Genomic DNA, 114,685 nt, shown 5'->3' with positions numbered 1-114,685 from the left:
TCGCGGACGGCAGGCAGAGAGCCTCCCGGCGAGGACGACCCGGCGGCGAGAGGCCGTGGTCCCCGAACGCTCGGGCCGTCGGGCAGGCTGGGGACATGACCGGACCGACCGAGACCGACGGCCGCACCATGCGCGAGCGGATGGATGACGGCGACCTCTACCTCGCCGACGACCCCGAGCTGATCGAGGCCTACATCCGCGCGCAGGAGCTGACCGAGGCCTACAACGCGACCGGCGTCCGCGAGCGCGGGCGTCGTACGGAGATCCTGGGCGATCTCCTCGGCGCGATCGGCGAGGCGACGGCGATCCGCCCGCCCCTGCACGTCGACTACGGCCGGCAGCTGCGCATCGGTGCGCGGGCGTTCGTGAACTTCGGCCTGGTCGCCCTCGACGTCGCTCCCATCACCATCGGCGACGACGTGCAGATCGGGCCGAACGTCCAGCTGCTCACGCCGCTGCATCCGCTGGAGGCCGGGCTGCGGCGCGACAAGTGGGAGAACGCCTTGCCGATCGTGATCGGCGACAACGTCTGGTTGGGTGGTGGCGTGATCGTGTGCCCGGGCGTGAGCATCGGCGCCGACACCGTCGTCGGAGCGGGGTCGGTCGTCACGCGCGACCTGCCCGCCGGCGTGCTGGCGGTCGGCAACCCGGCCCGGGTGGTGCGCGAGCTGCCGGCATGAGCCGCTCCACGAGCGTGTCCCTGCTCGCCGCCCTCCGGGACCGGCTGCGCACGGGCAGCCGACCCGGGCAGCGCACCGACGGCCACCGGATCGCGCTGGCGATCGAGGGCGGCGGCAGCCGCGCCGCGTACTCCGCCGGGATGGTGCTGGCGCTCGACGAGACCGGCCTGACCGGCGCCTTCGACGACGTCTACGGCACCTCGGGCGGCGCCCTCAACGGCGCCTGGCTGCTGAGCGGCGAGGCGCAGCGCTGGATCCGCAGCTGGGCCTGGCCCGAGGTCGCCGCCGCGAAGGTGACCGACCCGCGGCGGCTGCTGCGGGGCGGGCCGGTCGTCGATCTCGGCCGCCTGGTCCACCACGTCTACGAGCGGGTCACGCCGATGGACTTCGACGCGATCCTGGCCAACCCGATCGGCTTCCACCCGATCGCGACCGACGCCGCGACCGGGAAGGCGGCCGACCTGGCGCCGTACGTCACCGACCGGCTCGGCGCCCAGACCGCGCTGCGCGCGAGCTCCTGCATCCCGCTGCTCGCCGGCCGCCCGGTGCGGATCGGCGGGCGGACGTACGTCGACGGGGGACTCTCCGAGGGCGTGCCCTTCCGGACCGCGCTCGCGCAGGGCGCGACCCACGTGCTCGTCCTGCGCACCCGCCGCACCGACCAGCGGGCGGTGCCGCCGTCCCGGGTCGAGCGGACCCTCCTGGCGCCGTACTTCCTGCGCCACGGGCGGGCGGCGGGCGTCGCCCACGTCGGGCGGCACCGGACCTACGCCGAGGACGACGCCCGGCTGGCCGCGGGCACGGCCGCCGACGTACCGACGCTCGTGGAGGTGCGGCCCCCGCTCGGATCGCCCGACGTGACCCGGTTGAGCGGCGACCTCGGCGTCATCGACGACGCGATCGAGCGGGGGCGGCTGGCGATGAGCGCCTTCCTCGACCGGGTCCCGGACTGACGCCGTCGTGAGCGACGTCGTCTCCCAGCGCCGGCCGCGGGACCGCAAGCAGCAGATCGTCGCTGCGGCCGCCCGGCAGTTCGAGCGCGCGGGCTTCCACGACGTCGCGGTGGCCGACATCGCCGCCGAGGTGGGCGTGTCGGCGTCGGCGATCTACCGCCACTTCAGCGGCAAGTCCGGTCTCCTGGCGGCCGCCGCCGAGCAGGAGGTCGCGTTCCTCGAGCGCGCCTACGGCGCCGCGGGGGACCTGCCCTGCCTGCTCGACGACGCGGCCGGGCTGCTGCTGCGCGCGGACCGGCCCGGCAGCGTGTGGCAGGGCGGCCAGGTCTTCCTCGATCCGGCCCGTGCGGCGGAGCTGGGGCAGCGCCATCGGGCGGCGCTGGAGCCACTGCGCCGCGCCGTCCTGGCGCAGGCCCCGGACACGAGTGACGCCGACGCCGACGTCCTCACCTGGGCGGTGCACGCGGTGCTCGGCACCGGCCGGGCCTTCGAGCGCGCCCGGGTCGACCGGGACCGGGCGCGGCGGCTGATGGCCGACGCGGCGGCCGCGGTCGCCGGCCTGGGCCGCCTCGTGCCGCCCGGAGCCGCCGCGGCGCAGCCGGGGACACCGGCCGGTGGACTGCGGCCGGCGTCGCGGCGGGAGGCGGCGCTCGCGGCCGCGGTCCGCCTCTTCGCCGAGCGCGGCTTCCACGCGGTGGGCATGGACGACATCGGCGCGGCGGCCGGGATCTCCGGGCCGACGCTCTACCACCACTTCCCGCGGAAGTCCGCGCTCCTCGCCCACGTCACCACCCGGTGCCTCGACGCGATGCACTTCGACCTGGCCGGCATCCTGTCGGCCACCGGCGATCCTGCCGAGGCGCTGGACCGGGCGCTCGGCTCGCTGGTGCGGATCAACGTGGCGCAGGGGGACGCGCTGGCGGCCCTGTTCTCGGAGGTCGTGCACGTCCCCCAGGAGGAGCGGGCGCCGATCCGGCGGATGCAGCAGGACTACGTCGACGAGTGGGCCGCGCTGCTCGCCGCCTGCCGCCCCGAGCTCACCCGGTCCGACACGCACGCGCTGGTGCGCTCGACGCAGACGGTCATGAATCGAATGCGGCTGCGACTGCCCCTCGCCGAGGCCGACCAGCGGGCGGCGCTCGTGCGCATCGGCCGGGCGGTGCTGGGGACTCCGTCGGCGGATCGCAGAAGATAGATTGAGGTAGACAAGGCCCTTGTAGAGCGCTCCCATGAAGTCGATCACCGTCGCCGAGCTCCGGCAGAACCCGACGACGGCGTTGCGGGACGTCGAGTCCGGCGAGACCTATGTCGTGACCCGTCATCGGCGCGAGGTGGCGCGGCTCGTGCCTCCGCTGGCCGACGCGGAACTGCTCCCTCCGCAGGCGCGGGCCGGTTTCGCGCCTGGCCGGGCGGCCGCGTCGTCGGCTGCGGACCGCCCGATCGGTCGAGGAGCTGCTCGATGCCATGGAGTCCGACTGGTGACGAGGTACGACCTCGACACGTCCATCGCCGTCCATGCCCTGTTGGGCACCCCGGCCGCGGAGAAGTGGTTCGACACGGTCACGGCCGACCCCGGTGACCTGGTGGTCTCCTCGCGCATCCTCCGCAGCGAGCCCACCCGAGTGCTCGGCAGAGAGGGGATCGCCGTCCTGGAGCGAGATGCGGTCCTCGACCACGTCGCGACAGTCCTCCTCACGGAGGGGATCCTGACCGGGGCCGAGGCGATCGCCGACCACGTCAAGACCCTTGACGCGGTGCACCTGGCGTCTGCGATCGCCTGCGGCGCGGACACCGTCGTCGTCACGCACGACCAGAGCCTGCGGGCGGTCGCGGCAGGGCTCGGGTTCCGGGTCCACGATCCGCTACTGGACGAGCCGACGCGCCACGACTGACCGGTCCTCTCACCGAACGATCGGACCCCACTACTAACGTCGGCCCCGATGACCCTCCACCTGCACCGCGCCGCGCGGACCGACCTGCTCGCCGACGAGCTCGGCCGGCTGCTGGCGGTGCCGCTCGCCGACCCCTTCGCCAGCGAGGTCGTCGTGGTGCCGGCGAAGGGCGTCGAGCGCTGGCTCACCCAGCGGCTCTCGCACCGCCTCGGCACGGGCGCCCGCGGCGGCGACGGCGTGTGCGCGGGGGTGCGCTTCCTGCAGCCCGCGTCGCTGGTCGGCCTGCTGCTCGGCCGTGACCGCGACGACCCGTGGCACCCAGAGCGGCTGGTGTGGCCGCTGCTGGCGACCATCGACGACTCCCTCGGCGAGCCGTGGTGCGCGACCCTCGCGACCCACCTCGGGCACGCACTCGACGGCGAGGCGGGCGAGCTGCGCCGCAGCCGGCGCTGGTCGGTCGCCCGGCGGCTCGCGGAGCTGTTCGCGTCGTACGCCGTGCAGCGGCCCGCGCTGGTCCGCGACTGGCGCGCGGGGCGCGACACCGACGGCGCCGGCGAGCCGCTGGCCGCGGACCTCACCTGGGAGGCCGAGCTGTGGCGGCGGCTGCTCGACCGGATGGCCGCGGCCGGTGTCGCCGAGCCGCCCGACGTGCGGCACGACCGGGTCTGCGCGGCGCTGCGGTCCGGGGAGGTGGCGGGCCTCGACCTGCCCGACCGGCTCTCGCTGTTCGGTCACACCCGGCTTCCGGAGACCGAGATCGACCTGCTCGTGGCGCTGGCGGCGCACCGCGACGTCCATCTCTGGCTGGCCCAGCCGTCGGCGGAGCTGTGGGACGCGGTCGCCGCCGCGGGTGTCGAGGTCGGCCCGCGCGACCGGGCGCCGTCGGCCGAGCTCGCCCAGCATCCCCTCCTCGCCTCGCTCGGCCGCGACGCCCGCGAGCTGGCGACGGTGCTGGGTGCGCGGGTGCGCGCGGGAGAGGCGGCCGACGCGGGCGCGGCGCCCGACCCGGTCGCGCCCGACGACCTGCTCGGCTGGCTCCAGGACGATCTGCGGGCCAACGCCGTGCCGTCCGAGGAGATCCGGTCCGGCCGGGTGCTGCGGGCGGGTGACCGGTCGGTGGAGGTGCACGCGTGCCACGGTCCGGCCCGGCAGGTCGAGGTGCTGCGCGAGCTGCTCGTCGGTCTGCTCGAGGACGATCCGACGCTCGAGCCGCGCGACATCGTCGTGATGTGTCCCGACGTCGAGACCTACGCGCCGCTGATCTCGGCCGGCTTCGGGCTGGGCGACCTGATCGGCGACCACGCCGACCCGCGCGGGCCCGGGGGAGCGGACCTGCATCCGGCCCATCGACTCCGGGTCCGGCTCGCCGACCGCGCGACCAGCAGCACCAACCCGCTGCTGGCGGTCGCCGTCGAGCTGGTCGAGCTTGCCGGCGGCCGCGCGACCGCGTCCGAGGTCCTCGACCTGCTGGCGCGACCGGTGTGCCGTCGACGGTTCGGGTTCACCGACGACGACCTCGCGCGGCTGACCCGCTGGGTGGCCGAAGCCGGCATCCGGTGGGGGATCGACGCCACCCAGCGCGCGGCGTACGCCATGGAGGGGTTCGAGCACAACACCTGGCGCGCCGGGCTCGACCGGTTGCTGCTGGGCGTCGCGATGACCGACGACGAGCACCGCCATGTCGGGCGCGGGCTGCCCGTCGACGACATCGCCAGCGGCGAGATCGAGCTCGTCGGCCGGCTCAGCGAGGCCGTGGCCCGGCTCGGCGCGTGTCTGACCGCGCTCGACCGGGCCAGCGCCGCCGAGCAGTGGTTCTCCGCGATCGCCGACGGCGTGCGCGACCTGTGCGAGGTCGACGAGGAGGAGGCCTGGCAGCTGCCGCAGTTCGAGCGCGAGCTCGCCCGGGCCCGCGTCGGCGCCGACAGCCCCGACAGCGCCGACAGCGCCGACAGCGCCGACGGGGCTGCTGACCACCCAGGCGTGCCGCTGCGCCTCGCCGACGTCCGGGCGCTGCTGCGGGGGCGGCTGGCCGGCCGCCCCACCCGGGGCAACTTCCGCACCGGCATGCTGACCGTCAGCACCATGGTTCCGATGCGGTCGGTGCCGCACCGGGTCGTGTGCCTGGTCGGTCTCGACGACGGCGTCTTCCCCCGCGCCACGGGCGTCCACGGCGACGACGTCCTCGGCCGGCGACCCCGGGTGGGCGAGCGCGATCTGCGCGGCGAGGACCGCCAGCTCCTGCTGGACGCGATCCTCGCGGCGGGGGAGCGGCTCGTCGTCACCTACACCGGAGCGGCCGAGCACACCGGGCAGGAGCGACCGCCCGCCGTCCCCCTCGGCGAGCTGCTCGACACGCTCGACCGCACGGCCGCGGCGCCGGTGCGCCCCCAGGTCCTCGTCCGTCACCCGCTGCAGGCGTTCGACCCGCGCAACCACCTCCCCGGCGAGATCGTGGGCCCCGGTCCGTTCAGCTTCGACCGGGCGTCGCTCGCCGGCGCCCGCGCCTCGGTGCGCGAGCGGTCACCGGCACCGCCCTTCCTCGACGGCCCCCTGCCGGCGCGGCCGGCCCAGGACGTGTCGCTCGCCGACCTCGTCGACTTCGTGCTGCGCCCGGCCCGGTCCTTCCTGCGCGGGCGGCTCGACGTCGCCACGCCGTTCGAGCCCGGCGAGGTCGCCGACGCGATCCCGGTCGACCTCGACAACCTCGAGAAATGGGGCATCGGCGACCGGCTGCTGCGGGCCGTCCTCTCCTCCGACGATGCGGCCGGCACCGGCGAGGCGGTCATGCTCGCCGAGCAGCTGCGCGGCTCGCTGCCGCCGTTCGGGCTCGGCTACGGCACGCTCGCCGATGTCGTCCGCGACTGCCAGGCGCTCCTGCGCGAGAGCGCCCCGCTGCGCGCGGCGCCGGCCCGCAGCGTCGACGTCGACGTCGACCTCGGCGGTGGCCGCCGGCTCACCGGCACCGTGCCGCGGGTCCACGGCAGCCAGGTCGTCGACGTCACCTACTCCCGGCCCGGTCCCCGGCAGCGGATCGCGGGCTGGCTCCAGGTCGTCGCCCTCAGCGTCAGCCACCCCGACGAGAACTGGACCAGCCACGCCGTCGCCCGCGCCAAGGGCGGTCCCCAGCGGGCGCTCGCCGGGCCGCTCGACCATCGGGCCGCCGAGTGGCTCGCCGCCGTCGTCGCCCTGTACGACGAGGGCGCCACCCGTCCCCTTCCGCTCCCGCTCCGCACCGCCCATGCCTGGGCCGAGGCCCGGGCCAAGGAGCTGCGTGGCATGGACATCGACCCGGTCGACGCCGCGGCCGCCGCCTGGACGACCGACCCGTTCAACGCCTGGGGGATCACCGGCGAGGACGACGACCCGGTGCACCGCCGGGTCTGGGGGCACGCCGCCCCCGTCTCGGTGCTGATCGACGCCGGCCTGGCGTCGTACGCGTGGACGTTGTGGGAGCCGCTCCTCGCCGGCGCCGAGAAGGTGGGCCCGCTGTGACCACCCCACGACGGACCCCACCCGCGCCGGAGGGCATGGGCCCCTTCGACATCCGGGGGCCGCTCCCGACGGGGACCACGCTCCTCGAGGCCAGCGCCGGCACCGGCAAGACCTGGACGATCGGCGCGCTCGTGACCCGGTACGTCGCCGAGGAGGGGGTGCCGCTCGAGCAGCTGCTCGTGGTCACCTTCGGCCGGGCGGCCAGCCAGGAGCTGCGTGAGCAGGTCCGGCACCAGCTGGTCGAGGCCGAGCGGGCACTCGCCGGCGCCCCGGCCGAGCCCCGGACCGAGGTGATCGCGCAGATCCTCGACTGCCCGCCCGCCGAGCTGCGGGTCCGGCACCGCCGGGTGGCCCAGGCGCTGGCCGACTTCGATGCCGCCACCATCGCCACCATCCACCAGTTCTGCTCGCTGGTGCTCGACTCGCTCGGTGTCGCCGGCGACACCGACGCCCGGGCCCGGCTCGTCGAGAACCTCGACGACCTGCTGGTCGAGGTCGTCGACGACCTCTACCTCCGGGCCTTCGCCCGGCTGCCCGACGGCACCCGACCCGCCTTCTCGCACACCGAGGCCCTCGCCGTCGCGCGCACCGTGGTGGGCGATCCGCAGGCCGCGCTCGAGCCCGCCGACCTGCCGCGCGACGATCCGGCCGGGCGCAAGGTCGCCTTCGCCGCGGCGGTCCGAGCCGAGCTCGACCGGCGCAAGCGCCGCCTCGGCGTGCTGTCCTACGACGACCTGCTCCGCCAGCTCGCCGACGCGCTCCGGCCGGCCGACTCGCCCGCCCGGGCGCGGATGCGGGCGCGCTGGCGGATCGTGCTGGTCGACGAGTTCCAGGACACCGACCCGGTGCAGTGGACCGTCTTCGACCGTGCCTTCTCCGGCCACGCGACGATGGTGCTCATCGGCGACCCGAAGCAGGCGATCTACGCCTTCCGCGGCGGCGACGTGGCGACGTACCTCACGGCCGCCGACACCGCGACCACCCGGCAGACCCTGGCCGTCAACCGGCGCAGCGACGCGGGGCTGATCGACGGGCTCGGCCGCCTCCTCGGCGGTGCTGAGCTCGGCGACCCCCGGATCGTGGTCCACGAGGTGCGGGCCCACCACCAGTGGCCCCGGCTGGAGGGGGCGCCACGGCCGGCGCCGTTCCGGATGCGGGTCGTGCGCCGCGAGACCTTCCGCAAGCGCGGCACCACCGCCCTGCCGATCGCGAAGGTCCGGGCCCATGTCGCCCGCGATCTCGCCCACGACATCCGTGCGCTCATCGCCAGTGACGCCACCTTCGACGGCCGGCCGCTGCGGCCCAACGACGTCGCCGTCATCTGCTACCGCCACGCCGACCTCGCGGCCGCCCGGGCCGCGTTGCAGGACGTCGGTGTCGCGGCCGTGATCGCCGGTGGCGGCAGTGTCTTCGCGACCCCGGCGGCCGTCGAGTGGCTGTCGCTGCTGGAGGCGCTGGAGCAGCCGCATCGCACCGCCCGGGTGCGGGCCGCGGCCCTCACCTGCTTCCTCGGGTACGACGCCGCGGCCCTCGACGCCGGCGGCGACGAGCTGAGCGACGATCTCGGTGACCGGCTGCGGTCGTGGTCCGAGGCGCTGGGCCGGCGCGGCGTCGCCGCGGTGGTCGAGGCCGCGACGTCCGCGGGCCTGCCCGAGCGGCTCCTCGGGCAGGTCGGCGGCGAACGCACGCTCACCGACGTCCGCCACATCGGCGAGGTCCTCCACGAGGCCGCGCTGCGCGACCAGATGGGTGCGGTCGCCCTGCTGGCCTGGCTGCGTCAGCAGGTGCTCGAGGCACGCGAGGGCCGGGGCGCCGAGCGCACCCGCCGCCTCGACTCCGACGCCGCCGCCGTGCAGCTGGTGACGATCCACGCCAGCAAGGGCCTGCAGTACCCCGTGGTCTACCTGCCCTCGCTTGCCGACCGCTGGGTCGGCAAGCCCGACAAGCCGCTGTTCCACGACGCCGACGGCCGGCGCTGCCTCGACGTCGGCGGCTCCGGTCCCGCCTGGGGCGACCACGTGCGCCGCTGGGCCGACGAGGAGAACGGCGAGTGGCTGCGGTTGCTCTACGTCGCCCTCACCCGCGCGCAGAGCCAGGTCGTCGCCTGGTGGGCGCCGACCCGCAACGCCGAGGCCTCGCCGCTGCACCGGCTGCTGATGCGGCAGCCCGCCGCCGACGGCCGGGGTCTGCGAGGCGAAGTCCCCGTCGGGCCGCCCGTGCCCGACGAGGACGCCGCCACGGCACTGTTCGCGTCCTGGCGTGACCGGGGGGCGTTCCTCCCCGAGGTCGCCGACCCGCCGGCGGTGCTGCCCGTGGTGCCGGCCGACCCGCCGGCCGCGCTCGTCGCGCGCGACTTCACCCGCACCATCGACACCGGGTGGCGGCGCACGTCGTACTCCGCGCTGAGCCAGGTCGACCTCGGTACGCCGCCGCCCGGCGTCGGCAGCGAGCCGGAGGTGGACCTCAAGGACGACGAGGACGAGATCGCGGTGCTCGGGGGCGCACCCGGCGACCCCGCGCTCGCCGTACCCTCCCCGATGGCGGGACTCCCGGTGGGCGCGACCTTCGGCTCCCTCGTCCACGCCGTGCTGGAGCACACCGATCCCACGGTCTCCGACCTGCGCGCCGAGCTGCTCGGCCACATCACGGAGCAGCTGACCTGGTGGCCGGTCCCACTGGACCCCGAGGAGCTGGCCGACGCCCTCGTCGCCGTGCTCGACACCCCGCTCGGCCCGCTGATGGACGACACGACCCTGCGCCGGGTCGGCACCACCGACCGACTCGCCGAACTCGACTTCGAGCTGCCGCTCGCCGGAGGCGACCACCCGGGGGACGGCTCCCATGCCGCCGACGAGGCACGGGGGAGCGCGGCGAGCGAGCGCGACGAGGTCCTGCTCGGCGACATCGCGGGCCTGCTGCGCGCCCACCTGCCCGAGGACGACCCGGTCCGCGCGTACGCCGACGCGCTCGCCCATCCGCTGCTCGGCGGCCAGGTGCTGCGCGGCTATCTCACCGGGTCGATCGACGTCGTGCTCCGGCTGCGGTCCGGTGGCGGCGACCCGCGGTATGTCGTCATCGACTACAAGACCAACTGGCTCGGCCCCACCGACGAGCCGCTCACCGCGGGCGCCTACCGGCCGGCGGCGCTCGACGACGCGATGGAGCACTCCGACTACCCGCTCCAGGCGCTGCTGTACGCCGTCGTCCTGCATCGCTTCCTGCGCTGGCGTCAGCCCGGCTACGACCCGGCGCGGCACTTCGGCGGCGTCGCGTACCTCTATCTGCGCGGCATGTGCGGTCCCGAGACGCCGCGCGTCGGCGGCGAGCCGTGCGGCATCTTCACCTGGCGACCGCCGGTCGCGCTGGTCGTCGCGCTGTCCGACCTGCTCGACGGCCCCGCCGGCCCCGCCGGCCCCGCCGGCCCCGCCGGCCCTCCGGGAGGTGCGCGATGACCGAGTTGTTCGAGCCGACCTCCGACCACGATCCGCGCCTCGCCCGCGGCGCCCAGGGTCTGCTCGGGGCCTTCAACGCCGCGGGCGTGGTCGACGCCGCCGACGTCCGGGTGGCCGAGCGGGTCGCCGCCCTGGCCGGCGAGGACGACGAGCGGGTGCTGCTCGCGGCGGCCCTCGCCGTCCGCTCCGTGCGTGGCGGGTCGGTGGGCCTCGACCTCGCCGCGCTGCCGGACCTGCCCGACCTGCCCGACCTGCCCGACCCGACGGTCCCGAGGGTCCCGGCGTGGCCGGAGCACGCCGCCTGGGTGGCCGCGATCGAGGCGTCCGCCCTGGTCGCGGCCGAGGTCCTCCACGTCGAGCACGACCTGGTCTACCTCGACCGCTATCACCGGCTCGAGCGGCAGGTCGCCGCCGACCTCGCCGCCCGGCTCGGGTCGCGTGGCGCGGCGGCGGTCGACGAGGGTGTCCTCGCCGCGACCCTGCAGCGGGTCAGCGGTGAGCACCTCAGCGCCGAGCAGGCCGCGGCCGTCGAGCATGCCGCCCGGCACCGCACCACCGTGCTCACCGGGGGGCCGGGCACGGGCAAGACCACCACCGTCGCGCGCCTCGTGCTGGCGCTGGCCGACCAGTTCGCGGTCGCCCACGAGCGGCGGATGTCGATCGCGCTGGCCGCGCCGACCGGCAAGGCGGCGACGCGGCTGCAGGAGGCGGTGACGGCGGAGCTGGGCGCCCTGGGGGCGCTCGGCGACGCCGACCACCAGATCGCGGCGCCGCAGGCGATGACGCTCCACCGGCTGCTCGGCTGGCGCCCCGACAACGCCACCCGGTTCCGCCACGACCGCGGCAACCGGCTCAAGTACGACCTGGTCGTTGTCGACGAGGCGTCCATGGTCGACCTGACGATGATGGCCCGGCTGCTCGAGGCGGTCCGGACCGACAGCCGGCTGGTGCTCGTCGGCGACCCGCGCCAGCTGACCTCCGTCGGTGCCGGCGCGGTGCTCTCCGACCTGGTCGCCGGCTTCGCCGCCCACGCCGACTCCCCGGTCGTCGCCCTGACCGAGAACCACCGCTCCACCGAGGAGATCAAGGACCTCGCCGAGGCCCTGCGCGACGACTCGCCCGACCTCGACGAGACCGCCGACCGGGTGATCGAGGTCCTCCGGTCCGGCACCGGTGAGGTCGTCTGGGTCGAGACCGACGACCCGGTCGCCGCGTTGCAGGCCGAGTGCACCGCGGCGGCGCGGCGGGTCCGTGCGGCTGCCCTCGACGCCGGTCCCGAGGCGGCGCTCGCCGAGATCGAGAGCTTCCGGCTGCTCTGCGCCCACCGCGACGGTCCCTACGGCGTCCGGGTCTGGAACCGCCATGTCGAGCAGTGGCTCGCCGCCGAGCTCGGCGCACCGCTCGGCTCGGCCTGGTACGCCGGGCGCCCGCTCCTGGTCACCAGCAACGACTACGCCCTCGACGTCTACAACGGCGAGACCGGTGTCGTCGTCACCGACCCCGCGGGCCGGCCCCGCGCCTGGATCGCGGGCGCCGGAGCCCCTCGTCCGTTCGCGCCGGCCCGGCTCGACGCGATCGAGACCATGCACGCGATGACGATCCACAAGAGCCAGGGCAGCCAGGCCACCCGGATCGCCGTCCTGCTGCCCGAGGAGGGCTCCCGACTCCTCAGCCGCGAGTTGTTCTACACCGCCGTCACCCGCGCCCGCGCGAGCCTCCTCGTGGTCGGCTCGGAGGCCGCCGTACGCGCGGCCGTGACGACGACCGCGCAGCGCGCCACCGGCCTGCGCCACCGCCTCACCAGCTCACCCTGAGCTCGTCGAGCAGCCCTGTTGTGGGTCGTTGAGTCGTCACTTCTGACCCGTCGAGTCGTCACGTCTGACCCGTTGAGTCGTCACTTCTGGATCCGGTGGCCTCGGCGACGGACGGAAGTGACGATTCACTGGGTCAGATGTGACGACTCAACCGCCACCAGCTCACTCCAGTCACCGAGCCCAGCCCGTGGGCCCGCAATCACCCCGAAACCCGACCGGGTTAGTGTCGAGACCATGCCGTACCTGTTGCGCGTGCTGCTGCCCGACGTTCCCGGTTCGCTGGGTCGGGTAGCGACGGCCATCGGTATGGCGGGGGGTGACATCGAGGCCATCGAGATCGTCGAGAAGCGCGACGACGGCACCGCGGTCGACGACGTCCTGCTCGAGATCGACCAGGGGATGATGCCGGACTCCGTCGTGTCGGCGTGCAACACGCTCGACGACGTCGAGGTGCTCTGGATCAGTCGCTACCCCGCCGGCGGCAACCTGATGATGGACCTGGAGGCGGTCGAGGAGCTGACCGCCAACCCGGACGACGCCTTCGACAAGCTGATCGACCTGCTGCCGGCGACCTTCCGGGTCGATTGGGCCGCCCGGGTGCACCGGGCGAAGGGTGTCGTCTACGGCACCAGCGCCGCGCCCGATGAGGTGGACTTCGTCGAGATCGAGGCCCCGACCCGGCTCGAGGTCCCCGACGACGAGATCACCCTCTTCGCCGCGGCGCGTCTCGACGGCAACGAGATCGTCGTGATCGGCCGCCGTGGCGGACCGGAGTTCGCCGACTCCGAGATCCTGCGACTCGGTCACCTGTGCGGCCTCGCGGTCACCGTCGCGACGTCGTGAGGTGCGCGTCCGCCGATCGGTGAGCCGCACGCCGGGACCGCGCGTCCTCGACGCCCCGGCGCGCGTCACTCGTCAGGCGTCGGCGGGCTCCAGCAGGAACACCGGGATCTGCCGGTCGGTCTTGGTCTGGTACGACGCGTAGGTCGGCCAGGTCGCCACGGCGTGGTCCCACCACTGGCGGCGCTCCTCGCCCTCGGCGACCCGCACCGTGTAGGCCCTCGGCTCCGGGCCGTCCTGGAGGTCGACGAGCGGATGAGCCACGAAGTTGGCGTACCAGCTCGGGTTGTCCGGGGCACCGCCCTTGGACGCGATCGCGGCGTACACACCGTCCTTCTCGACCCGCATCACCGGGTTCTTGCGCAGCTTGCCGGACTTCGCGCCGACCGACGTGATCACCACGATCGGGTCCTTGCCGCCCTGCAGCGTGTTCGCCTCGCGTCCCCCGGAGGCCTCGTACGCCGCGACCTGGTCGCGGACCCACTGCTGGCTGCTCGGCTCGTACTCGCCTTGAAGTGTCATGTCTCCACAAGACCACGCGACGGGTCGCTATTCCAGACCGGTTAGCGTTCGGCCCATGAGTGCGATCGAGGGTGTGAGCGAGACGTTCGACGCGAGCCAATGGGACGCGGTGCCCGGGTTCGAGGACCTGACGGACCTGACCTACCACCGCGCGAAGGCGCACGGCACGGTCCGGATCGCCTTCGACCGCCCCGACGTGCTCAACGCCTTCCGCCCGCACACCGTCGACGAGCTGCTGCGCACCCTCGAGCACGCCCGGATGTCCGGTGACGTCGGCTGCGTGCTGCTGACCGGCAACGGCCCGAGCCCGAAGAACGGCAAGTGGTCCTTCTGCAGCGGCGGCGACCAGCGGATCCGCGGAAAGGCCGGCTACCAGTACGAGGACGTGTCCGCCGGCGCTGGTGACACCGGCGCCGAGGAGCCCAGCCCGATCGACAAGGCCAAGCTCGCCCGCCTCCACATCCTCGAGTGCCAGCGACTGATCCGGTTCATGCCCAAGGTCGTCATCTGCGTCGTCCCCGGCTGGGCCGCCGGCGGCGGTCACAGCCTCTTCGTCACCTGCGACCTCGCTCTCGCCTCCACCGAGCACGCCCGCTTCAAGCAGACCGACGCCGACGTGGGCTCCTTCGACGGCGGTTACGGGTCGGCGTACCTCGCCCGGCAGGTCGGGCAGAAGTTCGCCCGCGAGATCTTCTTCCTCGGCCAGGAGTACTCCGCCGAGGACGCCGTCCGGATGGGCGCCGCCAACCGCGCCGTCCCCCACGCCGAGCTCGAGGCCACCGCCCTGGAGTGGGGTCGGCTGATCAACGGCAAGAGCCCCACCGCCCAGCGGATGCTCAAGTACTCCTTCAACCTGCTCGACGACGGCCTCGTCGGCCAGCAGCTCTTCGCCGGCGAGACCACCCGGCTCGCGTACATGACCGACGAGGCCCAAGAGGGCCGCAACCAGTTCCTCGAGAAGCGGGAGCCGGACTGGTCGCCGTACCCCTGGTACTACTGAGCTGGAGTGTTTGCGCAGGTCAGAGGCCTGTTGTGGCCTCGTGCGTGGCAGATGCGTGGCAAGAATCGCGATCGAGGTCGTGCTGACGTTCTCGCCGGTAGGTTGAGGTCGTGCGGTGGGACGAGCTCGTGAAGGTGACCTTGGGTCGACCCGGCATGTGGGTCGGACGCCCCTGGATTGATGGCATCCTGACGCTTTGGCACGGATACGCCCTGGGCGCGGGGGACGGCAACTTCGAGCGCTTCTGCCTCTGGCTCGCGACCGACCGCTTCCCGGTGGGCGGCTACCGAAATAGCTTGGCGGCGAACGCGATTATCAGGAGAGCCGTCACGGGCGAGACCTTCGGAAGTCTCAGCGAGGATCAGGATCAGCGAGCCATCGAGTTGCTGGCCGCTCTTGTGGACGAGTTCAGGCGCAGTTCGTGATCCACGAGGTGGAAGACAGCGAGAGTCGAGATCAAGCTGTCTGGTGCTGGCTGCCAACCGCGCACCCTCGACAGCCGTGGCGCTTCCGGGATCGACGGCAGGTCCTCAGGCGTTCTGCGGCGGAGCCACGCGGAGAGGGCGTGGCGCGCACCGGCTCGCTCGTCGCCGTGCCAGCGGGGCGGGTGCCAGGGCGTGACCGCGTGTGGATGTGGCGCGCGCATGCCCGCGCGCTTCTGGGACCGCCGGGCCGCGGCGTACCGGGCCCCGACGTCCTGGCGAGCACGGCGTTGCATTTCAACGAGGTCAAGTGCGACCTCAAGGAAGTCAGGGTCGCCGCGTCGCAGCCCGGTGGCTGACTCGAGATGGGAAAACGTGCCGTCGTAGCCCAGGGGTGACTCGTATTCGATGCAGTACTTGAACGCGTGGAATCGGTGGTCCAGGGGAGTCGACGCGTTGCGCACTCGACGCGCCGCCAGTCCGAATCCCATGGCGGCGACCTACGGTGAACTGCGCTACCTCCTTTCTTGATTTTCTGTGGGCGGCGGCCTTCCGCGGGCGGGAGCGGCCATGATGTCGGGGTGGCGACCTCGTACTTCCCCGATTCGGCAACGGTGCGGGCTGTTGCCCTCGGTGCCGACCTACGAAATTCGCATCCTGCCGCGCGTGGCTGGCTGCTGGAGAAGATCGACCGACCACCGACGGATTGGGATGAACGAGCCTTCCTGACGATCCCCGGCGTCGTATGGACGGTGAGCAGCGACACCTGCGCTACCGGGAGGCTCAGCGCGCCCGACAACGTCGCCTACGACCACTGGTACCGCGAGTTTGTCTTCCGGCAGCCACGCGACGCGGCTGAGCTCGGCGCGGTCATGAGCGCGGACTCGGAGGAAGTTTTCGCCTGCTACCGCTTCGACGGGCTGGAACGGTGGACGTCCCGAAGCGTCGCCGCCTGGCACGAGGACGTTGAGGTCGTTCTCGGCTTCGCCCGCCATGCGCTCGCGGAGACCGGCGAAGACCCAGGACTTCAGCAATGTCTCGGTAGCTATGTCGCCTACCTCGAGAGCGAGGAGTTCGGGGCGTACATCGGTGCGTTGCGTGCGCACCTTGAAGCGCTGGGCCGAACGGGACGTGCGAAGCTCGGCAGAGGTTGAACGGGTTTGACCCCGGCGAGCTGTCGCCAACCCGACGTAGACTCAGCGCATGACCACCGGAATCGATGAGATCACGCAGTTGGCGTTGACGCTCCCGGTGGATCAGCGCGCGCAGGTGGCCAATGCGCTGCTCGCCAGCCTTGACGACGCGGCCGACTCGGCCGAGGTCCACGAGGCCTGGACGGCAGAGATCAAGTCTCGGGTCGATGACATCACCAGCGGTCGTGTGCAGATGCTTTCGCGTAACGAGGTCAGGGCTCAGCTCGCGGCGGACCGTGCCGCGAGGCAGCAGCGGTGACGCTGGACGTCCGCTATCACCCCGAGGCTGTTGCTGAGCTTCGCGCCGAGGTGACTTGGTACGAGGCGCGCGGCGCTGGCCTCGGCGACCGTTTCGAGACCGCCGCCGACGAGGTCGTCGACACCGTCCTCGGATGGCCGGAATCCGGAGCGATCTGGCCCGGCTGGGAAAGCAGCCCCTCGGTCAGGTCGCGGCGCGTAGCCGGCTTCCCGTTCCGTCTCGTCTACCTCGTCCAGCCTTCCGAGCTCGTCGTCGTCGCGTTCGCACACGACAAGCGGCTACCCGGCTACTGGCGGGAGCGGGTCAGCGAGTGACCCGATGCGTGGCAAAAACGTGGCAGGAGAATCGTCGGAGCCCGCGTCGACGACCAACCCCGTCAATCACGTTTCCGCAGGTCAACTGCATAGTGCCGTCGATGACCACCAACACCCGCTGAGCGTGCCGCGCTTCCCCTGGTACTACTGAGCTGGCGGGTTTGTGCAGGTCAGGCGGGGTGTAGAGCCGAGAGGTCCGCGTCTGGTCCGCAAAGAGTCCGCAGGAAATCGGCGGCCGTTCGCAGTGACCGACACGTATCGTCGAGGTCCTGGGTCTGTCGACGGGCCCGCCCTTTAGCGGGGACATCCCCCGCCACCTTCGGTCGCGTGTGGTCACTCTCGCTGTGAGTCATCTCAAGTAGACGCAACTTGTGCCGATGGGTACTTTGGTACCTAGGTTCAATCCGGCACCTCAAGTCAAGGAGCTTTCCTGCCATGGCTACCGCCACTGCGCCCATCAAGGTCGACGCTGCGACCGACGAGCTCGTCTCGCACGCGGCTCACTTCATGTCCCGCTCGAAGAAGGACATCGTTGACGCTGCCGTGCGCGAGTACATCGACGCGCACCGCGACGAGATCAACGCCGGAGTCAAGGCCGCCCTCGGAAAGCTGAACGGTACTGACGCGTCCGCCGTCGCCATGATGACCGGCCTCAGTGCTGAGGAGATCAACGAGCTCGGCGGCTTGCCTGAGTGACGTCAGCGGTCCGTCTCTCGTCGGAGCCGGGCGTTAGGTTCTGGGCATGACTGAGCGATTCCCCCGCGTGCGTCCGACGCTTCGCTGTCTGGGCGACCTGGGCGAATCGCTCCCTGACATCGGCAAACGCCTCGACGAGCTCGACGAGCCCGTGGTGGTTGGGGCTCAGAGCCTGCCCGAGCGTCGCGATGCCGGCGGAGCCGAGCGGGTCCTGGCGCTCACCGACCGCGTGTGGTTCAAGGTGAAGACCAGCGATCGCCGGGCCGTAGTGACCGAACTGCGTAGAGACGACCTACCCGATTGGGTCCCTCCGACCCGGGGGTCATGGTGGATCGGCGCGGCTGGGCGACGGCAAAGCGACAGCGCGCAGCATGATTTCTACGCGGTCCTGGAGAAGGAGTGCACCACGGGTAAGACGGTTTCGTCTGAACACCTCCTGCCCTTAGAGAAGGACTGGAAACGGCTCGCGCTCGAACAGGCCTTTGCCTGGCGCGTCGACATGAAGCGCCTCGTCGTGCGTCTAGTCGCGGAATCGGTGAAGTCAGGCCGGCCAGTGAGCGCGGAGTTTCGGAACCACCGGATCACTGCGCTGGTCCGCGCCGACAATGGGCATGAGGGCTACTTGGCGATCGTCGCGGACGGCATCGCAGACCCCGAGATGTATGCCCTGCTGCTGGACGCCGTGCCGGAAGTGTCCGCGGACGACTGGCAACTGGAACCCTCGAAGGTCGCCGGCCTGGAGCCGAAGTCGGGTCAACTGATCTGGTCGACCTTGTTTCCTCCTGAGGTAGCGAGCAGAGTGCTTGAGATGGTCGACGAGTAACTGCGTCCCGATGCCAGGGCAGACCTTCTGGTGCGGCGGCCGGATGCGCGCTTGTCTAATTCGCCCTCCTCCGGGTGAATCGCACTGGGTTTCGTTCCGCTTGATCAGTCAGGATGGGAACGATGGCCAGGTACACGAACGAGATGCGTGAGCGAGCGGTGCGGATGGTCGCGAGGTCCGCTCTGAGCACCCGCACGAGACCGCCGCGCTGCGGTACGTCGCGGGACTGCTGGGGATGAACGTCGAGACTCTGCGGCTGTGGGTCCACCGTGTCCAAGTCGATGCCGGGGTCCGGTCAGGGACGACGTCGGAGGACGCCAAGGAGATCAAGCGCCTCAAGCGGGAGGTTGCTGAGCGACGTTGTCGCGGTAGCTTCGTCGCGCGAACGAGATCTTGACGTCCGCCTCAGTGTTTTTCGCCAAGGAGCTCGACCGCCCCGCGACGAAGTGATCCGCCCCGCTATTCCGCCGAGCACAAGGATCGCTTCGGTCGAGGCCATCTGTCGGGTGTTGCGCCCGGCAGTTCGTGGGTTCCTCACCGCCCGCGGCTACGACCCGAGCGCCCTGGGCGCGCTCGTTGAAGGACGAACTGCTCGTCCGCGAGGTGGCGGCCGGGCTGCACGCCGAGAACTACGGCGTCTACGGGGTGCGGAAGATGCACACCCTGATGCGCCGTCACGGCTGGGAGGTCGGTCGCGACCAGAACGTTGCGGCGACGTTGAAGGCAGACATCCGCCCGTTGCAGGCGCTCGACATGGCCGCGTGGGATGCGAAGCGCGAGGGTGCCCTCGATCTGACCGGGCTCGTCCATCACGCCGATCACGGGTCGAACTATCTCTCGATCGTCTACACCGACCGCATCGGCGAACTCGGAGCGAAGCCGTCGACAGGCACCGTGGGCGACTCGTTCGACAAAGCCCTCGCCGAGGCCGTCAACGGGCTCTACAAGACCGAGTTGATCCGGCGCCGGGGCCCGTGGCGCGCGATCGAACAGGTCGAGCTCGCGACCCTGGAGTACGGGTGGTGGTGGAACAACCAGTGCCTGCACGGGGAACTCGACATGAAGGCCCCGCTCGAGGTCGAGGCGGAGTACTACGCTGCCCAAGAATCACCCCGGCCGGCGCTCGCTGGCCAAGGGAACGCATAGGAACCAAACCCAGTGCGATTCAACGAGCTGGCTCGGTGCCAGCCTCGGTGATCAACCGTTTGTGCCGGGCACTTCCCCTGGACGATGCCGTCGACTGAACCCCACGAGCGCTCCGCCGGCGGCCAAGAGCAGCAACGCCCATGGCAACAGGTGGGCATCCTCGAAGCCGGTGGCTGGCAGCGCTGTCGCGCTCGTCGGCTTCACTGCCCCAACCGGGCCGGCGGCCGGTCGAACCCGGACGACTGCTCGGGCGGTCGGGCCGTGCGGGTCCTCGGCGTAGTGGACCCGCACCCGGTTGACGGCACGGCCGGTGTCCTCGAGCCGCACCTTGAGGGTGAGCACTTCGGTGCCGCCTGGAGGCAGGGCGCCGACGGTCCATCGGGCTGTCCCGCGGTCGTAGGTCGCCGAGGACGCCTTGAGTACCGCGGCGCCGGCAGGCAGATCCTCGACCACGACGACGCCCGTCGCGGTGGATGGCCCCATGTTGGTGACGGCGATCGTGTACGTCGTCGTGTCTCCGGCCGCGATCCGGTCGTCGGCCGCGACCTTGGTCACCGTCACCGGTGCCACGGCGGTCACCGCGACGCGTGCCTGTACCGCGTTGTCGCCCGGGCGCACGTCCAGCACGGAGGAGGCCACCGAGGCCGCGTTGACGACGACGGCTCGGGCCGTCGGGGCGACCGTCCCGGAGATGGTGACGCGGAAGGACTCGCCCACCGCGAGGTCGCCGACCGTGCAGGTGAGCACGCCGTCAGCCAGGTCGCATCTCGGGTCGTCGGCGCTTGCCTCGGTCAGCTCAGCGGGGAGGACGTCGGTCACGATGACGTCGGTCGCCGGCGCCGGACCCGCGTTGGTCACCGTCAGCGTCCACGCCGTCGAGCGCCCGGCGACGACCGAGGGCGCCGCAACGCTCTGGGCGAGCTGCAGGTCGGCAGCGACGGTCACCGGGATGGTGATCTGGTCGGCGTTGTCGGACGTGTCGGACTCGTCGCGGGAGACCGCGGCCGCCGTGTTGACCAGGGTGCCCTGGACAGCGGCGCCGACCGCGCCGACCACGGTCAGCGTGACCGTCGTGCCGGGAGCGATGATGCCGAGCGTGCAGGTCAGGTCGGCCCCGGCCACCGCGGCTCCGCAAGCGCCCTGGGAGATGTGCACCGAGGTGATGTCCACGCCGGCGGGAAGCTGGTCCGTCAGCACCGCAGCCCGGGCGGGTCCCGGCCCCGCGTTGCTCACGTCGACGGTCCAGGTGATCGCTCCGCCTGGCGCGACCTCGGCCACATTCGCGGTCGTCGCTACGGCGAGGTCGGCGGGAGCAGTCGAGGTGGCGACCTGACTGGTGTTGTCGCTGAGGTCCGGGTCAGGTGTGGCTGAGATGACCGTGGCGGAGTTGGTCACCGTTCCCGGGTCGACGTCGGGGTCGAGGGTGCCCGTGATCGTGACGACCATCGACGTATCGGGGTCGAGCGCAGCGACGGTGCAGGTGAGGATCACGCCTGTCACCGGGTCGCAGCTGCCGATCGAGGACGTAGCGGTCGCGCTGGTCAGTGCCGGCGGGAGGGTGTCGGTGACCGTCACCGCGGTGGCCTGGGACGGCCCGTCGTTGATGATCGTCACGGTGTAGGTCAGGTCGTCGCCGGGCACGACCGGGTCCTGGTCGACCGTCTTCAGGATCGACAGGTCCGCCGAGCGGACGATGCCGGTCACGGCCGTGGCCATGTTGTTGGCCGGGTCGCTGTCCGGTGTGGTCGAGCTGACGGTCGCCGTGTTGGCAACGGTCGCGCCGGCGTACGACGGGGCGACGGTACCGCTGATCTGCAGCGTCGCGACGGCGCCCGGGGCCAAGGTGTCCAGCGTGCAGGGCACGGCGGCGCACGGGGAGTTCGCGCTGGTGACGGTGACGCCGGTGATCGAGCTCGGCAGCGGGTCGGCGATGACGACGCCACGCGCGTCGGAGGGGCCGCTGTTGCTGACGGTGACCGTCCAGCTGATCGTCTCACCGGCGAGGACCGTGCCGGACGGACCCGATGTCGTGACCGCGAGGTCGGCGGAGGTGGCCACGCTGACGGTCGCGGTGTCCGAGTTGTTCGCGGTGTCCGGGTCCGTGGTCGTCGAGGTGGCCGACACGGAGTTGCTGATCTCGTTGTCCGCGTAGTCGGCTGCCAGGGTGCCGGTGACGCGGATGGTGATGGCGTTGCCGGCACCCGGAGCGATCGCGGCGACCGTGCACGGGCCGCCCGGGGGGCAGGTCACGCCCCCCGGCCCGCTGAGAGCGATTCCGGAGACGCCGGCTGGCGCGTTGTGGACGATGACGAGGTCGCGGGCCGTCGACGGGCCGTCGTTGGTCACCACGACATCCCAGGCGACGGTGTCGCCCGCGACGAACGGGGCAGCGACGCCAGCGACGCTCACCCTGACGTCCGCCGACGTGGTGATCACCGTGTTGGCGGTCGAGCTGCGTCCGCCCTCCGGGGCGCCGCCCGGCTCGTCAGCCGGTGAGGCGATGGTCGCGGTGGTGCTGAGCGTCGCCCCGGTGAATCCGGGCGCGATCGCGGCCGTGACGGTGATCGTGGCAGTGCCGTCCTTGGGCAGCGTGGACAGCGTGCAGGGCAGCGCGTTGCAGCCCGCGCCGGACACCGCGGTGACAGTGACCCCGGCCGGGAACTGTTGGTTGATGGAGACGTCCGGTGCCGCGGACGGCCCGTGGTTGTCGACGACCAGGGACCAGGTGGCCGACGTGCCGGCGACCGCTGTGGTCGGACCCAGGTTGGTCACGGTGAGATCGGCGAGCGGGCGGACGTCGACCGCAGACGTCGCGGTGTCATTGGCCGTGTTCGGTGTGGTGTCGGTGCCGTCCTCGCCGGTCGCGACGAGCGTCGTCGACGTACCGGCGTAGTCCTGTGGCACGGTGACGGTCATCTCGATGATCCGCTGGGCACCGACGCTCAGCGCGCCGAGGGAACAGGAGCCGGCGGCGTTGCACGACACGCCAGGAGGCGTCGTACGCCCGACGAGAACCGTGCCCGCGGGGACCGGCAGGCTCAGGGAAGGCGCTCCCCTGCTCGGTCCCTCGTTCGTGGCGACGACGGTCCAGGTGACGTCCTCCCCCACCCGCACGCCGGACCTGTCCGGGGTCGCCGTGACCGCGACGTCTGCGAGGTGGCTGACCGTCATGTCGCCGTCACCCTGCGCGCTGCCCGCAATCTGGTCCGGGGCGACGCTCGGCCAGCTGATCTCGGCGGTGTTCGTGAGTGAGGTGCCGGCGTAGTTCGGGTCGACGGTCGCGGTCACGGTGAAGGTGGCCGAGGCACCGGCGGGAAGGGTCGTCAGGGTGCACGGGAATCCGGTGCAGCCCGGCGGGGCGCTGGTCACGCTCACCCCGAAGAGGGCGCTGGGGAAGGTGTCACTGACGGTCACGCTGTGCGCGGTTGCGTCACCGCCGTTGGTCACCACGATGGTGTAGTCGGCGTCCTCCCCGGCGATGACCGTGGGTGTGACGGTGACCGATACGGACAGGTCCGGCGCCGCCGCGGTCGCCGGCGCCGCGAGGGCGAGGGCGCCGAACAGGCAGCTCAATGCCAACAGGCCGGCGAGGACGGCGCGCAGGGGTGACGACAGAGGGGGACGGTGCATGGGGGGAGCTCCCGGGTGCTGGGTCGGGTCTCGGATGGATGCCGCAGACCCCCCGATGCAACGATACCCACACGACGGAAGCCGCTCGATGCGACTCCGTGCACGCACTTTAGTCGCCCCTGCCGCTGTCCGGGCCGGAAATCCAGATGAGACCGCGGAGCGCAGCTCGCCCCTACGTGCATCTCACGTGATCCGTCGCGAGGCACTGTCGGCCCTCAGCTGCCGATGCGCTTGCCTAGCGCAAGGTGCATCGAGGTGATAGGAAGACAGACACAGACCCGCCCGGACCCCGCGAGTACCTCGTACTGACGCGCCAGGGGGTCACATGTCAGAGACACCATCGGGATGGTTGGGGTCCTCGGGGCTGTCGCAGCCGACATCCGTTCGAGCGGCGCGGCAACCAGGAGGCGTGCCGTGCGGTCGCGGGGTGCACCACGGCGCAGCGGCGGCGAAGGCAGCAGGGGACGGCGGCAACCGGCGCCCGGCACGGATCACGATCATCGACGGCCATCTGCTCTTTGCTGATTCCCTTGCGTTGGCCTTGGAGAGCGAGGGCTTCATCGTCACCGTGATCGACCCTGGTGAGCCGCAAGCGTCGTTGGCCACGGTGCTGGCCGCCGCACTTCGTAGCGCTGGAAGGCTCGTGTTGCTCGAGCACCGTTTGGGGCTACTGGGCGACGGCCTCCGACTCGTCACGCTTCTCACTGCATCCGGGGCGACGGTGGTGCTCCTGACCGAGAGCACCGCCCAGGCTCGATGGGGTGCTGCGGTGCATCAGGGCGCCAAGGACGTCCTGCACAAGACATGCTCGCTGGAGGAGTTGGTCGGCACGGCTCGACGGGTTCGTGACGGTCTGCCGCTGATGAGCCGCCAACAGCGCGCCGCCTTGATCGAGGCGGCATTCGCCGACCGAGACGAGGTACAAGCCATCCGAGCGCGCCTGGACCGGTTGACCCGACGCGAGATGCAGGTTCTGGGCGCACTGATGAGCGGCGACCTGGTACCGGAGATCGCCCGCTCGAACGTGGTCGCGGTGGCAACGGTGCGGACTCAGGTCAAGTCGATCCTGTACAAGCTCGAATCGACGTCACAGCTTGCGGCAGTCGGCGCTGCTCATCGCGTGGACTGGCGCCCGCCCGTGCCCCCAACGCGAGCGCTGACGGCATGACCGCCTGGCTGTGGATCCTCGGAGCCCTCCTGTGGTCCGCGATCGTCGCCACGGCCTGGATCTCGATCGTCCGCCGCGCGCAACCGGGTGGCCGGGTGAGCCTGGGGAAGGACCTACCTTGACCACCGGACCCCTGCCACCGAGCAGCGACCGGATCCCGCCTGTCGCGAACGCAACGCACCCCGAGCCCCGGCCGCCGGCCGCCTCGAGACGACTCCGCCTCACCCGCCTGAGCGCCGCTTGGGCGGCCGTCGGCATCGCGCTGATACTGCTGTCGTTGCTGATCGTCTTCAAGTCGAGCAGGCAGGCCGATCAGACCGGGAGGTGGTCGACCAGGTGGGCACACTCGATCTGGAGGTCCGGCGACTGAGGCGACCATGCCCCGTCGAGCGGGCCCGGCGAGAACGCGTCGTCGAGCAGAATCCGCAGCGGGACTCTCGCAGCCGACCGCGAACCCGGCACGGATGAATCAGATGTCGTCGCCATCTCGCCCCATGTCCCGAGGTTGACCCTGGTCATCGTGACCAGGCCCCGGAGCCGACACCTGACGGCGGGTGCCGCCCTCGTTCTCCCAGGTCGACTCTGCCGGTTCCGCTCCCTCGTCGGCACCTCGGGTGGTCGCTGACGCGAGCAGGTCGGCTGCAGAGCGCACGTTGCGTCCGTCCGTGGCCTTCGCCATCAGGATGCGCGCCGTCGCGGTGTCCGTGCCGCTGGGGATCACGAGCAGGTCGAGGCGTTCGCGCGAGGACAGGACGACGGTCATCACATGGGTGTCGTCCTCCGGGAACGAGCCGACCTTGACGATCCCACGCCGAGCCCGGATCCGGCGGGTCGACGGTCGGTCGGGCTGGGCGTCCCAGTCGGGCCGGGAGAACAGCAGGCGCGCCGGGCGGCCGGCGGTACTCGGGAAGTTGTCGATCAGGTCGGCGCACTCGGCCTGGAGGTCGCGAGACCGGGGCCACCAGGCCCCGTGGAGACGTGGCGTCGGAGGGCCGGGGTTGAGCGAGATCCTTAGCGGAGCCCGGTCGGAGTTGGTCATGGCGTTGCCTTCTTTCGTGGTGCTGATGGTCCAGGTGCGGCTCGTGCGACCTGGTCGAGGTGCCTCAGCGCCAGCCCGTACGACGCGAGCAGGGTCGTCTCGGCATAGGGGATCCCTCGCTCCTGGCAGTGCTGGCGCACGACCGGCCGGGCGAGTCTGAGGTTGGGGCGCGGCATGCTGGGGAACAGGTGGTGCTCGATCTGGAGGTTGAGCCCGCCGAGGGCGAGGTCGACGAAGGGGCCGCCGCGGATGTTGCGCGAGCACAGCACCTGGCGCAGCAGCGGGTCCGCGGCCTGGTTCGCGGTGGGCACCGGCATTCCCTTGTGAGACGGCGCGAAGGAGCTGCCGAGGTAGACCCCGAGCACGGCCTGGTGGACGACTACGAAGGCGATTCCCTGGAGCCAGGTGAGGGTGCTGGCCATGAGCGCCAGGTAGAGAACCAGGTGGCCGATCAGCAGCAGGCCCTCGGCCCACCGGTGTGCGATGCCGGGGCGCAGCAGCGCGCGCACGCCCTCGGCCCGCAGGTTGAATCCTTCGAGCGTGAGGAGCGGGAAGAACAGGGCGGCCTGGTGCCGGGTCATCCAGGCCGATCGGCCGCGGCGTTCGCTCGCCTGGTCCGGGTCGAAGACGAACACGCCGGCGGTGACGTCCGGATCGGCGTCCAGGTCGTTGGGGTGCGCGTGGTGTGCGTCGTGCTTGTCGATCCACCATCCGTAGCTGAGCCCGTTGAGCAGGTTGCCGAGCGTCAGGCAGAGCACCGTCGTGAGTCGGCGGCCGCGGACGACCTGGCCGTGCGCGGCATCGTGAGAGAGAAAGGCGATCTGCGCCGATACGACGCCGAATGCGGGGGCGAGCAGAACGGCCCACCACGAGTCGCGAAGCACGAAGAGGAGCAGCACCAGGGCGGCGAGGGCACCCAGAGCGAGGGCGCCGAGGCAGACGTAGAAGCCGGGTCTAGGGTGGAGGAGTCCCCGTCGCCGGATCTCCCGCACCAGCTCGCCGTAGTCACTGCGGGGTATCGCAGTTCGAGGATCGGTGGTCGACATGACTACTCCCGGTTGTCGCAGATAGCGCCGCCGGGGTCCGAGGTGGCCTTTGTGTCGAGGCTACTCCTGCAGTCCTAGGGACAGAGGGGTGAGGACGGCGTGATGACGACGACGCAGATCCTCGCGACCATCGGCGCCCGGCACCGCGACGGGCAGCCGTTGACCGACCTGCTGTGCATCGACTGCGCGCAGTCGCTCAGGCTGGCCGGGGTGGGGATGACGCTCATGAACGACGCCGGTCACCAGGCGGTGATCGGTACGTCGGGCACCGTCGCCTCCCGGCTTGAGGAGATTCAGTTCGACCTCGGCGAGGGACCGAGCCTCGACGCCTCACGCACGAACCGCACGGTCGGCAGTGATGATCTCGGCGACGGGGTGCTGCTGCGCTGGCCGGCGTTCGCCTCGGCCGCGCTGGTCGCGGGCATCAGCGCGGTCACGGCGGTTCCGCTTGGCGTGGGCGGGGTCCGGCTCGGCAGCCTGAGCATGTACCGCTCCTCCCCCGGCCGCCTCGACGAGCAGCAGCGGGCCACCGCTCACGCCTACGGCGGAGCGGCCGTCGTCGTGCTCCTCCACCTGCAGGAGCGCATTCCGTCCCTCGACCTGTCCCGCGACGGTCTGCACCCCGATCTCGGCGCGCCGGTGGCCTACCGCGCCGAGATCCATCAGGCCACGGGCTTCCTCGCGGTCAGGGCCGCGGTGGGCATGACTGAGGCGCTGTTGCTCCTGCGTGCCCATGCGTTCGCCGCCGACCGCTCGCTTCTCGACGTGGCCCGCGACGTCCTCGCAGGACGGCTACGCATCCACCCGAAGGAGAACGAGGATGATTGACACAGGCACGGCCTACCGGGGCCTGGTCCGCGACGGTGGAGGAGGTGGCCATGACGAGTGAGCAGCGGCTGGCGCGGGTCTTCGTCGAGCTCGCCGACACCCTCGTCGACGAGTTCGACGCGCTGGACTTCCTCTCCACCCTGACCGAGCGCAGCGTCGAGCTGCTCAACGCCGACGCCGCGGGCGTGATCCTGGCCGACGCGCGCGGTGTCCTGCACGTCGTGGCGTCCACGAGCGACCAGGCCCAGCTCCTCGAGCTCCTCGAGCTCCAGAACGACGAGGGCCCCTGTCTCGACTGCCTCCAGGCCGGGCGCGTGGTCGTTAACGTCGGACCCGGCGACGCCCACGCCCGCTGGCCCCGGTTCAGCGCGGCTCTCGCCGAGGTCGGCTTCGCGTCCGCCCACGCGATCCCCCTGCGCCTGCGCGACTCCGTGGTCGGCGCCATGAACCTGTTCTGCACGGCCGGTTCGCACCTGAGCGAGGACGACGTCGCCATGGGCCAGGCACTCGCCGATATCGCGACGATCGGGCTCCTCCAGGAGCGCGCGGTCCGCCAGTCCGGACTGATCGCAGAGCAGCTCCAGACCGCGCTCGACAACCGGGTGCTGATCGAGCAGGCCAAGGGGGTGCTGATGGCCAGCGCCGAGATCGACGTGGACCAGGCGTTCCGGTTGATGCGCGAGTACAGCCGGCGCAACAACCACGCGGTCAAGGACGTCGCCCGCCAGGTCGTGGACCGCACGCTGAGCGTCGAGCACCTGCGCCGCCCCTGAGCTCGGCGCGGACCTGGCGCCGGCCTGACGCCACGCTGGTACGACCGTGCGGAAGATCCATGGCCGCATGCGGCTTCGGGCGAGGCGCCGGCCGCGTCGAGCACAGGATCCGGGCTGGCTCGGACTGGCGCCAGCCACGTCCGTCGAGCATCAGACAGGGATACGGGCTACCTGCCCGGCCGGAACGACGGTGCCACGGGGTGCGGCCCCCACCACGTCGCGCCGCGGTCGGTCCAACGGTCGGCAGGGTCGACGTCGGGGTGTTCGGTGACAAGGTCGAGGATGTCCGCGGCGGAGTGCTTGTTTCCGTTCGTCGACGCGGCCAACAGCGCTTCCGTGCCCTGGTCGTCGGTGAAGTCCGGGGGGACGACGAGCAGGTAGAGCACGGCTCGTTCTGCTGTCTTGAGCCTCACGATGTGGTTGTCGGCTTGGGGAAGCCAGCCCACCTTCACGTAGCCGTCGGCGACAGGTACGCATCTCGGTGCCCCGGCCCAGTCGGGGCGTGACGCCGAGACCCTCCCCACCCTGCCGAACCGCACCGGGAAGTGGTCGACCAGGTCAGCCAGCTCGACCGCCAGGTCGTGGCTGCGGGGCCACCATCCCCCATCCACACGGTTTCGTCCGGGGTTCTCGACCATCAGAAGCCGCAAGGAACCACGCGCGGGCAAGGGAAGAACGGGACAGTTCGACGTCGACATGACGTCCGCCTCTCGACTGGTCCGCGCCGGTCGGGTTCCCGGTGTTGGCAGCCATCATCATCCTACGCCTGACTTACCAACCCAGCCGCCGGGCCGAGCCGGCCAGCGCACGGGTGTCGGCCGTGGGCGTGCCGGGTCGGCACCGGACTCCCATCTGATCCCCACGGCAGAAGGATCAGGCGACCTGCGTGGCCGGCTCCCGGGCCGCGCGATCTCATCCAGGCGATCTGGAAGAGGGTGCGCCTCCAGGGCTTCATCGTCGGGGACCACGCCGAGGACGGCGGCCACCGCCACGCTGCCGGGCGTAGAGTGGACGGGGACGGGCGCTGCGGCACAGCAGGTGCGGCAGCGGGCGCGAGGAGAGGCGGCGCGATGGCTGCCCGCAACTTCCCCTATCCGAACAGGTATCCCGATGCCCTCGGTGCCCTTCGGCTGCGGTTGAGCGAGGTGCAGCATGTCGCGCTCGCCGACGGGATCTGGTTGCCGTACGGCCGGGACCTGACGCGCGAGGGCGCGCATCTGGTCGACGAGTTCCCGGCCGACCGTGGGCGGATCGACAGGCTGGTCTACGCGCCCGGTGACTGGGACCTCGTCGCGCCCGAGATCTTCACCCGGCACGGTCGGGTCAAGGTCGGCTTCCTGCCCCGCAGTCGCGGGCGCGGGGTCGTGCTGCTGCGCCTGCACACCTCGGAGGTGCTCCGGATTCGGATCGCGTGGCCCGGGCGGCCGGCCGACCCGTCGTCCGAGCCATCGGCCGATCCATCGTCCGAGCCATCGGCCGATCCGCTGGCCGAGTGGCGTCCCGCCCGGAGCGGCGGTCGCTCGAGGCCGGCAGAGCTCGGAGTCCCGCCAGGTGGTGTGAAGGTCGACCGGTCGCGCTGAGGCCTCCGTCGGGTTGCCTGGGCCGGTCGAGAGGCGGCCGTCATGACGACGCCAGGAACAGCCGTCCCTCCCGTGGCCGGACCTCTCCCGCCTCGCCTGCGTAGGGGGCGCACGATGGGCGTCGACCGGCTGGATGGCGGTTGGTGGCCGCGTAGCGGCGACCTCACCGTCGAGCTGGCCGGCCTCGTCGACTACCTCCCGGCGGAGCTCGGCCGTGTCGTTCGGGGCCCTGTACTCCCCGCCGGACGGCTACGTCCTTCCCCGGCTGACATCGACGCAGGTCAAGGCGATGTCTGCGTGACTCGTGCATGGCAAAGGTTGCACCGGCATCGGCGGCCCTGCCCACAGCGCTCGCGTGCCGACCGAGCGGTACGAGGAAATCCGCGCGGCGGCGCCGGCGCTGCCCGACGCCGATCGAGCTGACCCCGCGCACGACCTCGTCGACAGCATCGAGATTCGGTACGACGACCGGCACGAAGCGGCGTGGGGTGCGAGGCGCTGGCTCGAACGCTTTGACCAGTTGGGCACCGACGACCGCGCTTGAGCGGCCCCTGCCCTTGGAGTCTGGGCTGGCCGTGAGGCCCTGATCCGCCCTTGAGGCGGGGATCTCCCCCGCGAGGGTCAGCGCCGGATCCACTGTTCGACGCCGTGGGGACTCCAGCTCGACCTCGCCTCCTTCCCACAGGGCAAGGCGTATGAGGCCACCACCGACCGCCGCCTCTGGCACTCCGGCTGCCCCGCCGACTGAGCCGGTCATCGGAAAAGCCGATGCAATGTGCAGGAAAGCAGCGCTTTCGCTGTACCTCGTCGCCCGACGAGGATCGACCCATCCGAAGTGAGAGGGTGGTTGGTCCATGTCCGAGGTCGTGCAACTCGAGAGCGCTGTCGCGTCCCATCTGTGTCCCGTGAGCAATTCGACAACGGCGCGCGAGCGGCCGGAGTTCGACTCCTACACCGGGCGCCTCGACGCGGACGTGCGACAGGTCGTGATGGCCTACTTCGGTGCGCAGGAGGCGTCGGCCGAAGCCGGCACCGCGCTCGGTGACGTACTCCGGATGCGCGCCCTCATGCGCCGGCCGGGTGGGCCGGGGCACCTGGAGCTCTCCCGCTACGTCGACCAGGCCGGTTGCGGCACGGTCCTGATCGTTGGCTACTGGCTCTCGCCCGAGGCGTTCGACAGCTGGTACGCCGCGCATGGGGCGAGCTGGACCAGCGGCGAGGCCGCGATCGGTCACTTCGTCGAGGTCGTCCGTCCGTCGGTGCGTCGCCTGGAGACGATCTACTCGTCGAACCGTGACCTGCAGGGGATCGGCACCCTGGCGGAGCGGCCGAGCGGACCGATCATCGAGCACGGCTACTGGGGCGGCATGCGCGAGCGCATGCCCGACGCGCGGGACAGCCGCCTCGCCTCGTCCGGTGCGCCGGAGCCGGTGGTGCGCGACGGCGCGACCGAGGTCGTGCCCCACGAGGGGCTGTGCCTGATCCGCTCCGGTCAGGACTTCAGCAGCACGGACGGTGCCGAGCGTGCCTTCTACTTGGAGCAGGTCGAGCCCCAGCTGCGCGCAGGGATGGACTTCCTGCGCGACGAGGGTCGCAGTATCGGGTGCTTCGCCAACCGGTACGTGTCAGTCCTGGGCGAGGAGGGCGAGCGACGCGAGAAGTCGTACGCGATGAGCTGGTGGAACGACATGGCGGACCTCGAAGGGTGGGCCAGGTCGCACCGGACCCACGTGCGCATCTTCGGTGCCTTCACGGCCCATATGAAGAGGTTCGGCGACGACGCCCGCCTGCGCCTCTACCACGAGGTGGCGGTGGTCCCGCGCGAGCACCAGTTCTTCCGCTACTCCCGGTGTCACGAGGGCACGGGCATGCTGCGTGCGATCCAGGACTAGACGGAATCCTCGCGCCACCGGCCGACGGTCCGGCGGCACATGCGCACCATCTCCCGGGCCCGGGCGGTGAGCCGAACGCCGCGCATGGTCGCGACGACCATGCTCAGCGGCGGCACCTCGTCGCGGATCCGCAGGGCCACGACCTTGCCGCCGTCGTAGGTCAGGTCGTGGGCCGGCAGCTGGTTGAGGATGGCGAAGCCATGACCGTGGGCCACCATCGAGCGGACCGTCTCGAAGCCGGTGGTCTGGTGCCTGATCCGCGGGGCGAAGCCGGTCGTCTCCATGATCGAGCTCATGTACCCGGCGGTGTGGGGCAGGTCCAGGATCACCATCGGATCGTCGGCGAGCTCCTGGAGGGAGACCTGGCGCCGGCGCGCCAGCCGGTGCTCCGCCCCGACGAGGACGTACGGCGGAACCTCGTACACCACGACGTGGTCCAGGTCCTCGTCCAGGTCGTAGCCGTACATGAGGGCGACCTCGCACCGCGCCTGGCGCAGCATGTTCTTGAGGGTGGCGTGCTCGGCCTCGACGACCGAGACGTCCACCCGCGGATGCTGCGCGTTGTACGCCGCCAGCAGCCGCGGGAGCTCGAACGGCCCCAGCGTGCTGAAGCAGCCGATGGTGAGCTCGCCGGTGAGATCGTCACCCGCGGTGCGTGCGGCCTCGGCGAGGTCGGAGGCATGGGCGAGGAACCCGCGCAGCTCCTGGTAGAACGACTGGCCCGCGGCGGTCAGGGTCAGCCCGCGGGCGTGGTGGCGGATCAGCAGCTGGATCCCGAGATCCTTCTCCAACTGGGCGACCGCCGTCGAGACCGCCGACTGCGAGACCATGAGCGCCTTGGAGGCGCCGGTCATGCTCAGGTGCTCCGCGGCGGCGGCGAAGTAGCGCAGCTGGGTCAGGGTGAAGGCGGGATCCGCCACGGGTGTCCTCCCGGGTTGCGTGCGCCGACTGATGGGCGGGATCCATCGTACACGCTACATCTGTCTGATCGATGATGTTCATCGGAAAGATAGGTTTGACTGATACATCACGCCGGGATCAGGCTGCTGTCACTCGCAAAGCCTGGCGGCCGGTTCGTCGCCCGAACATGGAGATCCCGATGACCGATTCACGACCCACCTCTGCGCCGGGCTCCGGCGCGGCCGGCCCCCTCCTCGAGGCGCGGAGTGTCGACTACGTGCCGCCGCACGAGCGGTACGGCTCGGCGAAGAGCCTCTTCACCCTGTGGTTCGGCGGCACGGCGATGGGGGTCACGCTGCTGACCGGCTCCCTGGCCGCGCTGACGGACCTCAGCCTGCTCTGGAGCGTCGTCGCGATCATCGTCGGCACGCTCATCGGCGTCGTCTTCGTGGCCTACCACTCGGCGCAAGGGCCGGTCCTCGGTCTCCCGCAGATGATCCAGTCGCGCGCCCAGTTCGGGTTCTTCGGAGCCAACCTGCCGCTCGTCGTCGTCATCGCGATGTACCTCGGGTTCTTCGGGGGCGGCGCGATCCTCGCCGGCCAGGCGGTCGGCGAGCTCTTCGGGATGAGCGCCAAGGCGGGCATCTTCATCAGCGGCCTCATCTCGATCGTCCTGGTGGTCTTCGGCTACGACGTCCTCCACCGGGTGGCCAAGGTCCTCACGCCGGTGTTCATCGTCGCGTTCGCAGTCCTCACCGTCGCGCTGGTCGCGAACTGGCCGGGAGCGGGTGACCGGGTCGTGGCGGAGAACGGGTTCTCGGCGACCGGGTTCTTCTTCGTCCTCGGGATCGTCGCCGCGTACTTCATCACCTACGGGCCGTACGTCGCCGACTACTCGCGCTACCTCCCGGAGTCCACGAGCCACGCGGAGACCTTCTGGTACACCTACGCCGGCATGGCGCTGGCCGGGATCTGGTTCATGTCGCTCGGGGCGGCGATCCAGATCGGCTACAGCCGGCTCCCGATCGTGGAAGCGCTCGCGGCGGCGGGAGACAGCGCCGGCGGTGTGCTGCGGTTCGTCGTCCTCCTGGCCCTGCTGGTCGGACTCATCAACATCGGCGCGCTCAACATCTACGGCGCGGCGATGTCGGGCATGACCATCGCGACCTCCTTCCTGAGCCAGGTGCGGCCGACCAAGGGGCTGCGGATGACCTTCATGCTGGCCACCGGCGCCGTGGGCACGATCGGGGCGTCGCTGTTGTCCGGGGACCTCATCGTCTCCTACGAGAACTTCATCTTCTTCCTGATCGCCTTCCTCGTCCCGTGGTCGGCGATCAACCTCGCCGACTTCTACGTCGTCGCCCGCGGCGAGTACGACGTCAAGGCGCTCTTCGACCCGCAGGGTCGCTACGGCCTCTTCAACGGGCCCGGTGTGCTCGCGTACGTCATCGGCTGCGCCGCGCTCGCCCCCTTCGTCTCGACCGTCTACTGGAGCGGGCCGATCGCGAAGGAGTTGGGCTTCGACATCTCGTGGCTGGTCGGACTCGTCGTCCCGGCCGCGCTCTACATCGTCATCTGCCGCGTCTGGTGGTCGCGTCCTACTGTGGACGAGCTGATCGCCCCGCGGGTCGACGCATTCGACCAGGCCTGATGGTCACCGACTCGAGAGGAACAGAACCCATGGCACACATCGACCCGATCGTGCGGGTGGCCGCGGTGCAGGCCGCGCCCGTCTGGATGGACAAGGACAAGTCGGTCGACAAGGCGATCCAGCTCATCGACGACGCGGCCGCGCGCGGCGCCCAGCTGGTCGCGTTCGGCGAGAGCTGGCTGCCCGGCTTCCCCTTCTGGATCTGGCTGGGCGCGCCGGCGTGGGGGAGCGACTACTTCGTCGAGCTCCACCAGAACGCTGTCGAGATCGACGGGCCCGAACTCCGGGCCCTTCGCACCGCCGCCCGGCGTGCGGGCGTCGAGGTGGTGATGGGAGCCACGGAACGTGACGGCGGCAGTCTCTACTGCACGCTGTTCTTCATCGGAGCCGACGGCTCGCTGCGCGGGCGCCACCGCAAGCTCAAGCCCACGCATGTGGAGCGCAGCGTCTGGGGCGAAGGCGACGGCAGCGACCTCTTCGTCCTCGACACCCCCATCGGCAGGATCGGCGGCCTCAACTGCTGGGAGCACCTGCAGCCGCTGTCGAAGTACGCGATGTACGCCGCCGGGGACCAGATCCACATCGCGGCCTGGCCGGCCCTGTCCATCTATCGGGAGCAGGCCTACGCACTCGGCGTCGAGGCGAACATGGCGGCCTCGAAGGTGTATGCGCTCGAGGGTCAGTCCTTCGTGCTGGCCTGCACGAGCATCGTCGACGAGGTCGTCATGTCCCGGCTGTGCGACACCCCCGAGAAGCAGCGCCTGCTTGAGCTCGGCGGCGGTACGACGACCATCTTCGCGCCCTCGGGGGCGGAGCTCGCGGGCCCGCTGCCCTATACGGCGGAGGACATCTTGGTGGCGGACCTGGATCTCGCGGAGATCCGTCGCGCGAAGCAGGCCGCGGACCCGGCCGGGCACTACGCCCGGGCCGACGCGACGCGGCTCGTCGTGAACCGTGAGCCCCGTCGGCCGGTCGACCACGGTGCCGCGGCCGAGGCCGGAGGGGTGATGGTCGCCGCTCCGGGGGCGATGCCCGCCTTCGACGAGGAGGACGAGTCGTCCGTCTAGACCCGGGACGAGCGGCCGCGACGCGGCGGTAGTGCGGGGCGTGGCGATGCCACGCCCCGCCTGCCGTAGTGGACGGCCCGGGCTCGGGTCGACGCCGCGGCGCGAGCCTGCCGCATTGCATCGAAATCAAAGATTCAAAAGGCCAACAACATCTGTTGGACATGTGCAAGGGACGCAGTCAGGATCGTGAGGACGGCCCCGCCGGCGAGGGCCGGCGGCGGGTGAGCCGCCGAGAGATGTGGAGGTAGGGCAATGTCGAATGAGGATGTCGAGGTCGTCGTGATCGGCGGCGGGCAGGCAGGTCTGGCGATGAGCGAGCACCTCGGTGCTCAGCGCGTCTCACACCTGGTGCTGGAGCGTGACCGGATCGCGGAGCGGTGGCGTACCGAGCGCTGGGACTCGCTCGTCGCGAACGGCCCGGCCTGGCATGACCGCTTCCCGGGCATGGAGTTCTCCGACGTCGCCCCCGACGGCTTCGCGACCAAGGACCAGGTCGCGCAGTACTTCGAGAGCTATGCGCGCAAGATCGAGGCTCCGATCCGGTGCGGCGTCGAGGTGACCGAGGTGCGGCGCAAGCCGGGACGCCCCGGCTTCCACGTCGAGACGACTGACGGCGTGATCGGCGCCCGGTTCGTGGTCGCCGCGACCGGACCGTTCCAGCGGCCCGTCATCCCGCCGATCGTCCCCGCGGGCGCCGTGCGGACGCAGCTTCACTCGAGTGGATACCGCAACCCCGAGCAACTGGCGGAGGGTGCGGTCCTGGTGGTCGGCGCCGGCTCGTCGGGCGTTCAGATCGCCGACGAGCTGCGCAGGTCGGGACGTCGGGTCCTCCTCTCGGTCGGTCCCCACGAGCGGCCGCCGCGGAGCTACCGGAGCCGGGACTTCTGCTGGTGGCTGGGTGTGCTGGGTCTGTGGGACGCCGACGCCCCGCCCCAGGGCGCCGAGCACGTCACCATCGCCGTCAGCGGTGCCCACGGCGGGCGCACGGTGGACTTCCGTGCGCTGGCGGAGAGCGGCATCGAGCTGCTCGGCCTCACGAGCGCCTACCAGGACGGCGTGCTCACGTTCGCCGCCGACCTCGGCGCCAATGTCGCCCGCGGCGACGCCAATTACCTGGCTCTCCTCGACGCGGCCGATGCCTACGTCGAGCGCCATGGACTCGACCTGCCCGAGGAGCCGCAGGCCCGGGTCACGCGCCCCGACCCGGCCTGTCTCACCGAGCCAGTCCTCTCCCTGGACCTGGCCGCGGAGGGCATCACCACGATCGTCTGGGCGACCGGCTTCGCTGCGGACTACGACTGGCTCCGCGTCGACGCGTTCGACGAGGCGGGCCGGCCGCGACAGCAGCGCGGGGTGTCCGTCGAGTCCGGCGTCTACTTCCTGGGGCTGCCGTGGCTGTCGCGCCGTGGCTCCAGCTTCATCTGGGGCGTCTGGCACGACGCGAAGTACGTCGCCGACCACATCATGACCCAGCGCCGCTATCTTGCCTATGCGCCGGAGCCGGCACCAGGGGACCTGCGCGAGCGGGCCGGCCTGACGGGAGCGAGCCGATGAACGCCCCCATCGTCGCGGGCGGCCACACGCGCATCCGCCCCTTCAACACGCGTGACACCTACCCGGAGCAGGAGCTCGACAACGACCTCTGCCAGGCGGTCGTCGCCGGCAACACGGTCTATGTCCGGGGTCAGATCGGGCAGGACCTCGACACCAGCGAGTCCGTGGGCATCGGCGATGTCGCGGCGCAGACCGAGCGGGCGATGGCGAACATCGAGATGCTGCTGTCCGAGGCGGGCGCGCGCATGGAGCACCTGGTCAAGCTGACCATCTACATCGTGGATCCGCGCTACCGCGAGGCGGTCTACCGGACGATCGGCCGCTGGACCCGGGGGGTCCACCCGATCTCCACCGGGCTCGTCGTCAGTGCCCTCGCGCGGCCGGAGTGGCTGGTCGAGGTCGACGCGATCGCGGTGATCCCGTGACGATGTCCTTCATCGGGGCCGACGACCAGGGCTTCGGCATCGCCATCGCCTCGTCCAGTCCCGCCGTGGCCGCCCGCTGTGCGCACCTGCGCTCCGGCGTCGGCGTGGTCGCCTCCCAGAACGTGACCGACCCCAGGCTCGGCCCGCGGCTGCTGGACCTCCTCGAGCGGCACGGCGACGCCGAGGCGGCGCTGCACCGGCTCACAACCGTCACCGAGCTCGTCGAGTATCGCCAGCTGACCGTGCTCGGGAGCGACGGTGGTGCCTTCTTCTCCGGCGGTCATGTCCTCGGCGTCCATGCGGCGGTGCGGGGTGACCGTGTCGTCGGTGCGGGCAACCTGCTGGCGGGCGAGGCGGTGATCGCCGCCGGCGTGGCCGCCTTCGAGGACGCGACGGGCGAGCTCGAGGAGCGGCTGCTGAGCGCCCTGTTGGCGGCCCTCGACCGCGGTGGCGAGGCGGGTCCGCTGCACGCGGCGGGTCTCCTGGTCACCCGCCACGGACGGGCATGGAACGAGACCGACCTGCGCGTCGACTGGTCCGACGGCGACCCGGTCGCCGAGCTCGGCGACCTGCTGCGCCGATGGCTGCCCGAACGGGACGCCTATGTCGCCCGCGCGATCGAGCCCGGCCGCGCTCCGAGCTACGGGGTGCCGGGTGACCTCTGACATCAAGGAGGTCGTGGCCCGGCGGGCGGGCCTGCTGCTGCCCCACCTCGTCGCCCTCTCCCGCGACCTGCACCGACACCCGGAGACGGCCTGGGAGGAGACCCGGGCCGCCGCGTGGGTGGCCGACCGCCTCTCGTCCTACGGCTACGAGGTCACGCCGGCGTACCTCGGGTTCCCGACGGCGTTGCACGCGCGGATCGGGTCCGGCCCGCTGCGGGTCGGGCTATGCGTCGAGTACGACGCGCTGCCGGGTCTCGGGCACGCCTGCGGACACAACCTCATCGCGGCCATGTCCACCGGCGCCGCGGGGGCGCTGGCGCAGGTGGCCGACGACCTCGGACTCACCGTCGAGGTCTACGGCACCCCCGCCGAGGAGGGCGGGGGAGGCAAGATCGAGCTCCTCGACCGGGGGGCGTTCGCCGGCCTGGATCTCGCGATGATGGTCCATCCGGCGCCGGTCGACGTCGCCGAGGCCCGCCCCTTCGCGGTCTCCCACTCCGAGATCGTGTTCCGGGGCAAGGCGTCCCACGCCGCCGCCTACCCCGAGGACGGCGTCAACGCCGCAGACGCGTTCACGATCTCCCAGGTCGCGATCGGCCTGCTGCGGCAGCAGTTGCCCGGCACCGCCCGGGTCCACGGCATCGTCACCCAGGCGGGCGAGGCGCCCAACGCGATCCCCGAGACCGCTAGCGGTCGCTGGTACGTGCGGGCCGCCTCGCTCGACGAGCTCGCGGACATCGAGCCGCGCGTCCGCCGCTGCTTCGAGGCGGGCGCGCTCGCGACGGGCTGCGAGCTCGAGATCGCTCCGGAGTCCCAGCCCTACGCCGAGTTCCGGACCGACGGATCCGCCCTCGCGGCTTACGTCGCGAACGCGGAGCGACTGGGACGGCGCTTCGACACCTCCGGGCGCGCGTCCCGGATGAACCGGGCGTCGACGGACATGGGGAACGTGTCCCAGGTGGTGCCCGCCATCCACCCCTATATCGGCATCGACTCGCTGCCGGCGGTCAACCACCAGGCCGCGTTCGCCGAGCACACCCTCGGTCCCGCGGCCGAGCGCGCCGTCCACGACGGCGCGGTGGCCCTGGCCTGGACGGCGATCGACCGGGCCCGTCAGGCCCGTCAGGAAGGACGACGATGAGCACTGCCGAAGTTGCCGGCACGCGTACCGAGACGGACTTCCTCGGGGAGCTCGCCCTCCCCGAGTCCGCTCTGTGGGGGATCCACACCGCGCGGGCTCTGCAGAACTTCCCGATCAGCGACGTCCCGCTCCACGCGCACCCGGAGCTGATCCGGGCGCTCGGCCAGATCAAGCTGGCGGCCGTCCGGGCCAATCGCGAGCTGGGCCTGATCGACCCGGTCGTGGCGGCCGCGATCGAGAGCGCCGCAGCGGAGGTCGCGACGCATCGGCTCGACCGGTTCTTCGTGGTCGACGTGATCCAGGGAGGAGCCGGCACCTCGACCAACATGAACGCGAACGAGGTGATCGCGAACCGCGCCCTCGAGCTGCTCGGCCATCGGCCCGGTGCCTACGACGTGGTGCATCCCATCGACCACGTCAACCGCTGTCAGAGCACCAACGACGTCTATCCGACCGCGATCCGGCTCGCACTTGTCCGGGTGCTCGACGAACTCGCCGGTCGGGTGCTCGCCTGCGTGGAGGCGCTGCGCGACAAGGGCGAAGAGTTCGCCGAGGTCCTCAAGATCGGTCGCACCCAGCTTCAGGACGCCGTCCCGATGACGGTGGGTCGGGAGTTCCGCGGTTGGGCCGTGACGTTGAGCGAGGAGCTGCCGCGGCTGCGGGAGACACGTGCGCTCTTGGCCGAGGTCAATCTCGGAGGCACGGCGATCGGCACCGGGATCACCGCGCCCCCGGCGTACTCGGTGCTCGTCTGCCGACACCTCGCCCAGCTCGCCGACATGCCCATCGTCCCGGCGGCGGACCTGGTCGAGGCGACGTCGGACACCGGTGTCTTCGTCCTCGTGTCGGGCGCGATCAAGCGGGTCGCGGTCAAGCTGTCGAAGATCTGCAACGACCTGCGCCTGCTCGGGTCCGGCCCCCAGGCCGGCTTCGGAGAGCTCCGCCTCCCGTCTCGTCAGGCCGGCTCCAGCATCATGCCGGGCAAGGTCAACCCGGTGATCCCCGAGGTCGTCAACCAGGTCGCCTACGCGATCTGCGGCAACGACGTCAGCATCACCATGGCGGCCGAGTCCGGTCAGCTCCAGCTGAACGCGTTCGAGCCGCTGGTTGCCCACCGTCTTCTCGAGGGGACCCGTTGGTTGGCCCGGGCCCTGGGGACCCTGACCGAGAACTGCATCGAGGGCATCGACGTCGACCGCGCCCGTCTGACCGCCGAGGTCGAGCGCAGTGTCGGCGTCGTGACGGCACTGGCCCCGGTGATCGGGTACGCGACCGCCTCCGAGATCGCCAAGGCCGCGCTGCGGGGCGAGGGCACGGTGCGTGAGCTCGTGCTTGGCACGGGCCTACTCGGGGAGGCCGAGCTCGCAGCACTCCTGTTGCCGTCCGTGCTCTGCGGCCACGACCCGGATCTCTCCGAGGAGGACGATCCGGTCGCGCTGGCGCGGGGTCTGATGGTGGGGGCTTCCCTGCGCTGGTGAGCTGCTGCCGTCGCGTCAGCCCGTCGCAGCGGGCCGGGGCGGGATGCGTCGAGCAGGCGTTGCAGCTCCTGGGGGTCGGGCGTCCGCTCTCCGGCGAGGGCGACGGCGAGCAGCAGCCGGGCCTTCTGGGGGCTCAGCTTCCCCGCGCCCAGCAGCGGGGTCGAGGTCGGAGCCACCCTGCCGTACGGCGTGCGCTGGGCCTGGCACACCACGACCCGGCCGCGGCGTCGACAAGGGTGGGCAGGGCGTCGCTGCCGATGGCGGTCGGTGGGCGCATCGACGCCGTCACCGCGACCGGCACCCAGGCGTCGAGCAGCCAGATCAGGAAGGCCACCTCTTCCAGGTGGTCGACCGATGTGACGCCCGTGCCGGTGAGGACCGTCGAGACGACCCCCGGGATCGCGGAGCACAGCCGCGGGACGTTCGGCAGCGAGTAGCCGTCCTCCGCCCCGCACAGCACCAGGGTTTCGGCTGCGCACGAGCCCGATCCGGCCCTCCATCCGGTAGGCGTTGACCGCCCGGTGGCCTTCCTCGACGCGGTCGATCACGAGCAGCGTCCGGCCTGGCCCTCGCTCGTGTGCCGGCGCGCTGGGGGAAGTAGCACGCCGTCCACCCGTCTGCCTGACGGCTGTCAGCACAGAGCCGCCGGGATTGGCCCGGAACTGCTGAGAGGTGGCGACTGGACGGGTGGACGGCGTGTGGCAGCCCGCCCTCCGCGGCAGCCGCGTTCCCGCCTCAGAGCACCAGGCGCCGGACGTCCGCGGCCAGGTCCGCGAGGTGCGCGGTGAACCGGGCGGCGAGGGCTCCGTCGATGACGCGGTGGTCGTAGGACAGGCACAGCGGCAGCATCAGGCGCGGCACGAAGGCCTCGCCGTCCCAGACGGGGGCCGTCTTGGAGCGGACGACGCCGAGGATGGCGACCTCGGGGGCGTTGACGATGGGGGTGAAGTGGGTGCCGCCGATGCCGCCGAGGCTGCTGATCGTGAAGGTCGCGCCCTGCAGGTCGGTGGCGGTGAGCTTGCCGTCGCGGGCGCGTGTGGACAGGTCGGCGAGCTCGCGGCTGAGCTCGAGGATGCCCTTGCGGTCGACGTCGCGCACGACGGGGACGACGAGACCGTCGGGGGTGTCGACGGCGACGCCGATGTGGACGTAGTCCTTGAGGACCAGCTCCTCGCCGGCCAGCGAGCTGTTGACCTCGGGGTGCCGGCGCAGGCCGGCAGCGGCCGCCTTGAGCAGGAAGCTGAGCAGGGTGACGCGGTAGCCGTCGGCGCGGGCGGCCTCGTCGAGCTCACGGCGGTACGCGTCGAGGTCGGTGATGTCGGCCTCGTCGGCGTGGGTGACGTGCGGGATGTTGAGCCAGGAGCGGTGCAAGTGCGGACCGGAGAGCTTCTTGATCCGCGACAGCGGGACCCGGCGGACCGGGCCGAACTTCGCGAAGTCCACCTCCGGGATCGGCGGGATCCCCGCACCTGCGGTGGTTCCGGCGGGTGTGATGCCGCGCTCGTAGTGCGCGAGCAGGTCCTGCTTGGTGACCCGGCCCTTGACGCCGCTGCCGGCGACGGCGGCCAGGTCGACGTCGAGCTCGCGGGCGAGGCGGCGGACGAGCGGGGTGGCGCGGAGGCCACCATCCGGATCGGCCGCCTCGGGTACGACGGGCGCGGGGTCGGGCTGCGTCCCCGCGGGTGCCGGGGTCGCTCCGGGTGCCGGGGTCGCTCCGGGTGCCGGGGTCGCTCCGGGTGGCTGCGTCGCCGTGGCGCGTGCGGGCTCCGCAGGCGACGTCGCCGCCGGCTCCTGGGCCGCTACCTCCTCGGCTGCTACCTCCGCGATCGCGATCACGCTGCCCTGGCTGACCGTGTCGCCGACGGCGACCGACAGCGACACGATCGTCCCGGCGACCGGCGAGGGCACCTCCATCGTGGCCTTGTCGGTCTCCAGCGTGACCAGCGGATCCTCCACCCGCACGACGCTGCCGGGCGCCACGAGCAGCTCGATGACGGGTACGCCGGTGAAGTCGCCGATGTCGGGGACGCGAATTTCCACGGTGCTCTCCATCGTTGCTGTCCTCACGCGTGGGCCGGGTCGGCCCGGTCGGGGTCGATGCCGTACTTCTCGATCGCCTGGGCGACCACGGCGGGGGCGACGGTGCCCTCGTCGGCGAGCCGGCGGAGGGCGGTGACGGCGATGAAGTGCCGGTCCACCTCGAAGTGGCGGCGCAGGTTGCGGCGGTAGTCCGAGCGGCCGAAGCCGTCGGTGCCGAGGGCGGTGTAGCTGCCCGGGACGAAGGCGCGGATCTGGTCGGCGTACGCCTTCATGTAGTCGGTGGCGGCTACGACCGGACCGCCGCGCCCCTCCAAACACGCGGCGACGTACGACGTGCGCGGCTCCTCGAGCGGGTGCAGGGTGTTCCAGCGCTCGGTGGCCAGGCCGTCGCGGCGCAGCTCGGTGAGGCTGGGCGCGCTCCAGACGTCGGCCTCGATGCCGAAGTCCGCGGCGAGGAGGTCGGCGGCCGCGAGCACCTCGCGCAGGATGGTGCCGGAGCCGATGAGCTGCACCTGCGCGGTGCCCTCGGCCGGCCGCAGCTCGTAGAGGCCCTTGAGGATCCCCTCGGTGACGCCCTCGGGCATCGGCGGGTGCTCGTAGTTCTCGTTCATGAGCGTGAGGTAGTAGAAGACGTCCTCCTGCTCGGCGTACATGCGGCGCAGGCCGTCGGCGACGATGACCGCCAGCTCGTAGGCGTACGTCGGGTCGTAGGCCACGCAGTTGGGGATCATCGCGGCCTGCAGGTGGCTGTGGCCGTCCTCGTGCTGGAGGCCCTCGCCGTTGAGCGTGGTCCGGCCGGCGGTGCCGCCGACGAGGAAGCCGCGCGCCCGGATGTCGCCCGCGGCCCAGGCGAGGTCGCCCACCCGCTGGAAGCCGAACATCGAGTAGTAGACGTAGAACGGGATCATCGGGGTGTCGCTGCTGGAGTACGACGTCGCCGCGGCGATCCACGACGACATCGCGCCGGCCTCGTTGATGCCCTCCTGGAGGATCTGGCCGCTGGCGTCCTCCTTGTAGAACATCAGCTGGTCCGCGTCCTCCGGCGTGTAGAGCTGGCCGCTCTGCGAGAAGATGCCGACCTGGCGGAACAGCCCCTCCATGCCGAAGGTGCGTGCCTCGTCCGGGACGATCGGCACCACCCGCTTGCCGATCTCCTTGTCCCGCAGCAGCTTGGTGAGGATCTGGACGAAGGCCATGGTCGTCGAGATCGCGCGGCCGTTGGAGCCCGCGACCTGGGCGGCGAACGCCTCGACCCCGGGCACCGCGAGCGCGGCCGACGTACGACGGCGGGCCGGCAGGTAGCCGCCGAGCTCCTTGCGGCGCGCGTGCAGGTAGGTGTGCTCCTCCGAGCCCTCGGGGAACGAGAGGTAGGGCAGGTCGAGCAGCTGCTCGTCGGCGACCGGGATGGAGAACCGGTCGCGGAAGGCGCGCAGCGCGGGCTCGGCGACCTTCTTGGCCTGGTGGCTGATGTTCATGCCCTCGCCGGCCGAGCCGAGTCCGTAGCCCTTGACGGTCTTGGCGAGGATGACGGTCGGACGCCCGGTGTGGGCGGCAGCGGCGGCGTAGGCGGCGTACACCTTCTGCGGGTCGTGCCCGCCGCGGGTGAGCCGCCAGATCTCGTCGTCGGTCCAGTCCGCGACCATGGCGGCGAGCTCCGGGTCGACGCCGAAGAAGTGCTCGCGGACGTACGCGCCGTCCTTGGACTTGAACGTCTGGTACTCGCCGTCGACGCACTCCATCATCCGCCGCTTGAGGGCGCCGCCGGTGTCGCGGGCGAGGAGCTGGTCCCAGCCGGAGCCCCAGATCAGCTTGATCACGTTCCACCCGGCGCCGCGGAAGACGCCCTCGAGCTCCTGGATGATCTTGCCGTTGCCGCGCACCGGGCCGTCGAGGCGCTGCAGGTTGCAGTTGACGACGAAGACGAGGTTGTCGAGCTTCTCCCGGGCGGCCATCGAGATGGCGCCGAGCGACTCGGGCTCGTCGGTCTCGCCGTCGCCGAGGAAGGCCCACACCTTGCGGCCGGCGGTGTCGGCGAGGCCGCGGGCGTGGAGGTACTTGAGGAAGCGCGCCTGGTAGATCGCCATCAGCGGCCCGAGGCCCATCGAGACGGTCGGGAACTGCCAGAAGTCCGGCATCAGCCACGGGTGCGGGTACGACGACAGCCCGTTGCCGCCGGTCTCCTGGCGGAAGCTGTCGAGCTGGGCCTCGGTGAGCCGGCCCTCGAGGAAGGCACGGGCGTAGATGCCGGGGGAGAGGTGGCCCTGGACGTAGACCAGGTCGCCGCCGTGCTCCTCGGTCGGGGCGTGCCAGAAGTGCTGGAAGCCGACGTCGTAGAGGGTGGCTGCGGACTGGAAGCTCGCGAGGTGGCCGCCGAGCTCGGTGGAGTCCTTGTTGGCGCGCAGCACCAGGGCGAGCGCGTTCCAGCGGATGGCCGAGCGGATCCGGTGCTCGACCTCGCGATCGCCCGGGTGCGCCGGCTCGTCGGCCGGCGCGACCGTGTTGACGTAGGGCGTCGTGGCGACGAAGGGCACCCGGGTGCCGAGTCGCTGCGCCTCGGCGAGGACCTGGTCGAGCAGGTACGTCGTGCGTGCCTCGCCCTCGAACTCGAGGACGGCCGCGAGAGCGTCGCGCCACTCCTGCGTCTCGGCGGGGTCGATGTCACTCATCCCGGGGTCCTGTCGCTCGGAGGTGCTGGCGGCTCCATCCTCAGCGTCGGGAGAACATGCGTCCAATGCCTAGTTCATTGGCCATCGATGCCTACTGCGCATGGATCTGCGCGCTCGTCCGCACCGTGTGAGCGCGGAACTCCGCCGAGGCCGGTGGCAGGGCACGGTCCTTGACCCAGGCGAGACCGATCTCGCGCGAGGCCCGCACGTCGGTGACGCGCAGGTGCGGGGTCGTCGGGGCCGCGGCGCTGCGCGGCTCGGGCAGCAGGGCGACGCCGAGGCCGGCGGCGACCAGGCCGCGGAGGGTCTCGACCTCCTCGCCCTCGAAGCCGATCCGGGGGGTGAAGCCGACCTCGCCGCACAGCTGCTCGGTGATGGCACGGAGGCTGAAGCCCTTCTTGAGCACGATGAACTGCTCGTCGGCGACGTCCGCGAGCCGTGCCGTACGCCGGCCCGGCGCGGTGCGGCGCCCGGCGAGCCGGTGCCCCGGCGGCACGACCAGGCGGAGCGGCTCGAGGAACAGCCGCCGGCTCTCGAGCTGGGGGTGCTCGGGCCGGTCGCCGGTGACCGCGAGGTCGACCAGGCCGCCGAGCAGGTCGTCGACGAGACCGGCGTCGCCGTGCTGGCGCAGGTCGAAGCGCACGTGCGGGCGCTCGAGGTGGAAGCTGCGGATCAGCTCGGGGACCAGCCAGGTCCCGAGGGTGTGGAGGAAGGCCACGGGTACGAAGCCGGCGTCGGGCGTGGTGAGATCCTGCACGGAGCGCACCCCGCGCTCGTAGGCGTCGATCGCCTCGTGGGCGTGCCGCGCGAGCTCGCGCCCGGCCGGCGTGAGGACGAGTCCACGCCCCACCCGTTGGAAGAGCGGCGTGCCGACGTCCCGCTCGAGCCGCGCCAGCGCCCGGGACACCGCCGGCTGGGTGCGGTGGACCCGCTCGGCGGTCTCGGTCACCGTGCTGCCGTCGGCCACCGCGAGGAAGGCACGGATCGTATCGAGCTCCATGGTTCCATGCTCCCAGCGCATGGGGTTGCCGCCAACGCGTCCTACCCGGCATTCGGGTCGCCGGATGGCCCGAGCCGCGACCTGGATGCCGGGTGCGACGGGAGACCCCGGGCCGACTTCAGAGCCGCAGCTCGTCGAGGACGGCGGTGCGGAGTGCGGCGAGGTGGGGGCCGACGCCGATCGCCCGGTCGGCCAGGTCCGCGGCGGCGGCCGCGCGGTCGTCGGCGCTCAGGTCGACCAGGTCGAGCACGTCGTACGGGTCCCAGCGCTCGTAGGCGATGCACTGGAAGCGGGCGCCCGTACGGGTCCTGCGCTGGGAGATGCCCACGAGCTTGCGGTCGCCGACGAGCACCTCGCCGGGGCCGAGCGCGGCGAAGCACACCAGCCGGCCCCACGGCGTCTGCTCGAGTCCACCCCGGTAGACCTGGGCCGCCACGCCGAGGGTGGCCAGTGCTCGCTGCCAGGCCTCGCCGAGCCAGTACGCCGACGCGCGGACATCGTCGCTCCACCGGCTGTCGTCGCGCGGCACGACCACGTCGAGCCACACGGACCGGGCCGGGTCGACGTACACGGCGCCACCACCGCTGCGGCGGCGGACGACGTCGACCCCGGCCGCGGTCACCGCCGCGGCGTCGGCGACGGTGTGGTCCTGGGCGCTGCCGAGGACCAGCGCCGGTCCGGTGGGCACGAACGACCAGATCTCGGCCTCGGTCAGGTCGTCGGGGATCGGGCGGGAGTGGAAGTCGGCGATCGACCCGGTGACCTCGCGCAGCAGCACGTGGTCGATTCTGCCTGAGTGCGCCGGGAGTCGCGGTGCGGCAACGATTCCCCCCAGAGATCGTTGCCGCACCGACGCGGGGGGCTCAGTGGCGCCCGGCCCTCGGCTCGGTGCCGTGGTGGCGCAGCTGCTCGGCGCTGGCGGGGACGATCTCCTGGGCCTCGACCTGCCACACGGACTCGGCGTACGTGAGCGCGGCACTGCGGCGGCGGTACTCGATGACGTCGTCCTCACTGGGCTCCACCCCCGCGGCCCACTGTCGGGCGAGGCGGTCGGCGGCCTGGTTGGCGCGCTCGAGCGCGAGCTGGAGGGCACGCGTCGCGCGGTCGTACGGCGCCTCGCTCATCGTCCGGCCCTCGTCAGGGTGGCGTCGGCGCCGGTGGTCGTCTTCCGCATGGTGCTCCCCTCGGTTCCGAGGCTTCCTGCCGATGGGTGTCACGAGGAGGCCGTCGGGTGTCCAGTTCTCCCGAGCCAGGCACCGCGGGAGCGGTGCGTGCCGACGACGCTACCCAGCGGGCGCGGCCGGGACACGAGATCGGCCGCTGCGGTTCTCTGATGAGGTATCGCGGCCTCGCACCCGTGAGCCAGATCGCCTCGAACCCGGGATTCTGCGGTGTGGGCTTGGCCTGATCGGGGAGACTGGCGTCGAGCGTCGCCGGCGGGGAGGCCGTGGCGCCGACGGGGGAGGGCGCATGTGGAGCATCGTCGAGCAGTTCGAGGCGCGCGCGCAGGGCAACCCGCCGCTGCGCCATCTGTGGCGCCGCGGCCAGTGGGCGATCCGGCCCGCTGAGGGGCCACGCCACCAGGTACGCCGGGTGGTCCTCGCCAACGCGCTGGCCCTGATCTCCGGGGAGGACGACACCCCCCTCGACGACCTCGTCGAGCTGGCCCGCCAGCTGGGCGCCGGGCGGCTGAGTGATCTGCAGGAGGAGGTGCTCGGCCCGATCGACCCGGCCGCGACCCGCCCGCGCACCACCGCGCTCGTCACCCGGCTCGCCCGCGCGGCCTGGTGGGGAGCCGACGGGGCCGATCGTGAGCTCTACGCCGAGACCGTCACCCGCCTCGTCCTGCACCGCGGCGAGCAGGACGGGACGGCACCCGCGATCGTGTCCCGCGCCGACGTGCTCGGCGCCCTCCACGACGGCGACCTGCTGTCCTGGCGGCGTCAGGTGGCGGCGATCGCCGCGGAGCCGTGGGCAGGCCCGGGCTCCGACTGGATCGCCCTGCTCGACCCGGGCCGCGACGCCTTCGCCCTCGCCTGCCTGAGCGCCCACGTGGACCGCGCGCAGCGCGATGCCGTGGCGCAGGAGCGGGGCGCGGTCTCCGACCACATCCGGCGCACGATCGCCCGGGCCGGCGTCTCCCAGCGTGAGTTCGCCCGGCTGATCGGCACCTCGCAGTCGCGGCTCTCGACCTATGTCTCCGGCTCGGTGGTGCCCTCGGCGGCGATGCTGGTGCGGATCAGCCAGGCCGGCGAGGGTCTGCGGCGCACGCCCCGCTCCGGCTGACTCCGGAGCTCCGCCCTGCCGGTCCGGACCAGCCGGCGGGTAGACCTAGGGCTGGGGCGTCCTAGGGCTGGGGCGTCGGGTCCGGCGCCGTGATCGGGAAGGAGTCGACCAGGGTCTCGTCGGCGTACAGCTGCACCTCGGACAGGAAGTCCTGCGGCGCGACAGCGTCGGCGGGCGCGAGCAACAGCACCTCGAGCGGCCCGGGAGTGGTGGTGCCGTCGTACTCGAAGGCGCAGGAGAGCGGCCTCCATGGCGTGGCGATGCCGATCTCGGCGAGGGCCGGGCAGGTCCAGCCGTCCGGCCAGGACGTGTGCTGGTAGAGCACCGAGCGGGTGAGGGTGACGACGATACGCAGCGTGCGGTCGGGGCCGCCGTCGGTCTCGGGGGTCACACTCAGCCGCCAGTACCCGGGACCGACGTCGTCGGCGGGGCTCACGGTGACGCCGCCGATCCGGTCGCACGCAGCGAGCTGGCCGAGGTCGCCGGTGAAGCGGTCGGGTGCGTCCGACGCGAGCTGGTAGCCGGGCTCGGGGGTGGCCACGACGGTCCAGGGCCCGGTGCGCCCGTCGCCCTCGACGAGCTCATAGTGGACGCCCTCGGTGACGGGCAGGACCAGCCGACCCGCGGTCTCACAGTCCTCGACCGGGTACGCCGTGGGTGCGACGGGCGCCACCGTCACCGGTGGCGCCACCGTCGGCACCACGGTGGGGATCTCGGCCGGGCCGGGGGGCACGGTCGGGGCCGGACCACTGCTCGGCCCGGGCTTCTCGGGCTCCGGGGCGGGGGGCGCCTCGGCCGGTCCTGCCGGCGCCGGGGGTGCGACCGGGGCAGCCGGGGTGGGAGCCGCCGGCGCCAGGGTCGGTGCGTCGTCCGGTCCGGTCGGGGGCGGTGCCACCGGCGCCACCGGCGTCGCTGGCGGCGCCGCCGCCGACGGGGGCGGTGACGTCGACGGCGCCCCGGCCATGGCCGGTCCCTCGTTGTCCGCCTGGGTCAGTACGACGCCCGTCGTCGCCGCGACCGCGCCCACGGCGGCGCCGGTGGCGAGCATCATCCGGAGCGTGCCGGGACGTGGCCACGGAAGGGCGCCGAGGAGACCGCCCGCGCCGCCCGTCGCGGCGGCGGAGCCGCCCACCAGCCAGGCGGCCGGCTTGACCGCGACCGGCAGCGCCCCGAGCAGCACCACCGGGAAGAGGTGCGCCGCGAGCCGGGTGTTGAGCCGCGTCAGCCGCAGGTACGCCGCGCTGCACTCGGCGCACGAGGCGAGGTGGGTCGTCATCCGAGCCCGGGCGCCGCCGGTCAGCCGGCCGCGGACGTGGCGGCTGAGCCGGGGCCGGGCCCAGGCACAGCCCTCGCTCACGGGAGCGCCGCCGAGGTGCCGGTCGAGATACGCCTGGCGCAGGCCCTCGCGGGCGCGGTGGGCCAGCGAGGAGACCGCGCGGGGGCGCATCCCGAGGATCTGGGCGGTCTCGACCGGCTTGCGACCCTCGACCTCGACATGCCACAGGACGCGCTGCCACGACTCGGGCAGCGTGGCGAACGCCTCGCGCGCGGTGTCGGCCTCGATGTCGTCGAGGACGGCGTCGACCGGTGGCACGGCCGCGTCGAGCAGCCACTCCTGGTCGGACGCCGGCCGCTCGGTCGGCCGGCGGTGGCCCTCGCGGAACCTGTTGCGGATGGTGACGTGGAGGTAGGCCCGGAAGTCGGCGATGGTGCCGGGCTCGGCGCGCAACCGGGCGATCACGCGCGCGAAGGACTCCGCGACGAGCTCTTCGGCCTCGCCGGGTCCGACGAGGATCGTGGCCAGACGTCGAGCGTCGTCGACGTGGTCGCGGTAGAGCTTCGCCGCGTCATCGCTCGATGGCGCGCGCTCAGGCATTTCGTGTGGTCCCCCCGATCAGGGCTGGTGCGCCCCGATCCCCTCGCGACAGCTGTCGCGTCCTTCCCCGCATGGTAGGCGCCCTACCCCGAGAGCAGCGAGCTTTCGTCGACCAACGGTAAAAGTTTCAGATTCCGCGTGATGTTCGGCGGGCGGGCGCGTCTAGATCTGCAGGCGCCGCCTCGCGAGTCGCGGCGCCGTATCCGACTCACTCCAGCCAGAAGCCGACGCCCGATGAGCAACGCACCCAGCCGCCTGCACCCCGTCCCGCCAGCGACGACGTCCGCCGTCGTCGAGGGGGTGCTCGCGCGCCGCGAACGGGTCCGTCCGGGTGACCGCGCACTCTGGGACCGGTTCTTGACGCTTCTCGACGCGGGCGGCGACGACCCGCGCTCGGCGCGGCTCTCCGCCGTCCTGGCCAACCTCGTCGGCGTCGTCGCCTTCGCCGACGCCGAGGACCTCCTGACCACCGCGCAGCTGGCCGAGGCGTTGGGCGAGCGACAGCTGGCCCGGCTCCAGCGCCGGGCCGCCACCCTGCTCGACGTGGAGCCCGGGCGGTCCCGGGCTGCGGACGCCTGCCGCCGCTGGACGGCCGCCGACGTCCCGGCGGAGGTCGCGACGACCTGCGCCGCCGCGGCGTACGCGCTGGTACTGGACGACGTCGAGTCGATCCCGGCGGCGACCCCGGTCGCGACCGTCGGGCAGCTCCTCCGGGTCCTCGCGCACGGCTCGGTCGCGGAATGGCGCGCGCACCTCGGCATGGTCGCGGCCAGCCCCTGGGGTCCCTACGCGCACGAGCTGCTCCGGCTGGCGGAGCGGAGCCGGTCCGCCCAGGCGCTGGCTGTCGTCGAACGCACCGTCGCGCTGTGCCGCGAGCGCCGCGAGGCGGCGGAGCGCGCACTGGTCGCGCGCGACATCAAGGAGTGCATCGCCCGGGCCGGGGTCTCCCAGCGTGTGTTCGCCGCCCAGGTCGGCACGTCGCCCTCACGGCTGTCGACCTATGTCACGGGCGCGGTCGTGCCGTCGGCGACCATGCTGCTGCGGATCCGCCGGGTCTCGCGGCGGCTGCGCGACCGGGCGGCCGGTGAGCTGGCGGCGCCGCGGGGAGCGTGAGGCCGGGCTCCGCCGGCCGGGTCAGCCGGTCAGGTAGGACCGCAGGCCGGTCATCGCCCGGTCGATGATCTCGGGCAGCCCGGGCGTCTCGGCGTCGGGCTCGGTCAGCCACGCCTCGTAGGCCGACAGCGAGATCGCCAGCGACACGTGGCCGGCGACCTGGGGGATCAGGTCGTCGGGACGTGCCTGCGTGCGGCGGGCGACGTACTCGGCGATCACCCGCCGCCACTCGGCGTACCGCAGCACGGAGTGCGCCTGGAGCTCCGGGGTGGTCAGGATCAGGCGCATGCGCTCGCGGTGCGGCGGCTCCGCGTCGGCCGGGAAGCGGTTGAACTCCACCACCCCCTGGTGCACGGCGGCGTGCACGGGCAGGCCGTCGGGCTGCTCGTCGAGCAGGGCGCGGAAGTGGTCGAGGGTGCGGTCGAACTGTCCCCAGGGGATGTCGTTCTTGGACTGGTAGTAGCGGAAGATCGTCCGTTTCCCGACGCCGGCCTCGCGGGCGATGGCCTCCATCGTCGTGCCGGCGAAGCCGTGGGTGGCGAAGAGCCGGAACGCGGCCTGCTCGATCGCGGCGTGGGAGGTGGCGCCGGGGCGTCCTCGCGCGGACGACCGGGGCGGCGTCGGGCCCTCGGCCGCGGTGGTGGGCGCGGCGTCGGGCAGGGGATCGGGCATGGCGCCGGAAGTTAGCACGTTCCGGCCCTTCCATTTTGGCATCGAGTGCCATTAGTGTGTCGCGAACCACATCCGACGAGGAGGAACACGATGAACCCTGAGTCGAACACCGGGTTGGACACCGGGATCGAGAGCCAGGCGGAGCTGGCGGCCGAGGACCTCATCGAGGAGGTCTCGATCGACGGCATGTGCGGCGTCTACTGATGGACGCCCTGCTGGGGGAGCCGTGGACGCTCTCGCCGTCGGTGGCCCTGCGACCCGAGCCCTTCGGTGCGCTGGCCTACCACTTCGGCAACCGGAAGCTCACCTTCCTGAAGCGGCCCGAGCTGGTCACCGTCGTACGTGGCCTCGCAACGGCGCCGGACGTGCGGTCCGCGCTCGAGACCGCGGGCGTCCCGGCCTCCCAGCACGCCGCCTACGCGGCGGCCCTGCGCGGCCTCGCCGCGACCGACATGATCCGCCCCCGCACGAGCGTCCAGGAGGACACCGCATGACGATCGCGCCCGAGCGGCCCCGGACCGGATCGCTGGTCCAGCAGTTCGAGTACGGCCTCGACGCCCCGATCTGCCTGACCTGGGAGCTCACCTACGCCTGCAACCTCGAGTGCGCCCACTGCCTGTCGAGCAGCGGCCGCCGCGACCCGCGCGAGCTCAGCACCGAGCAGTGCAAGGCGGTCATCGACGAGCTGCAGCGGATGCAGGTGTTCTACGTCAACATCGGCGGCGGCGAGCCGACGATCCGCCCGGACTTCTGGGAGCTCCTCGAGTACGCCGTCAACCACCAGGTCGGCGTGAAGTTCTCGACCAACGGGGTGCGGATCACCCCCGAGCGTGCGGCGTTCCTGGCCTCGCCGGCGTGCAACGGCTACGTCGACGTGCAGATCTCCCTCGACGGCGCGACCGCCGAGGTCAACGACTACGTGCGCGGCCCCGGCTCGTACGACACCGCCCTGCGCGCGCTGCAGAACCTGCAGGACGCGGGCTTCGCCGACGCCAAGATCAGCGTCGTCTGCACCCGCCAGAACATCGGCCAGCTCGACGAGTTCAAGGCCCTCGCCGACCGGTACGGCGCCACGCTGCGCCTCACCCGGCTGCGGCCGAGCGGTCGCGGCGCCGACGTCTGGGACGAGCTGCACCCCCTGCCGGAGCAGCAGCGTGAGCTCTACGACTGGCTGATGGCGCACACCGCCGACGGTGAGCAGGTGCTGACCGGCGACTCGTTCTTCCACCTCGCGGCGTTCGGCGAGTCCCTGCCCGGGCTCAACCTGTGCGGGGCCGGCCGCGTGGTCTGCCTGATCGACCCGGTCGGCGACGTCTACGCCTGCCCGTTCGCGATCCACGACAACTTCCTGGCCGGCAACCTGCTCGACGGTGGCTTCCAGAAGGTCTGGCAGACGTCGCCGCTGTTCCAGGAGCTCCGCGCCCCCCAGACCGGCGGCGCGTGCGCGAAGTGCCAGTTCTACGACTCCTGCCGGGGTGGCTGCATGGCCGCGAAGTTCTTCACCGGGCTGCCGCTCGACGGCCCCGATCCCGAGTGCGTCCAGGGGTACGGCGAGCAGGCGCTCGGTCAGCTGGGGGGCGACCGGGTGATCCCGCCCGCCAGCCAGGACCACTCCAAGACCACCCCCACGCGCAACCAGCCGGTGATGCTTACCCTGCTCACCCGCCCGCCGGTCTCCGACTGCGCGGAGAGCCCGCTCGCCGGCTTCGTCCCCGACCACCGCCAGGACGTCATTCGTTCTGTGGGCTCTCGCCCACAGAACGCATGACGCAACGCAAGCAGACCTGAGGAACCATGAAGCTCGAGAACCCCTGGAAGCAGAACCCCTGGTTCGAGTCCGTCGCCGTCGCCCAGGAGCGCGCCCGCAAGCACCTCCCCCAGCCGGTGTACGGCGCGCTGGTGGCCGGTTCCGAGCGCGGCCAGAGCAGCGCGGACAACCAGGCCGCGTTCGCCGAGCTCGGCCTCGCCCCGCACGTGGTGGGCCAGCTCCCCGAGCGGTCCCAGGCGACGACGGTCTTCGGGCACACGATCGGCAGCCCGGTCATCATCAGCCCCACCGGCGTCCAGGCCGTGCACCCCGACGGCGAGGTCGCCGTCGCCCGTGCGGCCGCCGCCCGCGGGACGATCATGAGCCTGTCGAACTTCGCGTCCAAGAGCGTCGAGGAGGTCACCGCGACCGGCGCCACCACGTTCTTCCAGATGTACTGGACCGGCGACCGTGACACCATGATCCAGCGGATGACCCGCGCTCACGCTGCCGGCGCACAGGGCCTGATCGCCACGCTGGACTGGTCGTTCTCGATGGGCCGCGACTGGGGAAGCCCCGAGATCCCCGAGAGGGTCGACCTCAAGGCGATGATCCGGCTGGCCCCCAAGGTCGCCACCAAGGGCCGCTGGCTGTGGCAGTTCGGGCAGCAGTTCCGCGAGACCGGCAAGCTGCCCGACCTCACCGCACCCAACCTGGCCCCGCCGGGTGGCGAGGCGCCGACCTTCTTCGGTGCCTACTACGAGTGGATGACTACCCCGCCCCCCTCGTGGGAGGACGTCGGGTGGATGCGCGAGACCTGGGCGCAGATCAGCGGCACGCCCTTCGTGCTCAAGGGCGTCTGCCGGGTCGACGACGCGCTCCGCGCCGTCGATGCCGGGGTCGCGGGGATCTCGATCTCCAACCACGGCGGCAACAACCTCGACGGGACGCCGGCCGCGATCCGCATGGTCCGCCCGATCGCCGAGGCGGTCGGCGAGCAGATCGACGTCGTGATGGACGGCGGCGTACGCCGCGGCTCCGACGTGGTCAAGGCGCTCGCCCTGGGTGCGAAGGCCGTGCTGATCGGCCGCGCGTACCTGTGGGGTCTCGCGGCCAACGGCCAGGCGGGCGTCGAGAACGTGCTCGACGTGCTCTCCGGCGGTGTCGACTCCGCACTGCGCGGACTCGCGCTGTCGTCGACCGCCGAGCTGCGGCCCGAGCACCTGCTCATCCCCGACGGCTTCGACCGCGCGCTCGGGGTGCCCGAGCAGGCGGCCGCGGGGCGCTGATCGTGGCTCGGGCACTCCGCCCCCTGGGCGCGGCGACCTCCCCCAGCCTGCCGATGGGGGCGACGGTGCTGGTGCCGGTCGGCTCGATCGAGCAGCACGGGCCGCACCTGCCGCTCGACACCGACACCGTCATCGCGACCGCGGTGGCCACCGAGGCCGCGCGGCTCCTGACGCTGCGCGACCTCGACATCCTGGTCGCCCCGGCCCTCGCCTACGGCTCCAGCGGCGAGCACCAGGACTTCCCCGGCACTAGCTCGATCGGCACCGACATGCTGCGCCAGGTCGTCGTCGAGCTCACCCGATCGATGCGGACCTGGGCCGCACGGGTGGTCCTCGTCAACGCCCACGGTGGCAACGTGGCGGCGCTGCGCGGCGCCGTACGCCAGCTGAGCGCGGAGGGGCACGACGTCTCCTGGGTGGCCTGCGCGACCGAGCCTCCGTCGAATGCCGGGGCAGACCTGCACGCGGGCCGGACGGAGACCTCGCTGATGTTGCACCTCGCGCCCTGGCACGTCCGCCTGGACCGCGCCGAGGTCGGCAACACCGGCTCCCTCGAGGAGCTGATGCCCGCGATGATCGCGGGCGGGGTCAAGGCGGTCTCGCCCAACGGGGTGCTGGGCGACCCGACGGGCGCCAGCGCCGACGAGGGCGCCGTCGTCCTCGCCTCGATGGTGGGTGACGTCGTGCGTGTCGTGAACGGCGCCGGATGAGTGGCGGCCGGGTCGTCCCTCGGGTCGTGATGGTCACCGGCGCCGCGCGCGGGATCGGCGCGGCGACCGTTCGCGCGCTCGTCGCGCGGGGCGACCGGGTGGTCGCGGTCGACGGGTGTGGCGGTCCCCCGCTCGCGGCCCGGGGCGACCTGGACGCCGTCGTCGCGGCCGGAGGCGACCAGGTCCTCGGCCATGTCGCCGACGTCCGGGACCGGTCGGCGCTGGACGCCGCCGTCGACCTCGCCGTGGCCCGCTGGGGCCGGCTCGACGCCGCGGTGGCCGCCGCCGCCGTGATCGCCGGCGGCCGGCCGCTGTGGGAGACCCCGGAGGCCGACCTCGACCTGCTCTGGGACGTCGACGTCAAGGGCGTGTGGAACACCGCGGCCGCCGCCGTGCCGGCCATGCTCGGCGGGCCGGACCCGGCGGGCTGCCGGTTCGTGGGGATCGCCTCGGCGGCGGGCAGCCACGGACTGCACCACCTCGCGGCCTACAACGCGGCCAAGCACGCCGTCGTCGGCCTGGTGAAAGGCCTCGCCGCCGACCTGGTCGGCACCGGCGTCACGGCCTGCGCCGTCTCGCCCGGCTCCACCCGGACGCCGATGCTGGACGCGACCGCCGCCCTCTACGACCTGCCCGGCGTCGACGGGTTCGCCGAGAGCCAGCTGGTGCGGCGGATCCTCGACCCGGCCGAGGTCGCCGCGGCGGTCGCCTTCTGCTGCTCGGCCGAGGGAGCGGTCGTCAACGGCTCGGTCGTGCACGCCGACGGCGGCTTCGCCCCGTGAGTACGACGACCGCGCCGGTCGCACAGCCCGCCGCACAGCCCGCCGCACAGCCCGCCGCCCTGCCCGCCGCCCTGCCCGACGGCTTCGTCGTCCGGCTGCGTACGGACCTCGTTGCGGCCGACCGCGGCCGGCTCCTGGTGGGGGGCTCGCCCGTGCGGGCGGTCCGGCTCGGTCGTCACGCGCAGCGCCTCCTCGCCGACGGCCGGCTCACCGTCGACGGCCCGGCGACCGCGGCGCTCGCCCGGCGCCTCCTCGACGGCAACCTCGCCGACCCCGTGCTCGGCGCACGCGCGGTGCCGCTCGCCGACCTCACCGTCGTCGTACCGGTCCGGGATCGGCCGGAGCAGCTCGACCGCTGCCTGGCCGCGCTGGTCCCCCTGCCGGTGATCGTGGTCGACGACGCCTCGCACGACCCGGCCGCGGTCGCTCGGGTCGCCCATCGGCACGGCGCCCGCGTCGTCGCCCTCACCCGCAACCGAGGCCCGGCCGGGGCCCGCAACGCCGGCCTGGCCGAGGTCGGTACCCCACTCGTCGCCTTCGTCGACTCCGACGTCGAGGTCGACGCCCGCGCGCTCCTCGACCTCGCCCGGCACTGCGCGGACCCGCTCGTCGCCCTCGTCGGTCCCCGCGTCGTCGGGAGGATCGTGGACCGGCCCTCCGCGGCGCGGCCCCGGTGGTTCGAGCGGTATGACGCGGTTGCCTCCTCCCTCGACCTCGGCCGGGTCGGCGGCCGGGTGCTCCCCGGCGCCGCCGTGGGCTGGCTGCCGTCGGCCTGCCTGGTCGGCCGGACCGCGGCCCTCGGTCCCGCCGGGGGCTTCGAGGATGCCTGGCGCGTCGCCGAGGACGTCGACCTGGTGTGGCGGCTGGTCGACGCCGGCCAGATCGTCCGCTACGACCCGGCGATCGAGGCGCGTCACGACGTCCGGCCGAGCGTGCGGACCTGGCTGGGCCGCAAGTTCGTCTACGGCACCGGAGGCGCCGACCTCGCCGCCCGCCACGGCACCAAGGTCGCCCCCGCCGTCCTCTCCGTCCCGGTCGCGCTCGGCGCCGCCGCGATCCTCCAGCGCCGCTGGTGGTCGGCCCCGGTCGCCGCCGTCGTGGTCGCCACGACGACCCGGTCCGTGCGCCGGCGTCTTCCGGCGGGCGACGACACCGCTGCCGTCGCCGTCCGCCTCGCCATGCGTGGCCTGGGCTGGGGGGTTCGCCAGGAGTCCGCGCTGTTGCTGCGGCACTGGTGGCCCGCCGCCGCGGTCGCGGCGCTCGGCAGCCGGTCCGTGCGCCGGGCGGTCCTCACAGCCACCGTCGTCGACCTCGCGGTGCTGCTGCGGGAGCGCCCGGGGGTCGACCCGGTCACCGCGCTGGCCGCCCGCCGCCTCGACGACCTGGCCTACGGCGCCGGGTTGTGGTGGGGCGCCGTACGGCGCCGCAGCCCGCGTTGCCTGGCGATCCGCTGGACCGGACGCCGCTGAGCGGGCACCGGCTGCGCCGGCCGCACCGCCTCACCCGCCCTACGACGGGGCCGGAACGTCCTTCATCGCCGGGTCGAGCTCGATGCCCTTCGCGAGCAGGCTCGCCGCCTCGCCCTTGCGACCGAGGTGGTGCAGCGCGAACCCGAGGCGCATGTGGGTCGCGGCGTCGTCGGGCTTGACCGCGAGCACCCTGCGGTAGAGGTCGACGGCGATGTCGAGATCGGCCGGCTCGGTGAGGAGGGCGAGGTTGTAGAGCGCGGGCGCCATCTCGGGGTCGGTGGTGAGTGCCTGGTTGTACTCGTCGATCGCCGTGGCCAGGTCGCCGTCGTCCTGGGCGAGGTAGCCCAGGTTGTAGTGCGCGTAGGCGTTCGCCGGGTCGAGGACGAGCACCGCCTCGAAGGTGTCGCGCGCCCCGTCGGTGTCGCCGGCCGCGATCCGCTCCAACCCGGTGGCGATCAGGGTGTCCGCGGCGCCGGCCGAGGACGACGCAGCGGGCGCCGGGCGTCCGGTGCCGTCCTCCCCTCCTCCGCACCCGCCGAGGAGAACGGCGCCGACGAGGGCAAGCGCGCCGAGGACAGCTGCCGAGCGGGGGTGACCGCGAGCGGGGGTCGTGGGCACCTGGGGCCTTTCGTCATGCGGGCAGAGACGCTGTCATCTCCTGATCGGCCGGCATCACGGCCGCCTGAGAAGCCCGAGGGGAATCTCTCAGGACAGCGCTCGGCTGGCCGATGGGGCCGCTCGGTGCCGGCGTTCCGCCGGCTTCCGTGTCCCCCAGGGCCTCGCTCCCGGGTCCGTGCCCCGAGGAATCAGATGTCGATGAACAAGAAATGGCGCCGAGCAGGGCTCTACTCCGTGTCGGTGATGGCCACGACCGCGGCGACCATCTTCCCCCACATCCCGGCGTCGGCCGCTGCGGACGCGGCCGGCCAGGCGAAGGTCCGGCAGGTGATCGGCTGCTACGACCAGGAGACCGGCGCACTGCGCCTGATCATGAAGAACGGCCGCTGGCTGGTCGATGCCGCCGAGCGGCAGTGCCGGCCCGGTGAGCGCCTGATCCGCTGGAAGATCGGTAAGGCCGCCAAGGGCGGCGAGCGAGGACCTGCCGGGGCGCCGGGTGCCACGGGCGCCCGGGGCACCGACGGCGCGACCGGCGCGACGGGCGCCACCGGTGCCGCGGGCGCGACGGGCGCGACGGGTCCGACGGGTGCCGCGGGTGCCGCGGGTGCCGCGGGCGCGACGGGTGCCACCGGTGCTGCGGGCGCGACCGGTGCGACCGGTGCCGCGGGTGCGGATGGTGCGACGGGCGCTGCGGGGGGGATCGGCCCGACTGGCCCGACGGGACCGACGGGTGTCGCGGGCGCGACCGGAGCCACGGGTCCGACCGGAGCGACGGGTCCGACCGGTGCCACGGGCGCGACCGGTGCGACGGGCGCGACCGGCGGAACCATGGCGTCGGCATACGGCTCCTTCGCGAACACCTCGGGAGCGGTCATCGCCGTCGTCCTCGGCGGCACGAAGATCCCGCTTCCGCAGACCGGCGCCACCTCCGGCGTGACGGCCGGTGGCGCCGACACCGACTTCACGATCGCCCATAGCGGCGTGTACCAGGTGAGCTTCCGGGTCCAGACGACGGTCGCGCTGCTGATGGGCGCCCGGGTGACCGTCAACGGAGCGCCGGAGCCGATGCTGAACGATCCGGCGACGCTGACGACGAACGCCTGGGCGGGTAGCGCCACGCTCGCGCTGACGGCCGGCGACGTGCTCGCCCTCGATCTGAACGGCCTGCTCGGTGCCGCGACGCTGGAGCCCGGCGTGGGTGCCGGCCTGTCGATCGTCAGGATCGCCTGACCGGGTCGACCACCCGCCGGGGCGGGCCGTCGTACGGCGGTCCGCCCCGGCGTTCGTCCGAGGAGGCCGGTCGTGGAAGGGAGCGCAGGGACGCCGGGCATCGGCCTGATGACGATCGTGAAGTTCGAGGCCTCCGTGAGCCGGCGATGCCTGGACAGCGCACGTCTCTATCCGGTCCGCCTCGCCGATCCGCGGCGATGGGTCGGGCCGATCCACGAGTATCTCCACCTCGCCGGCGCGAGCCTCGGCTCCCTGGCATCGGGGGCTGACCGCTGACCGAGGGGCCCGCCGGCCCGGAATCCGGTGGCACGCCGTGGCGTTGATGCCTATCGTGATCCGCATGTTCGCCCCCACCGCGCTCCCGGCAGTCGTCCTGCCAGTCGCAGCGCGCTGCGTCGGTGCCGCGAACCTGTCGCTGTCGTTGGCCGGCGCGCGACGCTGACCCTCCTCCCGCCCCAGCGGGACCGAAGGAGGAGGGTCGGTTCCACCCGGTCCCGGGCGCGAGCGGTCCGGCATGCCCTCGCCCACGTCGTACGCCGACGAATCACCAGCAAGGAAGCGGAATCATCATGGCCAAGGGCCAGTTCGTGCGGGCCAAGCCGCACCTCAACATCGGGACGATGGGTCACGTCGACCACGGCAAGACCACGCTGACCGCGGCGATCACGAAGGTGCTCGCCGACACCGACCCGACCCGGAACACCTTCGTCGCCTTCGACGGGATCGACCGCGCTCCCGAGGAGGTCCAGCGGGGGATCACGATCAACATCGCGCACGTGGAGTACGAGACGGCGACCCGGCACTACGCCCACGTCGACATGCCCGGGCACGCCGACTACGTGAAGAACATGATCACCGGCGCCGCCCAGGTCGACGCCGCGATCCTGGTCGTCTCCGCGCAGGAGGGCACCATGCCCCAGACCCGCGAGCACGTGCTGCTCGCACAGCGGGTCGGGGTGCCCTACCTGGTGGTCGCGCTCAACAAGTCGGACGCCGTCGAGGACGACGAGCTGCTCGACCTGGTCGAGCTCGAGCTGCGCGAGCTGCTCAGCGACTATGGCTTCCCCGGCGACGAGGTGCCCGTGGTGCGGGTCTCCGCGCTCAAGGCGCTCGAGGGCGCCCCGCGCTGGACCCGGTCGGTCACCGACCTGCTGCAGGCCGTCGACGACTACTTCCCGGTCCCCGAGCGCGAGCTCGGGGAGCCGTTCCTGATGCCGATCGAGAACGTGCTGACCATCAGTGGCCGGGGCACGGTCGTCACCGGTGCGGTCGAGCGCGGCTCGCTGCGCGCCGGAGAGGCGGTCGAGGTCGTCGGGCTCGGTCCGACGGTCGCGAGCGTCGCGACCGGGCTGGAGACGTTCGGCAAGACGCTCGACGAGGTCCAGGCCGGCGACAACGCGGCCATCCTCCTGCGCGGCGTACGCCGTGAGGAGGTCCGTCGCGGCCAGGTACTGGTCGCGTCCGGCTCGGTCACGCCGCACGCCCGGTTCCGCGCGAACCTGCACGCGCTGAGCACGGCCGAGGGTGGCCGGCACACGCCGTTCGCGGCCGACTACCGCCCGCAGTTCTACTTCCGCACGACCGACGTCTCCGGCGGGATGGACCTGGGGGAGGTCGCCGTGGTCGCGCCGGGCGACACCGTCGAGGTCGTCGTCCAGCTCGGCAAGCCGGTGGCGATGGAGGTCGGCCTCGGGTTCGCCGTCCGCGAGGGCGGCCGGACCGTCGCGGCGGGCACGGTCGTGACGCTGCTCGACTGAGCGAGTAGGGGCCGGGGGCGGTCTGGGGCACGGACGGGTGACGGTGGTCACCGGTGGGGCGGGTAGCCTCCGTTCGTGCCTCAGATCGTCGTCCTGACCGGTGCCGGCATCTCCGCCGAGAGCGGGGTCCCCACCTTCCGCGACGCCGACGGGCTGTGGGAGGGGCACCACGTCGAGGACGTCGCGACGCCGGAGGGCTTCGAGCGCGACCGCGCGACGGTGCAGCGCTTCTACGACGAGCGCCGCGCGGCGCTGGCCACCGTCGAGCCGAACCCCGCGCACCGGGCTCTGGCCGAGCTCGAGGAGACTCTCGGCTCCGGCCTCCTCGTCGTGACCCAGAACATCGACGACCTCCACGAGCGCGCCGGATCGCGGCACGTGGTCCACATGCACGGCGAGCTGCTCAAGGCGCGGTGCGCTTCTTGTGGGGTGGCCTCCCCGTGGGACGGCACCCTCATCGACGAGCCCGCCTGCCCCGGCTGTGGAGCTCACGAGCTGCGCCCCGACGTGGTGTGGTTCGGCGAGGTGCCCTACGAGATGGACCGGATCGCCGACGCACTCTCGGAGGCGAGCCTGTTCGTGTCGGTCGGGACCTCGGGCGCCGTCTACCCCGCCGCGGGCTTCGTCCAGCACGCGCGCCGTCACGGCGCGCGCACCCTCGAGCTCAACCTGGAGCCCAGCGAGGGCAGCCACTTCTTCCACGAGTCCCGGCAGGGCCGGGCGGGTGACCTGGTGCCGGTCTGGGCCCGCGAGGTGCTCTGGACCTGACCGACCCGGCGCAGATTGAACGCCGGATCGTGCCGACCCGGCTCAGATTGAATCGAACGACGAACTGACCCGGCGCAGATTGAATAGTGACAGTTCAATCTGCGCCGGGTCAGCGGTCTGAGCTGTTCAATCTGAGCCGGGTCGGCGCTGTGATTTGTTAAGTCTGCGCCGGGTCGGTCAGGGGCGGGCGAGCTCCTCGTCGAGGATCGCGGTGAGCCGGGCCCGCTCGTGCCGGAGCCCGAGGGGCTCGAGCCAGTCGAGGATGGTGGCGCGGAAGAGCTGGCCGGACTCGATGACGCGGGGGTCGCAGTGGCCGGTGGACTCGAGGGTCACGACGCCGTACAGCGCCGACCACGCCCGCATGTAGATCCACAGCAGGCCACGGTCCTCGGTGGGGATGTGGTCGGACTTCGCCGGGATGAGGGGGTCGAGGACCGCCTCGCGGATGACCGGGTCGAGCTCCTCGAGAGCCGGATAGGGGAACTGGTAGAGCTCCCAGATCTGCCACATCAGGTCGGTGAAGTAGTGGCCGGACGTGGCGAGCGTCAGCAGCTCCCGGCGCTCGGTGTCGGCCTCGGCGATCGGGTTGGCGAAGACGAGCGCGAACTCCCGTGGCCTGGCCAGCGCCCACTGGCGGAAGCGGGCGCAGGCCACCGTGAGCCGGGCGGCCGGGTCGTCCTCCGAGAAGCGGGACGCCGCTTCCGCCCAGGTCGCCGTCGCCGCCTTGTCGAGCTCGAACGCGACGAGGTCGACGAGTTGCTGGTAGCTGTTGACGTAGCGGTACAGGGCCGGCGCGGTCATCCCCATCCGGGCGGCCACCGCGCGCAGGGACAGGTCCGCTCCCTCCTCGAGCAGACGAGCGGAGACGGCGACGATCTCGTCGTACGTCGCCTCGCGCTGGCGTTCCCGGCGGGTGGCGGGCGCACGGAGGTGGGCCACAGGACTCCTCGAGATCGACCGGGTGGACACCCGGGTGAATGCTTGACGTGACCAGTTTACACCGTTTACCGTTAATGGTGTTCACGAAACTAACGGGAGTTCACTGACTTCGGGAGGACCGAGGATGATGGAGCGATGGGGCGCCCTGGTCGTGCGCCGGGCGGTGGCGGTGCTGTTGGTCGGGCTCGGGGTCACGGCGCTCGCCGCGGTCGCCGGCCTCGGCCTGGAGGGCAAGCTCTCGGCCGGTGGCTTCGAGGATCCCGGGACCGAGGCGGCTCGGGAGCTCGTGCTTGAGCGCGAGACCTTCGGCAATCGCTCGATCGATGCCGTGGTGATCTTCTCCAGCGCGGACGAGGAGGCCGCCGACCCGGCGTTCCGGGCCGAGGTGGAGCGGACTCTCGCCGCCGTCCCGGAGGACAGCGTGGTCGCGGTCGCGACCTGGTACGACGTCCAGGACCCCGCCATGGTCAGCAAGGACGGGCACGCGACCGCCGTCTACGTCTCCCTCGCCGGGCAGAGCCAGAACGACTTCATCGACTCCTTCGACGCGATGCGTCCCGAGGTCGAGCAGAGCTCGCTCGACACCGCCTTCGCCGGTCCGTACGCCGTCTACACCGATGTCAACGAGGAGACGAAGTCCGACCTGCTCCGCGCCGAGATCGTGTCGCTGCCGGTGGTGCTGATCCTGTCGCTCATCATCTTCCGCAGCGTGGTCGCGGCGTTGATGCCGATCCTCGTCGGCCTCGTGGCCGTGCTCGGCGCGCGGGCCACGGTCGCCGGGCTCAACGAGCTGGTCGACGTCTCGATCTTCGCGCCCAACATCATCACCCTGCTGGGCCTCGGCCTCGCGATCGACTACGCCCTCTTCGTGGTCTCCCGGTTCCGCGAGGAGATCGCCCGCGACCCCGACGCCCCCGGCGGCGCGGTGGCCCGGACCATGGCCACCGCCGGGCGCACCGTCGCGTTCTCGGCGCTGACGGTCGCGGCGGCGATGAGCTCCCTGCTCGTCTTCCCGCAGACCTTCCTCAAGTCGATCGGGTACGGCGGCATCGCGGCCGTGCTCATCGCGATGGTCGCGGCGCTGACGATCCTGCCCGCGGTGTTGGCGCTGCTGGGCACCCGCATCGACGCGTGGCGGATCCCGTTCCTCCAGCGGGCCACCCCCGTCGAGACCGACCACGGCGCCTGGGCGCGGCTCGCCCGCGCCGTGATGCGCCGGCCGGTGATCGTCGCGACCGCCGTCGTGGTCGTCCTGCTCGCCGTCGCGTCACCCTTCCTCGGGGTGAAGTGGGGCAGTGTCGACTACCGCGTGCTGCCGGCGGACACCCCCTCGCACCTGGCCTCGGAGCGGCTCAACACCGAGTTCGGCCCGGAGCGCTCGACGGCCAACATCCTCGTCGAGGGCGCGGACGAGGCCGGCGTGGCGGCGTACACACGGGCGTTGGGGCAGGTCGACGGCGTCGTCGACGTCCGACCGGTCGCGAGCGAGGGCGACACCACGCTGCTGCGGGCGGCCTGGGAGGGCAACAGCCAGACCGACCACGCGCAGCAGGTGGTGCGCGATCTGCGGGCGGTGGACGCACCGGGAGACGCCGAGGCTCTCGTCGGCGGCCTGACGGCCGACACCGTCGATCTCGCGAGCTCGGTCGGCGACCACCTGCCGCTGATGGGGATGATCGTCGTCGGCGTGATGCTGGTGCTGCTCTTCCTGGCCTTCGGCTCGGTGGTGCTGCCGTTGAAGGCCGTGCTGATGAACGCTCTCTCGATCACCGCGTCCTTCGGCGTCGTGACCTGGATCTTCAGCGACGGCCACCTCGCGGACCTGCTGGGGTTCACGCCGCAGGGCTTCCTCGACCTGACCAACCCGATCGTGATGCTTGCGGTGCTGTTCGGCCTGTCCATGGACTACGAGGTCTTCCTGCTCTCGCGGGTCCGCGAGCAGTGGGACGCGACCGGCGACAACGACCTCGCCGTGCAGACCGGTGTGCAGAAGACCGGCCGGATCATCACCAGCGCCGCGCTCCTGCTGGCCGTCGTGATCGGAGCGTTCAGTCTCAGCGGCGTGGTCTTCATGAAGATGCTGGGCATCGGCATGCTGGTGGCGATCCTGGTCGACGCGACCGTCGTGCGGGCGCTGCTGGTCCCGGCCACGATGAAGCTGCTCGGCCGCTGGAACTGGTGGGCGCCCGCTCCGCTCGCCCGGTGGTGGGAGCGGTACGGCTTCCGCGAGGGGCCCAGGGTGACGGCACCCGACACCCCCGACGCCCCGCAGGACCGCGTGTTGGTCTAGGTGGCTCGCCGGGAGCAGTAACACGCTGTCCACCTGACTGGTCGGCGGTTGTCGGCACGAAACCATCCGAAATGGGGCGATTTCGTGCCGACAGGCGACAGGTAGTCGGGTGGACAGCGTGTTACAGCACCGCCCCGACCGAGGGATCAGGCGTTCTCCTTCTTGAACACCGAGGTGCCCCACCACACGGCGAGGCCGAAGAGCACCGCGGTCCAGCCGACGCCCCAGAGCATGGAGCTGTCGAAGTCGCCGAAGAACGCCGCGCGGACGGCGTCGACGACGTGGCGGATCGGCATGAAGTCGCTGAGCCGTTCCAGCCAGCCGGCGCCGAAGCTCATCGGGAGCAGGATGCCGCTGAGCAGCAGCACCGGCATCATGACGACGTTGATGACCGGCGCCATCACGTCCTCGCTCTTGGTGGTCAGCGCAAGGGCGTTGGACGCGGCGGCGCACGCGCCGCCGAGCATCAGGGTGAGGACGACGCCGACGACGATGCCGCCGAACGAGGCGTCCATGCCCATGATCAGACCGAGCCCGACCAGGATGATCGCCTGCACGAAGAGCTGCAGGAGGTCTCGGTAGAGCCGGCCGAACAACAGTGCGGAGCGGTGCGCCGGGGTGACCCGCTCGGCCTCGATGACGCCCTCGCGCCACTCGCCGATGAGTGAGAAGCCGGCGAAGAAGGCACCGAAGATGCCGAGCTGCACGAGCATGCCGGGCACGAACCAGGTGTACTTGTTGCCGCCCAGCTGGGCGATGACCGGCTCGAGCAGCGGCCCGAACAGCAGCAGGTAGAGGACCGGCTGCAGCATGCCGATGATGACCCACGCCGGGTTGCGCAGGTTCATCCGCAGCTGGCGGTTGAAGACGATCCAGGACTCGCGCAGGAAGGTGTTCACGCGCCGGCTCCTTCGGTGAGTACGTCGGCGTCGGCCTCGGGGCTGTCCTTCGCCTCGGCTGCGGCCTCGGCGTCGCGCAGCGAGCGGCCGGTGAGGGTGAGGAAGACGTCGTCGAGGGTGGGGCGGACGACCTCGATCGACTCGAGCCCGACGCCCGACGTCTCCAGGTCGCGCAGCAGGCCGGGGACGGCCTTGCCGGCGCGGGCGACGCGGCCGCGGACGTGGTGGCCCTCGACCTCGACGTCGGCGCTGATCGAGCCGAGCTTGTCGCGGGCGATCGCGACCTGCTCGCCGGTGGCGACCTCGAGATCGACCAGGTCGCCGGCGACGGCGGCCTTGAGGTTGTCGGCGGTGTCGCTGGCGACGATGGTGCCCTGGTCGATGATCACGATCCGGTCGGCGAGGGCGTCGGCCTCGTCGAGGTAGTGGGTGGTCAGGAAGACGGTCGCGCCCTCCTTGGCCCGCAGGTCGGCGATGTGGTGCCACAGGTTGATCCGCGCCTGCGGGTCCAGGCCGGTGGTCGGCTCGTCGAGGAACACCAGGCCGGGGGAGTGGATCAGCGCCATCGCGATGTCGAGGCGCCGCTTCTGGCCGCCCGACATGTTCTTCGGCATCCGCCGCCACAGGCCGTCGAGCTGCAGCTTGTCGAAGAGCTCCTGGCCCTTGGCGACGGCCGCCTTCTTCGACATCCCGTAGAGCATCCCGTGGTCGACCACCTCGTCGCCGGCGTAGGCGCCGGAGAAGGTCGAGCCGACCTGGGAGCAGTACCCGATGCTGCGGCGTACGTCGACCGCCTGGGTTGCGACGTCGAAGCCGGCCACGGTGGCGGTGCCCGCTGTCGGCTTGAGCAGGGTGGTGAGCATCCTCAGCGTGGTGGTCTTGCCGGCGCCGTTGGGCCCGAGGAAGCCGACGACCTCGCCCTCCTCGACGTCGAGGTCGACGCCGCGCACGGCGTGGACCTCCTTCTTCTGCTTGCCCTGTCCGCTGTGGAAGGTCTGCACGAGTCCTCGTGCACGGATCATCGTCGAATCCCCTCGTCGTCAAGGTTGAACACCGGCAGTATTCAAACTTGAACACCGCCCTGTCAAACGGATCCCCCGGAGGTACGACAGCACCACCCGCCGACATTCATCGCAACCGGGTTTCCGGTCCGCCTGCCGAATTCGTCGTCCCGACCCGGTGGGAGCGACCAAGGCGGTAGGTGAACCGCAGGGATCAGCCGCCCAGCAGGGCCCGGTAGCGCTCGCGGTCGGCGTTCATCTGCCAGCCGGGGTCGCTGGCGGGCGGGGTCCAGGTCGACGCGTCCAACGACAGCCGGCCGGCCTTCAGCTGCTCGATCGTCTCCCGCAGCCAGCCGAGCTCGGCGACGGCGAGATCCAGCCACAGGACCACGGTGCGCAGGGCGTGGGGCGGCGCGTCGGCCGGAGCCGGCGGCTCGGCGAGCTGCGCGACGAGCTTCTCGAGCGCGACCCGGCGGCGGACCAGCGAGCGCAGCGCGCGTTCCGGCGGGACCAGCGGCACCAGGCCGAACGCGGCGCTGAAGGCCTTCCGATCGACGACGCTGACCTCCTCGAGTCCCGCGACGACCAGGCGCTCGAGCTCGGCCCGCCCCTCGCTGGTCGACTCGTAGACCGCCACCTCGCGGCCGCCGTCCTCGAGGTCGTGGCGGACCAGGAAGCCCTGTTTCGTCAGCGTGGACAGGCCGTTGTAGATCGAGCCCGGGTTGAGATGGGCCCAGTCGTCGACGGTCCACGACAGCAGCTCACGGCGGATCTGGTACCCGTTCACCGGCTCGAAGAGCGCGACGGCGCCCAGCAGCAGCAACCGGGTGTCGTGGGCGGCCATGCCCCGGAGTCTAGGAGCCGGCGGCGGTCGAGGATCCCTCGGCGGAGGCGAGCAGGGCTCCGAGCCCGTCGCGGCCGACGCCGAGCTTGCGGTACGCCCGGGACAGGTGCACCTCGACCGTCTTCGTCGTGACGAACAGGTGCTGCGCGATGTCCCGGTTGCGCAGCCCGGCCGCCGCCAGGTCGCACACCCGGCGCTCGGCGGACGTCAGGGCCGCGACCCCGGTGACCTCGATCCGCCCGGCGCGACCGCCCGCCAGCGCCAGCTCGGTCGTGGCCCGCCCGGTGAGGACCGTCGCGCCGAGCCGGTGCGCGAGCTCCCGGCCGATCCGGAGCTGGTCGCGTCCCTCCACCCGGCGTCCGGTACGACGGAGGGCCGATCCCAGCGCGACCCGGGATCGCGCCTCCTGGAGCCGGGCCTGGGATCCGTCGAGCACGGCGATCGAGCGCTCCAGCAGCGCGATGCCGTCGGCACCGGCGACCTCGCCGTTGATCCGCAGCGCCTGCCCGAGGACTCCCGCGGCACCCTTCTCCTCGGCCCGGGCGAGCTCGACCGTGGCCAGCTCGCGGGCCTCGTCGACCCGGCCCAATGCCCAGAGGCTCTCCACCGCGGGAGCGCGCCAGGCGCACCAGGTGGGGGAGTCCACCTGGAGGGCGTCGAGGCGGCGTCCGCAGGTGCGCAGCGAGTCCAGCGCGGCGGCGTGGTCGCCGGTGGCCGCCTGGACCAGCCCGCGGGCCCGGAGGAGGTGGATGCCGCCGGCGTGCATCAGGTCGGCGAGGATCTCGTCCGGGACGCTGTCGACCGCGGCCCGCGCCTCGTCGTACCGGCCCTGCTCGAGCAGGGCCTCCGCGCGGCCCGCGTGCGAGAGGACGCCGACGATGGTCCCGCCGGCGACGACGTCGGCGTGCTCCAGCGCGGCGTCGAAGTCGGTCATGCTGTCGTCGAGCCGGCCGGACCACAGGTGCGCCCAGCCGCGCACGAACGACGCCGCCACGTGCATGAGCACCGAGCCCTCGCGTGCGGCGAGGTCGAGTCCCTGTGCGCACAGGTCCGCCACGGCGGCGTACTCGCCGGCGGCGGCGAACTGGAGCCGGGCGATCGTCCACTCGAAGGGGTTGGCGACCTGCTCGGGGGTGAGCCCGTCGCCGATCGCCCGGCGGGCCAGGTCGTGGACCTCGGCGCTGGGGGCGCTGACGGCGTTGGCCACCGCCGCCTGCTGGATGAGCAGCAGACGCTCGCCGGGGGTGTCGCCCACCAGCCGGCCGTGCGCGGCGAGCCGGGCCCGTGCCGTCGTGACCTGCCCGGGGACCTGGAGCGCGGCCGAGACCAGCACCGCCTCGACCACTCGGGCGAGATCGCCGTGCTCGGGCCCGAGGCCCTCGAGCGCGGCCGTGAGGATCGGGACGGTGCGGTCGTAGAAGCCGCCGATGTTGTACGCCGTCGCGAGGGCCAGCGCGGACTGGGCGCGCAGCACCGGGTCGGTCACGCCGCGCCCCGCGCGCTCCAGGGTCACCACCGCCGCGGGATCGCCGGCGTGGAGCTCGGCGGTGCCGAGCTCGACCAGCACGCTCGGGAGCTCGACGGCGTCGGGCGGCTCCTCGATCGCCCGCCGGAGCAGGTCGACGGCAGCCTGGGGGGCGCCGTCGGCGAGGGCGGCCCGGGCGGCGGTGCGCAGCAGGTCGACCGACCAGGCGTCGCCGACGCCCTCCGCCTCCAACAGGTGACCGGCCGCGACATGGAGCCCGTCGCTCTCGTCGGCGAGCGCCCGTGCGGCGCGGCGGTGCAGGTCGTCGCGAGCAGCGGCACCGGTGGCGGCGGCGACGGCGCTGCGCAGCAGGGCGTGCCGGAACCCGAGCCGCCGCTCCGTGGCGAACAGCCCGGCGTCACGGAGCCGGTCGGCGGCCGTACCGGCCGCCTCGGGGCCGAGTCCGGCCAGTTCGGCGGCGACCCGCAGCGGCGCGGTGTCGAGGACGGCGACGGCGCGGGCCAGGGCCTGCTCCGGCGGCGCGAGCGCCGTGAGGCGCTGCACGACGGCGTCGACGACTGTGCGCGGCACGAGGGTCCGTACGTCCGTCGTACCGGCACTCTCGGGGTCGGTCGCCGCCAACAGGTCGGCCAGGGCGACCACGAGGAAGGGGTTCCCGCCGGTCACGTCGGCACACGCCGCGGCCAGCTCGTCGTCGACGTCGGCGTGCCAGAGGTCGGCCAGGCACGAGCGGACCCCGGCGACGCTCAGCGGGGCGAGGTCGAGCCGGCTGGTCTCGGCGACCAGCGCCGCGAGCGCCGGGCTGCGCCGCTCGGGCAGTACGTCGCGCGCCGCGACGACCAGGAGCACGGGCAGCTCGTCGGCGCGGCTCAGGACGTGGTGGCAGAAGAGCAGCGACGCCTCGTCGGCCCAGTGCGCGTCGTCGATCGCCAGGACGAGTGGCCCGTCGGCGGCGAGTCCGTCGAGCAGCCAGTACAGGCTGTTGAGCATCACCGAGGGGTCCGCCACGGGGGTCCCGCGATGGAGCACCAGGTCGACCGCGGCCCGGGCCGCGCCGTGGGCGATCCCGTCGAGACCGTCGAGGGCGGCCGGCTCCAGGTCGGCCAGCACGCGGCCGAAGAGCCGGCGGACGACGCCGTACGGCGCGTGCGCCTCCAGCTCGCCCGCGGCGGCTCGGAGCACCGGCAGGTCGCCGGCGGTGGCGAGGGCGGTCTCGAGCAGCGACGTCTTGCCGACGCCGGCCGGCCCGAGCAGGCACAGTGCGCCGCCCGTGCCCGCGCGCAGCCGGTCGAGGGCGGCCCGAGCCTCCGTGAGGCTGGCCTCCCTCTCGAGCAGTCGCGCCGAGATCACGCTCGTGAGCGTAGGGGACGAGCGCTCCGTGGCTCGCTGCGAGTGACCAGGCGGAACCTCTCATCCCCGGGCGGGATCTGCTGTGCCCGGGGACGAGGACCGGTCACGTGACCCGCGAGTAGAGTCGCGGCCATGAAGCGTGAGATCTACGACGAGGACCACGAGGCCTTCCGCGCGTCCGTCAAGGAGTTCGTGGACAGGTCGGTCCTGCCGCACACCGAGGAGCACATCGCCGCCAAGGCGCTGCCCCGCGAGTTCTGGATCGAGGCCGGCAAGCAGGGCCTGCTCGGTCTCGAGGTCCCCGAGCAGTACGGCGGCGCGGAGGCGGGCGACTTCCGGTTCAACGCGATCCTCCAGGAGGAGCTCGCGAAGGTCGGCGCGGCGTACCCGACCTGTCACGGCATCCACGCCGACATCACCGCGCCGTACATCGTCGAGCTCGGCACCGAGGAGCAGAAGCAGCGCTGGCTCCCGGGCGTCGTCTCCGGCGAGATCCTGCTCGGCATCGGCATGACCGAGCCCTCCGGTGGCTCCGACCTCGCCGCGCTCAAGACCACCGCCGTCCGCGACGGCGACTCGTGGATCATCAACGGCTCCAAGACCTTCATCACCAACGGCTACTCCGGCGACCTCTTCGTCACCGCCGTGCGCACCGACCCGGAGAAGGGCCCCAAGGGCATCACCCTGTTCGGCATCGAGGCGACGGCGGAGGGTTTCTCCCGCGGCCGCAAGCTCGACAAGGTCGGCATGGAGGAGTCCGACACCGCCGAGCTGTTCTTCGAGAACGTGCGGGTCACCGACGCCGAGATCATCGGCGAGCTCAACATGGGCTTCATCCACATGATGCAGAAGCTCCCCCAGGAGCGCCTCGGCTGCGCCGTCGCCAATGTCGCACACGCCAAGCAGATCCTGGCCGAGACCGTCCAGTACGCCAAGGAGCGGCAGGCGTTCGGCGCCCCGATCGGCACCTTCCAGCACAACAAGTTCCTGCTGGCCGATCTGGTCACCCGGATCGAGGTGGCCGAGGCGTACATCGACAAGTGTGTGCTCGCCCACGCAGAGAAGCGGCTCACCGCGATCGACGCGGCCAAGGCCAAGTGGTACTCCTCGCAGGTGCAGTCCGAGGTGCTGGACCACTGCGTCCAGCTGCACGGCGGCTACGGCTTCATGAACGAGTACCGCGTCGCCCGCGCCTGGCGCGACGCCCGGGTCACCAAGATCTGGGCCGGATCCAATGAGATCATGAAGGAGCTCATCGGCCGCGACCTCGGTCTCTGAGAGACACCGACCCGGCACAGATTGAACTCTGAGAGACACCGACCCGGCGCAGATTGAACTCGGTCTCGCACCGAGCCGGCAGAGGTTCTGCCGGGTCGGCGTGACTTTCGGTTCAGACTGCGCCGGGTCGGCGATTTCTGCTGTTCAATCTGCGCCGGGTCGGCGTCAGATCGGATTCAGTTTGGGACGGGTCAGTGGCCGCCGAGACCCTCGGAGAGGGCGCGGGTGGTCCGCACGAGCGCGCGGGCCATCGGGCTGTCGACGTCGGCGGAGACCGTGACGGCGGTGCCGACGATCGCCATCGCCGCGACGATCGTCTCGCCCTCGAAGATCGGCGCCGCGATCGTGCGTACGCCATTGATGTCGGGGGAGTTGAGCGAGAGGCCGAGCTCGCGGATGGTGTCGAACTCTGCGGCCAGCTCGGGCGCGCGACGCAGGATCGACTTCAGGCCGGGCACCTGCTCGGGCGGCAGGAACGAGCAGAAGACGCGGCCCTGCGCGGAGTCGGTGAGATCCAGCCGGGCGCCGGAGCGGACCCCGATCCGGATGATGTGGTCGGTGTTGTCGACCGAGCGCACGACGGTCGCGGTCTCCCCGTCCCAGACGGACAGGACGACGGTCTCGTCGACCTCGTGCAGCAGCGACTCCATGTAGGGCTCGGCAGCGGCGACGATCGGCAGCCCGGCCCGGGCGGACGCGGCGAGGGTCAGCACCTGCGGCCCGAGCGAGTAGAGCGCGGTGCGCTCGTCGTAGCGGAGCAGGTGGGCGGCGCGCAGCGCCTTCGTGTAGCGGTGCGCCGTCGCCTTGCTGGTGCCGAGCGACGCCGTGAGCTCGTTGAGGCTCAGGTACGGCTTGGCGACCGTGAACGAGCCGAGCACGACCGCGGCCCGCTCCACCGTCTGGATGGTGGGAGCGGTCTCGCTCGTCTCGCGCTTGGGGCTCTTGCTGGCAGTCATGGGACCTCGAATCGGGGCACGGGCTCGACGGAGTATCGCACGGGTGGGGCGCCGCGCCGCCGTGTCCGGCGGGCGCGGGCGCCCCGTGTCGTCACAAGTCCGACGAATGCCCGGGGGTGAGCGCGGATCCGGGACGGACCAGCGCGGTGATGTGGTTCACGGCGAGCGCCGCCTCGCCGAAGCCGATCGAGATCAGCTTGACCTTGCCCTCGTAGTGGGCGAGGTCGCCGGCGGCGAACACCCGGCGCCGGTTGGTCCGCATGGTGCGGTCGACCAGGATGTGGCGGCGGTCCTGCTCCAGGCCCCAGCCGTCGATCGGGCCGAGGTCGGCGATGAAGCCGAGGGCCGCGACGACGGCCTGGACCGCGAGGGTGCGGCTCTCGCCGTCACGGGCCTCGATGACCACCTCCTCGATCCGGTCCTCGCCGGACACCTTGGCGACCTCGTACGGCGTCAGCACCTCGACGCTCGAATCGTGCAGCTGTGCGACGCTGCGCTCGTGGGCACGGAACTGCGGCCGCCGGTGGACCAGTGTGACGCTGCGCGCGATCTCCTCCAGGCCGAGCGCCCAGTCGAGCGCGGAGTCGCCGCCGCCGACGACGAGCACGTCCTGGTCCGCGAGCTCGGCCAGCCGCGGCACGAAGTAGCGCAGTCCCCGGTCGAGGTACTCCGAGCCGACGGGCAGCTCGCGCGGGGTGAAGCTGCCGATGCCGGCGGTGACGAGCACCGCGCCGGCCCGGACGATCTCGCCGGTGTCGGTGGTGACCTCGACCCCGTCCTCGTTCTCCACCAGGCCGACCGCGGTGCGGCCGAGCAGCATCAGCGGGTCGGCCGAGCGGGCCTGGGCGTGCAGCGCTTCGACGAGCTCCTGTCCGCGCACGGACGGGAATCCGGCCACGTCGTACAGCGCCTTCTCCGGGTAGAGCGCGGCCACCTGGCCGCCGACCTCGGGAAGTGCGTCGAGCAGCGCGACGCGCAGCTCGCGGAAGCCCGAGTAGTACGTCGCGTAGAGGCCGGTGGGACCGGCGCCGATGATCATCAGGTCGACGTCATAGGTCGTCCCGTCGGGGGCCACGGGGACGGCGGTGCTCATGCGACGTCCGGGTGGTCGGTGCCGACGCGGCCGACCTTGCGGGCACCGCCGGGGGAGCCGAGGTCGGTGAAGAACTCGGAGTTGATCCGCTCGTAGTCCTTCGACTCGTCCGGCAGGTCGTCGTGGTGGTAGATCGAGATCTGGGGGCAGACCGGTTCGCAGCGAGCGCACTCGACGCACTCGTCGGGCTGGATGTAGAGCATCCGGTCGCCCTCGTAGATGCAGTCGACGGGACATTCCTCCACGCACGACCGGTCCATCACGTCGATACAGGAACCAGTGATCACGTAGGGCACGGCTACTCCATTTCTGTATATGCATCCCGAGACAGCATCTCTCATTACAAGACAGGACAATGAACCCAGAAGGGCGCCGGCGTCAACCCGCCGCTGCTTTGCCGTGAACCCTTGACAGTCCCTACGGCGGCGACGATGCTATGTCACATCGCGAGATGGCGTCTCGCGATAGTGATCAGAGTGCACGACGCGAAGGAGCGATCGACATGTCAAGCGAAGTGTCCGAGCGAGTGGCGGAACCCATGCTCGTCGAGGACTGGGAGCGACTCACGTTCCGCGTCAACCGGGAGGCCTACCGGTCCCCGGAGATCTTCGCCCGGGAGCGGGTGGACGTGTGGCTGCGGACCTGGCTCTACCTCGGGCACGAGACAGAGATCCCCGACGTCAACGACTTCAAGGTCCGGACCATCGCCGGCCGGCCGCTGATCTTCTGCCGAGACACCGAGGGGCAGGTGCGGGCCTGGCTCAACTCCTGCCCGCACCGTGGCACCGTGCTCTGCCGCGAGACCGAGGGCTCGCAGCGCCGGTTCCAGTGCTTCTACCACGCGTGGACGTTCAACAACGACGGCACTGTCGCGGCCATCCCGGACGACGGCGCCTACGAGGACATCGAGTCGCTGCAGAAGAACATGATGCTGCGCTCGGTCCCCCGCCTCGAGATCCACGAGGGCTACGTCTTCATCTCGTTCAACCCCGACGTGCCGCCGCTCCTCGAGCACCTGGGTGACGCCGCCGACTACATGACCATGATCGAGCAGCAGCACGCCAGTGGCGTGACCACGCTGCCCGGCGTCCAGCTCTACAGCGTCCGCGGCAACTGGAAGCTCGCCGTCGAGAACGCGATGGACGGCTACCACTTCTCGCCGACCCACAACACCTTCGTCGGCTACCTGCGCGAGTCCGGCTTCGCCGTCACCGACGACGACCAGTACGCCTACAACCTCGGCAACGGGCACTCGCTGCTGGTGCTCACCGGCCACGGCGGCCGGATCTCCATGGTCTGGGAGCCGCGCTTCGGCGAGGACGAGAAGGTCCGCACCGAGGAGCACCGGGCCGAGATGGTGGAGCGCCTCGGCGAGGAGCGGGCCCACTACATCGCCGACGAGAGCCACATCCTCTTCGTGTTCCCGAACCTGCTGCTCTTCGACATCGAAGGCCTCTCGATCCGCCAGCTCGAGCCGGTCGCCCCGGGCCACACCGACGTCCGCGCCTGGCAGCTGGTGCCCCGCGAGGAGCACCCGGACTCCCGGTCGCTGCGGATGAAGACCGTCGTCAGCTTCGTCGGCCCCGGCGGCCTGGCGACGCCCGACGACATCGAGGCCTACGAGGCGGTCCAGCGCGGCATCGAGGCGACCAGGGGCGCCGGCGACCTCGACTACAGCGACATGTCGCGCGGCATGCGCGACGAGGTCAAGGGCGAGCAGGGCCGCTCGATCGACGAGGGCGCGATGCGCGGCTTCTGGCGGTACTGGGAGGAGGCCGTCGGCGGTGGCCTCCAGGTGACCGGTGACCGGCCGGCCGGCTTCCTCGAGGGGAGGAACGTGCGATGACGCAGGCAGACGTGCGCGGCCAGGTCGAGGTCGCCGGCCGCACCATCACCCGCGGTGACGTCGAGGACTTCCTCTACGCGGAGGCCGACATCCTCGACGCCTGGGACTACGACGGGTGGTTCGCCCTCTTCGAGGAGGGCGCCCGCTACGAGGTCCCGACCACCGACTACCGCGGCTGGTCGCTGCACACCGGCGGCTCGTTCGTCGACGACGACTACGACCTGATCAAGGCCCGGGTGAAGCGGCTGAAGTCGCGCAAGGCGCACGCGGAGAACCCGCACTCGCGCACCCACCGGATGATCTCCAACGTCCGGCTCTTCCCCGGCGAGGAGGACGGCACGCTGCGGATCCGCGCGTCCTTCGTCGCCCACCGGGCGCGCGACGGCCAGTTCGACACGTACGTCGGCTGGTACGAGCACGTCGTCGTGCCGACCGACGACGGCCTGAAGTACCGCCTGCGCCGGACCATCCTCGGCCACGAGGCGCTGCCCGTCGGTGCCCGACTGAGCTTCATCCTCTGAGACCGGGAGCGCCCGATGATCCGACACACGCTGCTCTTCCGGTTCGCCGACGAGGTCCCCGAGGGGACCCGGCAGGCGATCCTGGCGGAGCTGGAGACCTTCCCCGAGCGCTATCCCGCGATGCGGCACTGGTCGATGGGGGAGAACCTCAGCAGCCGGGACCAGACCTACTCCCACGGGATGTCGGTGGAGTTCCCCGACGAGCAGGACCTGCTCGCCTACCTGAACAGTGAGTCGCACGAGACCTTCGTGCGCGAGAAGTGGCGGCCGGTGATCGCCGACCAGGCGATCGTCGCCTACGAGTTCGCGAGCCCCGAGGGCGACGCGGGAAGGGAGGGACGCGTGACGCAGCGTCCACGCGGGCCGTTCGGCATGGAGTACGCCCGCATCGAGGTTCCGGACATGCAGGCGACGATCGACTTCCTGCAGTACCACGTCGGTCTCCAATTGGAGCAGCACACCGACGAGTACGCCTACCTGCGGGCCGACATCGAGCACCACGCGATCGAGCTGATCAGCGCCCCCGAGCGCACCGACGGCTGGACCACGGCGGTCGGCTTCAGTGTCGAGAGCGAGGAGGTGCTCGAGCAGATCAGGCAGCGCGCCATCGCCGCGGGCCAGGAGATCCTCCCGCTCCAGGAGCGCCAGCAGGCGCTGTGCGACAACGGCTTCGCACTCGCCGACCCCGAGGGCCTGATCGTGGAGCTCTTCACCGAGTTCCAGGAGTACGCCGAGCCGCCGAGCATCGAGATCCGCCCGCTCGACCTGGTCCACCCCTTCCTCGCGACCACCAAGTACGAGGAGATGCTGGACTTCTACATCAAGGTCCTGGGCTTCATCCCGTCCGACCACATCGTCGGCTCGGCGACCTTCCTGCGCTGCGAGGACCGCTACCACCACAGCCTGGCGATCCAGAAGAACGACGAGCACTACGTCGCGCACCTCTGCTTCGCGATGAAGAGCCTCGACCACGTCATGCGGATGCGGGCGCGGGCGCTCTACAAGGGCGCGCCGATCGCCTCGGACATCGTCAACCACTCGGCGTCGACGTCCATCGCGTTCTACCTGCACGACACCAAGTTCGGTCCGCGCTTCGAGCTCTGCGACAGTCACCGGGTGTTCACCCCGGAGGAGCACGAGACGCACCGGGCCCGGAAGATGCCCGCCGACCCGCGCAATATCGACGTGTGGCGGCCGGCGTCCGACGACTGGGGACGCTTCTGAGCGACGACCTCGTCGAGCTCCTCCAGGTGCTCGACCGGACGCCGGCGCCCCGCGGCCGTGAGCGACCCGCGGCCGCGGCGCTGGTGCAGTGGTGCGGTGAGCGCTGGCCCGCGATCACCTGGACCGTGCAGCCCTACGGCGCCGAAGGCGCCAACCTGGTCGCGCACGCCGGGCCGGGACCGCTGCTCTACTCGCACCTCGACACGTCCCTCGACGGGGACGGGATCTCCGACCCCCTCGTCACCGGTCGCGACGACCCGGTCGGTCCACTCCGGATCGCCGACGGCCGGGCCGAGGGGTTCGGGCTCGGCGTCGCGCGGGCGCCGGCCGCGGCCGCGGTGGCGGCCTTCGTCGCCGCCGGCCGCGGCACCCTCCTGCTCGCCGGCGGCGGCACGCACCGCCGCGGCGGCCGGGGCGAGGGCGTCCGGGCCTTCCTCGCCGAGGCGCCCGAGATCCCCTCGGCGATCGTGGCCAAGGGCGGTCCCCGTGGGCTGCTCTGGGAGGAGCCCGGCGCGGCCTACCTCCAGGTCCGGGTCACCGGCACCTCCGGCGCCGCGCTCGCACCCGACTCGGCGAGCCCGCCGAGCGGTGTGCTGCGCCACGCGGGCGTCGTCCTCGACGCGGTGGAGAGATGGCGCGAGCGCTACCTCGCCAGCCGTACGCCGGTCGGCCAGGTCGGCGCCCAGGTCGGGGTGGGGGCCCTGCGCGCCGGCTGGCCGGACAAGCCGGACCTGCTGCCCGCCGAGCTCGTCGTCGACCTGTACGTCGTCACGGTGCCCGGTGAGCGCCCGTCACGGCTCGCGACCGAGCTGACCGCCTGCCTGCACGCGCTGCTGGCGGCGACCCCGCTGGCCGGCTGTGGCTGCGTGGTCGAGGTCGAGTGGCTGCACGGCGCACAGGCCACCGAGGCCCGCGCGCCCGTCGTACGGGCCGCCCAGGACGCCTGGGAGCACGTCTTCGGCGAGCCCCCCGCGCCGATCACCGGCTGGACCGGGTCGACCGACGGCGTCGTGTTGCGCGAGCACGGGATCGACACCGTCCGGGTCGGTCCGCAGAGCGTACGATCGACCACCGACCCGCGGCGCGACGTCGTGGACCTCGCCGAGCTGGAGCGCTACCGCGAGCTCTACACGGCCCTCCTCGCCGGTGATCACCACCCGCACCAGCGGTCGCCACGACACCGCCACCACCACGAGCACTGAGTTCGGTTGATATCGCATTGCAAGATGTCATCACGCATGCTTGACGCGTGTGTCCCGCCTCACTAGAGTCGGCGACGACGGCATCGCCTCCCGGCCGGGGAGTCGATTACAGCCCTGACGCACGGTGCGCCGGGTGTGCGGCCGACAGCCACCCGAGATCTCCAGCCAGTGCGTGCGAGGCGAGATCGCTCTCCGAGGAGAGCGGGAACGGGAGGCCAGATGCGCGTCGACACCATCGTCGCCAACGGACGGATCGTCAGCCCGAGCGGCGTGGTCGACGCGGCGGTCGCCGTCAAGGACGGGCAGATCGTCGCAGTCGCCGACGAGAGCGTGCTTCCCGAGGCCGCCGAGCGGATCGATGCCCAGGGCAGGTACGTGCTGCCGGGTCTGGTCGACCCGCACGTGCACCTGGGCGGTGGCCGCCCGCTGTCGGAGATCTTCGCCTCCGAGACCGCCTGCGCCGCGGTCGGCGGCATCACGACCGTGCTGCAGTACCGCCGGTCGCCCTCGACCTTCTTCGACACCTTCCCGGCCGAGCTCGAGACCGCGAAGACCCGGATGCTGGTCGACACCCAGTTCCACTTCATCATCTCGTCGATGGAGCAGGTGGAGGAGATCCCCCGCTACGCCGAGGAGTTCGGCGTCACGAGCTTCAAGTTCTACATGGGCGGCTACGAGCCCGGTAACCCCATCGGCCTGGTCTCGGTCAACGACGCCGTGCTCTACGCCGCCATGGAGAAGATCCGCGAGCTCGGCCCCTACGGCTGGTGCATGGTCCACTGCGAGGACGACTCGCTCGTGTGCCACCTCACCGCCAAGGTCAAGGAGAGCGGCGGCGACGACCTCGCGGCGTACAGCGCGTCACGGCCGGACTTCGTCGAGGAGCAGGACCTGCTCCGCGCGATCTGGCTCGCCGACCTGCAGGAGTGCTCGCTCTACGTCCCGCACACGACCGTCGGCATGGCGGTCGACGCGGCCGCCGAGTCGCGCCGCAAGGGGCGCACCGTCGTCCTCGAGACGTGCCCGCACTACCTCGCGCTCACCGCGGACGACGCGCGGCTCGCGGGCTCCGGTGTCGGCAAGGTCGCCCCGGCCCTGCGCAACAGCGAGCACCAGGCCGAGCTCTGGCGGGGTCTGCGCGAGGGCTGGATCTCGACCATCGGGTCCGACCACGTGCCGATCCCCAAGTCCGGCAAGGGCATCTGGGAGGAGGCGCCCGGCTTCGCCGGGCTCGCCACCATGCTGCCTGTCGTCCTCACCGAGGGCGTGCTCAAGGGCCGGATCGCGATCGAGAAGGTCGCCGAGACGATGGCCTACAACCCCGCCCGTCTCTTCGGCCTCGCGCCGACGAAGGGCGCGATCCAGGTCGGCGCCGACGCCGACCTCGTGATCGTCGACATGGAGACCGAGAAGGTCGTCGGTCCCGACGTTACCCAGAGCGAGTTCGTCAGCGCCTTCGAGGGAGTGCCGCTGCGTGGCTGGCCGACGCTGACGATGCGCCGCGGCGACGTGATCTACCGGGACGGCGAGGTGCTGGCCCAGCCGGGCAGCGGCCAGGTGGTCGTCAAGCCCGAACCCGACAAGGACAAGGAGAGGAACTGGCATGCCGCTTAACGTGAAGCTCGACCCGCGGGACGTGGGTCTGCTCGTCGTCGACATGCAGAACGGCTTCTGCCACCCCGAGGGGTCGCGAGGCCAGGCGTTCGGCGCCGCCGCGGTGAAGAACCCGCAGGACATCATCCCGAACGTCACGAAGACGGTCGACCTGGCGCACCGCCTGGACATCCCGGTCTGGTTCACCCAGCAGGTCCACTACGACGACGACGTGCTGCGCGGCCGCCGCCGCATTCCGTCGCATCTGGAGCGCCGGGGCGTCAAGCTCGAGCTGTGCCGCCGCGGGACCTGGGACGCCGAGCTGCTGGACGAGATGAAGGCGATCAAGGAGGACCGCGACGAGATCGTGGTCAAGCACCGGTCGAGCGCCTTCTTCCAGACCACGCTCGAGGTCGAGCTGCGGATGAAGGACGTGCAGGTCCTGGTCGTGCTCGGTACGACGACCAGCTTCTGCGTCGACTCCACCATCCGCGACGCCTACGCACGGGACTTCGACGTCGTCGTCCCCGCCGAGTGCGTGGCCGACTCCGACGACGCAGCGCACGCCGCGACCCTGGCGAGCATCGAGCGCTTCCACGGCGTCGTCACCGACCTTCCTGGGTTGACCGCCGCCCTCGATGGCTGAGCCTGGCGCCGCGCTGCGGGTCGACGGCGACGTCGTCCCGGCCGGGGCGCCCGGGGAGACGTTGCTCGACGTCCTCCGGGCCTCCGGGAGCTTCGCCGCCAAGCAGGCCTGTGGCCGCGGCGAGTGCGGCGCCTGCACCGTGCTGGTCGGCGACCGCGCGGTGATGTCCTGCACGATGCTGGCCGCGCTGGTGACCGATGAGGTCACCACCGCGGCCGGCCTCGGCGATGCCGCCGCCGACCTACGAGCCGCCTTCGCCGACCATGCCGCCTTCCAGTGCGGCTTCTGCACGCCCGGCCAGGTGGTCCGCGCCGAGGCCGTGCTGCGCGAGTCCGTCGACCGGAGCCGTGACGAGGTCGTCCGCGAGATGTCGGGCAACCTCTGCCGCTGCACCGGCTACCGCCAGATCGTCGATGCCGTCTGCGCCGTCGCGCAGACCCGGCAGTGTTCCCGGGAGGCCGCGCGATGAGTCACGGTGCCGGCGCCATCGGGCAGTCCGTGCGTCCGCTGGACTGGGAGGAGAAGACCTCCGGCACGGCGCGGTACGCCGCCGACGAGCCGCCCTCGGGCACCCTGGTCGCCCGCGTCCTGCGCTCCCCGCTGCCGCACGCCGAGATCAAGCACCTCGACGTCTCTGCCGCGCTGCGCGTGCCCGGAGTCCACGCCGTCGTCACCGCCGCCGACTTCCCCGCGGGCCGGCTCTACGAGCACAGCGGCGGCCCCTACTCCGATCGCCCGCCGCTGGCCGTCGACCGGGTCCTGTACGTCGGCCACGAGGTCGCCGCCGTCGCCGCCGACTCGGCCACGGCGGCCGACGAGGCGATCCGCCGGATCGTGGTCCGCTACCGCCGGCGCAAGGCCGTGCTGACCGTCCCCGACGCGCTCGCCCCCGGCGCCCCTCAGCTGCACCGGCGCGAGGCGGGTCCCAATGTCGCCGTCGCGACCGCCGAGCACTGGGGTGACATCGACCTCGCCGAGACGAACGCCGTCGTCTCCGCCGAAGGCACCTTCCGCTACCCGCGCGTCAACCACGCCTGCATGGAGCCCAACACCACCATCGCCTGGTGGCACGACGAGCGCCTGGAGATGTGGACCTCCAGCCAGGCGCCGCACTTCGTCGTGCACGAGCTCGCCGCCCTGTTCGGGCTCGACCTCGACCAGGTGGTGTGCCGCGACGTCTCCGTGGGCGGCGGCTTCGGCTCGAAGTCCAAGATCTCCGAGCACGAGGCGCTCGCCGCCGCGCTGTCGATGAAGTGCGGGCGCCCGGTGCTCCTCGAGCTCAGCCGGGCCGAGGAGTTCGCGTTCACCAAGCCGCGGCACGCCTTCACGACGAAGCTCACTGCAGCCGCCGACGCCGACGGCCGGCTCTGCCTCCTCGACGCCGTCATCGACGTCGACAACGGCGCCTACAACCACTACGGCCCGTCGGTCATGCGCGCGGGCATCAAGCAGCTCGGCTCGATGTACCGCCCCGACGCGGTGCGCTGGGACGCCCGCCTCGTCGACACCAACCTGGTGCCCGGCGGCCAGTTCCGCGGCTACGGCCAGCCGCAGACCGCGATCGGCCTCGAGACGCTGATGGACGAGCTCGCCGAGAAGTGCGGCCAGGACCCCATCGACTTCCGGATCAGCAACTCCGGCCTGCCCGACACCACGCAGCTCTCCGGCTCGCAGGTCGGATCCAACCGGCTGCGCGAGTGCCTCGCCCAGGTCCGCGACCGGATCGGCTGGGACGCCAAGAGGGGTCCGGAGCGCCGCCCCTACCGGGGTGTCGGCGTCTCGTCGGGCATGCACGCGAGCGGCTCCTACGCCTACCCCGGCGGCAACACCAGCGCCGCGGGCGTCGAGGTCCGTACGACGGGCGAGGTCGTGGTCCGCTTCGGCGGTGCCGACGCGGGCACCGGTCAGCGCACGATCCTCGGCCAGATCGCGGCCGACGTGCTCGGCGTACCGATGGACCGGGTCGGCGTGATCATGGCCGACTGGGACGAGACCCCGCCCGACATGGGCGCGTGGTCCTCGCGCGGCACGCACATGGGCGGGCACGCCGTCCGGCAGAGCGCCGAGGCCATGGCCGCCCGGTTGTGCGAGCTCGGTGCCGAGAAGCTGGGCACCGAGGACGTCACGCTGGCCGACGGCGACGTCGTGTCCGACGCCGACCGGGTCGCGATCGCCGACCTGGTCGACCTCGCCGACGAGTCCGCCGACGGGGCGCTGCGCATCGACACCGAGTACGTCGAGCCGAAGATGCAGCCCTACTGGACCGGCATCGAGCGGCCCAACATCTCGGCCACCTATGCCTATGCGGCGCACGCGATCGAGGTCGAGGTCGACCCGGGCACCGGTGTGATCCGGGTGCTGCACTATGCGGCGGTCCACGACATCGGCAAGGCGATCAACCCCGCACTGGTCGAGGGCCAGATCATCGGCGGCGCGGTGCAGGGCCTGGGCGCGGCGCTGGGGGAGAAGCTCCACTACGAGGGCGGCCGCCTGGTCAACGCCGGCTACGTCCACTACCCGCTGCCGCGCGCCACGACGGTGCCGTCGATCGACGTCGCTCTCGTCGAGGGCCCCGAGCCCGCGGGCCCCTTCAACGCCAAGAGCGTCGGCGAGATCGCGCTCATCCCGGCCGCACCGGCCCTGCTCAACGCGGTCTACGACGCGACCGGCATCCGCTTCCGCGAGCTGCCGCTGACGCCGGACGTCGTCCTCGCTGCCCTGCAGGAGCGCGACGGCGTCACCCCGCGCCAGCACCACCTGGCCCGGCGCCCGGGGCGCTGGCAGATCGGGCTCTTCCGCGCGCTGTACCCCTACGGCATCCACCTGCTGCTCGACCGCTGGGGGACGCGCTTCGCGCGCCGTCGTACGCCGCGGGCGGTCGAGCGGGTCGCCCTCCCGGCGACGGTCGCCGAGGCCGTGGCCGAGCTCGCCTCGCCCGACGCGACGGTGATCGGCGGTGGCACCGACGTGCTCGTCCAGCGCGACCAGGAGCTGCTGTTCCCGACCGTGCTGGTCGGCACCGGCGCCATCGCCTCGATGCGCGCGATCGACGAGGAGCCCGGTGGCGCCTGGCGGATCGGCGCCGCGGTGACGCTCGCCGAGCTCGCGTCCTGGGCCGGGACGCGGGTGCCGATGGTGGCCGAGGCCGTCGCGACGATCGCGTCCGCGCAGATCCGCGAGGTCGCGACCGTGGCGGGCAATCTCGGTCAGGAGAAGCGTTGCTGGTTCTTCCGCAACGGCTTCGACTGCTACAAGCGCGGCGGCGTCAGCTGCCCCTGCTATGCCGTCGAGGGCGACCACCGGCTGCACCACGCCGCGATCGGCGGCCACCGCTGCCAGGCGGTCACGCCCTCGGACCTCGCCACCGTCTTCGACGCGCTCGGCGCCGAGGTCGTGCTGACCGGGCCGTCCGGCAGCCGGCGCGTGTCGATCACCGGTCTGTACGCCGGTCCCGGCGAGCTGGACCTGCGCACCGGTGAGCTGGTCGAGGCGATCGTGCTGCCGGCGTCCGCGCTGTCGGCACGGGGCGCCTTCGTCAAGCTCCAGCAGTGGGACGGCGACTTCGCGCTCGTCTCGCTCGCGGCCTCCGCGAGCATCGGCGACGACCGTCGCTGGACCGCCGCGCGCTACGTCTTCGGCGGGCTCGCGCCGAAGCCGTGGCAGCCGCCCCGGCTCACGCGCGCACTGGCCGGCACCGTCCCCACGGCGGACGCGGTGGCCGCCGTCCTCGACCAGGACCTCTCGTGGGAGGCCCACCCCCTGCCGGGGAACCGATGGAAGCTCGACGCCGCCGTCGGCCTGGCCCGCCAAGCGACCGAGCAGCTGCTGCTCGGCAGAACCCGAGATGAGGAGTGGCGATGACTGACGTCGATACCGCGACCACGCGGAGCACGGCGATCGTCGACCGACTGAAGGCCGGCGGCGTCGGCCTCGCGGCGTACCTGCCGGACAGCTGGCTCAGCCCGCTGATCGGCGAGGTCGTCGCCGACCCGAGCATCCTCGACGTCCGGGTGACGCGGGAGGACGACGCGGTGGCGATCGCCGGCGGCGCGGCTCTGATGGGCCTGCGCTCGGCCGTGCTGTGCCAGAACGCGGGCGTGCTGCTCTCGGCCAACGTGCTGGCGGCGTTCGCGCACCACCACGAGCTGCCGCTGGTCGTCGTGGCCGCGGCCCGCGGCGGCGCCGAGGATGGCTTCTACTACCAGATGTACAAGGGCCAGGTGACCGCCGGCGTGGCCGCCGCCGCCGGCCTGACCGTGCACCACGTCGACGGTCCCGCCGACGACTGGCTGTTCGAGAAGGCGAGCGAGCAGGCGTGGCTGCTGCGGCGCCCCGTCGTGCTGCTCTGCTCCCGTCGCGCGCTGCTCGGGGAGCCTGCGTGAGGCGCGCCGACGTCGCGGGCGCGATCGCCACCGCCGCGCCCGGCCATGTCGTCGTCGCGAGCCTCGGCACCGCCGGCCGCGCCTGGCGCGACCACGGCGGGCCCAATCCCACCTTCTACGCGTCCGACCCGATGGGCGCGGCGCCCGGCCTCGCGCTCGGTGCCGCCCTGGCCCGGCCGGACCTGGACTTCGTCCTGCTCGAGGGCGACGGCGACCTGGTGATGAACCTCGGCTCGCTGCTCGCCATCGCCGACGCGTCGCCCGCGAACCTGCGCGTCGTCGTCTTCAACAACGGCCGGTACGAGACCGGCGGGGGCCAGCCGCTCGCGGCCGGCGCCTCCGCCGACCTGGCCGCGATCGCGCGCGGGGCCGGTTGGCCGTTCGCACGCACGGTCGCGCGCGACACATCCGCCGACCAGCTCCCGGAGCTGCTCGGCGAGCTGCTCGGGGCAGCACCCGGACCGGCGATGCTCGTCGTCGAGGTCGACCCGGAGCCCTCGCCGTACGGCGGGCCGGGCGAGCTCTCGGGCGCAGAGGCGCAGCGGGAGTTCCGGACGGCACTGGCGAACTGGGAACGATCGAAGGGTGACGAAGGATGACGACAAGGCTGCTGCGCAACGCCCGGCTGCTGGACCTCGAGCACGGTGGTGAGCTCGGCGACGTGGTGGTCGTGGACGGCGTGATCGCCGACCTCGGCCCCGGCGCCGCCGACCGCCGGCTCGCAGCCGGCGACGCCTCGGTCGCCTCGGTCGACCTCGGCGGCGACCTGCTCATCCCGGGCCTGGTCAACGCGCACACGCACTCCAACCAGACCATCGAGAAGGGCCTGTGCGACGCGCTCCCGCTCGACGCGTGGATGGTCGTGGCGTCGTACGGCGGCGCCGGGGCCCGGCTCTCGCCGCGCGACCTCTATGTCTCCGCGATGGTCGGTGCGATCGAGATGGTCCGCAGCGGCGCGACCTCCGTGCTCGACTGCGCCCGCTCGGACAACGAGTGGGTCGACGACGGCATGGACGCGATCATGCAGGCCTACGCCGATCTCGGCCTCCGCGCCAACGTGGCGGTCCAGTACTCCGATCTCGACTTCTTCTCCTCGATCCCGGTCGACCTGGTGCCGGGCGGCGCCGAGCTGCGCAAGCCACCCGTCGCCGACCCCGACGTCGTCCTGGCGGCGGCGAACCGGTTCGTCGACCGCTGGCAGGGGAGGTCGCCACTGCTGCAGCCGCTGCTCGGTCCGTCGTCCCTGCCGCGCTGCTCGACCGAGCTGTTCGAGGCGAGCGTCGACACCGCGCGCACCCGTGGCGTGCGGATGCAGACGCACCTGCTCTCGGCGCAGTCGCAGATCCGGATGGCGCAGCAGCGCTACGGCGTCTCGACGGTGGAGTTCCTCGCGAAGCTCGACGCCCTGCAGGACTGGGCGTCGTTCGCGCACGCGATCTGGCTGAGCCCCGAGGAGATCGAGCTGTTCGCGCAGACCGACGCGGTCGCCGTCCACAACCCGGCGAGCAACCTCAAGCTGGGCGCGGGCGTCGCGCCGGTGCCGGCGTTGCTCAAGGCCGGCGCGAAGGTCGCCATCGGCTCCGACGGCGCGTCGAGCAACGACACGCAGAACATGTTCGAGACGCTCAAGCTCTCCACGATCCTGCATCGTGTGCAGGGGCCGCCCGAGACCTGGCCGACCGCGAACGACGGCCTCGGCATGTGCTGGACCAGCGGTGCCGCCGCCCTCGGCGCGGACGTCGGCCGTCTCGCGGTCGGCGCCCAGGCCGACCTGACCGTCATCGACACCGACTACGTCTGGCCGGCCCCGGCCGAGCAGCTGCGCCATCAGCTGGCCTACGCCGAGCTCGGCTCCGCGGTCCGCAGCGTCTACGTGGCGGGCGAGCCGGTGCTCGTCGACCGTGCGTTCCCGGGCATCGACGAGGCCGCGATCCGCGCCGAGGCCCGGGAGATCGCCACCCGGATCTGGACGACGCTCCCCGATCGACTCGCCCGGTTCGAGGAGGTCCGGCCGGTCCTGGAGCAGGTCGAGGCCGCCGTCGGTGGGGGCACCGGCGTCTGCCACTGAGGCCACGCGCCGCGCCGTAACACGCCGTCCACGTCGCTGGGTCGGCGTGTTACAGCGGTTCCGCCGCGCGATCCTTCGTGCCCCCCGACCTCGCGAGCATATTGCTATGCGAGATGTCGGCTTGCATGTTGACATGGCGTCCGGGACGCCCTACGTTCGTCAGAACGTGACTGGGGTCACGTCACCCGACAGATCGCCGTCCTCGCCAGGGGGTCCGATGCAGACCGACCACGCAGCCGTCCGCGGCCCGGATCGGGCCGACTGGGGCGGCCGGGCCGGCCCGGTCGCGCTGGGGGTGACGGGGGTGGTGAGCCTGCTGCTGCTCTGGCAGCTGCTCGGCTCCCTGGACGTCGTCCCACGCTCGTCGCTGCCCGGCCCGTGGTCGGTGCTGCGGGCGCTGCCCACGATCCTCGGCGACCAGGACTTCCTCGCCGGGGCCGCGGACAGCGCCGCGGCGACGGCGATCACCGTCGTGGTCGGCTCGCTCGTGGCGGTGGCCGTGGGCCTGGTCGCCAGCAGCTTCGCCTTCCTGCAGCGGCCGACGATGGTCGTGGTCAACACCTTCAGGTCGGTGCCGGCCACCGCGCTGATCCCGATCGGGGTGCTCATCTTCGGTCTGGGCATGGAGATGAAGGTCTCCATCGCCCTCTACGCCGTGGTGTGGCCGATCCTCATCAACACCATCTACGGCGTCGCCACCACCGAGCCGATGCGTCGCGACGTCGCCCGCTCGCTGCGCTGGGGCTGGTGGCGTCAGCAGGCGCTGGTGACGCTGCCGAGCGCGCTGCCCTCGATCCTCACCGGTGTCCGGGTCGCCGTCGGCATCGCCCTCGTCGTGGTGATCTCGACCGAGCTCCTCGGCGCGCGGTACGGCGTCGGCACGGTCCTCGTCCAGTACACGCAGGCCTCGCGCCCCGAGGTCGTCTACGCCGGCGTCCTGCTGCTCGGCACCGCGGGTGCCCTGCTCTTCTCCGCGCTGGTCCGCGCCGAGCGCCGGCTCGTGAGGTGGGTGCACCATGACTAGCCGGACGACGAGCCGGATCACCGGGGCGACGATGCGCCCGAACCGGGCGGCGATCGCGCTGCGGCGTACCGCATCGGGGGTGGGCAACCTCTGGCTCCTGGCGCTCGTGCTGGTCCTCTGGGAGATCTACGGCCGGGTCAGCGGGTCGCTGTTCGTGCCGCCGATCTCGCGGATCCTCCAGAACTTCGGCGACGTCTGGCTCGGGGGACCCGCCTCGCACCTCTTCCTCTCGGACCTGTTCTGGAGCGAGGTGACGACCAGCCTGTCGCGCTTCGCCCGCGGCTGGGGCCTGGCGGTCGTGGTCGGGATCGGATGCGGCGTGGTGCTCGGCCGGAGCCGGGTGATCGCCCAGATGTACGGTCCGGTCGTCCGCTTCTTCGCCGCCATCCCCAACACCGTGCTGCTGCCGATCGCGGTCCAGATCTTCGGCGTCGCCAGCAACATGAACGTCTTCCTGATCTTCCTGGGCAGTGTCTGGGTGGTCATGATCAACACGGCGGACGGCGTCGCCGGTGTCGACCCGATGTGGCTGCGCAGTGCCCGCAGCCTCCGGGTCCCGCGGTGGGTGCTCTACCTCCGGGTGATCGTGCCGGCCGCCGCGCCGCAGATCCTCGCCGGCCTGCGGGTGAGCCTCGGGATCGGGCTGATCCTCATGGTGATCTCGGAGCTCTACGCCACCACCGAGGGCCTCGGCTTCCAGATCGTGGTGGCCCAGTCGAGCTTCCGCTACCTCGACATGTGGTCCGCCTTCGTCCTGATCGGCCTGATCGGGATCGTCCTCAACCTGGCCTTCGGCAGGATCGAGACCCGGCTGCTGCGCTGGCAGCGTCGCTCCGGTCTCGACGCACTGTGACCCGCCGGCACCCACAGGGAGTGAACCGATGAATGTCGTCGTCGACCGTGTCAGCAAGTCCTACGGCCGCGGGGCCGAGGCCCGTGAGGTGCTCACCGAGACCTCGCTGACCGTCCGGTCCCAGGAGTTCGTCAGCATCGTCGGGCCCTCGGGCTGCGGCAAGTCGACGCTGCTCATGATGATGGCCGGCCTGCTCAGGCCGACCAGTGGGGAGATCCGGCTCGGGGACGAGCCCGTCACCGGCCCGCCGGCGGGACTCTCCGTCGTCTTCCAGGACTACAGCCGATCGCTGTTCCCGTGGATGAGCGTGCGCCGCAATCTCACCACCGCGCTGACCGCCTCCCGGCTCGGCAAGGAGGAGCAGCGGTCCCGGGTCGAGCATGCGCTCGAGTCCGTCGGCCTGGCCGGCAAGGGGGAGATGTACCCCTGGCAGATGTCCGGTGGCATGCAGCAGCGGGTGGCGATTGCCCGGGCACTGGTCACCGAGCCCACCGTGATGCTGATGGACGAGCCCTTCGCCGCCGTCGACGCCCAGACCCGCGCCGATCTCGAGGACCTCGTCCTCCGGGTCCGCCACGAGTACGACGTGACGGTGGCGTTCGTGACCCACGACATCGACGAGTCGGTCTACATGGCCGACCGGATCGTCGTCCTGGCGGCCAACCCCGGTCGGATCGCCGCCGACCTGACGGTCGACCTGCCCCGCCCGCGGGACCAGGTCGAGACCAAGCTCGACGCCCGGTTCGCCAAGCTCCGCAGCGAGGTGTTCCGTCTGGTGATGCGGCCCGACACCCCGGCCACGACCTGAGCCCGGCCGATCGTCGTCCCTCCAGCTCGCCCGCGGCACCGTCGCGGGGCGATGTCCCCTCCCCTCCCAACGAATCCCTCCCCACGAAAGGGCGCGCCATGAGAGCTCGTCATGCATCACCCCTGCGCCGCCGGCTGGCGGTCGCCGGCGTCCTCGGACTCGGCCTCAGTACGACGCTGGCGGCGTGCGGCTCGTCGGACGACGACGCCGGTGCCGACGGCGGCAGCCTGCGGGTCACCACGCTGGGCCTGTGCAACGAGGTCGTCTACTGGGCCCAGGAGAAGGGCCTGTTCGCCGATCACGGCGTGGACGTCGAGCTGGTGAAGTCGACCGGCGGCGCCGCGGCGCTGACGGCGCTGCAGAGCGGCGACATCGACCTGGCCTTCGCCAACCCGTTCTCGACGATGATCGCCATCGACCAGGGCCTGGACCTCAAGTGGATCGCCACCGCCTACGAGACCACCAGCGTCGAGGCGGATGCCGCCAATGCCATGGTCGTGGCCAAGGACGCGGGGATCACCGGCGCTGCCGACCTGAACGGCAAGACCATCGGCGTCAACGAGGTCGGCGGCATCAACCAGATCGCCTCGAGCCAGTGGATGAAGCTCGAGGGCGGCGACCCGAGCACGGTCAAGTTCGTCGCCCTGCCCTTCAACGAGCTCGCCTCCGCGGTCGCCTCCGGCAAGGTCGCCGCCGCCCAGGTCCCGGCCCAGAACGTCGACCCGGAGCTCGGCCTGGTCAGCCTCGGCGACCCCTATGTCGTCGCGGGCGAGGGCAGCAACCTGGTCTTCGCCGGCTACGTCGCCACCGGCAAGGAGGCGAAGGAGCGGGAGAAGGACCTCAAGGCCTTCCAGGACGCGCTGATCGAGACCAACGAGGCCTTCAACGACCCGGCCAACGATGACGAGCGCTTCAAGCTCGCCTCCGCCCAGTGCAAGCAGGACGCGGCCGTGCTGAAGACGCTGCCTGAGAACATCTACGAGGCGCGCGTCGACACCGGCGCCCTCGAGCGGATGGGCGAGATCCTCGTGGGCCAGGACCGGCTCGACGACCCGCCGTCGCCCGAGGACTTCGTGCCGTCGTACGTGACGACGAAGTAGCGGTGCACCCGGCCCTGATGGCCGGGAGGACCGGTTGCTCTCGTCGCGCGTGCAGCGTGTGAGCGGGGGCGGTCCTTCGCCTGTGGATGACGCGCAGGCGCCAGGCCCGCTTCCGCTCATACTCGTGGCGGTGGCCGTGCCGGACGGCGCCCGGCCACGGCGCAGATCGGGGGTACGCGCGTGGGCCGGACGGCGTTCGTCGACGAGTCCATGCGACGGGACCACCTGCCGTGTGCGGTCGTGGTCGATCAGGCTCGCCTCGGACACATTCGTCGGGAGGCGGCAAGTCGGATCTGCTGTTGTCGTTGCCGGACATCCTCGCGTGGGCGCACGGCCGCGGCGGACGCTACCGGGCCGCCGTGAAGCCCGTGACGATCGACCACGGCAGGTTCGGTACCGGCTGAAAGTGATCAGCCCCGGGAGATCCCGGGGCTGATGGTGGGCCAGCAAGGCTAGAAGCCGACTGAGGAGACTGCCCCGTGTGGGGTGCTGACGTCTCGGAGACCTCCTACGCTCACCGCTTCCGGCGGCCAATGCCGCCGACGCTTTCAATGTAGTTCGGGCGTGACGTGGTCACAACCGATTCTGCGGAGCTGTGGATCGTGGCGGGCGTCAGCCCAGCAGCTTGACCGCGACGGCCTTCTCGCGCGTGAACTCGTAGAGCCCGCGGTAGCCGTTGCCCGCGGAGAAGCCGCTCTGCTTGGCCATGTTGAACGGCATGCCGATCACGCCCGCGTCGGAGAACTGGTTGACCGAGATCTGGCCGGCGCCGATCTCGGCGGACATGCGCAGCGCGCGCGAGACGTCCTGGGTCCAGATGCAGGCGAGCAGGCCGAAGTCGGTGCCGTTGGCCAGGGCGATGGCGTCGTCGTCGCCGGTGAAGGTCTCGACGGTCAGGACCGGGCCGAAGATCTCCTGGCCGACGATCGGGGCGTTGCGGTCGGTCACCTCGAGCACGGTGGGGGAGAGGAAGTTGCCGGAGTCGCGGCCCTCCGGGCGGGTGCCGCCGAGGAGGAGCTCGACGCCGTCGCCGAGGGCGCCCTCGACGAGGCCGCTCACCCGGGCGTGCTGGGCCTGGTTCACCAGCGGGCCCATGTCGAGGTCGTCGTCCCAGGCGCCGATCCGGATCTCGCCCATCGCGGCGAGCACCCGCGAGCGGACCTCGTCGGCGATCCCCGTCTCGACGAGCAGGCGCGAGCCGGCGTTGCAGTTCTGGCCGGCGTTCTCGGTGATCGAACGGACGATCGCGGGGACGGCGACCTCCAGGTCGGCGTCCGCGAAGACGACGTTCGGCGACTTGCCGCCGAGCTCGACCTTGATCGGGATCAGGTTCTGGGCGGCGGCCTGCATGACGAGGCGGCCGGTCGCGACGGAGCCGACGAAGCTGATGTGGTCGATGCCGGGGTGGCTGACCAGCGTGGCGCCGAGCTCGACGCCGATGCCGGTGAGGACGTTGAGGACACCGGCGGGCAGACCGGCCTCCTCGGCGAGCTCGACGAGCGCGTGGATCACCAGCGGGGCGACCTCCGACGGCTTCAGGACCACGGTGTTGCCCGCGGCGAGCGCCGGCGCCAGGTTGGCGGCGCAGAGGACCGCCGGGACGTTCCAGGGCAGCACGATCGCGCACACGCCGTGCGGCTCGCGACGGGTGAAGCCGAAGTAGTCGGGGGAGCGGGTCGGCAGCGTCGCGCCGGTCAACTTGTCCGCGCCACCCGAGGTGAACTGCAGGATCGAGCCCGCGATCTGGACGTTCAGGAGCCCGCCGGAGAGCGGCTTGCCGACGTTGCGCGCCTCGAGCGCGGCCAGCCGGTGCTGGTGCTGGAAGACGAGACCCGCCCACCGGCCCAGGATCGCGCCGCGCTCGGAGGGGGACGTCCGGGACCAGTCGCGCGCGGCCGCGCGCGCGGCGGAGACGGCGCGGTCGACGTCGGCGACCTCGCTCGCCGCGATCCGGCCGAAGGTCTCGCCGGTCGCGGGGTCGACGGAGGGGAACGCGGAGCTTCGTTCGAGCCAGCTCCCGCCGATGAACGTGCCGAGGTGATCGCCGCTCGGAGCGGCTGCTGCGGGGGTCTTCGCGTCCGTGGTCACCTACAGATCGTCCGACTCGCCGATAACAATAGTCAAGATGATGTGTTGCATTGCGAGACGGGCTGGTGCATGCTGGCGCAGTTCCCGGGGCTCGGCCGGCAGGCACTCGGACCAGGTCGGAACGACCCGCACAGTCACGCACTACTCGGATGGATCGAGGGCGGAGAAACATGCGAATCCAGAAGTTCTCAGCGGCGGTTGTCGCTGTCGCCATGCTCGCGCTGGCCGGCTGCGGCTCCAGCGACGAGCCGAAGAAGCAGAAGGGCTTCGACGGTCCCGACCCGTTCGCGGTCGCGCGCGGGGAGGCGATCGGCGAGCCCGGTACGGCGACCGCGCCCCAGTGGGCGGGCGAGGGCGCCGTCCCGAAGGGTCAGCCGGACCAGAACGGTGACGGCAAGGTGTCCATCGGCGTGATCACCTCGGGCGACACCAACGACGGCACGTACTACCAGAGCACCGCCGACGCGGTGGCCTACGCCGCGGACAAGAACGACTGGGAGTACACGGTCCAGGGCCTGGTGCCGCTGACCCAGGCGGTCACCGCGGCGGAGAACCTGTGTCGCCAGAAGGTCGACCTGATCGTGATCAGCGACGCCCAGCTCGCCCAGGGCGTCACCGCGGCGTCCAACCCGCTGTGCAAGGACACCTTCTTCTACCTCCAGGGCGGCTACGGCTCGCCGGAGCAGGACGAGACCTTCACGCAGTCCTACGACGTCGGTCTCGACTACGCGTACGTCGCGGGCATCGCCATGGGTGCGTACATGAAGGCCAACGACATCAAGAAGACCGGCTTCCTGTCCGGCATCGCGGCTCCGTTCAACACCACGATCGGCAAGGTGTTCTCCGAGGGCGTGAAGGCCCAGGTGCCCGACGCCGAGGTCGTGGAGACCTACACGGGCGACCAGATCGACGTCGGCAAGGCGGTCGAGGGCTTCAACGCCCAGGCGTCCCAGGGCATCGGCGCGGTCTACCCCTACTTCGGCGCCCCCACCGTCGCGGTCGCCAAGAAGGCGAAGGAGGCCGGCATCCCGGTCCTCGGCTCGCCGAAGATCTTCTGCGCCTCCGGTGACGCCGACTTCATCGGTGAGGTCGTCTTCGCTCCGGGCTACTACCTGGCCCCGATGCTCGACCTCTTCGCCGAGGGCAAGCTCGAGCTCGGCGTGACCCGCAACTGGCGCCTCGGCGTGGACCCGGTCCCCGCTGTCCACGCGTGTGACAGCGCGGGCGACGGCAAGGACGCCATGAGCCAGGCGATCGAGCAGGCGCAGGCGGATGTCAATGCCGGCAAGATCGACCTGTTCGGCATGGCCGGCGCGTCCTGATCCGACGATGACTGCAGCTTCCCGACCGGAGGTGGAGACGGTGGCGCCGGCGCTCCGCATGGCCGGCATCACCAAGCACTTCAACGGGGTCCCGGCCTGCTTCGACGTCGACTTCGAGGTCGCGCCGGGGGAGATCCACGGTCTGCTGGGCCAGAACGGCGCCGGCAAGTCGACCCTGATGAACATCCTCCTCGGGCTGGTCCGCCCGGAACGCGGAGAGGTGACCCTGGCGGGTGAGCCGGCGGTCATCCGCGATCCGAACGTGGCCCGCGCCCTCGGCGTACGGATGGTGCACCAGCACTACAGCCTCATCCCGACGCTGTCGGTCTGGGAGAACGTGGTCCTCAGTGGCGAGGGCCGGGTCGACCGGGACCGCACTATCGCGCAGATCGAGGAGGTCAGCGAGCGCTTCGGCCTCGAGGTCTCCCCGCGGGCCATGGTCGGCGACCTCAGCGTCGGCGAGCAGCAGCGCGTCGAGCTGGTCACCTGCCTGATCGACCGCCCGCGGCTGCTCGTCCTCGACGAGCCGACGGCGGTCCTCACCCGGCAGGAGTCCCGCTCGCTGTTCACCATGCTGCGCCGGCTGGTCGACCAGGACGGCTGCTCGGTCGTCCTGATCAGCCACAACCTGGCCGAGATCACCGCGGTCGCCCATCGCGCCACGGTGATGCGGGGCGGTCGCGTCGTCTCGCGGGTGATCCCCGCGGAGACGCCGGTGGCCGAGCTCGCCCGCCACATGATCGGGCGCGACCTGCCCGGTACGGCGGACGTGGCCGCCGCGATCGGCGCCGACCCGGCGCCGGTCGCGGCCGAGCCGGCCGGGCCGGCCCCGGTGCCCGCGGGGCCGGGGGACGCCGAGCCGGTGCTGCGCATCGTCGGTGCCACCGCGACCCACGAGGGCACCCGCGCGCTCGACGCGCTCGACCTCGAGATCCGGGCGGGCGAGATCGTCGGCGTCGCCGGTGTCGAGGGCAACGGCCAGCAGTGGCTGTCCGCGCTGCTCGCCGGCTCGCTCTCGCTGCAGGACGGCGAGGTCCGGGTGCACGGGCAGCGGGTCCCGGTCGGTCGGCCGGGCTCGACCCGCAGGGCCGGCGTGGGCGTCGTACCGGAGGACCGGAAGACGTCCGGCTGCATCCTCGACATGTCCGTCGCGGACAACCTGGCGCTCGCCGGCCTGAAGTCGCTCTCGCGGGCGGGTGTCGTCTCCCGGCGCAAGCTGCACAGCCTGGCCGAGCGCCTGGTCGAGGAGTTCGACATCGCCGTCGCCTCGGTCGACCAGCCGATGCGCTCGCTGTCGGGCGGCAACCAGCAGAAGGTGGTGCTCGCCCGCGAGATGTCCGCCGGACCGGCGGTCCTCGTGCTCGCCCAGCCCACCCGGGGCCTGGACGTCGGTGCGGTCGCCGACCTGCACGAGCGGATGCGCCAGGCGGCCGCCGCCGGCGTGGCCGTGCTGCTCATCTCGTCCGACCTGAACGAGATCATGCAGCTCTCCGACCGCATCGCCGTGATCTACCGGGGCCGGATCCAGGGGGAGCTGGCCCGTGCCGAGGCCGACCCCGAGAAGCTCGGTCTGTTGATGGGAGGAGTCAGCGCATGAACACCCCAGGAGCTTCTTCTCCTCCGCTCCGCTCCCCCGAACAGGCCCCCGAGGACCCCGTTCTGAGCACCGACGTCTCGGAGTCGCCGGTCCAGGAGGACGCGACACCGCCGCCGCCGCGCGGTGGCGCCCGGCGCGGTCCCGATGCCGCGATGGGCGGCCTGCTCGGCTCGCTGCGCTCGGGAGCCCGGCCCGCGACCGAGCAGGTCCTCGCCTTCCTGACCTTCCTCTCGCTGGGCATCGGGGTCGGGCTGGTGCTCGGCTGGGCGACCGGGCACGACCCGGGCGTCATCCTCGGCAACCTGTTCGAGGGCAGCATTGGCAGCAGCATCTCCCTCGGCTACATGCTCACGGCGGCCGCGCCGCTGCTCCTCGTCGCCGTCGGTGCGGTGATCTGCATGCGCGCCGGCCAGTTCAACATCGGCCAGGAGGGCCAGGTCACCCTCGGCGCGATCGGCGCCGGCTTCGTGGTCTTCCACGTCGACGCGTCCGGCCCGGTCACCATCGTGCTGGCCTTCGCCGGCGCCGCGCTGGCCGGCGCGGGCTGGGCACTGCTCGCCGCGCTGCTGAAGTTCGGTCGCGGCGTCGACATCGTGGTCAGCTCGCTGCTCCTGGTGTTCCTCGCCGAGCAGCTCCTCACCGCGCTGATCAGCGGCGACGGTCCGCTGCACGACGACGGCGACGGTGTCCTGGGCGGAGGCACGGCGTCCCAGTCGCCGCGCGTCCCGGAGAAGGCGATGCTCCCGACGATCCACATCCTCGGCGTCGACGTACCGCTCGCGTTCGTGCTGGCGCTCGTCGCCGCCGTCCTGGTCGCGTGGTTCCTCGCCTCCGCCCACGCCGGCTACCGGCTGCGGATCCTGGGCCAGAACCCGGCTGTCGCGGGCACGATCGGCATCAGCGCACCGCGGCTGGGTTCGCTGGCCGTGGCGGCGTCCGGCGCCTTCGCCGGCGCCGCGGGCGCGGCCATCCTGATGGGCCAGAGCTTCCAGCTCAACCCCGGTGTCTCCAGCTCGATCGGGTGGAGCGGCCTGCTCATCGCCCTCGCCGCCCGGACCAACGCCGCTGTGAGCGTCCTGCTCGCCCTGGTGTTCGGTGCGATGGTCGCCGGTGGCGGCCTCCTCGGCGGCGACGGCATCCCCGTCGACATCGTCAACGTCATCACCGCCGCCATCGTGGTCGCCCTGCTCTGTCCCCCCGTCCTGCTCGCGGCCGTGCGCCGCCGCCGGATCCGCCGTTCCGTGGAGGCCTGAGATGAACCTGACGACGGATCTCGAGACGATCCTGACCGCGTCGGTGCCGCTGATGGTGCCGCTGCTCTTCGCCGGGCTGGGCGAGTACGTCGCCCAGCGGGCCGGCACCTTCAACCTCTCGGTCGAGGGGATGATGCTCGGCTCCGCGTTCGCCGCGGCGTACGGCGCCTCGGCGTCGGGCTCGCCCGTCGTCGGGCTGCTGTGCGGCATGCTCGCCGGACTGGCCGTCGCCTTCGTGCACGGCAACCTGAGCCACCGGCTGCAGCTGAACACCTACGTCGTGGGCCTCTCGCTCAACGTGCTGGTGCTCGGCGTGACCAACTACCTGCTGTCCACGACGATGCTCGACATCCCCGGCAGCTCGGCCTGGCGGATCCCGCTGCTGTCCGACCTGCCGATCATCGGCAAGGCGTTCTTCGTGCAGCCCTGGGTGGTCTATCTGCTGCTGCCGTTGCTGTTCGTCATCTGGTGGGTCCGTCGCCGCCGCGTCGGCCTCGAGCTCCGCGCGGCCGGTGACGACCCCGTCGCCGGTGACCTGACCGGCATCGACGTCAACGCCCGTCGCCGCCAGGCCCTGCTCTTCTGCGGCCTGTGCTCCGGGGTCGGCGGTGCGTACCTGTCGGTCTTCCAGTCCGGCTCCTTCACCTCCGGCATGACCGCGGGGCGCGGCTACATCGTGATCGCGGCCGTCATCTTCGGCGGTTGGATGCTGCGCGGCGTGATCGGCGCCTGCGCCGTGTTCGGCATCGCCCAGGGCCTGCAGCTGGCCCTGCCCGCGATCGGGTACGGCGTGTCGCCGCAGCTGCTCGCGGCCACGCCGTACCTGCTGGCGTTGGTGTCGCTCGCCCTCCTCGGCGCCCGGTCCAAACGCCCGCTGGCGCTGGGACAGCCGTTCGCGCCCGCGAGGTAGAGCGCGCGCACCGACAGACCGAAGGAGGGGGAGTCGCCCGTTGGGGCGGCTCCCCCTCCTTGTGCGTCTCGGGAGTTCCGACGGGGCCGTCGTGGCGGCACAGACAAACTTCGACGAATCTGTTGCCTACATCCAGCTATGCATGCAACAGTGCATGCATGACGAGATTCACGCCGCCGCACGAAGCGGTCGAGCCGTTCCGTCTGCTGGACACGGCCGGTGAGCTGCTGGGTGAGACGCAGATGAGCGCCGCCGAGATCCTGGAGTCGTTCGAGTGGATGCTGCTGACCCGGACGTTCGACGAGAAGGCGACGAGCCTTCAGCGGCAGGGCCGGTTCGGGACGTTCTCGTCGGTCCGTGGCCAGGAGGCCTCCGTCGTCGGCGCTGCGTCGGCGCTCGACCCGGCTCGTGACTGGATCGCGCCGCAGTACCGCGAGCTGCCCGCCATCCTCCGGCACGGAATGCCGCTCGAGAACTTCGCTCTGTACTTCATGGGCCACCCGGGCGGATGCGTCATTCCCGACCACGTGCGCATCCTCCCGATCCAGATCTCGCTCGCCGCGCAGCTGCCCCAGGCCGTCGGCGTCGCCTGGGGGCTCCAGCGGCAGCGGACCGACGGCGTCGTCGCCACGTTCGTCGGCGACGGCGCCTCCTCCGAGGGAGACTTCCACGAGTCCCTCAACCTCGCCGGTGTCGCGAAGGCCCCGGTCGTCTTCTTCCTGCAGAACAACGGGTGGGCCATCTCGACCCCGCGCGCCAAGCAGACCGCGGCCCGCACCTTCGCCGACCGCGCCGCCGGCTACGGCATCCATGGTGCCTACGTCGACGGGAACGACCTGCTCGCGGTCAACGCCGTGATGACCGAGGCCGTCGAGCGAGCGCGGGCCGGTGACGGTCCGACTCTCATCGAGTCCCTGACCTGGCGTGCCGGTGCCCACAACACCGCCGATGACCCGACCAAGTACGTCACCGCCGCCGACCACGAGGCCTGGGCCGGCACCGACCCCGTCGAGCGGGTCGAGGCCTACCTGCGCAGCACCGGTTCGCTGGACGACGACGGGTACGAGGCCATCCGGCACAGGTGTGCGGACGAGGTCGACCGAGCTCTCGGTGTCGCCCAGAGCACCCCGGCGGCGACGTCCGGTGCGCTGTTCGACCACGTGTACGCCGAACCCTTCGCCCGCTTCGACGCTCAGCGCGAGGCCTGGCGTCAGATGCAGGAGGTCTGAGCAGTGGCCGTCAAGACCATGGTCGAGTCGATTCGCGAGACCCTTGCGGACGAGATGGCTCGCGACGGGCGCGTCATGGTGATCGGCGAGGACGTCGGACAGCTCGGCGGTGTCTTCCGGGCCACCGAGGGCCTGCAGGCCAGGTTCGGTGCCGACCGAGTGGTCGACATGCCCCTCGCCGAAGGGGTCATCGTCGGCGCGGGCCTCGGCCTGGCCATGAGTGGCATGCGGCCTGTCGTCGAGATCCAGTTCCTCGGCTTCGGACACCAGGCCTTCCACCAGATCGGTCAGCAGGTCGCTCGGCTCCGGTACCGCTCGGCCGGACGTCACTCCGTTCCGATGGTCATCCGTGCGCCGTTCGGCGGCGGAGTCCGCACCCCGGAGCTGCACTCCGATGCGTTCGAGGCGTTCTACGCCCACTGTCCCGGGCTCAAGGTCGTCGCACCCTCCACCGCCCATGACGCCAAGGGCCTGCTCAACGCGGCCCTCGACACCGACGACCCGGTGCTCTACCTCGAGCCGCTCAAGGGCTACCGCCTGCAGCGTGACGAGGTTCCCGAGGATCGCTTCACCGTCCCGATCGGCAAGGCCCAGGTCGTGCGCGAGGGCACCGACGTCACGATCGTCGCCTGGTCCGCGGCGGTCCAACTCGCCCTCAAGGCTGCCGACGAGCTCGCGGCGGACGGCATCAGTGCCCACGTCCTCGACCTGCGCTCCCTCGTTCCGCTCGACGTCACGGGGGTGGCCGATGCGGTCTCCGCGACCGGTCGGGCCGTGATCCTCCACGAGGCCCCGCTGACCGGCGGGTTCGGGGCCGAGCTCGCGGCCACCATCCAGCAGGAGTGCTTCTACGACCTCCTCGCTCCGGTGCACCGGATCACCGCACCCGACACCCCCTACCCGCTCGCCGGCATCGAAGAGGCCTACGTGCCCGACCAGGCGCGTGTCGTCCGCGAGGTCACGGCCCTGATGGAGGTCGCGCCGTGACCGCGCCCATCGAGTTCGACATGCCCGATGTCGGCGAGGGCATCGCTGAGGCCGAGGTCCTCGAGTGGTTCGTCGAGGTGGGACAACCCATCCACGAAGACGACCCGATGGTCCAGGTCGAGACCGACAAGTCCATCGTCGAGATCCCGGCGCCGGCGACCGGCACGCTGCTCAAGCAGTGCGTTCCGGCCGGCGAGGTCGCCAAGGTCGAGGAGCTCCTCGCCATCATCGGAGACCCGGGCGCCCTCCCGCCCGAGCACGCCGAGCCTGGTGCCGCTTCGCCCGCCGCCTCCCCCGCGCCGGCACGCGTCGGCGTCCCCGTCCCAGCGACCACCGCTCACCGCGGCGCAGCCCTCCTCGTCGCAGCGTCGAACCCCGCGGCTCCTCGGCGCCGTCCGATGGCGAGCCCCCGCACGCGGCGTATCGCCGTCCAGCGAGGGATCGACCTCTCGACGCTCATCGGGTCCGGACCGCACGGCCGAATCCTCGAGAGCGATCTGGGCGACCAGCCCTCGGCCGACGGTTCCTCCGGGATGGCGGCCGGGGCCGCCCCGGCCGCGCGGGCAGTGGCCGGCCGCGCGAACGAGGTCGTCGAACTCCGCGGCCTGCGGCGATCGATCGCACGGTCCATGACCGAGGCCCTGAGCATCCCGCACGTCACCGAGTTCCGTGAGGTCGACGCCACCAACCTGCTCGCTGCCCGAACCGCACTCCAGCCGACCTTCGAGGCCGGCGGCGTACGCCTCTCGGTCTTCCCGCTCCTCCTTAAGGCCGTCATGCGGGCACTGGCCATTCAGCCGTCGATGAACGCCACGTTCGACGCCGCGACCGCGACCCTCATCAAGCACGCCGGAGTGCACCTCGGCATGGCCACCGCGACCGACGATGGCCTCATCGTCCCGGTCATCCGCGACGCCGACCTGCTCGATCTCACCGAGCTCACCCACGAGGTCGAACGGCTCGCCGCGAGGGCCCGCACCCGAACCGCCACCCCGGAGGAGCTGACGGGTGGCTCCTTCACCGTGACGAACTTCGGCTCCTTCGGCACCTGGCTGGGCAACCCCGTCATCCGTCCTCCCGAGGTCGGCATCGCCGGGTTCGGCCGCATCAGCGAGAAGGTCGTCGCCGTCGACGGCAAGCCCGTCGTGCGACCGGTGCTCCCCATCGTGGTCGCCGCCGACCACCGCATCAACGACGGCGCGCACCTCGCCGGATTCGTCAATGCGGTCGCCGCCGCGGTCGCCCAGCCCCTACTGCTGCTGTCCTAGGAGACGAGAAGGTCATGGTTGTCGGAGAGATGCCCGAAGGCGTCGACCTGCTCGTCGTCGGCGGCGGCCCGGGAGGCTACGTCGCCGCCATCGCGGCAGCACAGCTCGGCCGCAACGTCGTCCTGGTCGACGCCGACGGCGAAGACGGCTTGGGTGGCATCTGCGTCCGTGTGGGGTGCATCCCGTCCAAGGCGCTCATCGAGCTCGCGTCGCACGTGCACAGTCAGTCCGCATGGCATGGCCGCGGCGGCCCCGCCGGCGCCGGCACCGTCGACCTCGTGAAGTTCCAGGACTGGAAGCGCGACGTCGTCGGCGGACTGAACGGCGGCGTGCGAGGCCTGCTGAAACGAGCCGGCGTCGACGTCCGGCGCGGCTGGTTCCGCTTCACCCGCCCCGACCAGGGCGCACTCGTCACCGACCCCGATCGACCCCCGACGCACCTTCAGTTCAAGTCCTGCATCATCGCGACCGGTTCTCGTCCCGTCGAGCTCGAGCACCTCCCGTTCGACGGCGTGCGCATCGTCTCCTCGACCGAGACGCTCGAGCTCTCCGAGCTGCCGAAGAGCGTCGCCGTCGTCGGCGGTGGGTACATCGGCCTCGAGCTCGGCACCGCGCTCGCCAAGCTCGGTTCGGCGGTCACCATCGTGGAGGCACTGGACACGCTGCTGCCGACGATGGACGCCAAGATCGGAACCCTGATCGCCGAGCACGTGAAGGAGCTCGGCGTCGAGGTCCTGACGAACGCCAAGGTCACCGGAGACACCGGAACACACCTTCAGGTCGACGGGTCGAACGGCCCCGTCGAGCTCGACGTCGAGCTCGTCGTCGTCGCCGTCGGCCGCGTCCCGAACACCGACGACCTCGGCCTCGAGGCGCTCGATGTCGCCCCAGGACCCGACGGACGCCTTCGGGTCGGCACCGATCTTCTGGTCACCCCCCGAGTCGCTGCCATCGGCGACATCGCCCCCGGTCCGTCCCTGGCGCACAAGGCCAGCGCCGAGGGGCACGTCGCCGCCGCGGTTCTCTCCGGGCACAGCGAGCTGTTCGACCCGGCCACCATCGCTGCCGTCGTCTTCAGCGACCCCGAGGTCGCGCAAGCCGGCCTCACGGCCGTCGGCGCCGAGGAAGCCGGGCACCCGGCAGCACGAGCGACGTTCCCCATCTCCGCCTCGGGGCGCGCCCGCACCATGGGGGAGAGCACGGGCTTCGTCGAGTATGTGTACGACCAGAGCACCGGCGTCGTTCTCGGCGCCACCGTCGTCGGCCCGCACGCCAGCGAGCTCATCGCCGAGGCCGCACTCGCCATCGAGATGGCCGCCCACCTCGACGACCTCGCCGGCACCATCCACGCCCACCCGACGATGGCCGAGATCCACCACGAGGCAGCTCTCGTCGCGCTCGGCCGGCCGCTCCACATCCCCGGTCCCAAGCGCCGCGGCAGTGACGGGGGAGCGGCATGAACCAGGACCTGCCCGCGACTGTCCGCGCCCGCAAGGGCCAGATCGCGAACGGCTACCCCATCGGGATGCTGTGCGCGCAGTGGAACATCCCGTTCGTCCCCGGCGACCTCAACCACGTCGGCACGTTCAGCTTCCCGATGCGGTACGTCGAGGTCCAGGGACTCATCGGCGCGGACATCCTGCGCGGAGACGGCGCCAAGTTCACCGACCTCATCCTCACCGCGGCCCAGGGACTGGAGACCGAAGGCGTACGCGCCATCACCTCCAACTGCGGATTCATGGCCGTCTTCCAAGAGGCGGTGTCCGCGGCGGTGAACGTCCCGGTGTTCCTCTCCAGCCTCCTGCAGCTGGACATGGTCACCCGCATGGTCGGCCCGGACCGTCGCGTCGGAGTCCTGTCCGCCAACGCGGCAGCCGTGACGCCCGCCCTCCTCGAAGGCGTCGGGTTCACCGACACCGACCGCATCGTCGTCCAGGGCCTCGAGAGCTACGACCACTTCCGTGAGGTCATCCTCGACGAGGTCGGCGAGATGGAACCGCTCCGATTCGCCGACGAGGTGGTCGAAGGCGCACGTGAGCTGCAGCGGAGCAACCCCGACATCGGCGCCATCGTCACCGAGTGCTCGGACCTCCCGGCGTACTCCGCCGCCATCCGTGCCGCCACCGGCCTTCCCGTCTACGACTGGGCGTCCTTCATCGACTACGTCCACCACGCAGTCAACCCGCGCACCTACTCCGGCATCTACTGAAACGAAATCGACAGAGGAAAGAGACCAACTCCCATGAGCGACATCCAGATCGTCAACCCGAGCACCTTCGGCCCGGCCCTGTTCCCGTACTCGCAGGCCACCGTCGCGAACGGGTTCGTCTTCGTCGCCGGCCAGGTGGCCCTCGACGACGACAACGAGGTCGTCGCCCCCGGCGACGCCTACGAGCAGACCCTCGTCACCCTCGACCGCGTCGCTCGCGTCCTCGCCGACGTCGGCGGCACCCTCGACGACATCGTCACCGCCACCGTCTTCGTCCCGGATCTCAAGCACCTGCCCGGCTTCAACAAGGCTTGGGTGGAGAAGTTCGGCGCCCACCGCCCCGCACGCGCAGCCGTCGTCGCCGGCCTGCTGATCGACGGACTCGTCGTCGAGGTCCAGTCCACCGCGATCGCCCGCAACTGAGAACGAACGGACGCCACACCCATGAGGACAGTCGTCGTCGGCGGAGGCGTGGTCGGTGTGACCACCGCCTACTACCTCGCGCGCGACGGACACGAGGTGACCGTCGTCGACAAGGCGGGTGAGCTCGGCACCGACGCCACGGGAGGCAATGCCGGCCTCATCGCGCCCAGCCACTCCTTCGCCTGGGCCTCGCCCCAGGCGCCGAAGATGCTGGTCAGATCGCTCATGGGCGAAGCCACCGCCATCCGGGTCAAGCTCAGCCTGGACCCCAGGTTCCTGTGGTGGGGCATGCAGTTCATGCGCGAGTGCACCACCAAGCGCGCCCGCGCCAACACCGTCGTCAAGCTCGGGCTCGCCCAGTACAGCCAGGCCGAGATGTACCGCCTCGAAGAAGCGGAAGGGCTGCTCTACGACGTCGTGAAGAAGGGGGCGGTCTACCTGTACCGCGACGAGCACGAGCTCGAGGTCGGTCTCGACAAGATGGCGCTCGTGGCCGAACACGGCCAGCCTGTCAAGCGCCTCACTCCCGACGACCTGGTCGCGCTGGATCCGGCGTTCAAGAACGCCGCCGAGGTCGTCAAGGGCGCCATCCACGGCGTCAGCGACGGCAGCGGCAACTCCGAGAAGTTCACCACCGAGCTCGCCCGCGTCTGCCGCGAGAAGCTCGGGGTCCGTTTCCTCCTCGGGGTCTCCGCTCTCCGATTCGTCGAGCAGGGCGGCAAGGTGACCACCCTCGTCACCGACCAGGGGGAGCTCGCCGCGGACCAGTTCGTCCTCGCCGCCGGTATCCAGAGTCCGATCATCTCGCGCACGATCGGCCAGGACATCCCGGTGTTCCCGGCCAAGGGCTTCTCCATCACCGCCCAGGTCCTCGACGACTCGGCGACGCCGACCGTCGGCGGCGTGGATGAGAAGACCCTCGTCGCCTGGTCGCGCCTCGGCGACACCCTGCGCATCTCCTCGACCGCGCAGTTCGACGGGTACAACCGCAGCCACGTACCGAGCGACTTCGACAACATCTTCAAGACCGCGAGAGAGCTGTTCCCGGGAGCCGCCGACTGGGACGGAGCCCAGGTCCGCTCCTGCATGCGACCCATGACCCCCGACGGCCCACCCATCATCGGTCGTGGCACGAAGCACTCGAACCTCTACTACAACACCGGCCACGGCCACATGGGCTGGACCATGGCCTGCGGTTCGAGCCTCTTGCTCGCCGACGCCATCGCTGGTCGCCGACCCGCGCTGGACATGGATCCGTTCGTCGTCCGGACCAGGAGGAAGGGCAGATGACCGGGCTCGCACTCGTCACCGGCGGCGCGAAGGGGATCGGCCGGGCCATCTCCCGTCAGCTCGCCCGGGCCGGATACGAGGTCATCGTCACGGGTCGCGACGAAGCCGCGCTGCGGACCGAGGTCGCCGAACTGGGCGACCAGGGGTTCAGCGCGCACGCGCGAAAGATGGACGTCGGCCGGGCCGACTCCGTCGACAGCGTGTTCGCGGACGTCGAAGCGAGCATCGGGACCGTGGACGTCCTGGTCAACTGCGCCGGCGTCATCATCCGCGGAGACGCCGAGCACCTCCGCGACGACGACTGGCTCGAAGTCATCGACACCGACCTGAACGGTGCCTTCTGGTGCTCCCGTGCCGCATCACGAGGGATGCTCGCCAAGGGGCGCGGAGCCATCGTGAACGTCGGCTCCGTCGCATCGAGTACCGGAATCTCCGGCCGGGTCTCCTACACCACCGCGAAGGCGGGCCTCTCCGGGATGACCCGAACGCTGGCCGTCGAGTGGGCCAAGCGAGGAGTTCGCGTCAACTCCGTCGCTCCCGGGTGGACGTCGACCGACATGGTCCAGTCCGGTTTCGACGAAGGTCGGTTGGACGAAGACGGTCTCATCGGGCGCATCCCGATGGGACGTCTGGCAGCGACCGACGAGATCGCGGCGGTCGTGCTTTTCCTGGCGTCGGATGCGGCGTCCTACATCACCGGGCAGATCCTCGCCGTCGATGGCGGTTTCACCGTGAACGGCGACTGCCCCTAGCGAGCTCGGGAGACGGGCCCACCAGTTCGGGTCGCGAGAATCGAATGCAGGCACTGCATTCCTACGAAGGAGGAGAGATGCACCGTCGCCGAATCAAGGCCCGAGCACTGGGCCTGGCGGTCCCGCTCGTGCTGGCGCTCTCGCTGTCTGCCTGCGGGTCGGACGACAGCGGGAAAAAGAAGGCCGACCTTCCGTCGGCGAACACCAGCCTCGAGGGTGAGTTCAAGATCGGGGCTGTCCTGCCGCTGACCGGCACCAACGCCACCATCGGCAAGGACCAGCAGCGGGGCATCGAGCTCGCGGTTGCCAAGATCAACGAGGGCGACGGTGTCATGGGCAAGAAGCTCGTCGTCGACATCGAGGACTCCCAAGGCACCGCCGACGCCGCCATACAGGCCGCGAAGAAGCTCGTCAGCGTCGCCCAGGTCCCCGCCGTCATCGGCGAGTATTCCTCGGGCAACTCGATCCCGATGCAGCAGTATCTGGAGAGTCAGAGCGTCGTCGGCGTCAACCCCGGCAGCTCCTCCATCGAGCTCCGCACCACCGGCAGCCTGCAGTTCTCGACCATCGGTCTCGACGACGTTGCCGGCGCCTTCACCGCCGACGCGCTGTGGGACAAGGGATACGAGTCCATCGCGATCCTCGCGCCGAACAACTCATACGGCACCGGCATCGTCAGCTCGGTGTCCGACGCCTTCAAGGAGCTCGGCGGCACCGTCACCACCAGTGGCGTCTACACCGAGGGTCAGTCCGACTACCGCCAGGAGTTGAACCGCCTCAAGGACTCCAAGCCCGACGCCTACGTGATCACCACCTACGGCAAGGACGGCACCGTCATCAACAAGGAGATCTACGAGCTCGGCATGACCGACCAGCCGGTCTTCGACATCTACCTGTCCCAGGACGTGCCCGACGCCGATCCGAAGTCGGTCGAGGGTCGCATCGGCATGGACGTGAACTCCACCTCGGAGAACGGCCAGGCCTACGCCGACTTCTACGAGAAGACCTACGGCGAGAAGTTCATCTCGTCCTTCAACGGCTACGCCTACGACGCGACCATGATGCTCGCCCAGGCGATCAACAAGGCCAACGCGGCGGACCCGGAGGCGATCGCCGCGGCGCTGACCGAGATCTCGAAGACGTACGAGGGTGTGACCGGCCCGATCGTCCTCGACCCCGACGGCCAGCGTTCCGAGCAGCCGTACGTCATCGCCGAGGTCAAGAACGGCGAGATCGTCCCCCAGTAGGGGACACGGTCGACCGAGCTGAGGAGCAACGATGGTTGAAGTACTGGTGGACACAGCGGTGCGGGGCAGCATCATCGCCCTGCTCGCGGTGGGGCTGACCCTGATCCAGGGCACCCTGCGGTTCGCGAACGTGGCCCACGTCGAGTTCGCCACCCTCGGCGGGTACTCGGCCGTCGCCCTCACCGGGGCGGGACTGGGCCTGCTGCTCAGTTCCGCCCTGGGGGTCGCCCTGGTGGCGGTCCTGGCAGTCGTGCTGTACCGGCTGCTGTTCCGCCGGCTCCTGCGCTCGGGACCGATGATCGCGCTCATCGGCTCACTCGCGCTGGCCATCGTCATCAGGGCGACGCTGCAACTCCTCTACGGTTCCCGTCCGCGGTACCTGCCGACCCCCCTCGAGCGAGGGATCGACTTCCACGGCGCGCTCATCACGCCGAGCCAGATTCGGCTGGTGTGCATCTCGCTCGGTCTGCTCGCCCTGCTGGCGCTCGTGCTGAAGTTCACGTCGTTGGGTCGTGCCGTGCGAGCGGTCGCCGCCAACCCAGAGCTGGCCGATGTGTCCGGGCTCAACCGAGGGCGAGTCGTGGACATCGTCTGGATGCTCTCGGCCGGTCTCGCCGCGGTCTCCGGCATCCTGCTGTCCATCGACTCCGCGGTCGGCATCGAACTCGGCTTCAACCTGCTGCTGCCGGTCTTCGCCGCGGCGATCGTCGGCGGCCTCGGCTCCATCGCCGGGGCGGTCATCGCCGCCTACGCCCTGGCATGCGCCGAGTCTCTCGTGCTGCAGATCGACTGGGGCGCCATCGTCGGTGGCACTCACCATCTCGAGGTGGGCTACCGCCCGGCGGTCGGATTCGCACTCCTGGTCGTGATGCTCGCATTCCGTCCCCAGGGCCTCATGGGAAGGGCGGTTCGTCGTGGTTGAGTACCTCCTCGGTGTCGGTATCCTCGCCGCTGTCTACGCGATCAACGCGCTCAGCCTCAACCTGCAGGTCGGCGTCACCGGCCTCCTGAACTTCGGCCAGGTCGCCTTCGTCGGCATCGGTGCCTACAGCGTCGCGATCCTCGACAGTCACGACGTGCCGTGGATCGTCGGGTTCCTCGTCGGTGCGGTCCTGGCCGGTGCCGCCGGCGCGCTGGTCGGTCGACTGGGCCGGACCCTCGCGAGCGACTACTGGGCGATCGCGACTCTCGCGCTTGCCGAGCTCGTGAGACTCGTGGCGCTGAACCAGGACGGGTTCACCGGCGGCGCCCAGGGCCTCAGCGCCGTCAGCGGCATCTGGACCGGCATGTCGACCACGGCACGCGAGGCGGCCACGTTCGCCACGATCGTCGTGGTCCTCGGCATCGCCTACCTGGTCGCCCGGCGCGTGCGCAACGGCCAGTACGGCCGGGTTCTCGTCCTCATCCGCGAGAACCCGGATCTGGCAGCGAGCCTGCGCCACAACGTCGTCAGCGCGAAGGTCCGCGTGATGGCTCTCTCTGCCGTCATGGCTTCGGTCTGCGGCGGCTTCTACGCGATGTACATCTCGTTCATCGGCCCCGGCCAGCTCCTCCCGTTCGCCACCTTCCTCATCTTCACGATGGTCGTGGTCGGCGGACTCGGGAACACCACCGGTGCCGTCGTCGGTGCCGTTCTCATCACCGTCCTGTACGACGGAACCCGCTTCGTCCGCGACTGGATCGACGTTTCCGCCGACCAGGCCGCTGGCATCCGCATCCTCGTCATCGGAGTCGTCCTCCTCGGATTCCTGCTGGTCCGCACCGAGGGGCTCGTGCCGGAGAAGGTGAAGGCAGCCCATGCTCGTCGTTGAAGGCATCAAGAAGCACTTCGCCGGGATCGCCGCCCTCGACGGCGCTTCCATCGAGGTTCGGGCCGGGGAGTCGGTGGGACTCGTGGGTCCGAACGGTTCGGGCAAGAGCACGGCGCTCAATTGCTGCTCGGGGTTCGAGAGGCCGGACGCCGGCCGTGTGCTGCTGCTGGGCAAGGACGTCACCGGCAAGGAGCCGTGGGACGTCGCCAAGCTCGGTCTGGTCCGAACCTTCCAGCACGCGAACCTGCCCACGAAGATGTCCGTGATGGACCTGATGCTCGCGGGTGGTCACCTCGTCCGAGGCGAGACCATCCGGCACTCGCTCGTCTCCTGGAAGCGGGTCCGTGAGGAGGAGGCGGACGCAGTCGACAAGGCCTGGTCCATCCTCGAGCGCATCAAGCTCGACAAGCTGGCCGGCCATCCCGGCGGCAAGCTCTCCGGAGGTCAGCAGAAGCTGTTGAGCCTCGGCATGGCGCTCATGGGCGATCCGAAGATCCTCATGCTCGACGAGCCGACCGCCGGCGTGAACCCGAGCCTGCGCGTCGAGCTCGCCGAGCACCTCCGCAAGCTCCAGACCGAAGGAGTCACCCTGCTGACCGTCGAGCACGACATGAGGTTCATCTCCGACGTCTGCGACCGCGTCTACGTCCTCGACCGGGGAGCCATCATCGCCAGCTGCGCACCCGCCGAGCTCTCGGACCATCCAGAGGTTCTGGAGGCGTACCTCGGTCGAAGCGGCAGCAGGGCCGTCGTGGAGAGCGCCGACAGGAGGACACTGTCATGAGCATCGAGCTTCGCGGAGTGACCGCCGGCTACGTCCAGGACGTCCCCGTCGTCCGGAACATCGACATGCACGTGCCGACCAAGGCCATCGCCACGGTCATCGGCCCCAACGGGTCCGGGAAGAGCACGCTGTTGCGCTCGGTCGTGGGTCAGACCCCGCAGACCACGGGCTCCATCGTGGTCGACGGAGCCGAGGTGCGAGGTGTCTCGGCCCACCGTCGAGTGATCGAGCACAGGGTCGCGTTCGTCCCCCAGGTCGCCAACGTCTTCGGGCCGCTCACCGTCATGGAGAACCTCGAGGTCGGTGGAGCTCGCGTGCCTCGCAAGCAGCAACGCCGGCGTATCTCCGAATTGCTCGACACCTATCCGGACCTGGCAGCGAAGCGCCGGATCCGCGCCGAGTCCCTCTCGGGCGGTCAGCGTCAGCTCCTCGCGCTCGCCCGAGCGTTGATGACCAGCCCGACGACCCTGCTTCTCGACGAACCCTCCGCCGGCCTGTCGCCGGCGATGATGGACTCGATGTTCGACGCGGTCCGCAACACGCGGGACCTGCACGACGTCACGGTGCTCCTCGTCGAGCAGAACGCCGTGCAGTCGCTGGAGATCTCCGACTTCGGCGTGGTGCTGGTCGCCGGCGAGCTCGCGATGCACGGCCCTGCTCGGGACATCCTCAGCGACCCGACCGTCGGACGCCTCTACCTGGGAGCCGCGTGACGTCGGAGCCGTCGGAGCACTCGGGGTCTCCCCAGCTCAGGTCGCGAAGGCGCTGCTGGTCCGCCCGGCCCGTCGACGGCGTTCAGCGCAACTTCTGGAGAGTGACCTCGAGCGCGTTCAGCACGTGCTCGCGCGAAGCCCTCGCCGCGGCGTCGGGGTCGCGCTTCTTGATGGCTTTGAGCATCGCCTCGTGTTCGGCGATCGCGAGAGCCGCCTCCTCGTGCGAGTACAGCTTGGCGATGTTGTAGTTGAAGAAGTGCTCGGAGTTCCTGGCGTTGATGTTCGCCAGCCGCGGGTTGCCGGCAGCGATCATGATCGCCTCGTGGAACGCGTCGTTCAGGTCCACGATCACGTCGCGGGGGCTCTCCGCCGCGGCCTTGGTGTGCGCACCGAGCTTCTCCAGGGCGGTGATGTGCTCGTCGGTGGCGCGGAGCGCGGCCAGACGGGCGGCCATCTCCTCGAGTGCGGCACGGACCTCGTAGATGAGTCGGATCTCCTCCGCGGAGTGCTCCCGTACGACGAAGCCGCGCTTGGTGGCGACCACGAGCCCTTCGTTGGCGAGAAGTTGGAGTGCCTCGCGGATGGGGGTTCTGGAGATCTGCAACTGCTGCGCGAGGTCGTTCGCGACGAGGTGGACGTTGGGGCGGATGCGGCCCTCGATGATGTCCGTACGGATCCGGCGGTGTGCCTCTTCCGTGAGCGAGAGCGCGACTTCGGTCATCAGTTCGCATGCCTTCCAGGCCGAGTTGCAGGATACCGAGACCGATCTTACTGTATGTTGTAGTGAATGCAGACTTGCATGCAGCATCGACCGTGCCGCAGGTGTCTCCGCCGTTCCCTTCGAAAGGCCAGCTGATGGACGAGCGCCACCCCGAGTACCCCCTCCTGTTCTCGCCGCTCCAGGTGGGACCGCTCACCTTGAAGAACCGCATCGTGAACTCGGCCCATCAGACAGGGTTCGCGAGGCGTGGCGCCTACACCGACCAGCTCGTCGAGTACCACCGCGAACGCGCCGAAGGAGGCGCGGCGCTGATCGTGTCCCAGGCGACGTCCGTGACCGGTGACTACCTGGACCTGTACAACTCCGACGACAGCGTCGTGCCGGCCTATCAGGCGGTTGCGGCCGCCGTCGGCCGGTACGGCGCTTTCTACAGCGCCGAGCTGTTCCACCCCGGCAGCCAGAGTGAGTACACCGGCCGCGGAGCGGAGGTGTTCGTGGCGCCGTCGAGTGTTCCCGCGAGCTACCTGGGTGGCCGGTGGCGCGTCGCGCACGCGCTCACCGAGGCCGAGATCCTCGCCATCGTCGACTCGTTCGCCGCGGCCGCGCGCCGCTGCCGTGAAGGAGGACTCTCGGGCATCGAGCTGCACTTCGCGCACGGCAACCTCGTGGAGCAGTTCATGTCGCCCAGGACGAACCTGCGCCGGGACGACTGGGGTGGGGAGCTGGAGAACCGCCTCCGATTCGCCCAGATGATCGCCCGCGCCGTCCGGGAGGCCGCCGGTCCCGACCTGGCCGTCGGTGCCCGGATGACCGCGGCCGGCCTCGACCAGGGCGAGCTCGACGACATGGACATGGCCGAGATCATCGGCACTGTCGGCACGTGGGAGCTCCTCGACTACGTCAGCCTCACGATGGGCCACTACACCGACGCCCTCAACACGGCCCGCAACATCCCGAACATGACGTTCGCGCCCGGCCTGTGGCAGAAGTACGGCCGCCAGGTGAAGAACGTCATCGACGTCCCGGTGTTCCTGGTCGGCCGCGTCAACCACCCGCGCACGGCCGAAGACCTCCTGGAGGCCGGGGCGTGCGACGCCGTCGTCATGGCCCGTGGCCTCATCGCCGACCCGCACCTGCCGGAGAAGGCGCGAACCGGCCGGACCTCGCGCATCCGCCCGTGCATCGGCGCGATGAACTGCATGGACAGCCTCGAGGCGGGGCACGGCATCCGGTGCATCCACAACCCCCGCGTCGGGCACGAGCTCGACCTGCCCGAAGAGGTCGAGCCGGCGGCGGACGGCCGTCGGGTCGTGGTCGTCGGGGCCGGTCCCGCCGGGCTGGAGGCCGCCCGGGTGGCTGCGGTCCGCGGCAACCAGGTGACCGTCCTGGAGCGCGAGAACAAGGTCGGCGGCCAGGCGCGGGTCGCGTCGAGGACGCCGGGGCGTGGAGAGCTCTCCTCGTTGGTCGACTGGCTCGAGCAGGAGTGCGGCGTACTCGGAGTCGACATCCGTACCGGTGTGGAGGCGACCGCGGGAGCCCTCGCCGACCTGCACCCGGAGCTCGTCGTCGTCGCGACGGGGGCGACCTATGCGGCCGGCCCGACCCCGGACGCCGGGTTCAAGGATCCGGCCGTGCAGAAGCTGCACGTCGACGTGCGCGTCGTCGGCATCGACGAAGCGCTCCGTGGCGAGCTGACCGGACGCGTCGTCGTGTTCGACGCGGTCGGGGACTGGCCGGGCTTCAACGCGGCCCGGGTGCTCGCCGAGAAGGGTTGCGAGGTGCGTTACCTGACTCCGGAGCCGTACGCGGGTGCGGCGATCGAGGTCACCAACTGGCGCCTGGAGTACCAGGCGCTCAGCGAGCGCGGCGTCGACTTCATGGCCGTCACCCAGATCGTCGGGTCCGAGCCGTCCGCGCTCGTCGTACGGCGTGGCTACACCCGTGCGACCCAGCTGCTGACCGACGTCGACACGCTCGTGTGGATCGGTGCGCCGATGCCGAACGCCTCGATGAACGAGCTGCTCGCCGTCGCCGACGCGGTGGTCGTGACCGTCGGCGACGCCTACGCGCCCCGGAGCATCGAGCAGGCGATCCTCGACGCCCGTCTGTCCCTGTCGCAGGCCTGAGGTCGCGCCGAAGGTCGCCGGGGTGTCTCGCGCCGGACAGGTCCCGGTCGAGTCCGGGCGGCCAGGGCCCGAGGGGCGGGCTCATGTAAGGGACATCGGCGGCGTGGAGCCACTACGCAGCTGAGGTTCCAGGGTTGCATGGTCATCCCGGTTGGTTCGGGGAGTGGCGTCGAGAATGGCTCTGGGGAGGTCAC

104 protein-coding genes are annotated in these 114,685 nt (G+C 71.5%); 79 read left to right on the top strand and 25 right to left on the bottom strand.

Features of this window, described 5'->3' with window-relative positions; genetic code table 11:
- Positions 1-95 precede the first annotated feature (95 nt).
- The 8 genes from RB608_RS15520 (at position 96) to RB608_RS15485 (ending at position 13,126) form a co-directional block, all read left to right on the top strand.
- Positions 96-680: a sugar O-acetyltransferase gene (locus tag RB608_RS15520; protein WP_308088935.1), complete on the top strand. Its 585-nt coding sequence runs from the start codon at positions 96-98 to the stop codon at positions 678-680.
- Entirely contained in the window at positions 677-1,633 is a 957-nt protein-coding gene (locus RB608_RS15515) for a patatin family protein (RefSeq protein ID WP_308088934.1), read from the top strand. Before RB608_RS15520 ends, RB608_RS15515 begins: the two co-directional genes overlap by 4 nt.
- 7 nt (positions 1,634-1,640) lie before the next feature.
- Positions 1,641-2,828 carry a TetR/AcrR family transcriptional regulator gene (locus tag RB608_RS15510; RefSeq protein WP_308088933.1) on the top strand — a complete coding sequence of 396 codons (1,188 nt, stop codon included), beginning with the start codon at positions 1,641-1,643 and terminating at the stop codon, positions 2,826-2,828.
- 34 nt (positions 2,829-2,862) lie between these two features.
- Entirely contained in the window at positions 2,863-3,525 is a 663-nt protein-coding gene (locus RB608_RS15505; protein WP_308088932.1) for a PIN domain-containing protein, read from the top strand.
- Between the two features lie 48 nt (positions 3,526-3,573).
- Positions 3,574-7,017, top strand: coding sequence for an exodeoxyribonuclease V subunit gamma (gene recC / locus RB608_RS15500; RefSeq protein ID WP_308088931.1), 3,444 nt, complete (start codon positions 3,574-3,576; stop codon positions 7,015-7,017).
- Positions 7,014-10,469, top strand: a complete 3,456-nt coding sequence (locus RB608_RS15495) for a UvrD-helicase domain-containing protein (protein ID WP_308088930.1) — start codon at positions 7,014-7,016, stop codon at positions 10,467-10,469. The genes recC and RB608_RS15495 overlap by 4 nt, the downstream gene beginning before the upstream one ends.
- Entirely contained in the window at positions 10,466-12,283 is a 1,818-nt protein-coding gene (gene recD, locus RB608_RS15490) for an exodeoxyribonuclease V subunit alpha (protein WP_308088929.1), read from the top strand. The genes RB608_RS15495 and recD overlap by 4 nt, the downstream gene beginning before the upstream one ends.
- 234 nt (positions 12,284-12,517) lie before the next feature.
- Positions 12,518-13,126 carry an ACT domain-containing protein gene (locus RB608_RS15485; RefSeq protein ID WP_308088928.1) on the top strand — a complete coding sequence of 203 codons (609 nt, stop codon included), beginning with the start codon at positions 12,518-12,520 and terminating at the stop codon, positions 13,124-13,126.
- Between the two features lie 72 nt (positions 13,127-13,198).
- On the opposite strand, the gene RB608_RS15480 is transcribed toward RB608_RS15485, so the two are convergent.
- Positions 13,199-13,645 (bottom strand): nitroreductase family deazaflavin-dependent oxidoreductase, encoded by a 447-nt coding sequence (locus RB608_RS15480; RefSeq protein WP_308088927.1) that lies wholly within the window; start codon positions 13,643-13,645, stop codon positions 13,199-13,201.
- 55 nt (positions 13,646-13,700) lie between these two features.
- On the opposite strand from RB608_RS15480, the gene RB608_RS15475 reads away from it, so the two are divergent.
- The 9 genes from RB608_RS15475 to RB608_RS15435 all read left to right on the top strand — a co-directional run bounded on the left by RB608_RS15475 (position 13,701) and on the right by RB608_RS15435 (position 19,498).
- Entirely contained in the window at positions 13,701-14,645 is a 945-nt protein-coding gene (locus tag RB608_RS15475) for a 1,4-dihydroxy-2-naphthoyl-CoA synthase (protein WP_308088926.1), read from the top strand.
- Between the two features lie 110 nt (positions 14,646-14,755).
- Positions 14,756-15,070, top strand: a complete 315-nt coding sequence (locus RB608_RS15470) for a hypothetical protein (protein WP_308088925.1) — start codon at positions 14,756-14,758, stop codon at positions 15,068-15,070.
- Between the two features lie 140 nt (positions 15,071-15,210).
- Entirely contained in the window at positions 15,211-15,426 is a 216-nt protein-coding gene (locus tag RB608_RS15465) for a hypothetical protein (RefSeq protein ID WP_308088924.1), read from the top strand.
- 222 nt (positions 15,427-15,648) lie between these two features.
- Positions 15,649-16,221 carry a hypothetical protein gene (locus RB608_RS15460; RefSeq protein WP_308088923.1) on the top strand — a complete coding sequence of 191 codons (573 nt, stop codon included), beginning with the start codon at positions 15,649-15,651 and terminating at the stop codon, positions 16,219-16,221.
- A gap of 49 nt (positions 16,222-16,270) precedes the next feature.
- Positions 16,271-16,519, top strand: a complete 249-nt coding sequence (locus RB608_RS15455; protein ID WP_308088922.1) for an addiction module protein — start codon at positions 16,271-16,273, stop codon at positions 16,517-16,519.
- Positions 16,516-16,833: a type II toxin-antitoxin system RelE/ParE family toxin gene (locus tag RB608_RS15450; RefSeq protein WP_308088921.1), complete on the top strand. Its 318-nt coding sequence runs from the start codon at positions 16,516-16,518 to the stop codon at positions 16,831-16,833. The genes RB608_RS15455 and RB608_RS15450 overlap by 4 nt, the downstream gene beginning before the upstream one ends.
- Before the next feature lie 435 nt (positions 16,834-17,268).
- Complete coding sequence (locus RB608_RS15445) at positions 17,269-17,529, top strand: hypothetical protein (RefSeq protein WP_308088920.1); 261 nt, start codon at positions 17,269-17,271, stop codon at positions 17,527-17,529.
- A gap of 46 nt (positions 17,530-17,575) precedes the next feature.
- On the top strand, positions 17,576-18,352 hold the full coding sequence (locus tag RB608_RS15440) for a hypothetical protein (protein WP_308088919.1): 777 nt from the start codon (positions 17,576-17,578) through the stop codon (positions 18,350-18,352).
- 576 nt (positions 18,353-18,928) lie between these two features.
- Positions 18,929-19,498, top strand: a complete 570-nt coding sequence (locus RB608_RS15435; protein ID WP_308088918.1) for an integrase core domain-containing protein — start codon at positions 18,929-18,931, stop codon at positions 19,496-19,498.
- Between the two features lie 51 nt (positions 19,499-19,549).
- Here the strand turns inward: RB608_RS15435 and RB608_RS15430 are convergent, their stop codons facing one another.
- Positions 19,550-23,128, bottom strand: coding sequence for a hypothetical protein (locus RB608_RS15430; RefSeq protein WP_308088917.1), 3,579 nt, complete (start codon positions 23,126-23,128; stop codon positions 19,550-19,552).
- 427 nt (positions 23,129-23,555) lie between these two features.
- Between RB608_RS15430 and RB608_RS15425 the strand changes: the two genes are divergently transcribed.
- The gene (locus tag RB608_RS15425; protein WP_308088915.1) at positions 23,556-24,296 is read left to right on the top strand and encodes a LuxR C-terminal-related transcriptional regulator; all 741 of its coding nucleotides are present in this window, start codon (positions 23,556-23,558) and stop codon (positions 24,294-24,296) included.
- A 469-nt stretch (positions 24,297-24,765) separates the two neighbouring features.
- Here the strand turns inward: RB608_RS15425 and RB608_RS15420 are convergent, their stop codons facing one another.
- Both RB608_RS15420 and RB608_RS15415 read right to left on the bottom strand, forming a co-directional pair.
- Positions 24,766-25,335, bottom strand: a complete 570-nt coding sequence (locus tag RB608_RS15420) for a DUF5994 family protein (protein WP_308088914.1) — start codon at positions 25,333-25,335, stop codon at positions 24,766-24,768.
- Positions 25,332-26,381: an acyl-CoA desaturase gene (locus RB608_RS15415; protein WP_308088912.1), complete on the bottom strand. Its 1,050-nt coding sequence runs from the start codon at positions 26,379-26,381 to the stop codon at positions 25,332-25,334. Before RB608_RS15415 ends, RB608_RS15420 begins: the two co-directional genes overlap by 4 nt.
- A gap of 159 nt (positions 26,382-26,540) precedes the next feature.
- Between RB608_RS15415 and RB608_RS15410 the strand changes: the two genes are divergently transcribed.
- Positions 26,541-27,209, top strand: coding sequence for a GAF and ANTAR domain-containing protein (locus RB608_RS15410; RefSeq protein WP_308088910.1), 669 nt, complete (start codon positions 26,541-26,543; stop codon positions 27,207-27,209).
- Positions 27,210-27,259: 50 nt separating this feature from the next.
- Positions 27,260-27,982, top strand: a complete 723-nt coding sequence (locus tag RB608_RS15405; protein ID WP_308088908.1) for a GAF and ANTAR domain-containing protein — start codon at positions 27,260-27,262, stop codon at positions 27,980-27,982.
- Positions 27,983-28,149: 167 nt separating this feature from the next.
- On the opposite strand, the gene RB608_RS15400 is transcribed toward RB608_RS15405, so the two are convergent.
- The gene (locus tag RB608_RS15400) at positions 28,150-28,620 is read right to left on the bottom strand and encodes a DUF5994 family protein (RefSeq protein ID WP_308088907.1); all 471 of its coding nucleotides are present in this window, start codon (positions 28,618-28,620) and stop codon (positions 28,150-28,152) included.
- A 432-nt stretch (positions 28,621-29,052) separates the two neighbouring features.
- Between RB608_RS15400 and RB608_RS15395 the strand changes: the two genes are divergently transcribed.
- The 4 genes from RB608_RS15395 to RB608_RS15385 all read left to right on the top strand — a co-directional run bounded on the left by RB608_RS15395 (position 29,053) and on the right by RB608_RS15385 (position 31,454).
- A complete protein-coding gene (locus RB608_RS15395; RefSeq protein WP_308088906.1) occupies positions 29,053-29,562 on the top strand; it encodes a DUF5994 family protein in 510 nt (169 codons plus the stop codon).
- Between the two features lie 42 nt (positions 29,563-29,604).
- Complete coding sequence (locus RB608_RS28315; RefSeq protein WP_392391006.1) at positions 29,605-29,985, top strand: DUF5994 family protein; 381 nt, start codon at positions 29,605-29,607, stop codon at positions 29,983-29,985.
- Positions 29,918-30,106: a hypothetical protein gene (locus RB608_RS15390; RefSeq protein WP_308088905.1), complete on the top strand. Its 189-nt coding sequence runs from the start codon at positions 29,918-29,920 to the stop codon at positions 30,104-30,106. The genes RB608_RS28315 and RB608_RS15390 overlap by 68 nt, the downstream gene beginning before the upstream one ends.
- A gap of 361 nt (positions 30,107-30,467) precedes the next feature.
- Positions 30,468-31,454 (top strand): phenylacetaldoxime dehydratase family protein, encoded by a 987-nt coding sequence (locus RB608_RS15385; RefSeq protein WP_308088904.1) that lies wholly within the window; start codon positions 30,468-30,470, stop codon positions 31,452-31,454.
- On the opposite strand, the gene RB608_RS15380 is transcribed toward RB608_RS15385, so the two are convergent.
- Positions 31,451-32,374 (bottom strand): LysR substrate-binding domain-containing protein, encoded by a 924-nt coding sequence (locus tag RB608_RS15380; RefSeq protein ID WP_308088903.1) that lies wholly within the window; start codon positions 32,372-32,374, stop codon positions 31,451-31,453. The two genes, RB608_RS15385 and RB608_RS15380, sit on opposite strands and share 4 nt — an antisense overlap.
- 179 nt (positions 32,375-32,553) lie before the next feature.
- On the opposite strand from RB608_RS15380, the gene RB608_RS15375 reads away from it, so the two are divergent.
- From RB608_RS15375 to RB608_RS15345, 7 genes are all read left to right on the top strand, one after another.
- Positions 32,554-34,005, top strand: coding sequence for a cytosine permease (locus RB608_RS15375; RefSeq protein WP_308088902.1), 1,452 nt, complete (start codon positions 32,554-32,556; stop codon positions 34,003-34,005).
- Between the two features lie 29 nt (positions 34,006-34,034).
- Complete coding sequence (locus tag RB608_RS15370; protein ID WP_308088900.1) at positions 34,035-35,072, top strand: carbon-nitrogen hydrolase family protein; 1,038 nt, start codon at positions 34,035-34,037, stop codon at positions 35,070-35,072.
- Between the two features lie 252 nt (positions 35,073-35,324).
- Positions 35,325-36,626, top strand: a complete 1,302-nt coding sequence (locus RB608_RS15365) for an NAD(P)/FAD-dependent oxidoreductase (protein WP_308088899.1) — start codon at positions 35,325-35,327, stop codon at positions 36,624-36,626.
- Positions 36,623-37,051 carry a RidA family protein gene (locus tag RB608_RS15360; protein WP_308088897.1) on the top strand — a complete coding sequence of 143 codons (429 nt, stop codon included), beginning with the start codon at positions 36,623-36,625 and terminating at the stop codon, positions 37,049-37,051. Before RB608_RS15365 ends, RB608_RS15360 begins: the two co-directional genes overlap by 4 nt.
- 2 nt (positions 37,052-37,053) lie before the next feature.
- Entirely contained in the window at positions 37,054-37,716 is a 663-nt protein-coding gene (locus tag RB608_RS15355; protein WP_308089095.1) for a DUF1028 domain-containing protein, read from the top strand.
- A complete protein-coding gene (locus RB608_RS15350; RefSeq protein ID WP_308088895.1) occupies positions 37,706-38,857 on the top strand; it encodes a M20 family metallopeptidase in 1,152 nt (383 codons plus the stop codon). The genes RB608_RS15355 and RB608_RS15350 overlap by 11 nt, the downstream gene beginning before the upstream one ends.
- Positions 38,854-40,335: an aspartate ammonia-lyase gene (locus RB608_RS15345; protein ID WP_308088893.1), complete on the top strand. Its 1,482-nt coding sequence runs from the start codon at positions 38,854-38,856 to the stop codon at positions 40,333-40,335. The genes RB608_RS15350 and RB608_RS15345 overlap by 4 nt, the downstream gene beginning before the upstream one ends.
- A gap of 133 nt (positions 40,336-40,468) precedes the next feature.
- Here the strand turns inward: RB608_RS15345 and RB608_RS15340 are convergent, their stop codons facing one another.
- The 6 genes from RB608_RS15340 to RB608_RS15315 all read right to left on the bottom strand — a co-directional run bounded on the left by RB608_RS15340 (position 40,469) and on the right by RB608_RS15315 (position 47,165).
- On the bottom strand, positions 40,469-40,795 hold the full coding sequence (locus RB608_RS15340) for a hypothetical protein (RefSeq protein WP_308088891.1): 327 nt from the start codon (positions 40,793-40,795) through the stop codon (positions 40,469-40,471).
- A gap of 275 nt (positions 40,796-41,070) precedes the next feature.
- Positions 41,071-42,387 carry a 2-oxo acid dehydrogenase subunit E2 gene (locus tag RB608_RS15335; RefSeq protein ID WP_308088890.1) on the bottom strand — a complete coding sequence of 439 codons (1,317 nt, stop codon included), beginning with the start codon at positions 42,385-42,387 and terminating at the stop codon, positions 41,071-41,073.
- An 11-nt stretch (positions 42,388-42,398) separates the two neighbouring features.
- Positions 42,399-45,041, bottom strand: a complete 2,643-nt coding sequence (gene aceE / locus RB608_RS15330) for a pyruvate dehydrogenase (acetyl-transferring), homodimeric type (protein WP_308088889.1) — start codon at positions 45,039-45,041, stop codon at positions 42,399-42,401.
- 91 nt (positions 45,042-45,132) lie between these two features.
- Positions 45,133-46,041, bottom strand: a complete 909-nt coding sequence (locus RB608_RS15325; RefSeq protein WP_308088887.1) for a LysR family transcriptional regulator — start codon at positions 46,039-46,041, stop codon at positions 45,133-45,135.
- Between the two features lie 118 nt (positions 46,042-46,159).
- Positions 46,160-46,819, bottom strand: coding sequence for a hypothetical protein (locus RB608_RS15320; RefSeq protein ID WP_308088886.1), 660 nt, complete (start codon positions 46,817-46,819; stop codon positions 46,160-46,162).
- An 85-nt stretch (positions 46,820-46,904) separates the two neighbouring features.
- On the bottom strand, positions 46,905-47,165 hold the full coding sequence (locus RB608_RS15315; RefSeq protein WP_308088884.1) for a hypothetical protein: 261 nt from the start codon (positions 47,163-47,165) through the stop codon (positions 46,905-46,907).
- Between the two features lie 346 nt (positions 47,166-47,511).
- On the opposite strand from RB608_RS15315, the gene RB608_RS15310 reads away from it, so the two are divergent.
- The gene (locus tag RB608_RS15310) at positions 47,512-48,327 is read left to right on the top strand and encodes a helix-turn-helix transcriptional regulator (protein ID WP_308088883.1); all 816 of its coding nucleotides are present in this window, start codon (positions 47,512-47,514) and stop codon (positions 48,325-48,327) included.
- 61 nt (positions 48,328-48,388) lie between these two features.
- Here the strand turns inward: RB608_RS15310 and RB608_RS15305 are convergent, their stop codons facing one another.
- Positions 48,389-50,203 carry a sigma-70 family RNA polymerase sigma factor gene (locus tag RB608_RS15305; RefSeq protein WP_308088882.1) on the bottom strand — a complete coding sequence of 605 codons (1,815 nt, stop codon included), beginning with the start codon at positions 50,201-50,203 and terminating at the stop codon, positions 48,389-48,391.
- Between the two features lie 234 nt (positions 50,204-50,437).
- On the opposite strand from RB608_RS15305, the gene RB608_RS15300 reads away from it, so the two are divergent.
- Positions 50,438-51,316, top strand: a complete 879-nt coding sequence (locus tag RB608_RS15300) for a helix-turn-helix domain-containing protein (protein ID WP_308088880.1) — start codon at positions 50,438-50,440, stop codon at positions 51,314-51,316.
- 21 nt (positions 51,317-51,337) lie between these two features.
- On the opposite strand, the gene mftR is transcribed toward RB608_RS15300, so the two are convergent.
- Complete coding sequence (gene mftR / locus RB608_RS15295; RefSeq protein WP_308088879.1) at positions 51,338-51,988, bottom strand: mycofactocin system transcriptional regulator; 651 nt, start codon at positions 51,986-51,988, stop codon at positions 51,338-51,340.
- Positions 51,989-52,078: 90 nt separating this feature from the next.
- Here mftR and mftA point away from each other — a divergent pair, with 90 nt between their 5' ends.
- The 7 genes from mftA to mftF are packed head-to-tail and all read left to right on the top strand — an operon-like array spanning position 52,079 to position 57,985.
- On the top strand, positions 52,079-52,192 hold the full coding sequence (gene mftA / locus RB608_RS15290; protein WP_308088878.1) for a mycofactocin precursor MftA: 114 nt from the start codon (positions 52,079-52,081) through the stop codon (positions 52,190-52,192).
- Positions 52,192-52,482 (top strand): mycofactocin biosynthesis chaperone MftB, encoded by a 291-nt coding sequence (mftB, locus tag RB608_RS15285; RefSeq protein WP_308088877.1) that lies wholly within the window; start codon positions 52,192-52,194, stop codon positions 52,480-52,482. The genes mftA and mftB overlap by 1 nt, the downstream gene beginning before the upstream one ends.
- A complete protein-coding gene (mftC, locus tag RB608_RS15280; RefSeq protein ID WP_308088875.1) occupies positions 52,479-53,756 on the top strand; it encodes a mycofactocin radical SAM maturase in 1,278 nt (425 codons plus the stop codon). The genes mftB and mftC overlap by 4 nt, the downstream gene beginning before the upstream one ends.
- Before the next feature lie 26 nt (positions 53,757-53,782).
- The gene (gene mftD, locus RB608_RS15275; protein ID WP_308088873.1) at positions 53,783-55,024 is read left to right on the top strand and encodes a pre-mycofactocin synthase MftD; all 1,242 of its coding nucleotides are present in this window, start codon (positions 53,783-53,785) and stop codon (positions 55,022-55,024) included.
- Positions 55,025-55,026: 2 nt separating this feature from the next.
- Positions 55,027-55,734, top strand: a complete 708-nt coding sequence (gene mftE / locus RB608_RS15270; protein WP_308088871.1) for a mycofactocin biosynthesis peptidyl-dipeptidase MftE — start codon at positions 55,027-55,029, stop codon at positions 55,732-55,734.
- Positions 55,731-56,516, top strand: a complete 786-nt coding sequence (locus tag RB608_RS15265; RefSeq protein ID WP_308088869.1) for a mycofactocin-coupled SDR family oxidoreductase — start codon at positions 55,731-55,733, stop codon at positions 56,514-56,516. The genes mftE and RB608_RS15265 overlap by 4 nt, the downstream gene beginning before the upstream one ends.
- The gene (gene mftF, locus RB608_RS15260) at positions 56,513-57,985 is read left to right on the top strand and encodes a mycofactocin biosynthesis glycosyltransferase MftF (RefSeq protein ID WP_308088867.1); all 1,473 of its coding nucleotides are present in this window, start codon (positions 56,513-56,515) and stop codon (positions 57,983-57,985) included. The genes RB608_RS15265 and mftF overlap by 4 nt, the downstream gene beginning before the upstream one ends.
- Before the next feature lie 39 nt (positions 57,986-58,024).
- Here mftF and RB608_RS15255 read toward each other — a convergent pair whose 3' ends face one another.
- Entirely contained in the window at positions 58,025-58,603 is a 579-nt protein-coding gene (locus RB608_RS15255; RefSeq protein ID WP_308088865.1) for a tetratricopeptide repeat protein, read from the bottom strand.
- A gap of 192 nt (positions 58,604-58,795) precedes the next feature.
- Here RB608_RS15255 and RB608_RS15250 point away from each other — a divergent pair, with 192 nt between their 5' ends.
- The 4 genes from RB608_RS15250 (at position 58,796) to RB608_RS15235 (ending at position 62,358) form a co-directional block, all read left to right on the top strand.
- On the top strand, positions 58,796-59,833 hold the full coding sequence (locus RB608_RS15250; RefSeq protein WP_308088864.1) for a hypothetical protein: 1,038 nt from the start codon (positions 58,796-58,798) through the stop codon (positions 59,831-59,833).
- A gap of 72 nt (positions 59,834-59,905) precedes the next feature.
- On the top strand, positions 59,906-60,109 hold the full coding sequence (locus RB608_RS15245; RefSeq protein WP_308088863.1) for a hypothetical protein: 204 nt from the start codon (positions 59,906-59,908) through the stop codon (positions 60,107-60,109).
- A 293-nt stretch (positions 60,110-60,402) separates the two neighbouring features.
- Positions 60,403-61,590 (top strand): elongation factor Tu, encoded by a 1,188-nt coding sequence (gene tuf / locus RB608_RS15240; protein WP_308088862.1) that lies wholly within the window; start codon positions 60,403-60,405, stop codon positions 61,588-61,590.
- A 75-nt stretch (positions 61,591-61,665) separates the two neighbouring features.
- A complete protein-coding gene (locus tag RB608_RS15235) occupies positions 61,666-62,358 on the top strand; it encodes an NAD-dependent deacylase (protein ID WP_308088861.1) in 693 nt (230 codons plus the stop codon).
- A 177-nt stretch (positions 62,359-62,535) separates the two neighbouring features.
- Here the strand turns inward: RB608_RS15235 and RB608_RS15230 are convergent, their stop codons facing one another.
- On the bottom strand, positions 62,536-63,297 hold the full coding sequence (locus RB608_RS15230) for a WHG domain-containing protein (protein ID WP_308088860.1): 762 nt from the start codon (positions 63,295-63,297) through the stop codon (positions 62,536-62,538).
- 124 nt (positions 63,298-63,421) lie between these two features.
- On the opposite strand from RB608_RS15230, the gene RB608_RS15225 reads away from it, so the two are divergent.
- Positions 63,422-65,587, top strand: a complete 2,166-nt coding sequence (locus RB608_RS15225) for an MMPL family transporter (RefSeq protein ID WP_308088859.1) — start codon at positions 63,422-63,424, stop codon at positions 65,585-65,587.
- Between the two features lie 146 nt (positions 65,588-65,733).
- Here RB608_RS15225 and RB608_RS15220 read toward each other — a convergent pair whose 3' ends face one another.
- The 4 genes from RB608_RS15220 to RB608_RS15205 all read right to left on the bottom strand — a co-directional run bounded on the left by RB608_RS15220 (position 65,734) and on the right by RB608_RS15205 (position 71,167).
- Positions 65,734-66,486 carry an ABC transporter permease gene (locus RB608_RS15220; RefSeq protein WP_308088857.1) on the bottom strand — a complete coding sequence of 251 codons (753 nt, stop codon included), beginning with the start codon at positions 66,484-66,486 and terminating at the stop codon, positions 65,734-65,736.
- The gene (locus RB608_RS15215) at positions 66,483-67,508 is read right to left on the bottom strand and encodes an ATP-binding cassette domain-containing protein (protein ID WP_308088855.1); all 1,026 of its coding nucleotides are present in this window, start codon (positions 67,506-67,508) and stop codon (positions 66,483-66,485) included. The genes RB608_RS15220 and RB608_RS15215 overlap by 4 nt, the downstream gene beginning before the upstream one ends.
- A gap of 193 nt (positions 67,509-67,701) precedes the next feature.
- Positions 67,702-68,331 carry a PadR family transcriptional regulator gene (locus RB608_RS15210; RefSeq protein WP_308088853.1) on the bottom strand — a complete coding sequence of 210 codons (630 nt, stop codon included), beginning with the start codon at positions 68,329-68,331 and terminating at the stop codon, positions 67,702-67,704.
- Positions 68,332-68,341: 10 nt separating this feature from the next.
- A complete protein-coding gene (locus RB608_RS15205) occupies positions 68,342-71,167 on the bottom strand; it encodes an AAA family ATPase (RefSeq protein ID WP_308088852.1) in 2,826 nt (941 codons plus the stop codon).
- Between the two features lie 132 nt (positions 71,168-71,299).
- Between RB608_RS15205 and RB608_RS15200 the strand changes: the two genes are divergently transcribed.
- Entirely contained in the window at positions 71,300-72,445 is a 1,146-nt protein-coding gene (locus RB608_RS15200; RefSeq protein WP_308088850.1) for an acyl-CoA dehydrogenase family protein, read from the top strand.
- Between the two features lie 191 nt (positions 72,446-72,636).
- Here RB608_RS15200 and RB608_RS15195 read toward each other — a convergent pair whose 3' ends face one another.
- The 3 genes from RB608_RS15195 to fdxA all read right to left on the bottom strand — a co-directional run bounded on the left by RB608_RS15195 (position 72,637) and on the right by fdxA (position 74,790).
- Entirely contained in the window at positions 72,637-73,401 is a 765-nt protein-coding gene (locus RB608_RS15195) for an IclR family transcriptional regulator (RefSeq protein ID WP_308088849.1), read from the bottom strand.
- A 91-nt stretch (positions 73,402-73,492) separates the two neighbouring features.
- Complete coding sequence (locus RB608_RS15190; RefSeq protein ID WP_308088848.1) at positions 73,493-74,494, bottom strand: NAD(P)/FAD-dependent oxidoreductase; 1,002 nt, start codon at positions 74,492-74,494, stop codon at positions 73,493-73,495.
- Positions 74,491-74,790: a ferredoxin gene (gene fdxA, locus RB608_RS15185; RefSeq protein ID WP_308088847.1), complete on the bottom strand. Its 300-nt coding sequence runs from the start codon at positions 74,788-74,790 to the stop codon at positions 74,491-74,493. The genes RB608_RS15190 and fdxA overlap by 4 nt, the downstream gene beginning before the upstream one ends.
- Before the next feature lie 206 nt (positions 74,791-74,996).
- On the opposite strand from fdxA, the gene RB608_RS15180 reads away from it, so the two are divergent.
- The 15 genes from RB608_RS15180 to RB608_RS15110 all read left to right on the top strand — a co-directional run bounded on the left by RB608_RS15180 (position 74,997) and on the right by RB608_RS15110 (position 91,761).
- The gene (locus RB608_RS15180) at positions 74,997-76,340 is read left to right on the top strand and encodes an aromatic ring-hydroxylating dioxygenase subunit alpha (protein WP_308088846.1); all 1,344 of its coding nucleotides are present in this window, start codon (positions 74,997-74,999) and stop codon (positions 76,338-76,340) included.
- Complete coding sequence (locus RB608_RS15175) at positions 76,337-76,861, top strand: aromatic-ring-hydroxylating dioxygenase subunit beta (protein WP_308088845.1); 525 nt, start codon at positions 76,337-76,339, stop codon at positions 76,859-76,861. The genes RB608_RS15180 and RB608_RS15175 overlap by 4 nt, the downstream gene beginning before the upstream one ends.
- 15 nt (positions 76,862-76,876) lie before the next feature.
- Positions 76,877-78,085: a Dabb family protein gene (locus RB608_RS15170; protein WP_308088843.1), complete on the top strand. Its 1,209-nt coding sequence runs from the start codon at positions 76,877-76,879 to the stop codon at positions 78,083-78,085.
- A complete protein-coding gene (locus RB608_RS15165) occupies positions 78,049-79,287 on the top strand; it encodes a M20/M25/M40 family metallo-hydrolase (protein ID WP_308088842.1) in 1,239 nt (412 codons plus the stop codon). The genes RB608_RS15170 and RB608_RS15165 overlap by 37 nt, the downstream gene beginning before the upstream one ends.
- A gap of 219 nt (positions 79,288-79,506) precedes the next feature.
- Positions 79,507-80,901 (top strand): amidohydrolase family protein, encoded by a 1,395-nt coding sequence (locus tag RB608_RS15160; protein WP_308088840.1) that lies wholly within the window; start codon positions 79,507-79,509, stop codon positions 80,899-80,901.
- Positions 80,891-81,526 (top strand): isochorismatase family cysteine hydrolase, encoded by a 636-nt coding sequence (locus tag RB608_RS15155; RefSeq protein ID WP_308088839.1) that lies wholly within the window; start codon positions 80,891-80,893, stop codon positions 81,524-81,526. The genes RB608_RS15160 and RB608_RS15155 overlap by 11 nt, the downstream gene beginning before the upstream one ends.
- On the top strand, positions 81,519-81,995 hold the full coding sequence (locus tag RB608_RS15150) for a 2Fe-2S iron-sulfur cluster-binding protein (RefSeq protein ID WP_308088837.1): 477 nt from the start codon (positions 81,519-81,521) through the stop codon (positions 81,993-81,995). Before RB608_RS15155 ends, RB608_RS15150 begins: the two co-directional genes overlap by 8 nt.
- A complete protein-coding gene (locus RB608_RS15145; RefSeq protein ID WP_308088836.1) occupies positions 81,992-85,387 on the top strand; it encodes a molybdopterin cofactor-binding domain-containing protein in 3,396 nt (1,131 codons plus the stop codon). The genes RB608_RS15150 and RB608_RS15145 overlap by 4 nt, the downstream gene beginning before the upstream one ends.
- Entirely contained in the window at positions 85,384-85,908 is a 525-nt protein-coding gene (locus RB608_RS15140) for a thiamine pyrophosphate-binding protein (protein WP_308088835.1), read from the top strand. Before RB608_RS15145 ends, RB608_RS15140 begins: the two co-directional genes overlap by 4 nt.
- Positions 85,905-86,507: a thiamine pyrophosphate-dependent enzyme gene (locus tag RB608_RS15135; protein ID WP_308088833.1), complete on the top strand. Its 603-nt coding sequence runs from the start codon at positions 85,905-85,907 to the stop codon at positions 86,505-86,507. Before RB608_RS15140 ends, RB608_RS15135 begins: the two co-directional genes overlap by 4 nt.
- Positions 86,504-87,976: an amidohydrolase family protein gene (locus RB608_RS15130; protein WP_308088832.1), complete on the top strand. Its 1,473-nt coding sequence runs from the start codon at positions 86,504-86,506 to the stop codon at positions 87,974-87,976. The genes RB608_RS15135 and RB608_RS15130 overlap by 4 nt, the downstream gene beginning before the upstream one ends.
- A gap of 217 nt (positions 87,977-88,193) precedes the next feature.
- Entirely contained in the window at positions 88,194-89,000 is an 807-nt protein-coding gene (locus RB608_RS15125) for an ABC transporter permease subunit (protein WP_308088829.1), read from the top strand.
- On the top strand, positions 88,993-89,853 hold the full coding sequence (locus RB608_RS15120; RefSeq protein ID WP_308088828.1) for an ABC transporter permease subunit: 861 nt from the start codon (positions 88,993-88,995) through the stop codon (positions 89,851-89,853). Before RB608_RS15125 ends, RB608_RS15120 begins: the two co-directional genes overlap by 8 nt.
- Positions 89,854-89,881: 28 nt before the next feature.
- Positions 89,882-90,661 (top strand): ABC transporter ATP-binding protein, encoded by a 780-nt coding sequence (locus RB608_RS15115; protein ID WP_308088827.1) that lies wholly within the window; start codon positions 89,882-89,884, stop codon positions 90,659-90,661.
- 98 nt (positions 90,662-90,759) lie between these two features.
- Positions 90,760-91,761 carry an ABC transporter substrate-binding protein gene (locus RB608_RS15110; protein ID WP_308088826.1) on the top strand — a complete coding sequence of 334 codons (1,002 nt, stop codon included), beginning with the start codon at positions 90,760-90,762 and terminating at the stop codon, positions 91,759-91,761.
- 612 nt (positions 91,762-92,373) lie between these two features.
- On the opposite strand, the gene RB608_RS15105 is transcribed toward RB608_RS15110, so the two are convergent.
- A complete protein-coding gene (locus tag RB608_RS15105) occupies positions 92,374-93,849 on the bottom strand; it encodes an aldehyde dehydrogenase family protein (RefSeq protein WP_308088825.1) in 1,476 nt (491 codons plus the stop codon).
- Between the two features lie 170 nt (positions 93,850-94,019).
- Here RB608_RS15105 and RB608_RS15100 point away from each other — a divergent pair, with 170 nt between their 5' ends.
- From RB608_RS15100 to RB608_RS15020, 17 genes are all read left to right on the top strand, one after another.
- Positions 94,020-95,171, top strand: coding sequence for a BMP family ABC transporter substrate-binding protein (locus RB608_RS15100; protein WP_308088824.1), 1,152 nt, complete (start codon positions 94,020-94,022; stop codon positions 95,169-95,171).
- Positions 95,172-95,178: 7 nt separating this feature from the next.
- Positions 95,179-96,768: an ABC transporter ATP-binding protein gene (locus RB608_RS15095; protein WP_308088823.1), complete on the top strand. Its 1,590-nt coding sequence runs from the start codon at positions 95,179-95,181 to the stop codon at positions 96,766-96,768.
- Positions 96,765-98,021, top strand: a complete 1,257-nt coding sequence (locus RB608_RS15090) for a hypothetical protein (RefSeq protein WP_308088822.1) — start codon at positions 96,765-96,767, stop codon at positions 98,019-98,021. Before RB608_RS15095 ends, RB608_RS15090 begins: the two co-directional genes overlap by 4 nt.
- Before the next feature lies 1 nt (position 98,022).
- Positions 98,023-98,931: an ABC transporter permease gene (locus RB608_RS15085; RefSeq protein WP_308088820.1), complete on the top strand. Its 909-nt coding sequence runs from the start codon at positions 98,023-98,025 to the stop codon at positions 98,929-98,931.
- 158 nt (positions 98,932-99,089) lie between these two features.
- On the top strand, positions 99,090-100,160 hold the full coding sequence (locus RB608_RS15080; RefSeq protein ID WP_308088819.1) for a thiamine pyrophosphate-dependent dehydrogenase E1 component subunit alpha: 1,071 nt from the start codon (positions 99,090-99,092) through the stop codon (positions 100,158-100,160).
- 3 nt (positions 100,161-100,163) lie between these two features.
- Entirely contained in the window at positions 100,164-101,147 is a 984-nt protein-coding gene (locus tag RB608_RS15075) for an alpha-ketoacid dehydrogenase subunit beta (RefSeq protein WP_308088818.1), read from the top strand.
- Positions 101,144-102,415 carry a dihydrolipoamide acetyltransferase family protein gene (locus RB608_RS15070; RefSeq protein WP_308088817.1) on the top strand — a complete coding sequence of 424 codons (1,272 nt, stop codon included), beginning with the start codon at positions 101,144-101,146 and terminating at the stop codon, positions 102,413-102,415. The genes RB608_RS15075 and RB608_RS15070 overlap by 4 nt, the downstream gene beginning before the upstream one ends.
- A 14-nt stretch (positions 102,416-102,429) precedes the next feature.
- On the top strand, positions 102,430-103,875 hold the full coding sequence (lpdA, locus tag RB608_RS15065) for a dihydrolipoyl dehydrogenase (protein WP_308088815.1): 1,446 nt from the start codon (positions 102,430-102,432) through the stop codon (positions 103,873-103,875).
- Entirely contained in the window at positions 103,872-104,624 is a 753-nt protein-coding gene (locus RB608_RS15060) for a hypothetical protein (RefSeq protein ID WP_308088814.1), read from the top strand. The genes lpdA and RB608_RS15060 overlap by 4 nt, the downstream gene beginning before the upstream one ends.
- A 33-nt stretch (positions 104,625-104,657) precedes the next feature.
- Complete coding sequence (locus RB608_RS15055) at positions 104,658-105,047, top strand: RidA family protein (protein WP_308088813.1); 390 nt, start codon at positions 104,658-104,660, stop codon at positions 105,045-105,047.
- A gap of 21 nt (positions 105,048-105,068) precedes the next feature.
- Entirely contained in the window at positions 105,069-106,337 is a 1,269-nt protein-coding gene (locus tag RB608_RS15050) for an FAD-dependent oxidoreductase (protein ID WP_308088812.1), read from the top strand.
- Positions 106,334-107,089, top strand: a complete 756-nt coding sequence (locus RB608_RS15045; protein WP_308088811.1) for a 3-oxoacyl-ACP reductase FabG — start codon at positions 106,334-106,336, stop codon at positions 107,087-107,089. The genes RB608_RS15050 and RB608_RS15045 overlap by 4 nt, the downstream gene beginning before the upstream one ends.
- A gap of 77 nt (positions 107,090-107,166) precedes the next feature.
- A complete protein-coding gene (locus tag RB608_RS15040) occupies positions 107,167-108,336 on the top strand; it encodes an ABC transporter substrate-binding protein (protein WP_308088809.1) in 1,170 nt (389 codons plus the stop codon).
- A gap of 31 nt (positions 108,337-108,367) precedes the next feature.
- Complete coding sequence (locus tag RB608_RS15035) at positions 108,368-109,258, top strand: branched-chain amino acid ABC transporter permease (protein WP_308088808.1); 891 nt, start codon at positions 108,368-108,370, stop codon at positions 109,256-109,258.
- Complete coding sequence (locus RB608_RS15030; protein ID WP_308088807.1) at positions 109,251-110,147, top strand: branched-chain amino acid ABC transporter permease; 897 nt, start codon at positions 109,251-109,253, stop codon at positions 110,145-110,147. The genes RB608_RS15035 and RB608_RS15030 overlap by 8 nt, the downstream gene beginning before the upstream one ends.
- Positions 110,134-110,931: an ABC transporter ATP-binding protein gene (locus RB608_RS15025; RefSeq protein WP_308088806.1), complete on the top strand. Its 798-nt coding sequence runs from the start codon at positions 110,134-110,136 to the stop codon at positions 110,929-110,931. The genes RB608_RS15030 and RB608_RS15025 overlap by 14 nt, the downstream gene beginning before the upstream one ends.
- Positions 110,928-111,644: an ABC transporter ATP-binding protein gene (locus RB608_RS15020; RefSeq protein ID WP_308088804.1), complete on the top strand. Its 717-nt coding sequence runs from the start codon at positions 110,928-110,930 to the stop codon at positions 111,642-111,644. The genes RB608_RS15025 and RB608_RS15020 overlap by 4 nt, the downstream gene beginning before the upstream one ends.
- 82 nt (positions 111,645-111,726) lie before the next feature.
- Here the strand turns inward: RB608_RS15020 and RB608_RS15015 are convergent, their stop codons facing one another.
- Entirely contained in the window at positions 111,727-112,365 is a 639-nt protein-coding gene (locus tag RB608_RS15015) for a GntR family transcriptional regulator (RefSeq protein WP_308088803.1), read from the bottom strand.
- A 134-nt stretch (positions 112,366-112,499) separates the two neighbouring features.
- Here RB608_RS15015 and RB608_RS15010 point away from each other — a divergent pair, with 134 nt between their 5' ends.
- Entirely contained in the window at positions 112,500-114,491 is a 1,992-nt protein-coding gene (locus RB608_RS15010) for an FAD-dependent oxidoreductase (RefSeq protein ID WP_308088802.1), read from the top strand.
- The last annotated feature ends 194 nt before the right edge of the window (positions 114,492-114,685 follow it).

The sequence above is a fragment of the Nocardioides sp. LHD-245 genome, from assembly GCF_030929495.1.
GTDB lineage: Bacteria > Actinomycetota > Actinomycetes > Propionibacteriales > Nocardioidaceae > Nocardioides.
Note: the sequence above shows the minus strand (reverse complement) of the source record. Positions and strands in the feature narration are given on the sequence as shown.

Coding starts and splice junctions, on each gene's coding strand:
- RB608_RS15520 (WP_308088935.1), top strand. CDS start 96: ATGACCGGACCGACCGAGACCGACGGCCGCACCATGCGCGAGCGGATG.
- RB608_RS15515 (WP_308088934.1), top strand. CDS start 677: ATGAGCCGCTCCACGAGCGTGTCCCTGCTCGCCGCCCTCCGGGACCGG.
- RB608_RS15505 (WP_308088932.1), top strand. CDS start 2,863: ATGAAGTCGATCACCGTCGCCGAGCTCCGGCAGAACCCGACGACGGCG.
- recC (WP_308088931.1), top strand. CDS start 3,574: ATGACCCTCCACCTGCACCGCGCCGCGCGGACCGACCTGCTCGCCGAC.
- recD (WP_308088929.1), top strand. CDS start 10,466: ATGACCGAGTTGTTCGAGCCGACCTCCGACCACGATCCGCGCCTCGCC.
- RB608_RS15485 (WP_308088928.1), top strand. CDS start 12,518: ATGCCGTACCTGTTGCGCGTGCTGCTGCCCGACGTTCCCGGTTCGCTG.
- RB608_RS15480 (WP_308088927.1), bottom strand. CDS start 13,645: ATGACACTTCAAGGCGAGTACGAGCCGAGCAGCCAGCAGTGGGTCCGC.
- RB608_RS15475 (WP_308088926.1), top strand. CDS start 13,701: ATGAGTGCGATCGAGGGTGTGAGCGAGACGTTCGACGCGAGCCAATGG.
- RB608_RS15455 (WP_308088922.1), top strand. CDS start 16,271: ATGACCACCGGAATCGATGAGATCACGCAGTTGGCGTTGACGCTCCCG.
- RB608_RS15445 (WP_308088920.1), top strand. CDS start 17,269: ATGGCTACCGCCACTGCGCCCATCAAGGTCGACGCTGCGACCGACGAG.
- RB608_RS15440 (WP_308088919.1), top strand. CDS start 17,576: ATGACTGAGCGATTCCCCCGCGTGCGTCCGACGCTTCGCTGTCTGGGC.
- RB608_RS15430 (WP_308088917.1), bottom strand. CDS start 23,128: ATGCACCGTCCCCCTCTGTCGTCACCCCTGCGCGCCGTCCTCGCCGGC.
- RB608_RS15420 (WP_308088914.1), bottom strand. CDS start 25,335: ATGACCAACTCCGACCGGGCTCCGCTAAGGATCTCGCTCAACCCCGGC.
- RB608_RS15415 (WP_308088912.1), bottom strand. CDS start 26,381: ATGTCGACCACCGATCCTCGAACTGCGATACCCCGCAGTGACTACGGC.
- RB608_RS15405 (WP_308088908.1), top strand. CDS start 27,260: ATGACGAGTGAGCAGCGGCTGGCGCGGGTCTTCGTCGAGCTCGCCGAC.
- RB608_RS15400 (WP_308088907.1), bottom strand. CDS start 28,620: ATGGTCGAGAACCCCGGACGAAACCGTGTGGATGGGGGATGGTGGCCC.
- RB608_RS15395 (WP_308088906.1), top strand. CDS start 29,053: ATGGCTGCCCGCAACTTCCCCTATCCGAACAGGTATCCCGATGCCCTC.
- RB608_RS28315 (WP_392391006.1), top strand. CDS start 29,605: ATGACGACGCCAGGAACAGCCGTCCCTCCCGTGGCCGGACCTCTCCCG.
- RB608_RS15375 (WP_308088902.1), top strand. CDS start 32,554: ATGACCGATTCACGACCCACCTCTGCGCCGGGCTCCGGCGCGGCCGGC.
- RB608_RS15370 (WP_308088900.1), top strand. CDS start 34,035: ATGGCACACATCGACCCGATCGTGCGGGTGGCCGCGGTGCAGGCCGCG.
- RB608_RS15365 (WP_308088899.1), top strand. CDS start 35,325: ATGTCGAATGAGGATGTCGAGGTCGTCGTGATCGGCGGCGGGCAGGCA.
- RB608_RS15360 (WP_308088897.1), top strand. CDS start 36,623: ATGAACGCCCCCATCGTCGCGGGCGGCCACACGCGCATCCGCCCCTTC.
- RB608_RS15355 (WP_308089095.1), top strand. CDS start 37,054: ATGTCCTTCATCGGGGCCGACGACCAGGGCTTCGGCATCGCCATCGCC.
- RB608_RS15345 (WP_308088893.1), top strand. CDS start 38,854: ATGAGCACTGCCGAAGTTGCCGGCACGCGTACCGAGACGGACTTCCTC.
- RB608_RS15335 (WP_308088890.1), bottom strand. CDS start 42,387: ATGGAGAGCACCGTGGAAATTCGCGTCCCCGACATCGGCGACTTCACC.
- aceE (WP_308088889.1), bottom strand. CDS start 45,041: ATGAGTGACATCGACCCCGCCGAGACGCAGGAGTGGCGCGACGCTCTC.
- RB608_RS15325 (WP_308088887.1), bottom strand. CDS start 46,041: ATGGAGCTCGATACGATCCGTGCCTTCCTCGCGGTGGCCGACGGCAGC.
- RB608_RS15315 (WP_308088884.1), bottom strand. CDS start 47,165: ATGAGCGAGGCGCCGTACGACCGCGCGACGCGTGCCCTCCAGCTCGCG.
- RB608_RS15310 (WP_308088883.1), top strand. CDS start 47,512: ATGTGGAGCATCGTCGAGCAGTTCGAGGCGCGCGCGCAGGGCAACCCG.
- RB608_RS15305 (WP_308088882.1), bottom strand. CDS start 50,203: ATGCCTGAGCGCGCGCCATCGAGCGATGACGCGGCGAAGCTCTACCGC.
- RB608_RS15300 (WP_308088880.1), top strand. CDS start 50,438: ATGAGCAACGCACCCAGCCGCCTGCACCCCGTCCCGCCAGCGACGACG.
- mftR (WP_308088879.1), bottom strand. CDS start 51,988: ATGCCCGATCCCCTGCCCGACGCCGCGCCCACCACCGCGGCCGAGGGC.
- mftA (WP_308088878.1), top strand. CDS start 52,079: ATGAACCCTGAGTCGAACACCGGGTTGGACACCGGGATCGAGAGCCAG.
- mftB (WP_308088877.1), top strand. CDS start 52,192: ATGGACGCCCTGCTGGGGGAGCCGTGGACGCTCTCGCCGTCGGTGGCC.
- mftC (WP_308088875.1), top strand. CDS start 52,479: ATGACGATCGCGCCCGAGCGGCCCCGGACCGGATCGCTGGTCCAGCAG.
- mftD (WP_308088873.1), top strand. CDS start 53,783: ATGAAGCTCGAGAACCCCTGGAAGCAGAACCCCTGGTTCGAGTCCGTC.
- RB608_RS15265 (WP_308088869.1), top strand. CDS start 55,731: ATGAGTGGCGGCCGGGTCGTCCCTCGGGTCGTGATGGTCACCGGCGCC.
- RB608_RS15250 (WP_308088864.1), top strand. CDS start 58,796: ATGTCGATGAACAAGAAATGGCGCCGAGCAGGGCTCTACTCCGTGTCG.
- tuf (WP_308088862.1), top strand. CDS start 60,403: ATGGCCAAGGGCCAGTTCGTGCGGGCCAAGCCGCACCTCAACATCGGG.
- RB608_RS15225 (WP_308088859.1), top strand. CDS start 63,422: ATGATGGAGCGATGGGGCGCCCTGGTCGTGCGCCGGGCGGTGGCGGTG.
- RB608_RS15215 (WP_308088855.1), bottom strand. CDS start 67,508: ATGATCCGTGCACGAGGACTCGTGCAGACCTTCCACAGCGGACAGGGC.
- RB608_RS15210 (WP_308088853.1), bottom strand. CDS start 68,331: ATGGCCGCCCACGACACCCGGTTGCTGCTGCTGGGCGCCGTCGCGCTC.
- RB608_RS15200 (WP_308088850.1), top strand. CDS start 71,300: ATGAAGCGTGAGATCTACGACGAGGACCACGAGGCCTTCCGCGCGTCC.
- RB608_RS15195 (WP_308088849.1), bottom strand. CDS start 73,401: ATGACTGCCAGCAAGAGCCCCAAGCGCGAGACGAGCGAGACCGCTCCC.
- RB608_RS15190 (WP_308088848.1), bottom strand. CDS start 74,494: ATGAGCACCGCCGTCCCCGTGGCCCCCGACGGGACGACCTATGACGTC.
- RB608_RS15180 (WP_308088846.1), top strand. CDS start 74,997: ATGTCAAGCGAAGTGTCCGAGCGAGTGGCGGAACCCATGCTCGTCGAG.
- RB608_RS15175 (WP_308088845.1), top strand. CDS start 76,337: ATGACGCAGGCAGACGTGCGCGGCCAGGTCGAGGTCGCCGGCCGCACC.
- RB608_RS15170 (WP_308088843.1), top strand. CDS start 76,877: ATGATCCGACACACGCTGCTCTTCCGGTTCGCCGACGAGGTCCCCGAG.
- RB608_RS15160 (WP_308088840.1), top strand. CDS start 79,507: ATGCGCGTCGACACCATCGTCGCCAACGGACGGATCGTCAGCCCGAGC.
- RB608_RS15155 (WP_308088839.1), top strand. CDS start 80,891: ATGCCGCTTAACGTGAAGCTCGACCCGCGGGACGTGGGTCTGCTCGTC.
- RB608_RS15150 (WP_308088837.1), top strand. CDS start 81,519: ATGGCTGAGCCTGGCGCCGCGCTGCGGGTCGACGGCGACGTCGTCCCG.
- RB608_RS15145 (WP_308088836.1), top strand. CDS start 81,992: ATGAGTCACGGTGCCGGCGCCATCGGGCAGTCCGTGCGTCCGCTGGAC.
- RB608_RS15140 (WP_308088835.1), top strand. CDS start 85,384: ATGACTGACGTCGATACCGCGACCACGCGGAGCACGGCGATCGTCGAC.
- RB608_RS15130 (WP_308088832.1), top strand. CDS start 86,504: ATGACGACAAGGCTGCTGCGCAACGCCCGGCTGCTGGACCTCGAGCAC.
- RB608_RS15125 (WP_308088829.1), top strand. CDS start 88,194: ATGCAGACCGACCACGCAGCCGTCCGCGGCCCGGATCGGGCCGACTGG.
- RB608_RS15120 (WP_308088828.1), top strand. CDS start 88,993: ATGACTAGCCGGACGACGAGCCGGATCACCGGGGCGACGATGCGCCCG.
- RB608_RS15115 (WP_308088827.1), top strand. CDS start 89,882: ATGAATGTCGTCGTCGACCGTGTCAGCAAGTCCTACGGCCGCGGGGCC.
- RB608_RS15110 (WP_308088826.1), top strand. CDS start 90,760: ATGAGAGCTCGTCATGCATCACCCCTGCGCCGCCGGCTGGCGGTCGCC.
- RB608_RS15100 (WP_308088824.1), top strand. CDS start 94,020: ATGCGAATCCAGAAGTTCTCAGCGGCGGTTGTCGCTGTCGCCATGCTC.
- RB608_RS15095 (WP_308088823.1), top strand. CDS start 95,179: ATGACTGCAGCTTCCCGACCGGAGGTGGAGACGGTGGCGCCGGCGCTC.
- RB608_RS15090 (WP_308088822.1), top strand. CDS start 96,765: ATGAACACCCCAGGAGCTTCTTCTCCTCCGCTCCGCTCCCCCGAACAG.
- RB608_RS15085 (WP_308088820.1), top strand. CDS start 98,023: ATGAACCTGACGACGGATCTCGAGACGATCCTGACCGCGTCGGTGCCG.
- RB608_RS15080 (WP_308088819.1), top strand. CDS start 99,090: ATGACGAGATTCACGCCGCCGCACGAAGCGGTCGAGCCGTTCCGTCTG.
- lpdA (WP_308088815.1), top strand. CDS start 102,430: ATGGTTGTCGGAGAGATGCCCGAAGGCGTCGACCTGCTCGTCGTCGGC.
- RB608_RS15060 (WP_308088814.1), top strand. CDS start 103,872: ATGAACCAGGACCTGCCCGCGACTGTCCGCGCCCGCAAGGGCCAGATC.
- RB608_RS15055 (WP_308088813.1), top strand. CDS start 104,658: ATGAGCGACATCCAGATCGTCAACCCGAGCACCTTCGGCCCGGCCCTG.
- RB608_RS15050 (WP_308088812.1), top strand. CDS start 105,069: ATGAGGACAGTCGTCGTCGGCGGAGGCGTGGTCGGTGTGACCACCGCC.
- RB608_RS15045 (WP_308088811.1), top strand. CDS start 106,334: ATGACCGGGCTCGCACTCGTCACCGGCGGCGCGAAGGGGATCGGCCGG.
- RB608_RS15040 (WP_308088809.1), top strand. CDS start 107,167: ATGCACCGTCGCCGAATCAAGGCCCGAGCACTGGGCCTGGCGGTCCCG.
- RB608_RS15035 (WP_308088808.1), top strand. CDS start 108,368: ATGGTTGAAGTACTGGTGGACACAGCGGTGCGGGGCAGCATCATCGCC.
- RB608_RS15025 (WP_308088806.1), top strand. CDS start 110,134: ATGCTCGTCGTTGAAGGCATCAAGAAGCACTTCGCCGGGATCGCCGCC.
- RB608_RS15020 (WP_308088804.1), top strand. CDS start 110,928: ATGAGCATCGAGCTTCGCGGAGTGACCGCCGGCTACGTCCAGGACGTC.
- RB608_RS15015 (WP_308088803.1), bottom strand. CDS start 112,365: ATGACCGAAGTCGCGCTCTCGCTCACGGAAGAGGCACACCGCCGGATC.
- RB608_RS15010 (WP_308088802.1), top strand. CDS start 112,500: ATGGACGAGCGCCACCCCGAGTACCCCCTCCTGTTCTCGCCGCTCCAG.